Annotated in this window: 102 protein-coding genes (2 of these 102 only partly in view); 51 read left to right on the forward strand and 51 right to left on the reverse strand. The window is 69.9% G+C overall.

Annotated elements, in window-relative coordinates; all coding sequences use genetic code 11:
* The 4 genes from Q7X29_RS15575 to Q7X29_RS15590 all read left to right on the forward strand — a co-directional run.
* Window positions 1-942 carry the 3' portion of a helix-turn-helix domain-containing protein gene (locus tag Q7X29_RS15575; protein WP_218719119.1) on the forward strand. The gene continues 33 nt to the left of window position 1, outside the view, so 942 of the gene's 975 nt are visible here — the last part of the coding sequence; the start codon falls outside the window, past its left edge; the stop codon is at window positions 940-942.
* 194 nt (window positions 943-1,136) lie between these two features.
* Entirely contained in the window at window positions 1,137-1,349 is a 213-nt protein-coding gene (locus tag Q7X29_RS15580; protein ID WP_218719120.1) for a helix-turn-helix domain-containing protein, read from the forward strand.
* Window positions 1,350-1,607: 258 nt separating this feature from the next.
* Complete coding sequence (locus tag Q7X29_RS15585) at window positions 1,608-3,200, forward strand: FAD-dependent oxidoreductase (protein ID WP_316574511.1); 1,593 nt, start codon at window positions 1,608-1,610, stop codon at window positions 3,198-3,200.
* On the forward strand, window positions 3,193-5,298 hold the full coding sequence (locus Q7X29_RS15590) for an ATP-binding protein (protein WP_316574512.1): 2,106 nt from the start codon (window positions 3,193-3,195) through the stop codon (window positions 5,296-5,298). The genes Q7X29_RS15585 and Q7X29_RS15590 overlap by 8 nt, the downstream gene beginning before the upstream one ends.
* Window positions 5,299-5,304: 6 nt before the next feature.
* Here Q7X29_RS15590 and Q7X29_RS15595 read toward each other — a convergent pair whose 3' ends face one another.
* Window positions 5,305-5,868 carry a hemerythrin domain-containing protein gene (locus Q7X29_RS15595; protein WP_374104877.1) on the reverse strand — a complete coding sequence of 188 codons (564 nt, stop codon included), beginning with the start codon at window positions 5,866-5,868 and terminating at the stop codon, window positions 5,305-5,307.
* Window positions 5,869-6,085: 217 nt separating this feature from the next.
* On the opposite strand from Q7X29_RS15595, the gene Q7X29_RS15600 reads away from it, so the two are divergent.
* Genes Q7X29_RS15600 through Q7X29_RS15615 form a run of 4 tightly spaced genes read left to right on the forward strand, consistent with a single transcriptional unit; the run spans window position 6,086 to window position 9,175 of the window.
* A complete protein-coding gene (locus Q7X29_RS15600) occupies window positions 6,086-6,784 on the forward strand; it encodes a glycosyltransferase (protein WP_218719125.1) in 699 nt (232 codons plus the stop codon).
* Window positions 6,781-7,821, forward strand: a complete 1,041-nt coding sequence (locus Q7X29_RS15605) for an acyl-CoA dehydrogenase family protein (protein ID WP_255587954.1) — start codon at window positions 6,781-6,783, stop codon at window positions 7,819-7,821. Before Q7X29_RS15600 ends, Q7X29_RS15605 begins: the two co-directional genes overlap by 4 nt.
* The gene (locus tag Q7X29_RS15610; protein ID WP_316574513.1) at window positions 7,803-8,555 is read left to right on the forward strand and encodes a PIG-L deacetylase family protein; all 753 of its coding nucleotides are present in this window, start codon (window positions 7,803-7,805) and stop codon (window positions 8,553-8,555) included. The genes Q7X29_RS15605 and Q7X29_RS15610 overlap by 19 nt, the downstream gene beginning before the upstream one ends.
* The gene (locus Q7X29_RS15615) at window positions 8,552-9,175 is read left to right on the forward strand and encodes an SAM-dependent methyltransferase (RefSeq protein WP_316574514.1); all 624 of its coding nucleotides are present in this window, start codon (window positions 8,552-8,554) and stop codon (window positions 9,173-9,175) included. Before Q7X29_RS15610 ends, Q7X29_RS15615 begins: the two co-directional genes overlap by 4 nt.
* Window positions 9,176-9,217: 42 nt before the next feature.
* Here the strand turns inward: Q7X29_RS15615 and Q7X29_RS15620 are convergent, their stop codons facing one another.
* From Q7X29_RS15620 to Q7X29_RS15680, 13 genes are all read right to left on the reverse strand, one after another.
* Window positions 9,218-9,382, reverse strand: a complete 165-nt coding sequence (locus Q7X29_RS15620; RefSeq protein WP_316574515.1) for a hypothetical protein — start codon at window positions 9,380-9,382, stop codon at window positions 9,218-9,220.
* Window positions 9,383-9,422: 40 nt separating this feature from the next.
* Window positions 9,423-9,755: a hypothetical protein gene (locus Q7X29_RS15625; RefSeq protein ID WP_316574516.1), complete on the reverse strand. Its 333-nt coding sequence runs from the start codon at window positions 9,753-9,755 to the stop codon at window positions 9,423-9,425.
* A gap of 141 nt (window positions 9,756-9,896) precedes the next feature.
* Window positions 9,897-12,122: a catalase/peroxidase HPI gene (gene katG, locus Q7X29_RS15630; RefSeq protein ID WP_316574517.1), complete on the reverse strand. Its 2,226-nt coding sequence runs from the start codon at window positions 12,120-12,122 to the stop codon at window positions 9,897-9,899.
* On the reverse strand, window positions 12,119-12,598 hold the full coding sequence (locus Q7X29_RS15635) for a Fur family transcriptional regulator (protein WP_218719129.1): 480 nt from the start codon (window positions 12,596-12,598) through the stop codon (window positions 12,119-12,121). The genes katG and Q7X29_RS15635 overlap by 4 nt, the downstream gene beginning before the upstream one ends.
* A 56-nt stretch (window positions 12,599-12,654) precedes the next feature.
* Window positions 12,655-12,891, reverse strand: a complete 237-nt coding sequence (locus tag Q7X29_RS15640) for a hypothetical protein (RefSeq protein ID WP_316574518.1) — start codon at window positions 12,889-12,891, stop codon at window positions 12,655-12,657.
* Window positions 12,892-12,899: 8 nt separating this feature from the next.
* Window positions 12,900-13,166 (reverse strand): GlsB/YeaQ/YmgE family stress response membrane protein, encoded by a 267-nt coding sequence (locus Q7X29_RS15645; RefSeq protein WP_316574519.1) that lies wholly within the window; start codon window positions 13,164-13,166, stop codon window positions 12,900-12,902.
* A 52-nt stretch (window positions 13,167-13,218) separates the two neighbouring features.
* Window positions 13,219-13,425: a cold-shock protein gene (locus Q7X29_RS15650; RefSeq protein ID WP_218719131.1), complete on the reverse strand. Its 207-nt coding sequence runs from the start codon at window positions 13,423-13,425 to the stop codon at window positions 13,219-13,221.
* 162 nt (window positions 13,426-13,587) lie between these two features.
* Window positions 13,588-13,938 carry an HNH endonuclease gene (locus tag Q7X29_RS15655; protein ID WP_316574520.1) on the reverse strand — a complete coding sequence of 117 codons (351 nt, stop codon included), beginning with the start codon at window positions 13,936-13,938 and terminating at the stop codon, window positions 13,588-13,590.
* 91 nt (window positions 13,939-14,029) lie between these two features.
* Window positions 14,030-15,403 carry a cutinase family protein gene (locus tag Q7X29_RS15660; protein WP_316574521.1) on the reverse strand — a complete coding sequence of 458 codons (1,374 nt, stop codon included), beginning with the start codon at window positions 15,401-15,403 and terminating at the stop codon, window positions 14,030-14,032.
* 359 nt (window positions 15,404-15,762) lie between these two features.
* A complete protein-coding gene (locus Q7X29_RS15665; RefSeq protein ID WP_316574522.1) occupies window positions 15,763-17,121 on the reverse strand; it encodes a PucR family transcriptional regulator in 1,359 nt (452 codons plus the stop codon).
* On the reverse strand, window positions 17,118-18,749 hold the full coding sequence (locus Q7X29_RS15670; RefSeq protein ID WP_316574523.1) for an MFS transporter: 1,632 nt from the start codon (window positions 18,747-18,749) through the stop codon (window positions 17,118-17,120). The genes Q7X29_RS15665 and Q7X29_RS15670 overlap by 4 nt, the downstream gene beginning before the upstream one ends.
* A gap of 42 nt (window positions 18,750-18,791) precedes the next feature.
* Complete coding sequence (locus Q7X29_RS15675) at window positions 18,792-21,176, reverse strand: glycoside hydrolase family 3 protein (RefSeq protein WP_316574524.1); 2,385 nt, start codon at window positions 21,174-21,176, stop codon at window positions 18,792-18,794.
* A 22-nt stretch (window positions 21,177-21,198) separates the two neighbouring features.
* Window positions 21,199-22,212, reverse strand: a complete 1,014-nt coding sequence (locus Q7X29_RS15680; RefSeq protein ID WP_316574525.1) for a poly(ethylene terephthalate) hydrolase family protein — start codon at window positions 22,210-22,212, stop codon at window positions 21,199-21,201.
* 147 nt (window positions 22,213-22,359) lie between these two features.
* Between Q7X29_RS15680 and Q7X29_RS15685 the strand changes: the two genes are divergently transcribed.
* Complete coding sequence (locus Q7X29_RS15685) at window positions 22,360-23,607, forward strand: helix-turn-helix domain-containing protein (RefSeq protein WP_316574526.1); 1,248 nt, start codon at window positions 22,360-22,362, stop codon at window positions 23,605-23,607.
* Between the two features lie 2 nt (window positions 23,608-23,609).
* Here the strand turns inward: Q7X29_RS15685 and Q7X29_RS15690 are convergent, their stop codons facing one another.
* The 3 genes from Q7X29_RS15690 to Q7X29_RS15700 are packed head-to-tail and all read right to left on the reverse strand — an operon-like array spanning window position 23,610 to window position 26,379.
* Window positions 23,610-24,227, reverse strand: a complete 618-nt coding sequence (locus Q7X29_RS15690) for a DUF305 domain-containing protein (protein ID WP_218719137.1) — start codon at window positions 24,225-24,227, stop codon at window positions 23,610-23,612.
* Window positions 24,224-25,774 carry an LVIVD repeat-containing protein gene (locus Q7X29_RS15695; protein WP_316574527.1) on the reverse strand — a complete coding sequence of 517 codons (1,551 nt, stop codon included), beginning with the start codon at window positions 25,772-25,774 and terminating at the stop codon, window positions 24,224-24,226. The genes Q7X29_RS15690 and Q7X29_RS15695 overlap by 4 nt, the downstream gene beginning before the upstream one ends.
* Window positions 25,771-26,379: a TetR/AcrR family transcriptional regulator gene (locus Q7X29_RS15700; RefSeq protein WP_218719139.1), complete on the reverse strand. Its 609-nt coding sequence runs from the start codon at window positions 26,377-26,379 to the stop codon at window positions 25,771-25,773. Before Q7X29_RS15700 ends, Q7X29_RS15695 begins: the two co-directional genes overlap by 4 nt.
* Window positions 26,380-26,506: 127 nt before the next feature.
* On the opposite strand from Q7X29_RS15700, the gene Q7X29_RS15705 reads away from it, so the two are divergent.
* The 7 genes from Q7X29_RS15705 to Q7X29_RS15735 all read left to right on the forward strand — a co-directional run bounded on the left by Q7X29_RS15705 (window position 26,507) and on the right by Q7X29_RS15735 (window position 34,460).
* Window positions 26,507-27,622 (forward strand): hypothetical protein, encoded by a 1,116-nt coding sequence (locus Q7X29_RS15705; protein ID WP_316574528.1) that lies wholly within the window; start codon window positions 26,507-26,509, stop codon window positions 27,620-27,622.
* A complete protein-coding gene (locus Q7X29_RS15710) occupies window positions 27,622-28,650 on the forward strand; it encodes a phosphotransferase family protein (RefSeq protein ID WP_255587956.1) in 1,029 nt (342 codons plus the stop codon). The genes Q7X29_RS15705 and Q7X29_RS15710 overlap by 1 nt, the downstream gene beginning before the upstream one ends.
* A 60-nt stretch (window positions 28,651-28,710) precedes the next feature.
* Complete coding sequence (locus tag Q7X29_RS15715; protein ID WP_316574529.1) at window positions 28,711-29,295, forward strand: TetR/AcrR family transcriptional regulator; 585 nt, start codon at window positions 28,711-28,713, stop codon at window positions 29,293-29,295.
* A gap of 100 nt (window positions 29,296-29,395) precedes the next feature.
* Window positions 29,396-30,409 carry a TIGR03617 family F420-dependent LLM class oxidoreductase gene (locus Q7X29_RS15720; RefSeq protein WP_316574530.1) on the forward strand — a complete coding sequence of 338 codons (1,014 nt, stop codon included), beginning with the start codon at window positions 29,396-29,398 and terminating at the stop codon, window positions 30,407-30,409.
* Window positions 30,406-31,218: an enoyl-CoA hydratase/isomerase family protein gene (locus tag Q7X29_RS15725; RefSeq protein ID WP_316574531.1), complete on the forward strand. Its 813-nt coding sequence runs from the start codon at window positions 30,406-30,408 to the stop codon at window positions 31,216-31,218. Before Q7X29_RS15720 ends, Q7X29_RS15725 begins: the two co-directional genes overlap by 4 nt.
* A 147-nt stretch (window positions 31,219-31,365) precedes the next feature.
* The gene (locus Q7X29_RS15730; RefSeq protein ID WP_316574532.1) at window positions 31,366-33,627 is read left to right on the forward strand and encodes an acyl-CoA dehydrogenase; all 2,262 of its coding nucleotides are present in this window, start codon (window positions 31,366-31,368) and stop codon (window positions 33,625-33,627) included.
* Window positions 33,624-34,460, forward strand: coding sequence for an SMP-30/gluconolactonase/LRE family protein (locus Q7X29_RS15735; protein WP_218719144.1), 837 nt, complete (start codon window positions 33,624-33,626; stop codon window positions 34,458-34,460). Before Q7X29_RS15730 ends, Q7X29_RS15735 begins: the two co-directional genes overlap by 4 nt.
* 104 nt (window positions 34,461-34,564) lie before the next feature.
* On the opposite strand, the gene Q7X29_RS15740 is transcribed toward Q7X29_RS15735, so the two are convergent.
* Window positions 34,565-35,167 (reverse strand): TetR/AcrR family transcriptional regulator, encoded by a 603-nt coding sequence (locus Q7X29_RS15740; RefSeq protein WP_218719145.1) that lies wholly within the window; start codon window positions 35,165-35,167, stop codon window positions 34,565-34,567.
* Between the two features lie 135 nt (window positions 35,168-35,302).
* On the opposite strand from Q7X29_RS15740, the gene Q7X29_RS15745 reads away from it, so the two are divergent.
* Complete coding sequence (locus Q7X29_RS15745; protein WP_316574533.1) at window positions 35,303-36,154, forward strand: alpha/beta fold hydrolase; 852 nt, start codon at window positions 35,303-35,305, stop codon at window positions 36,152-36,154.
* Window positions 36,151-38,532 (forward strand): beta-glucosidase family protein, encoded by a 2,382-nt coding sequence (locus Q7X29_RS15750; RefSeq protein WP_316574534.1) that lies wholly within the window; start codon window positions 36,151-36,153, stop codon window positions 38,530-38,532. The genes Q7X29_RS15745 and Q7X29_RS15750 overlap by 4 nt, the downstream gene beginning before the upstream one ends.
* A 253-nt stretch (window positions 38,533-38,785) precedes the next feature.
* Here the strand turns inward: Q7X29_RS15750 and Q7X29_RS15755 are convergent, their stop codons facing one another.
* On the reverse strand, window positions 38,786-39,799 hold the full coding sequence (locus Q7X29_RS15755; RefSeq protein WP_218719148.1) for a MerR family transcriptional regulator: 1,014 nt from the start codon (window positions 39,797-39,799) through the stop codon (window positions 38,786-38,788).
* On the reverse strand, window positions 39,793-40,455 hold the full coding sequence (locus Q7X29_RS15760; protein ID WP_316574535.1) for a HEAT repeat domain-containing protein: 663 nt from the start codon (window positions 40,453-40,455) through the stop codon (window positions 39,793-39,795). Before Q7X29_RS15760 ends, Q7X29_RS15755 begins: the two co-directional genes overlap by 7 nt.
* A gap of 250 nt (window positions 40,456-40,705) precedes the next feature.
* Between Q7X29_RS15760 and Q7X29_RS15765 the strand changes: the two genes are divergently transcribed.
* Window positions 40,706-41,656: an ABC transporter substrate-binding protein gene (locus Q7X29_RS15765; protein ID WP_316574536.1), complete on the forward strand. Its 951-nt coding sequence runs from the start codon at window positions 40,706-40,708 to the stop codon at window positions 41,654-41,656.
* A 6-nt stretch (window positions 41,657-41,662) separates the two neighbouring features.
* On the opposite strand, the gene ilvD is transcribed toward Q7X29_RS15765, so the two are convergent.
* Entirely contained in the window at window positions 41,663-43,354 is a 1,692-nt protein-coding gene (gene ilvD, locus Q7X29_RS15770) for a dihydroxy-acid dehydratase (protein WP_316574537.1), read from the reverse strand.
* Window positions 43,355-43,586: 232 nt separating this feature from the next.
* Between ilvD and Q7X29_RS15775 the strand changes: the two genes are divergently transcribed.
* Both Q7X29_RS15775 and Q7X29_RS15780 read left to right on the forward strand, forming a co-directional pair.
* A complete protein-coding gene (locus Q7X29_RS15775) occupies window positions 43,587-43,988 on the forward strand; it encodes a hypothetical protein (protein WP_316574538.1) in 402 nt (133 codons plus the stop codon).
* Between the two features lie 316 nt (window positions 43,989-44,304).
* Complete coding sequence (locus Q7X29_RS15780) at window positions 44,305-44,646, forward strand: LGFP repeat-containing protein (protein ID WP_218719153.1); 342 nt, start codon at window positions 44,305-44,307, stop codon at window positions 44,644-44,646.
* Window positions 44,647-44,715: 69 nt separating this feature from the next.
* Here the strand turns inward: Q7X29_RS15780 and Q7X29_RS15785 are convergent, their stop codons facing one another.
* Both Q7X29_RS15785 and Q7X29_RS15790 read right to left on the reverse strand, forming a co-directional pair.
* Window positions 44,716-46,224 (reverse strand): aldehyde dehydrogenase family protein, encoded by a 1,509-nt coding sequence (locus tag Q7X29_RS15785; RefSeq protein ID WP_218719154.1) that lies wholly within the window; start codon window positions 46,222-46,224, stop codon window positions 44,716-44,718.
* A gap of 16 nt (window positions 46,225-46,240) precedes the next feature.
* Window positions 46,241-47,356 carry an NDMA-dependent alcohol dehydrogenase gene (locus tag Q7X29_RS15790; RefSeq protein ID WP_316574539.1) on the reverse strand — a complete coding sequence of 372 codons (1,116 nt, stop codon included), beginning with the start codon at window positions 47,354-47,356 and terminating at the stop codon, window positions 46,241-46,243.
* 132 nt (window positions 47,357-47,488) lie between these two features.
* On the opposite strand from Q7X29_RS15790, the gene Q7X29_RS15795 reads away from it, so the two are divergent.
* The gene (locus tag Q7X29_RS15795) at window positions 47,489-49,105 is read left to right on the forward strand and encodes a sigma-54-dependent Fis family transcriptional regulator (RefSeq protein WP_255587959.1); all 1,617 of its coding nucleotides are present in this window, start codon (window positions 47,489-47,491) and stop codon (window positions 49,103-49,105) included.
* A 106-nt stretch (window positions 49,106-49,211) separates the two neighbouring features.
* Complete coding sequence (locus Q7X29_RS15800) at window positions 49,212-49,748, forward strand: DUF732 domain-containing protein (RefSeq protein ID WP_316574540.1); 537 nt, start codon at window positions 49,212-49,214, stop codon at window positions 49,746-49,748.
* Between the two features lie 51 nt (window positions 49,749-49,799).
* Here the strand turns inward: Q7X29_RS15800 and Q7X29_RS15805 are convergent, their stop codons facing one another.
* Window positions 49,800-50,423, reverse strand: coding sequence for a carbonic anhydrase (locus tag Q7X29_RS15805; protein ID WP_218719157.1), 624 nt, complete (start codon window positions 50,421-50,423; stop codon window positions 49,800-49,802).
* Between the two features lie 185 nt (window positions 50,424-50,608).
* On the opposite strand from Q7X29_RS15805, the gene Q7X29_RS15810 reads away from it, so the two are divergent.
* The 5 genes from Q7X29_RS15810 to Q7X29_RS15830 all read left to right on the forward strand — a co-directional run bounded on the left by Q7X29_RS15810 (window position 50,609) and on the right by Q7X29_RS15830 (window position 55,099).
* Complete coding sequence (locus Q7X29_RS15810) at window positions 50,609-51,265, forward strand: fasciclin domain-containing protein (protein WP_316574541.1); 657 nt, start codon at window positions 50,609-50,611, stop codon at window positions 51,263-51,265.
* Between the two features lie 122 nt (window positions 51,266-51,387).
* Complete coding sequence (gene sigK, locus Q7X29_RS15815; RefSeq protein ID WP_218719159.1) at window positions 51,388-52,035, forward strand: ECF RNA polymerase sigma factor SigK; 648 nt, start codon at window positions 51,388-51,390, stop codon at window positions 52,033-52,035.
* Window positions 52,032-52,766 carry an anti-sigma factor gene (locus Q7X29_RS15820; RefSeq protein WP_316574542.1) on the forward strand — a complete coding sequence of 245 codons (735 nt, stop codon included), beginning with the start codon at window positions 52,032-52,034 and terminating at the stop codon, window positions 52,764-52,766. The genes sigK and Q7X29_RS15820 overlap by 4 nt, the downstream gene beginning before the upstream one ends.
* 49 nt (window positions 52,767-52,815) lie before the next feature.
* On the forward strand, window positions 52,816-54,357 hold the full coding sequence (locus Q7X29_RS15825) for a molybdopterin-dependent oxidoreductase (RefSeq protein ID WP_218719161.1): 1,542 nt from the start codon (window positions 52,816-52,818) through the stop codon (window positions 54,355-54,357).
* Between the two features lie 115 nt (window positions 54,358-54,472).
* Complete coding sequence (locus Q7X29_RS15830) at window positions 54,473-55,099, forward strand: hypothetical protein (RefSeq protein WP_218719162.1); 627 nt, start codon at window positions 54,473-54,475, stop codon at window positions 55,097-55,099.
* An 84-nt stretch (window positions 55,100-55,183) separates the two neighbouring features.
* Here the strand turns inward: Q7X29_RS15830 and Q7X29_RS15835 are convergent, their stop codons facing one another.
* Entirely contained in the window at window positions 55,184-56,371 is a 1,188-nt protein-coding gene (locus tag Q7X29_RS15835) for a fatty acid desaturase family protein (RefSeq protein ID WP_218719163.1), read from the reverse strand.
* A gap of 137 nt (window positions 56,372-56,508) precedes the next feature.
* Between Q7X29_RS15835 and Q7X29_RS15840 the strand changes: the two genes are divergently transcribed.
* A complete protein-coding gene (locus tag Q7X29_RS15840; protein ID WP_316574543.1) occupies window positions 56,509-56,889 on the forward strand; it encodes a DUF5994 family protein in 381 nt (126 codons plus the stop codon).
* On the opposite strand, the gene Q7X29_RS15845 is transcribed toward Q7X29_RS15840, so the two are convergent.
* Window positions 56,858-57,550: a TetR/AcrR family transcriptional regulator C-terminal domain-containing protein gene (locus Q7X29_RS15845; RefSeq protein WP_316574544.1), complete on the reverse strand. Its 693-nt coding sequence runs from the start codon at window positions 57,548-57,550 to the stop codon at window positions 56,858-56,860. The two genes, Q7X29_RS15840 and Q7X29_RS15845, sit on opposite strands and share 32 nt — an antisense overlap.
* Window positions 57,551-57,695: 145 nt before the next feature.
* On the opposite strand from Q7X29_RS15845, the gene Q7X29_RS15850 reads away from it, so the two are divergent.
* Together Q7X29_RS15850 and Q7X29_RS15855 are read left to right on the forward strand one after the other, a co-directional pair.
* On the forward strand, window positions 57,696-58,589 hold the full coding sequence (locus Q7X29_RS15850; RefSeq protein ID WP_316574545.1) for a DUF5994 family protein: 894 nt from the start codon (window positions 57,696-57,698) through the stop codon (window positions 58,587-58,589).
* A 48-nt stretch (window positions 58,590-58,637) separates the two neighbouring features.
* Complete coding sequence (locus tag Q7X29_RS15855) at window positions 58,638-58,790, forward strand: hypothetical protein (RefSeq protein WP_218719167.1); 153 nt, start codon at window positions 58,638-58,640, stop codon at window positions 58,788-58,790.
* 32 nt (window positions 58,791-58,822) lie between these two features.
* On the opposite strand, the gene Q7X29_RS15860 is transcribed toward Q7X29_RS15855, so the two are convergent.
* Together Q7X29_RS15860 and Q7X29_RS15865 are read right to left on the reverse strand one after the other, a co-directional pair.
* Window positions 58,823-59,221, reverse strand: a complete 399-nt coding sequence (locus tag Q7X29_RS15860) for a VOC family protein (protein ID WP_218719168.1) — start codon at window positions 59,219-59,221, stop codon at window positions 58,823-58,825.
* On the reverse strand, window positions 59,218-59,979 hold the full coding sequence (locus Q7X29_RS15865) for an arsenate reductase/protein-tyrosine-phosphatase family protein (protein ID WP_218719169.1): 762 nt from the start codon (window positions 59,977-59,979) through the stop codon (window positions 59,218-59,220). Before Q7X29_RS15865 ends, Q7X29_RS15860 begins: the two co-directional genes overlap by 4 nt.
* A gap of 70 nt (window positions 59,980-60,049) precedes the next feature.
* On the opposite strand from Q7X29_RS15865, the gene Q7X29_RS15870 reads away from it, so the two are divergent.
* Entirely contained in the window at window positions 60,050-61,312 is a 1,263-nt protein-coding gene (locus Q7X29_RS15870; RefSeq protein WP_316574546.1) for an APC family permease, read from the forward strand.
* Here Q7X29_RS15870 and Q7X29_RS15875 read toward each other — a convergent pair.
* Entirely contained in the window at window positions 61,294-62,607 is a 1,314-nt protein-coding gene (locus tag Q7X29_RS15875) for a DUF1254 domain-containing protein (RefSeq protein ID WP_316574547.1), read from the reverse strand. The two genes, Q7X29_RS15870 and Q7X29_RS15875, sit on opposite strands and share 19 nt — an antisense overlap.
* Window positions 62,608-62,745: 138 nt before the next feature.
* Complete coding sequence (locus Q7X29_RS15880) at window positions 62,746-63,483, reverse strand: VOC family protein (protein ID WP_316574548.1); 738 nt, start codon at window positions 63,481-63,483, stop codon at window positions 62,746-62,748.
* A gap of 148 nt (window positions 63,484-63,631) precedes the next feature.
* Here Q7X29_RS15880 and Q7X29_RS15885 point away from each other — a divergent pair, with 148 nt between their 5' ends.
* Window positions 63,632-64,078 carry an STAS domain-containing protein gene (locus Q7X29_RS15885; protein WP_316574549.1) on the forward strand — a complete coding sequence of 149 codons (447 nt, stop codon included), beginning with the start codon at window positions 63,632-63,634 and terminating at the stop codon, window positions 64,076-64,078.
* Between the two features lie 7 nt (window positions 64,079-64,085).
* Here the strand turns inward: Q7X29_RS15885 and Q7X29_RS15890 are convergent, their stop codons facing one another.
* The gene (locus Q7X29_RS15890; RefSeq protein WP_316575366.1) at window positions 64,086-64,403 is read right to left on the reverse strand and encodes a MerR family transcriptional regulator; all 318 of its coding nucleotides are present in this window, start codon (window positions 64,401-64,403) and stop codon (window positions 64,086-64,088) included.
* Window positions 64,404-64,558: 155 nt separating this feature from the next.
* Between Q7X29_RS15890 and Q7X29_RS15895 the strand changes: the two genes are divergently transcribed.
* The 4 genes from Q7X29_RS15895 to Q7X29_RS33085 all read left to right on the forward strand — a co-directional run bounded on the left by Q7X29_RS15895 (window position 64,559) and on the right by Q7X29_RS33085 (window position 66,646).
* Window positions 64,559-64,978, forward strand: coding sequence for an Hsp20/alpha crystallin family protein (locus Q7X29_RS15895; RefSeq protein WP_316574550.1), 420 nt, complete (start codon window positions 64,559-64,561; stop codon window positions 64,976-64,978).
* Between the two features lie 199 nt (window positions 64,979-65,177).
* Window positions 65,178-65,381: a hypothetical protein gene (locus Q7X29_RS15900; protein ID WP_218716083.1), complete on the forward strand. Its 204-nt coding sequence runs from the start codon at window positions 65,178-65,180 to the stop codon at window positions 65,379-65,381.
* 537 nt (window positions 65,382-65,918) lie between these two features.
* Window positions 65,919-66,287: a MerR family transcriptional regulator gene (locus tag Q7X29_RS15905; RefSeq protein ID WP_308248328.1), complete on the forward strand. Its 369-nt coding sequence runs from the start codon at window positions 65,919-65,921 to the stop codon at window positions 66,285-66,287.
* Between the two features lie 86 nt (window positions 66,288-66,373).
* On the forward strand, window positions 66,374-66,646 hold the full coding sequence (locus Q7X29_RS33085; protein WP_394358688.1) for a CsbD family protein: 273 nt from the start codon (window positions 66,374-66,376) through the stop codon (window positions 66,644-66,646).
* A gap of 89 nt (window positions 66,647-66,735) precedes the next feature.
* On the opposite strand, the gene Q7X29_RS15915 is transcribed toward Q7X29_RS33085, so the two are convergent.
* From Q7X29_RS15915 to Q7X29_RS15925, 3 genes are all read right to left on the reverse strand, one after another.
* Window positions 66,736-67,539, reverse strand: coding sequence for a HEAT repeat domain-containing protein (locus Q7X29_RS15915; RefSeq protein ID WP_218716084.1), 804 nt, complete (start codon window positions 67,537-67,539; stop codon window positions 66,736-66,738).
* A gap of 278 nt (window positions 67,540-67,817) precedes the next feature.
* Window positions 67,818-69,101 (reverse strand): cyclopropane-fatty-acyl-phospholipid synthase family protein, encoded by a 1,284-nt coding sequence (locus Q7X29_RS15920; RefSeq protein WP_316574551.1) that lies wholly within the window; start codon window positions 69,099-69,101, stop codon window positions 67,818-67,820.
* A 96-nt stretch (window positions 69,102-69,197) separates the two neighbouring features.
* Window positions 69,198-69,806 carry a hypothetical protein gene (locus Q7X29_RS15925; protein ID WP_218716086.1) on the reverse strand — a complete coding sequence of 203 codons (609 nt, stop codon included), beginning with the start codon at window positions 69,804-69,806 and terminating at the stop codon, window positions 69,198-69,200.
* Between the two features lie 268 nt (window positions 69,807-70,074).
* Here Q7X29_RS15925 and lppU point away from each other — a divergent pair, with 268 nt between their 5' ends.
* The 3 genes from lppU to Q7X29_RS15940 all read left to right on the forward strand — a co-directional run bounded on the left by lppU (window position 70,075) and on the right by Q7X29_RS15940 (window position 72,487).
* Complete coding sequence (lppU, locus tag Q7X29_RS15930) at window positions 70,075-70,713, forward strand: LppU family putative lipoprotein (RefSeq protein ID WP_218716087.1); 639 nt, start codon at window positions 70,075-70,077, stop codon at window positions 70,711-70,713.
* A 533-nt stretch (window positions 70,714-71,246) separates the two neighbouring features.
* The gene (locus tag Q7X29_RS15935) at window positions 71,247-71,816 is read left to right on the forward strand and encodes a DUF2637 domain-containing protein (protein WP_316574552.1); all 570 of its coding nucleotides are present in this window, start codon (window positions 71,247-71,249) and stop codon (window positions 71,814-71,816) included.
* Window positions 71,817-71,989: 173 nt separating this feature from the next.
* A complete protein-coding gene (locus Q7X29_RS15940) occupies window positions 71,990-72,487 on the forward strand; it encodes a hypothetical protein (RefSeq protein ID WP_316574553.1) in 498 nt (165 codons plus the stop codon).
* 32 nt (window positions 72,488-72,519) lie between these two features.
* On the opposite strand, the gene Q7X29_RS15945 is transcribed toward Q7X29_RS15940, so the two are convergent.
* Together Q7X29_RS15945 and Q7X29_RS15950 are read right to left on the reverse strand one after the other, a co-directional pair.
* A complete protein-coding gene (locus Q7X29_RS15945) occupies window positions 72,520-73,182 on the reverse strand; it encodes a hypothetical protein (RefSeq protein ID WP_316574554.1) in 663 nt (220 codons plus the stop codon).
* A gap of 185 nt (window positions 73,183-73,367) precedes the next feature.
* Window positions 73,368-74,528, reverse strand: a complete 1,161-nt coding sequence (locus Q7X29_RS15950) for a zinc-binding dehydrogenase (protein ID WP_218716091.1) — start codon at window positions 74,526-74,528, stop codon at window positions 73,368-73,370.
* A 230-nt stretch (window positions 74,529-74,758) separates the two neighbouring features.
* On the opposite strand from Q7X29_RS15950, the gene Q7X29_RS15955 reads away from it, so the two are divergent.
* Window positions 74,759-75,145 (forward strand): beta-sandwich lipoprotein, encoded by a 387-nt coding sequence (locus Q7X29_RS15955; protein WP_218716092.1) that lies wholly within the window; start codon window positions 74,759-74,761, stop codon window positions 75,143-75,145.
* 2 nt (window positions 75,146-75,147) lie between these two features.
* Here the strand turns inward: Q7X29_RS15955 and Q7X29_RS15960 are convergent, their stop codons facing one another.
* On the reverse strand, window positions 75,148-75,861 hold the full coding sequence (locus tag Q7X29_RS15960) for a cutinase family protein (RefSeq protein WP_316574555.1): 714 nt from the start codon (window positions 75,859-75,861) through the stop codon (window positions 75,148-75,150).
* 298 nt (window positions 75,862-76,159) lie between these two features.
* Between Q7X29_RS15960 and Q7X29_RS15965 the strand changes: the two genes are divergently transcribed.
* A complete protein-coding gene (locus tag Q7X29_RS15965) occupies window positions 76,160-77,548 on the forward strand; it encodes a WS/DGAT/MGAT family O-acyltransferase (protein WP_316574556.1) in 1,389 nt (462 codons plus the stop codon).
* A gap of 55 nt (window positions 77,549-77,603) precedes the next feature.
* Here Q7X29_RS15965 and Q7X29_RS15970 read toward each other — a convergent pair whose 3' ends face one another.
* Both Q7X29_RS15970 and Q7X29_RS15975 read right to left on the reverse strand, forming a co-directional pair.
* Entirely contained in the window at window positions 77,604-78,488 is an 885-nt protein-coding gene (locus Q7X29_RS15970; RefSeq protein WP_316574557.1) for an alpha/beta fold hydrolase, read from the reverse strand.
* A gap of 80 nt (window positions 78,489-78,568) precedes the next feature.
* Complete coding sequence (locus Q7X29_RS15975) at window positions 78,569-79,015, reverse strand: hypothetical protein (RefSeq protein WP_316574558.1); 447 nt, start codon at window positions 79,013-79,015, stop codon at window positions 78,569-78,571.
* Window positions 79,016-79,184: 169 nt separating this feature from the next.
* Between Q7X29_RS15975 and Q7X29_RS15980 the strand changes: the two genes are divergently transcribed.
* Window positions 79,185-80,585 carry a sensor histidine kinase gene (locus tag Q7X29_RS15980; protein WP_316574559.1) on the forward strand — a complete coding sequence of 467 codons (1,401 nt, stop codon included), beginning with the start codon at window positions 79,185-79,187 and terminating at the stop codon, window positions 80,583-80,585.
* 14 nt (window positions 80,586-80,599) lie between these two features.
* Complete coding sequence (locus Q7X29_RS15985) at window positions 80,600-81,241, forward strand: LuxR C-terminal-related transcriptional regulator (RefSeq protein WP_218716102.1); 642 nt, start codon at window positions 80,600-80,602, stop codon at window positions 81,239-81,241.
* A 7-nt stretch (window positions 81,242-81,248) separates the two neighbouring features.
* Here Q7X29_RS15985 and Q7X29_RS15990 read toward each other — a convergent pair whose 3' ends face one another.
* The 5 genes from Q7X29_RS15990 to Q7X29_RS16010 form a co-directional block, all read right to left on the reverse strand.
* Window positions 81,249-83,045 (reverse strand): acyl-CoA dehydrogenase, encoded by a 1,797-nt coding sequence (locus Q7X29_RS15990; RefSeq protein ID WP_316575368.1) that lies wholly within the window; start codon window positions 83,043-83,045, stop codon window positions 81,249-81,251.
* Window positions 83,046-83,194: 149 nt separating this feature from the next.
* On the reverse strand, window positions 83,195-85,024 hold the full coding sequence (locus Q7X29_RS15995; RefSeq protein WP_316574560.1) for an acyl-CoA dehydrogenase: 1,830 nt from the start codon (window positions 85,022-85,024) through the stop codon (window positions 83,195-83,197).
* Window positions 85,025-85,243: 219 nt separating this feature from the next.
* A complete protein-coding gene (locus Q7X29_RS16000) occupies window positions 85,244-86,461 on the reverse strand; it encodes a TetR/AcrR family transcriptional regulator (protein ID WP_218717802.1) in 1,218 nt (405 codons plus the stop codon).
* A 31-nt stretch (window positions 86,462-86,492) separates the two neighbouring features.
* Window positions 86,493-87,410 (reverse strand): alpha/beta hydrolase, encoded by a 918-nt coding sequence (locus Q7X29_RS16005; RefSeq protein WP_316574561.1) that lies wholly within the window; start codon window positions 87,408-87,410, stop codon window positions 86,493-86,495.
* Window positions 87,407-88,801, reverse strand: a complete 1,395-nt coding sequence (locus tag Q7X29_RS16010) for a flavin-containing monooxygenase (RefSeq protein ID WP_218717804.1) — start codon at window positions 88,799-88,801, stop codon at window positions 87,407-87,409. Before Q7X29_RS16010 ends, Q7X29_RS16005 begins: the two co-directional genes overlap by 4 nt.
* A gap of 98 nt (window positions 88,802-88,899) precedes the next feature.
* Between Q7X29_RS16010 and Q7X29_RS16015 the strand changes: the two genes are divergently transcribed.
* A complete protein-coding gene (locus Q7X29_RS16015) occupies window positions 88,900-89,550 on the forward strand; it encodes a TetR/AcrR family transcriptional regulator (RefSeq protein ID WP_218717805.1) in 651 nt (216 codons plus the stop codon).
* A gap of 186 nt (window positions 89,551-89,736) precedes the next feature.
* Here the strand turns inward: Q7X29_RS16015 and Q7X29_RS16020 are convergent, their stop codons facing one another.
* The 5 genes from Q7X29_RS16020 to Q7X29_RS16040 all read right to left on the reverse strand — a co-directional run bounded on the left by Q7X29_RS16020 (window position 89,737) and on the right by Q7X29_RS16040 (window position 93,430).
* Window positions 89,737-90,138 (reverse strand): hypothetical protein, encoded by a 402-nt coding sequence (locus tag Q7X29_RS16020; protein ID WP_218717806.1) that lies wholly within the window; start codon window positions 90,136-90,138, stop codon window positions 89,737-89,739.
* Window positions 90,139-90,335: 197 nt separating this feature from the next.
* Entirely contained in the window at window positions 90,336-90,623 is a 288-nt protein-coding gene (locus Q7X29_RS16025; RefSeq protein ID WP_316574562.1) for a hypothetical protein, read from the reverse strand.
* On the reverse strand, window positions 90,614-91,687 hold the full coding sequence (locus Q7X29_RS16030; protein WP_218717808.1) for a magnesium and cobalt transport protein CorA: 1,074 nt from the start codon (window positions 91,685-91,687) through the stop codon (window positions 90,614-90,616). The genes Q7X29_RS16025 and Q7X29_RS16030 overlap by 10 nt, the downstream gene beginning before the upstream one ends.
* A 50-nt stretch (window positions 91,688-91,737) precedes the next feature.
* Window positions 91,738-92,016: a hypothetical protein gene (locus Q7X29_RS16035; RefSeq protein ID WP_218717809.1), complete on the reverse strand. Its 279-nt coding sequence runs from the start codon at window positions 92,014-92,016 to the stop codon at window positions 91,738-91,740.
* Between the two features lie 85 nt (window positions 92,017-92,101).
* Entirely contained in the window at window positions 92,102-93,430 is a 1,329-nt protein-coding gene (locus tag Q7X29_RS16040; RefSeq protein ID WP_316574563.1) for a cytochrome P450, read from the reverse strand.
* 172 nt (window positions 93,431-93,602) lie between these two features.
* Between Q7X29_RS16040 and Q7X29_RS16045 the strand changes: the two genes are divergently transcribed.
* The 3 genes from Q7X29_RS16045 to Q7X29_RS16055 are packed head-to-tail and all read left to right on the forward strand — an operon-like array spanning window position 93,603 to window position 107,262.
* Window positions 93,603-103,679: an HAD-IIIC family phosphatase gene (locus Q7X29_RS16045; protein WP_316574564.1), complete on the forward strand. Its 10,077-nt coding sequence runs from the start codon at window positions 93,603-93,605 to the stop codon at window positions 103,677-103,679.
* A complete protein-coding gene (locus tag Q7X29_RS16050; RefSeq protein ID WP_316574565.1) occupies window positions 103,676-106,201 on the forward strand; it encodes a thioester reductase domain-containing protein in 2,526 nt (841 codons plus the stop codon). The genes Q7X29_RS16045 and Q7X29_RS16050 overlap by 4 nt, the downstream gene beginning before the upstream one ends.
* Window positions 106,198-107,262, forward strand: coding sequence for an alpha/beta hydrolase (locus Q7X29_RS16055; RefSeq protein ID WP_316574566.1), 1,065 nt, complete (start codon window positions 106,198-106,200; stop codon window positions 107,260-107,262). Before Q7X29_RS16050 ends, Q7X29_RS16055 begins: the two co-directional genes overlap by 4 nt.
* Here Q7X29_RS16055 and Q7X29_RS16060 read toward each other — a convergent pair.
* Complete coding sequence (locus Q7X29_RS16060; RefSeq protein ID WP_218717813.1) at window positions 107,245-108,249, reverse strand: Gfo/Idh/MocA family protein; 1,005 nt, start codon at window positions 108,247-108,249, stop codon at window positions 107,245-107,247. The genes Q7X29_RS16055 and Q7X29_RS16060 overlap by 18 nt on opposite strands.
* A 41-nt stretch (window positions 108,250-108,290) precedes the next feature.
* Between Q7X29_RS16060 and Q7X29_RS16065 the strand changes: the two genes are divergently transcribed.
* Both Q7X29_RS16065 and Q7X29_RS16070 read left to right on the forward strand, forming a co-directional pair.
* Entirely contained in the window at window positions 108,291-109,580 is a 1,290-nt protein-coding gene (locus Q7X29_RS16065; RefSeq protein ID WP_316574567.1) for a glycosyltransferase, read from the forward strand.
* A 13-nt stretch (window positions 109,581-109,593) separates the two neighbouring features.
* Window positions 109,594-110,796: a glycosyltransferase gene (locus Q7X29_RS16070; RefSeq protein ID WP_316574568.1), complete on the forward strand. Its 1,203-nt coding sequence runs from the start codon at window positions 109,594-109,596 to the stop codon at window positions 110,794-110,796.
* A 6-nt stretch (window positions 110,797-110,802) separates the two neighbouring features.
* On the opposite strand, the gene Q7X29_RS16075 is transcribed toward Q7X29_RS16070, so the two are convergent.
* Window positions 110,803-113,268, reverse strand: a complete 2,466-nt coding sequence (locus tag Q7X29_RS16075; protein ID WP_316574569.1) for an FAD-dependent monooxygenase — start codon at window positions 113,266-113,268, stop codon at window positions 110,803-110,805.
* A gap of 123 nt (window positions 113,269-113,391) precedes the next feature.
* On the opposite strand from Q7X29_RS16075, the gene Q7X29_RS16080 reads away from it, so the two are divergent.
* Window positions 113,392-113,678: the 5' portion of a TetR/AcrR family transcriptional regulator gene (locus Q7X29_RS16080; protein ID WP_316574570.1), read on the forward strand. The gene runs 283 nt beyond the window's last position; only the first 287 of its 570 coding nucleotides appear in the window; its start codon is at window positions 113,392-113,394; its stop codon lies beyond the right edge, outside the window.

A 113,678-nucleotide genomic window follows, 5' to 3' on the forward strand; every position in this document is an offset into this window, starting at 1 on the left:
CCGGCGGACCGCCGCGAGGCGGTCACCGCCATCCTGCAGGAAGCCGATATCGGGGCGAACCTGCAGATGTGGGATTCACCGGCGGAAGTGGTCAGCCGGCACCAGGCCTGGATGCTGGGTCCGATCGCGCTCACCCGCTCGGAGGTCTCCGGCCACCAGGTCTGCCGCACCAGGCGGCACGAGCGGATCACGCCCAGCGACACCCTGACGGTGACCGTTCAGAACGGGCAGGTCCGCAGGCACGAACAGTTCGGTGCGCAAACGCTGATCGAGCCCGGCGCCTGCGAGGTGATCGACCTGGCCACCACGTTCGCCTCCGGCTGGCACGGTCTCGGCGGAACGCTGTGTCTGCAGCTGTCCAGGGAGCGCCTCGGGATCTCCGCGGAAACGGTCGTCGCGGCGCACGGGCGGCTGGCGGCATCGCCGCTCTACCCGATGGTCACGGCGCAGATCCAGCATCTCGTCGCGATCGCCGACCAGCTCGAAGCCGACCCGGCCGCCGCCTCGGTGGGCGAGTCGTGCCTGGAAATGGTTCGGGCGCTGCTGATCTCGGCGGCCGGCCGCGGTCCGGGTGACGGTGGCGCCATCCCGGAGCAACTGCTGATCGAACAGATCCTCGAGTACGTGCGGACACACCTGGCCGATTCGACCCTGAAGATTCCCGGCATCGCCGCCGCCAACAACATCTCCGTCCGGCACCTGTACAAGGTCTGCGCGCAGTCGGGTATCAGCCTCGAGCAGTGGATCATCGAACAACGCCTGGTCCGGGCCCGCGACATGCTGATCGACCGGGGTTACGCGCACCGTTCCGTCGCCGCCGTGGCCGGTGCCGTGGGCTTCCGCGATGCCGCCCACTTCACCCGGCGATTCCGGGAGGCGTTCGGCATGACGCCCCGGGACTGGCGCCGCAGCGCCTCCGACGCGGACACCCCGCCGACGTAGCGACGGAGTTCCCACGGCGCGGAAGTTTGTGCGTGCACAGTCAGTGGCCGTGCAGTCACAGCCTGCTTCGGCGGCGAATTCGCCCTTATCGTTCGAATGTGGCTGCGCGAGACCGCTTCAGGAGTGTGAGTGTTCGCCGATGGACACCCGCTCCGATGCGGTCCGCGCCGAGGCATCGAGAGAGAGGGGAGACCATGTCCACGATCGGCAAAGCCATCCGGGCGGCGAGGACGGCCTCCGGTTTCACGCAGGCGGAGTTGGCCGACTGGATCGGCATCAGGGACGGAAACCAGATCAGTCGTTGGGAACGGGATGTGGTGACACCCAGTGCCGACAGTGTCGGCGAGTTGAAGAGGGTCCTGGGGGTGCGTCTCGACAACACGTCGGGAGGTGCGATGTCGTGCTGACCTGAACGCCTTTCCCACCGGAGGCTGCGGTCGAGCCCACGGGCTGCGAGAGCTACGAAACGACCTGGGAGGTCGGGTAGTTCGGGGGGAGGGACGATCGTCGGTACGACCGCGCAGCATTCGAGCCGTGGCCCTTGCTCAGGGCCATGGCTCGAATGCTGTCGACGACTCGACACCAGGCTGATGTTTCCGTCGGAACACCGACGCATGCGCGGTGGCTGACCCGTCAGGCGCCGTCATGGTGGAGCGCATTGCTCCGTGCGCGACGATTCCGGCGACGGTGTCGATGTCGTCGGTGCCCAGGGGCAGCCCCCGCAGGACCGAGCGAGCGCGCCCTCGCGAGTTGTAGCCACGCTGTGCTCAGCGGTAGGTGAGCAAAGACATGGACTGGTAACCGAGCAGTCCGGTGTCGCAAGCTCGCGCCATCGCCGAAACTTCAGGAGGTGCGCGATGGTTCGCAGAGGTGAACATGCGGTGGTGCTCGGTGCGAGCATGGCGGGGTTGCTCGCGGCGCGAGTGCTGGCTGATTTCTATGACCGGGTCACGGTGGTGGAACGAGATCGGCTCACCGCCGCTGACGGCCCGCGCAGGGGAGTGCCGCAGGGCAAGCATGTGCACGCCTTGCTGCCGAGTGGATCCGAGGCGTTGGAGGTGCTGTTCCCTGGGGTGCTCGCCGATCTCGTCGCCGGCGGTACGAAGGTTGTCGAGGACTACACGGAGTTCTACTTCTCGGTGGGCGGCAACCGTCTCTCGCGCGACGTGCAGCCGGGTGTCCTGACCTACCTGCCGACCAGGCCGCGCCTGGAAGGGTGTGTGCGGGAACGGGTTCGGGCGCTGCCGGCGGTGCGGATCGTCGACGGCAGCGACGCGGTAGGTCTGGTCGCGGACGGGACACGCAGTCGGGTGACCGGCGTCCGGGTGATGGCCCGGGCGGCGGGTAGCGCGGAGGAAGTGTTGCGCGCCGATCTCGTCGTGGACGCGATGGGCCGCGGCACGCGAACCCCGACGTGGCTGCGCGGACTCGGCTACGACCTGCCCGCCGAAGAATCGGTATCGGTCCAGATGGGCTACTCCAGTCTGTCCGTGCGGCTGCGACCCGGCACCGAGCCGGAGAAGCTCGTGCTGATCGGGCCTGCGCCGGACCGGCCGATCGGAATGGCGTTGTTCGCCACCGAGGACGACGACACCTGGCTGTTCACCGCGACGGGATACCGAGGCCATCACCCCGCGACGAGCCTGGCCGAGATGGTCGACGGTATCGCGACATTCGCCCCGTCGCACGTGGTCGGCGCGCTGCGCCACGCGGAGCCGCTGTCGGAGGTGGCGACCTACCGCTACGACGCCAATCGTCGGCGCCGATACGACCGGTTGAGCCGATTTCCACGGGGGCTGATCGTGTTCGGGGACGCGATGTGTGGCTTCAACCCCATCTACGCCCAGGGCATGTCGGTGGCGGCGTTGCAGGCCATCGCGTTGCGCGACTGTCTGCGGGGGAGCGGTGACGATGTGGAACGCCGCTTCTTCCGTGCCGCTGCCGCGCCGGTTGGCGTCGCGTGGCGATTGGCTGTCGGTGCGGATCTGACCCAGCCGCTGGTCGACGGTGTGCGGCCGCCGCAGATCCGGCTGGTCAATCGGTACGTCCGGCACCTGCTCGACGTGGGCAGACACGATCCGGTGGTTGCTTCGCAGTTCCTGCTGGTCTCGGCGTTGGTCGATCCGCCGTCGCGGCTGCTGCGCCCCGGGATCATCGCGCGAGTTCTGCGCGGGGTGGTGCGATCGAGGCGTGTCGAGAATGCTCCGGCAAACGCGGACACAGCGGACCCGAAACTGATACACATGGCCGGTGAATAGCGCCTCGGAGCAGCGCCGGACGGTCGCCGACCGGCTCCGGCTGGCCCGTCGGCGGCGGTTCGTGGGTCGCGCGGGGGAAGTCGAGCTGTTCCTGTCGGCGCTCGATGCCGAGGAGCCGCCCTTCTCGGTGATGTTCGTCTACGGGCCGGGCGGTGTCGGGAAGACGGCGCTGCTCGCCGAATTGTCGGCGGTGGCCCAGCACGCCGGACACGGCACGGTGCGAGTCGACGGACGCACCATCGAGCCGTCGCCCTCGGCCTTCCACGCGGCGGTGTCCGAGCCCGAGGGCCCGGCGGACCGGACGTCGGCGGTGTTGATCATCGACACCTTCGAACGCCTTGCGCCGCTGGAGGATTGGCTGCGGGAAACCTTTCTTCCCGGCTTGGCGACCGACGTCCTGGTCGTGATCGCCGGTCGACATCCACCCGCCCGCGAGTGGTTGAACGACCCCGGCTGGCGGGAACTGCTGCGCGTGGTCTCGCTGCGGAATCTGGCACCTGATGACGTCCGTACCTTCCTCCGGGGCGCGCGGGTCCCCGACGACAAGCACGAACGGATGCTGGCGCTCACCCATGGCCATCCGCTGGCCCTGGCGCTCCTGGTCGACCTGCTCGCGCAGACCGGGGGCGAGGTGCCTGCCACGTTGGTCGACGCGCCGGACGCGGTGCGGGCGCTGCTCACGCGGTTCGTCGACTCCGTGCCGAGCAGACGCCATCGGGCGGCGCTCGAGGTGTGCGCGCACGTGCGGTTCACGACCGAGGCGCTGCTGCGGGCCGCGCTCGGCGAGTCCGACTGCTCGGAGGTATTCGGATGGTTGTGCGAGCTCGCGATCATCGAACGCGGACCGCTCGGGCTCGCTCCGCACGAGATCGCTCGCGACGTCCTGGACGCGGATCTGCGCTGGCGCGATCCGGAGTCCTATCTCGCGGTGCACGGCCGAGTGCGCGGGCACCTCATCGAATTGCTCGACACCGCGGCCGAACACGGTCGCTGGCCGGTCGCGGACCTGGTGTTCCTGCATCGGCACAACCCGACGATCTCCGCGTATTGGGACTGGTCGAGCTTCGGCCGAGCCTTTCCCGACCGATACCGCCCGACGCATCGAGAATCGATCCTGGCGATGACCGAACGCCACCAGGGGCCCGAACAAGCCGAGCTGGTCGAATTCTGGCTCGCCCGCCAGCCCGACCGATTCGTCGTGGTCCAGGGGCCTGCCACCGAGGCGATCGGCTACTTCTGCCGGCTGGCGTTGCACGAGGCGACCGAAGCCGACCTGGCCGCCGACCCCGGCACGCGCGCGATGTGGGAGTACGCGACCAGATACGGCAGGCCCCGGCCGGGTGAGCCGGTGCACGCTGGCCGGTTCCTCGTCGATGCGGAACTGAACCAGCGCCCGTCGCCGACGATCAATGTGGTCACGGCCCGCTCGACCCAATACTGGCTGTCGCAACCAGATCTGACCTGGGAGTTCATTGGCGCGTTCGCGGACTCCGACGCCTGGGAACCGTTCATGCACCACATCGACTTCCATCGCGCGCACGACGCGGGATACGAAGTCGGCGGACAACGCTATGCGGTATACGCCCACGACTGGCGACGGGTGGGGATCGCCGCATGGCTCGACCTGACCAATGATCGCGTCGTCGGTGGGGCTGCCGCGCGACCGGCGCCACCGGTACCCGAACTCGTCTTGTCCCGGCCCGAATTCGCCGACGCGGTGCGCTCGGCACTGCGTGAGGTCGGCCGAGGGGGCCGACTCGAACGAAACCCGTTGCTGCGCTCGAAGGTCGTGCACGGTCGGCCGGGTCCGGCCACCGGCGCCACGCTGCGGGAGCTGCTCACCACGATGAGCGAATCCCTGCGCGACGAAACCCGCGGCGAGAAGCTGCACCGGGCACTCGACCGCACCTACCTGCGACCCGCGCCCACCCAGGAACGCGCCGCCGAACTACTCGGACTGCCCTTTTCCACCTACCGCCGACATCTCACCCGTGCGGTCGAGCGGGTCATCGACAAGATGTGGGAGATCGAGCTGTACGGCGCCGAGTTCTCGACCGATATGGCCGCCGAGGACCGGGCCGGGAACGGTGATTCGTAGCGACGATCAGCGGAGACTGCCGACACCGAGCGATCCGTTCGGCGGCGGCTCCTGATTCTCGGCGGCGCGGACGTAGGCGACGGGGTCCTTGTCGACCGGCCGCACGCCGGCGTAGTGGCGGGCCTCGTAGGCGGCGAAGGTGACTGCCAACGCGTGGCGCTGCGGCACGCCGGCCAGGCGGCGGAAATCGGTGAGGCCCTCGCGTTCTTCCTCCGCCATGTGGTCGCTGTTGGCGAGATTGGCTGCCGCGACGGCCGCGAACCAGTCGTCGGTGCCGACCTGATGATCCGCGACCGCGGCCACCGCGTCCCTGATGTCGTTGTGGTCGTGGATGGCGTCGAGCGTTTCGCTCTCGACCGCGCCTGTGCGCCTGGCCGCGATTCCGGCGTGCAACAAGGCCGGGTAGAAGATCTCCTCCTCGGCCAGCGCGTGCAGTTCCAGGAAGGCGGCGAGCCGGTCCCAGATCGCGGACAGCGCCTCGGTGTCGGTGCGGTTGATCTGTTCCAGGATCGCGAACAGACGCCGCTGTTCGTGGTGGTCGTCAAGGATCAGCTGGGTGATATCCACGATTCCTCCCTGAGACTGCTCGTCACAGCATGCAACGCCGGGGGCACCGGGCGTCGTCGTCGACATGCCGACGATAGCGCACCGTCTTCGACGACCGCGGGCCACGGGCCGGCCGCGCCGCGGCGAGCGACCCGGCTGACCTGGGCCTTCTGTTTGCCCTGCCGAAGGACGGGTAGCCGCCCTCTATGAGTCAGTCTTCGGCGGCTGTGAGAACACGCCCATGATCGGCGACGACATCGACGGGATCGTGGTGGTGGTCCCCGTCCGCAATGAAGAGCGACTGCTGCCTCGGTGTCTCGCGGCGCTGGAACGTGCCGTCCGCCGGGTCGACGTCCCGGTCCGCGTGCAGCTCGTGCTCGACGCCTGCACCGACGGTTCGGCGCGGGTCGCGGCGTCGGCCGAGGTGCTGACGGTGTGGGAGCGCAATGTGGGGGCAGCGCGGCGGCTGGGCTTCGAACACGCGGGCTCGGGGTGTGCGTCCGAGACCTGGTTCGCGACCACCGATGCCGATTCCGAGGTCGAGCCATCGTGGTTGTCGGCCCAGCTCGACTACGCGCGAGCGGGTTTCGAGGTGGTGGCGGGTGTCGTCGCGGTGCGGCAGTGGGACGCGCACTCGGCGCGGACCCGGCGGATCTACGAGCGGCAGTATCTCGAGCACGGGCCGGAGGGTCATGGTCATGTGCACGGCGCCGCGCTGGGCTTCCGCGCCGACGCCTACTGGGGAATCGGTGGGTTTCGGGCCTTGCCGACCGGCGAGGACGTGGATCTGGTCGCGCGGTTGCGCGCGTCCGGAGCCGCCATCGCCTGGGCCGGGGACGTCGCTGTCACCACCTCCGCGCGGCGGCACGGGCGCGCACCGCACGGGTTCGCCGAGCACCTGCGCCGTATCGGGCGGGACGCATCGCGGGAGGTGTCATGACCGGCGTCGACAGTCGGGTTTCCGGCCTGTGCGCCGCGGCATCGGAACCGGTGATCGCCGCGGAACTGCGGTCGCTGGCGAGATCCGGACGGCTGGATCTGCCGTTACCGGGCTCGGGGCAGACCCTCGAGCGATGGCGCGCGCTGGCCGAGATCGCCTATGCGGATACGGTTGTCGGGCGTCTGGCCGAAGCCCACACCGATGCTACGGCGATCCTGGCCGAGATCGATCACGGCGCCACCGGGCGGCCGTCGACCGAACTCGCGGTGGCGCCGGAGCAACTCTGGGGCGTGTGGGCCGCGGAGCCGCCTGCTCCGGTGCTGCGGGCGCGCGAGGTGTCCGAGGGCTGGGTGCTGGAGGGGCGCAAACTGTGGTGCTCGGGTGCGAGCATGTGCACACACGCACTGGTCACGGCCGAGATCGACGGTCAGCGCGCGTTGTTCGCGGTGGCGCTCGACCGGTCCGTCGTCCGGCCGGTGCCGCACACCTGGCCTGCGGTCGGTATGCGGGGGTCCGATTCCGGCGCCGTCGATTTCGACAGTGCGCCGGCGCGGATGATCGGCGACCCCGGCGCGTACCTGAGCCGTCCCGGTTTCTGGCACGGCGCCATCGGGGTGGCCGCCTGCTGGTACGGCAGCGCGTGCGCGGTCGCCGCGACACTGCACCGCAGCGCCGCCGCGGGCCGCGCCGACGACCACGCGCTCGCCCATCTGGGCGCGGTCACCGCGAGTCTGTCGGCCGCCCGTGACAGCCTGTCCGTCGCCGCGCAGGCGATCGATGCCGACCCCGCCGACCTCACCGGAGCGGGTCGACTCCGGGCCAGGACCGTGCGCGCGATCGTCGAGAACGCGGCGACCGACACCCTCGACCGTGTCGGGCGCGCCCTGGGCGCCGGCCCGCTGTGCGGCGACGAAGCCCATGCGCGCAGAGTCGCCGACCTGACGGTGTACCTGCGTCAGAGCCATGCCGAACGCGATCTCGCCGCCCTCGGACGAGACCAGGCGGACAAGGAGTTCTCATGGTGGCCATGCCCCTGATCGACCCGACCGATCCCGGCACCGCGGAAGGCGCGTGGACGCCGTGGCGCGAGAGCAGACCCGAACTGCGCGTGGAGCATTGGCGGCATCTGATCGTCGTCGCCCCGCACCCCGACGACGAGGTACTCGGCGTCGGCGGGCTGATCGCGCACCTGCGATCGGCCGATCTGCCGGTCACCCTGATCTCGGTCACCGACGGTGAAGCCTCGCACCCCGGCTCGCCCACCCACACCCCGGCCGAGCTGGCCGGCCTGCGGATCGAGGAATCGGCCAACGCGGCCCACGAACTCGCCATCGGGGCGCCGATGCGGCTGGGCATGCCCGACGGCCGGGTCGCCGAGCAGCAGGCCGAACTCACCGACCTGCTCACCGAGGTGCTCGCGGTCCTGGGCGGGCCGGGGGTTCGATGCGCCGCCACGTGGCGACACGACGGCCATCCCGACCACGAAGCCGTCGGCCGCGCGACTGCCGAGGCGTGCGCGAACACAGCGACCGAGTTGCTCGAGTATCCCGTCTGGATGTGGCACTGGGGCAGCCCCGACCATCCGCGAGTCGCCGCGGCCAATGCCTTCGGCCTGGCGTTGCCGTCGTCGGCGGTCGCGGCCAAGGCACGGGCACTGGCACAGCACCGCAGTCAGATCCGTCCGCTGTCGGACCATCCGGCTGACCGTCCCGTCCTGCCTCCCCATGTCCTGCATCGGTTCACCACACGCGACGAGGTCTTCTTCCAGTGACCGAGTCCGCCCTGCCGCCAGGCTATTTCGACCGGATGTACGCCACCGACGACGACCCGTGGCAGTTTACGCTCCGCTGGTACGAGCGGCGCAAACGCGCGCTGACGATGGCTATGCTGCCCAGGGCGCGCTACCGCGCCGGGTTCGAGCCCGGCTGTTCCATCGGCGTGCTCACCGAGGAACTCGCCGGGCGCTGCGATCGCCTCGTGAGCACCGATGTCGCCGAGCGGGCCCTGGATTCGGCGCGCGCACGGCTGTCGCGTTCTGGCCACGCGTCGGTGGAGTTGCGCGGGTGGGGACTGGGACAGCGCTGGGCGGCGGAGGAATTCGATCTGATCGTGTTGAGCGAGGTCTGCTACTACCTCGATGCCGAGACGCTGCGCCAGGCCTTCGACCAAGCGGTCGCGCACCTCGAGCCCGGCGGCACGCTGCTGTGCGCGCACTGGCGCCACGTCGTGGCCGACTATCCGCTGACCGGCGACGAGGTGCACGCGATCGCGCACCGCACCGCCGGACTGGCGGCCGCGGGCCACTACGGCGACGAGGATGTGCTGATCGACGTGTTCGCGGCCTCGCCGCCGAACCCGCCGTCGGTGGCCCGCCTCGAGGGTCTCGTCTGAGGCCAGGGAACCGCGGGCCGGGCGCCACGGCCCGGCCGCGACTCAGGACCGCCGCCGTCGCCGGGCGATCAGCCAGACCACGAACCCGGCGAGCACCGCGACTGCCACCGGCAACGCGGGCGTGCGGGCGACATCGGCGGCCTGCCCGGTCGCGTCCAGCGCCAGGTCACGGTCGAGCTGGGGGACCGGGTCGTCGGTCTCGCTCATCGCGGGTTCCTTCCTCGCTGGTCTCGCATCGCGGTGGCCGTCAGTGCCCGCGCTGATCGGTGAGCTTCAGGCCCTCCTTGGCCTTGATGCGCCGGTGCTCGAGCAGCAGCCAGACGACACCCGCGCCGGCGAGCAGGACCGCCGCGACGCCGGCGACGGTCGCCCAGCCGGTGAACCCGTAGCCGGTCGCGGTCAGGCACAGGCCCAGCGCGATGACGCCCAACGCGCACAGGATGATCCCGGGGAAGTTGTAACCGTCTTCGAGGCCCTCGCCGGCGTGGCTGCGGGTCGTGCGGGCATGGTCGGGGAATTCGTCGTCGTGTCGGTCGGCGTGCTGCGGCGCGGAATCGTGGTGCGGATTCGGGTAGGTCATGGATGGTTCCCTCCAGGTTGACCGGTATGAGCGGGCCATACCCGCTGGGCCGCTGGTCAATCACCGGGCGGCGGACCGGAGGGCGAACTCGACGCGAAAAGAGCCCGGGCCGAGGGTCGGCCCGGGCTCTTCGACATCCGATCAGCGCAGGTCGAACCGATCGTTGTCGACCACCTTGACCCAGGCGGCGACGAAGTCGTCGACGAACCGCGCGCCCGCGTCCTGCTGCGCGTAGACCTCGGCCACCGCGCGCAACACCGAGTGCGCGCCGAAGACGAGGTCGTTGGCGGTGGCCGTCCAGCGGGCCTGACCCGTCTTGCGGTCGACACCGTCGAAGACGTTCTCGGTCGACTCCGAGGGCTTCCACTCGGTGCCCTGATCGAGGAGATTGACGAAGAAGTCGGTCGAGAGCACGCCGGGACGCTCGGTGAGGACGCCGTGGCTACTGCCCGCGTAGTTCGCGCCGAGCACACGCAGCCCGCCGATGAGCGCGGTCAGCTGCGGCGCGGTCACGTCGAGCATGTACGCGCGGTCGAGCAACAGGCGTTCCAGCGGTGCCTTCTCCCCGTCGCGCACGTAGTTGCGGAAGCCGTCGGCCCGAGGCTCGAGCACGGCGAAGGACTCGACATCGGTGGCGTCCTGGGTGGCGTCGGTGCGGCCCGGATGGAACGGCACGGTGACCGGGTGACCGGCGTCGGCGGCCGCCTTCTCGACGGCGGCCGAGCCGGCCAGGACGATCAGGTCGGCCAGCGACACGCGCTTGCCGCCCGCGGCCGAACTGTTGAAGTCCTGCTGGATGCGCTCGAGCACGGGCAGCACCTGCGCCAGCTCGCTCGGCTCGTTGACCTGCCAGCTGCGCTGCGGTTCCAGGCGCAGGCGGGCACCGTTGGCGCCGCCGCGCTTGTCGGTGCTGCGGAAGCTCGCCGCCGCCGCCCACGCGGTCTTGACCAGCTGCGCGATCGAGAGTCCCGAGGCCAAGACGGTGCTCTTGAGCGTCGCGATGTCCTGCTCGTCGATCAGTTCGTGATCGACCGCGGGTACCGGGTCCTGCCACAGCTGCGGCTCGGGGACCCAGGGGCCCAGGTAGCGGCTGAGCGGTCCCATGTCGCGGTGGAGCAGCTTGTACCACGCCTTCGCGAACGCTTCGGCCAGCTCTTCGGGGTGATCGAGCCAGCGGCGGGTGATCTCCCGGTAGATCGGATCCTCACGCAGCGCCAGGTCGGTGGTCAGCATCGTCGGTGTGCGCGCGGGGCCGTCGAACGGGTCGGGGATGGCGCCTTCGCCCGCACCGTCCTTCGGCTTCCACTGCCAGGCGCCGGCCGGGCTCTTGGTCAGTTCCCACTCGAAGCCGTACAGATTCTGCAGGAAGCCGTTGCTCCACCGGGTCGGGGTCGCGGTCCAGACGACCTCCAGGCCGCTGGTGATGGCGTCCCTGCCCTTGCCGGTGCCGTAGGAGCTCTGCCAGCCCAGCCCCTGCTGCTGGATCGGGGCGGCCTCGGGTTCGGGCCCGACCAGGCTCGCATCACCTGCCCCGTGGGTCTTGCCGAAACTGTGGCCGCCCACGATCAGCGCGGCGGTCTCCTCGTCGTTCATCGCCATCCGGCCGAACGTCTCGCGAATATCGCGGGCGGCGGCCACCGGATCGGGGGTGCCGTTGGGGCCTTCGGGGTTCACATAGATCAGGCCCATCTGCACGGCGCCGAGCGGGCCGGACAGTTCCCGGTCACCGGCGTAGCGCTCGTCGCCGAGCCAGGTGTCCTCCGGACCCCAGAAGACCTCCTCGGGCTCCCAGATGTCGGGCCGGCCGAAGCCGAAACCGAAGGTCTGGAAACCCATCGACTCCAGCGCGACGTTGCCCGCGAACACCAGCAGGTCGGCCCAGGAGATCTTGGTGCCGTACTTCTGCTTGACCGGCCACAGCAGTCGTCGCGCCTTGTCGAGATTGGCGTTGTCGGGCCAGCTGTTGAGCGGGGCGAAGCGCTGCGCGCCCTGGCCGCCGCCGCCACGCCCGTCGGCGATGCGATAGGTCCCGGCCGCGTGCCAGCTCATCCGGATGAACAGGCCGCCGTAATTGCCGTAGTCGGCGGGCCACCAGTCCTGGGAATCGGTCAGGACCGCGGCGATGTCGGCCTTGAGCGCTTCGACGTCGAGGGTGGCGAATTCCGCTGCGTAGTCGAAATCCTCGCCGAGCGGGTTGGCCTTGGACGAGTGCGCGTGCAGCACCGAGACATCGATCTGCTCCGGCCACCAGTCCTTGTTGGCGTTCGGCCTGCGGTCGGTCTGCGGGGTGGGGGCGGGGATCGCCGGGTTTTCGCTCTCGCTGGTGGAGTCGCTGTCCCCGGTGGGAGGGCGGTTATCGGTGGTCACGATATTCCTTCCTGAAACGAGTCGTGCGGGCTGCGAGCGGAGTCGTCGGCGGAGGGGACGGTGGCGCAGTCGGGGCACCGTCCCCAGTAGATGATCTCGGCCTCGTCGATCGTGAAGCCCTGGGCGTCGGCGGCCGTCAGGCACGGTGCCTCGCCGATGCGGCAGTCGACGTCGGCGATCTTCGCGCACGTGCGGCAGATCAGATGGTGATGGTTGTCGCCGACGCGCGATTCATACCGTGCCACCGACCCCCGGGGTTGGATGGACCGGAGCAGGCCTGCGGCGGTGAGCGCACGCAGCGAGTCGTAGACGGTCTGGTGCGAGACCGCGGACAGCCTGGAGCGCACGGCGCGGATGATCGAGTCCGTATCGGCGTGCGGATGGTCGTGGACCGCCCGCAGGACCGCCACCCGCGGGGCGGTGACGCGGAGGGACGCTCCCTGCAGCAACTGCTGGAATTCCGTGTCCGTCGGCACGTCCGAAAGTGTTCTCCGTTGTCTGGAATCGGTCAAGCATATGACCGGCCTCGTGTTCAGGGCCGGGAATCCGCGGTACCGCCACCAGCAGAACGGTCACCCCCGACACCGCGGGCGGCGGCCTGCTGCTCATCACGCGTGCGGATCTGCTCGACCGCGCCGGCGATCCGATCGACGAACGCCGCCTCGCCGAGCAAGTGGCGCTGCTCGACACCGATATCCGCCTGCTCGGGGCCTGAGCGGAATCGTCGCCGGACACCGCTGTGGCGGACGCGGACGCCCGGGTCCGCCACAGCATCGACTATCGGGTGCGGCCGGTGACCAGTCCGACCAGTGCCAGCAGCAGCACCGCACCACCGAAGCAGGTCAGGAAGCTGAACAGCAGACCACCACCGGCGACATCGACGCCCAGCACCTTCAGCAGGAACCCGCCGAGCAGACCGCCGACGACGCCGACGACGATATTGAGCACGATGCCCTGCTGGGCATCGGTCTTCATGACTTTGCTGGCGATCCAGCCGGCGATGCCGCCGATGATGATCCAGCCGAGAATTCCCAGTCCGAGCATTGCTGCCTCCGATCGTTTCCGGCCCTGGCGGGCCGTGATTGTGCGTGGATTCTCAGTCCAGGGCGCGGACGTCGGTCGCCTGCGGGCCCCGGTCGCTGTGGTCCATCTCGAACTCGACCTTCTGGTTGTCCTCGAGGGTGCGGAATCCGTCGCCGCGGATCTCGGAGAAGTGAACGAAGATGTCGGCACTGCCCTCGTCGGGCTCGATGAACCCGAACCCCTTCTCCGCGTCGAACCACTTCACAGTGCCTTGAGCCATTGCTTCCCACTCCGTTCGATCGGTACCTCTCGATCGGAGGATGTCCCGGACCGGAATCGGTAAACGGGTCACCACCCACCGATCTTCGGCGACGATGGGCCCACGGTCTGCTCCGTGGTGGCCCGGCGCCGCCGACCGCGAACCGTCACCTCGGGCTCCGCTCTAGGCGAAGCGGGTGGTGAGCTCGGCCGCGATCTCGTAGTGGCGCAGGAGGAAGGAGCGTTCGTCGAGCTTCTTGCGCCGCAGCCAGCCGGTGACCTCGGCGTTGCACTTGCTGGAGTTGCACGATCCGCAGGCGGGGACGACGTTGCCGAGGGTGTAGCGGCCGCCACGCGAGATGGCTTGCACGCAGTCCTTCTGCAGCGAGGTGGCGGGGGAGCCGCAGTAGGCGCACCCACCCCAGGACGTCTTGAGCGCGTCCCACTGCGCGTCGGTGAGGTCATGGGTGACGCGCGCCATCCGCTTCTTGCGCTTGCGCGCGGCGCGCACCTGTCTGCTACCGCCGGTCGGCACCAGGTGAGAATACGTGCCGCGACGGTCGGCGGGTCGCAGGCGGGCACACCGTGTCCGACCCGGCCGCGACGCCGCAGACGGGTGCGGTGGGCTACGAAACGACCTGGGAGCTCAGGTAGTTCAGCAGGAGGGGAACGTCCTCGCCGTAGTCGATGTGGGCTTCGGAGGCGTAGAAGTTGGCCATGTCCACGCCTTGGCGACCCAGTTGGACGAGCTCGTCGACGGTGGCGGGATCGGTGACGCTGAGCAGGGTTCGGGTGGTCGCGTTGAGGTCGGAGCGGATGCCCGCAGCGACGGGGCCGAGCACCGAGCCGGTGAGGTCGGCGCCGGTGGCGGCCAAGGCCGCCAGGTCGGCGGCGGCGGCGAGAGGGTCGTTGCGGTCGAGGGATTCGACCGCACGCCAGAGGATTTCCTGGAGGTGGCCGACGCGCTCGGCGATACCGAGGAGATCGAGGTGGGTCAGGGCGTCGGCGATGACGCTGACGCCCGCGGTCCGGCCGGACGGGTCGACCGCGGCGGCCGCGCGGATGACCTGGGCGACCAGGACCCGGTCTACCCCCGCGGCGGCCTCCACGAAGGGGGCCAAGGCGGCGTTGACGGCCCGTGCGGTCTGATGGGCGCCGCGGATGTCGCCCGCCGCGAGGGACTCCGGCAGACGGGTGAGGTCGTCGACGATGGTCGGCAGGTTCGCCGCGGTGGCGGTCCAGCCGGCGCCCATGGTGACGGCTTGGGCGATCAGACTGCTGGGATCGGCGGTGGCGGGGAGCAAGTTCGCGATCGGGGTGGGATCGCCGCTCAGGACCCGGCCCAGCACGGCCAGGAACGGGGAGGTGGCGGCGTCGAGGGAGCAGTACAGGTCGCCGTCGGCGCACAGCGTGCGAACCCGCTCCGACAGCGCGCCGAAATCACGGCTCCGGGTGCCGGCGATGCCGCGGCCGGGCTGCGGATTGCCCAGGGAGAGTGTGGTGTTCGGATCGCGATGCGGGTCGGCCAGTAGCCCGACCCCGACCACCCGATCGGCGTCGATGGGGCCGTCGCCGTTGCCGATCTCGGTGGCCAGATCGCCGATGCCGTCCGCGCCCTGGCTGTAACCGGCGAGCACGACCCGCGTCGAGCCGCACAGGCCACGCAGCATCTGGCGCAGACGGGATTCCAGGGTGCTCAGGGACTCGGCGTAGCTCAGGCCCTGATCGAAAGCGCTGGCGGCATAGGGGGCGTAGAGCACGGTGATGTCGCGGCCGAACTGCCGTCGCAGGCCGTCGCCGACAGGCCGGAGCATGCCGACGGGCACCTCGGGATCGGCGTCGAGTGTGGTCTCCCAGGTTCCCGGCCCGAGTATCGCGGTGTACGGGGTGCAGGGCTGCGGGCCGGATGTTTCCGCCCGCGCGTCGCCGACCGCCGCGGTCCCGGCCGCGACGACGGCGGCGACCAGCGTCGCGGCGGCGGATCTCGACAACCTGTTCATCGTCCAATTCCTCTGTTGCCGAAGGTGATTCGCGACGGTGCGACAGGTGTTGCAGCGCGCCGGACCGTCGTGGCCAATTCTGGCCGCTCGCCGCGGGTTTCGCCCACACTTTCAGATACAGTTTCATTTCAGATTCGATCCGGGCTGCGCGGTCCGTCGTCGGACCCGTCGACCGACGCCGTCCCCGGCCGGCCGCGCGCCGAGCCGGGGACGGGTCTTCACGGTGGCGCCAGTTCCACCGAGTCTGTGCCGGATCCGGGCGAACCGTCCCACGCTCACCGGCACAGAACGGTAGGCGAGGTACGGGCCGCGGCACTCGTCGCCGGACGACAGACTTGTCGGTGCGGGTTGTGCGCGCGTCACGAATCCGGGCCGGGCGCGACGGATTCGCCCAGGGTCGGCAGGATCGCGAGGGCGACCTGGAGTTCGAGGGTTCCGATATCGGCACTGCGGCCCAGGATCGCCTCCGCCTGCTGCACCCGGTAGCTGACCGTGTTGGGATGCACCAGCAGCCGATCGGCGGCGCGGCGGCGACTGCCGTTCTCCCCGAGGAAGACCGACAGCGTCGTTGCGAGCCGATAGGTGGTCTCGTCGGGTGCGGCCAGGCGGCCGAGCACCCTGGTGACGAACGCGCGTGCGTGCCCTGGGTCGGCCGTGCACAGCGCCGCGACCGCGATCTCGCCGTAGCGAGTCACCGGATCGGCGCGGTGGGCGGCCATGGTGGCGACGCGGCGGGCATGCTCGGCTTCGAGATGACTGCGCCGGAAGCCGTCCAGTCCGTGCGCGGGGCCACCGATCGCCGCTCGCACACCGGGCGGCAGCGCCTGCTGGAGTTCGGTGAAAGCCCTGGGCGAGAAGGATGCACGCGACCCGGACCAGCCTGCGAGAATCAGCGCGCCGAGCGGATGGGTGAGGGTGTTCTCGGCCCCGAGGTGCCGCGCGAGCTCGGCGAAGGCCGCGCCGAGGGTGGTCTGGGCGTCGCAATGCTCCGGGGCGCGGTCGAGCCAGACCACGGCCGCGAGGTGGTACCAGTTCACCTCGTAGCGCAGGCGAGTCGAGGCGCGTGCCGGATCGTGCTCCCGATCGGCGACGATGTCGGCGATCGCCGCCGCCTGTGCGGCCGCGGCGCTGCGCATCCAGCCCTTACGTTCGACTTCGTAGGCGTGTTCGGCCCGGATCATCGCGCCGTCGAGATAGGCGAACAGCCATCCCGTCGCCATCCGCAGCGCGGTCGGCAGTTGGACCGACCCGGGCGCGGTGGCGGTGATGCGGGTGAACATCCACTGCCACATGCCCTCCTGCGCCAGGCGATACAGCCGCATGACCTCGGTGAGCGGAACACCGCGCCACACCCTGGCCCGGATCAGCGCCAGCCCCGGCTCCGGCAGGTCGAAGCGCCGGGGATCGCCGCCGTGCTCGAGTGTGTCGGCCAGCTGGAGCATGTGCGCACTGATGCCGGTCCGGCTAGCCTCGGCCACCTGGTCGTCGGGGAACAGTTCGGGGATCTCGACCCGCATCCGCGCCACCGACGCCGCGGTGAGGTCGGGGGCGCAGCGGCGGATCTCCCGCGCGAGTGGGCGAAGGATGTCTTCCCAAACCTGTCCGGCCGCCTCGTCGTCGGGCGGCAGCCAGCCGCCCGACGACAGTGCCCTCCCGGCCACGCTCATGCGCCCGGCTCCGGGCGCGCAGGCGCTGGTGTGGGTGTCGCCCGTGGTCACACCGCCATCTCTCCTTGTCGATGAGCGGCGCCGCCGGTGGCCGGAGTGCGGCCGTGCTTCATCACCAGTGCGAGCGAAAGGGCCGCCACCGACGCGACCGCGCAGACCCAGAAGCCCAGCCGGTAGCCGTGATCGCCGAACAGGTCGGGCAGCGGGGTCGCCGGTTGGGCTTGCCCGCCGACCGAGACCAGTGCGCTCATGCCGTTGTCGTGCAGCAACGCGGTGACGACGGCCAGGCCGATCGCCACGCCCATGGACTGCATGACGCCGAGCATGCCGAGGCTGATGCCCTGCTGCTCCTGCGGCACCGCCTCGACCAGCAGGATCGGCATGCTGGCGTAGTACATCCCGAAGCCGATGCTGAAGATCGAGTTCACGATCAGGAAGGTGGTGGTGGTCAGCGGCAGCAGCGCGAACGCGATGCCGGCACCGGCGTAGACGACCAGGGCGACGACCAGCGGCAGCCGGGCACCGATCCGCTTGGCCAGCAGGCCCGCCACCGCGCCGAAGACCATCGTGATCATCGAACCGATCAGGGCGATCCGGATGGCGAACTCGAACAGGGAGTATCCGCTGCCGTAGCTGTATCCCGGATCGAGGGCCACTTGCACCGCCTCGGGCGGCAGCGCCTGACCGGTCAGGCCCTGGATCTCGGCCAGCGCCGCCTGCCGCACACCGGCGACGACCGTCGACTCCGGCGGGGTCTGCGCCATATAGGCGATGGCATAGGAGACGATGCCGATCTGCAGCGATGCCAGGAGCGCCCCGCCCAGGACCAGTGCGACACGCGGATGGAAGAGCAGCCGCATGTCCATGATCGGTGTCGTCACGCGCTTTTCGACGACAACGAACAGCACCAGCAGCGCGATGCCGGCGATCAACCAGGACACCGTGGTCGGCTTCGCCCATCCCCAGTCGTGGCCCTTGTCGACGTAGATCAGGGTGAGTGCGGCACCGCCGGAGAGCAACGCCGCGCCGACGACGTCGATCCGCTCGGCGACCCGCAGCTTGGACTCGGGCACGAGGAACCACACCAGTGGCATCATCGCCAGGGTGAACGCGGCCAGTACCCAGAAGATGGCGCGCCAGCTGTGGTTGTCGACCAGGTAGCCGCCCAGGATCGGGCCCGCGATGGAGGCGACACCGAAGCCCGTCGCGGTGAGTCCGAGCGCGAGCGGAACCATGGCGCGCGGCATCAGGTCCCGGATGAGGCCGTAGGCGATCACCGCGGTGGCGATGGCGGTGGCCTGCAGGCAGCGGCCGAGAAGGAAGACGGCCCAGTTCGAGGTGGTCGCGTCGAGCACACAGCCGATGACGAACAGGGCACCGCAGATGAGGAACATCCGCTTCTTGCCCCACACGTCACTCATCTTGCCGATCAACGGAGACGCGGCCGCTCCGATCAACCCGAAAACGATGATGGCCCAGTTGATGTCGGCCCCGACACCGGGGAAGCTCGGCGCGATCTTCTGCAGTGCCGCCGCGACGATCGTGTACTGCATCGGGGCGATCTCGGAGAACAGGACGATCACGGCGAGCACCGTGAGAATCCTTGTGCGCGAGGCGCTGTCGAGTCGTCCGGTGTCGTTGTCGTCGTCTTTGTCGAGTTGCGAGGTACTGGTGGACATGGCCAGGCTCCGTTGTTCGGTCGAATGGTCGAGCAAGTCGGGTCAGTAGATGTGGGCGGTGTGCGGGAGATCGGCAACCGAGGTGCCTACCTGCACGACGAACTCGCCGGGCTCGCTCTCCCAGCCGGTGGGTCCCCAATGCTGGAAGGCGCGATCGGGCAGGGGGATCGCAACGGTCCGGGAATCGCCGGGAGCCAGGGTGACTGCGGTGAAACCGGCAAGCCAGCGGACCGGTCGGTCCACGGCGCTGTCCGGGCGCGAGAGATAGACCTGAACGACCTGTTTGCCGTCGCGATCTCCGGTGTTGGTCACCGTGATCGACACGGTGCGCCCTGCCACGACGAGGTCGTCGGTCGACCACGTCGTATAGCCGAGGCCGTGGCCGAAGGGGTAGGCGGGTTCGGTGCCCGCCCGCAGCCACGCGCGATAGCCGATGTGGATGCCCTCGGTGTAGTCGAGGACGCCGTTGACCGGCGTGGTGTTCAGGACCGGGACGTCGGCCATGGTCTTGGGCCAGGTGGTCGGCAGCCGGCCGCCGGGTTCGGCGGTGCCGGTGAGCACATCGGCCAGTGCCGCGCCGAACTCCTGGCCGGGGAACCAGGACAGCAGCACGGCGGCGACGTCGTCGCGCCACGGCATCTCCACCGGTGCGCCGGAATTCACCACGACGACGGTGCGCGGGTTCACCGCGGCGACGGCGGCGACGAGCTCGTCCTGCCGGCCGGGCAGCCGCAGCGAGGTGCGGTCGACACCTTCGCTCTCGATCTGCTCGGTGGTGCCGACCACGACCACGGCCACCCCGGCCGCGCGCGCCAGTTCGACAGCGGCCGCGAACTCCTCCTCGTCGTCGCGCTGGGGACGCCGGACGCCGAGGGTGGCGCCGAGGATGATCCCGAGGCCGGGCATGGCCTCTTCGATGCTCGTCACGAGCCGCACCTCGACCTCGTCGCCGACGGCGAGGGTTCGGGTCACGTGACGCTGGGGCGGGTCGAGCAGCGCCGCGGCCGGATCGCCGGAATCCAGCGGCACGTTCTCGTCCAGCACGGTCTCGCCGTCGAGGTCGAGCCGGATGTGGCCGACGCCGCCGAAACCGATCTGCCAGTCACCTGCCCTGTCGGCGCGCAGGCGGGTGCGCATCTCGACCGTGTTCGACTGCGCCGCCAGCGGTTCACCGAGCAGCACGAGGCGGCTGGTGGTGCGGTGCTGGGTGCCGAGCACGGTGTCGTCTTTCAGGAACCGCGCGGACAGGCCCGGTTCGCCGGTCTCGGGATCGGTCATGATCGCCACCGGGGCCGGAATCAGATCCTCGGACAGGTGAACGCCCGCGGTGTGGGTCAGTGGCAGGCGGCCGGTCAGGCCTTCCACCGGGGTGGTGGTGTGGCCTGGGATCACGGTCGCGCTGCCGCCGCCGAGGAAGCGGGGTTCGCCCGCCGACGGACCGAGCAGCGCGATGTTCGTCTCCGGCCCCAGTGGCAGGACACCGTCGTTGCGCACCAAGACCATGGCCTGCGCGGCGACCCGGCGGACCAGATCCTGTGCTTGCGCGTCGGTGAAAACCGTTGTGGGTTGCGGTGTTCCGTCCAGAGCGCCGACGCGCTCGGCGAAGCGGAGGATGCGGCGCACCTTGTCGTCGATGGCCGACTCGGCGATCTCGCCCGCGCGCACGGCGGCGGCCAGCGGCTCACCCCACAGGTACGGCGGGCCGGGCATACACAGGTCGGTGCCCTGCGCCGCGCTCTCGGTGGTGCGCACGGCAGTCCAGTCCGAGACCACCACGCCGTCGAATCCCCAAGTGCCCTTGAGTGGTTCGTCGAGCAGCGGATTCTCGGTCATGGTGGTGCCGTTGACGGCGTTGTAGGCGTCCATGATCATCCACGCGCCCGCCTCGACGGTGCGTTCGAACGGGTAGAGGTAGAGCTCACGCAGTGCCCGATCGTCGACGCGGACGTCGACGGTGAAGCGCTCGGTCTCGGAATCGTTGGCCACGTAGTGTTTCGGGCACGCGCTGACGCCGTGCGCCTGCACCGCCCGCACGTAGGCGTCGGCCATCTCGGCGGTGAGGAGCGGGTCTTCGGAGAAACACTCGAAATGTCTGCCGCCCAGCGGGGAACGATGCAGGTTCATCGTCGGGCCGAGGACTGCGTAGACGTCCTTGCGGCGTGCCTCGGCGGCGATCAAGGCGCCGATCTCGCTGAGCACCGCCGGGTCCCAGGTCGCGGCGACCGCGGTGCCGGAGGGCAGGCTCACCGACGGGTCGCGTTCGTCCCAGTTCTCGCCGCGCACACCGGAGGGGCCGTCGGAGACCGGCATCTCGGCGAGTCCGAGCGCGGGGTCACCGGCCATCCGGAACAGGCTCGCACCGGAGATCAGGCGGAGCTTGCCGTCCAGATCCAGTTCGGTGAGTAGTTCCTCGAGGTGGTCTTGCATGAAAGACGCAGCCTTTCCTAGGTCAGCGGGTGATGGTGCTGGCTTGATCGGACCAGTGGGGGTTGTGCAGTATTTCGCCGGTCTCGGTGAGGAACGCGGCGCGAGCGGCGGAATCGCCGCGCAGCCGGTCCATGAACCAGGCGGTGACGTAGCCGAGGTAGCGGTAGACGCCCTCGGTGCAGCTGTAATTCGTGCAGTGCGGCTGGCCCTGGACGTCGTTGTGCTGGGCGCCGACCACCGCGGCGCGGGCTTTGGGCAGTCCGGCGGGCAGCGCGTCGTAGTACGCCTGCATCGACTGCATCCCGATCAGCTGCGGCGGGAGTTGCTGCGTCGAGGGCGAGGCGCCGTCGGCCGTGCCGTTGACCAGCAGCACCGAGCCCGAGGTCACCGCGGTGGGGTCGACGCAGGGGCTCTGGCCGTCGACGGTCGGCAGTGACCCGCAGGCCGCCGACCACGGCATCTCGAGCGTCAGCGCGGTATCGACGGCGCCGCCGCCGCGGGCGAGCGCGTTGATCGCGCCGAGGCCGCCCTGCGAATGCCCCGCCGCGCCCACAGCGGTGATGTCGATCTTGCCGTGGAAGATGCCGGCCTGGTCGCTGTTCTGCTGAGCCAGGTACCGCACCGCGTCGAGCAGTTGCACGCCGGTGCCGGTGTCGGTGCGGTCGGCGGCGATCACCACGAATCCCCAGGACGCCAGGTGCGCGAGCAGATACGCGTATTCGCGCGGGTGAGCCAGGGTGCCGTTGCCCCAGGTGATGACCGGGTGCACGACGCCGCCGGCGCCGAGGTCGGCCGGGTACCAGATGTCGTAGCTGTCGCCGGTCGATGTGCAGCAGTCGATACCGGTCCGCTCGGTCACGGCCCACGGGCCCGGCGCGTAGTAGGTGGCTTCGACGGGGGCGGTGGGTCGGTAGGGCGGCGCCGCCCCCGCCGGGGTCACCCCGGTCGCGGCGGCGACCAGTAGCGCGAGGGAGATCAGCGCGACCCGCGCGCCAGTGCGCGGGCGCCGACCGGACAAGACAGTTCTATTGCTCACGATCTCGGACGATAGGGAGATCCACGGGCCGGACCACGTGGTCAGCGCCGTCTTGCAGACTGTTTGCAGACACCCCGCGCGGGGGAACACCGGCGACGTATTCTCGACACCGATGAACGAGTCGGCCCGCAGTGTCGCGGACCTCGCATGAGCGAGGTCGGCTCCGCGTTGCGTGCGGCGCGCACCGCCGCGGGGATCAGCCTGCAGGGGATGGCCGCGCGCACGAACTATTCCAAGCCGTACCTCGGTCAGCTCGAGACCGGGGCCCGGGTGGTGCGTGCCGAACACGTGGCCGCCTACGAGTCTGCACTGGACACCTCGCTGACTGCTCTGCACGACCGGCTGACCGTCGAGTCGGTCAGCGAACTGGACGATCTGCCCACGCAGCTGTCGTCGCTGCTGCTACCGCCACACGGCGCGCACGGCCGTGGCCAGCACCCCGCCTTCGCCGCGACCGAGCTGGCGGCTGCCGAACAGCTCGTGACGTGGGCGCGAGGCAGGCAATGGAGCGACGGGCAGGCGCCGCGCCACGCGGTCACGGCCTGGCTGGCCGCGAATCTGCCACGGTTGCAGCAACTCTCGGCTGCACAGCGGCACGGTCGCGCCCTGCGGATCGGTGCGGAACTGGCCGATATCGCCGCCGCCATGAGCTGGGACGTGGAGGACATCGTCGCGGCCCGCCGCTACTCGGTGGCCGCCGCTCGGCTGGCCCACGCCGCGGGCGACACGGTGCTGACGGCCGCGATCCTCACCGAGTCGACGTGGCAGTTGCTCGACAGCGGCAGCCCGGCGGAGGCACTGGAGATCGCCCAGCTCGCCCAGTATCTGGCGCGCCGCACGGCGACGCCGCTGCTGCGCGTGGCGCTGGCCGAGCTGGAGGCCTACGCGCACGGCATTCTCGGTGAACAGGCGGCGTTTCAGCGCGCGATCGTCGTCGCCGCGGAATGCCGTGGCGAAGCCGCGGCGACCGCGTCCGCCGATCACCCCGCCGACCGCAGCCTGATCGCGGCCACCATCGGCATGCTCCTCGGCCCGCGTCGGGACTGGCCGGGGCCGGGCCAGCAGTCGCGGCTACTCGGAAACAGCTACCGGCAGCTCATCGCGACCCGGCCGGATCTGGCCCGGATCGCCTTCGGCGACGTCCACCCACCGGTGCCGCGGGAATTCCTGACACCGGCGATGACCGCGATTTCCTCGGCTCGTCTGCAGTTGATGCTCGGCGATCCAGAACAGGCGGTCGAGCAGGTCGAACTGGCGTTGTCGTTCGAGGGCAACCCGACCGGCCGCACTGCGGCCCGGCTGTCCGACTTCTGGCACGAGTCGGTGGAGTTCGCCGCGGTTCCGGCGGTGAGCGACGTCCGCGGCGCGATCCACGACATGGTCGGGCTCGGCTGAGCTCAGCCGGTGGCTGCCGTGCCGCGCCTGCCGAGCAGCAGACCGATGAGCCCGGACTCCTGGCTCTGCGTGCTGATCATGTCGCGCGCCGCCTGTTCGACCGGGCCGCCGGTGGACAATTCGTCGAAGGTCTGGGCCATGGCCACCCCGCCCTGGTGGTGCCGATACATCAGACGCAGGAACTTCGTTTCCGCCTCCGCGCCGTGGGCCTGGGCGAGAGCGTCGAGGTCGGCCTGGGTGGCCATGCCGGGCATCGTGGCCGACACGGCGTGGTGATGGCCGGTCGGCATCCACGACATCGGGTGCGGGTTGGTCGGGGTCACCGCGGCCAACCGGAGCCAGCCGAGCATCATGCCGATCTCCAGACGCTGGGCGGCGGCGATCTGATCGGCCAGCTGCCGCACCGTGGGATCGACGTCGGCGGCGAGACGGTCGACCATCATCAGCGCCTGCTGATGGTGTCCGGTCATGTCCTGCACGAAGCCGATCTCGGTCGGGGTCAACACCGGTGTGGCCGTGACGTTCTCGGAGACCACCAGCGGTCGCAGAGCTGCCCCGAGCACCAGCAGGAGCAGGATCGAGGCGGCCACTGCGGCGCCGAGGGTCACCCGTCGACTCATGCGCCGACCGTCGTGTGCTGGTCGGCGGGCGGGAGGTACACCTCGGGCGACAACTCCAGGGTGAGCAGGCCGTTGTCGGCACAGGCCGCCCACAGCTGATTGCCACGCCATTCGGGGGCCGAGAAGCACCAGTCGGTGGACAGATCGCCGAAGGCCACCTCGCCGGTACGCGAGCCGATCGCCTGCTCCGGATCGAAGGCGCCCGACTCGACGGCCTGCAGGACCGAGGGCGCGCTGAGCAGCGGGACGCCGATGATCGAAGCGAGGGCATGCGGGGAGTTCCACAGCTCACTGTTCTGGCCGGTACGCGCGGGTGGGTTGTAGTACGCGATCTCGCGCACCCGGAGCGGGTCGCGCACATCGAACACCCGGATGCCCGAGGAGATCCAGCCACACGCGAGCGCGGTGGGGTTCACCGGCCGGTCGGCGGAGCAGTAGTGGGCGTCGTAGGCGAACAGCGAGCCGCCCATGCTGGAGGCCATCGCGCTGTCGCGGTGCTGGGACAGATTGATCTCCAGCTTGATCGTGTTCACCACGCGCGGGTGGGTGTCGTCGGAGATGTCGATGAGTTTGACACCGCCGGAGCCCGCCTCGTCCGCGGTGAACAGAAACGGCACGCCGTTGTAGGTGACGGGCACGTTCTGCTGGGTCGCCCAGCCGTCGGTCCAGGTCAGCTGGGAGATGATCGGCACCTGCGGGTCGGGGTCGCGTCGCTGGACCGCGGAGGTGTCCAGGATGGTCAGCCCGCCCATGTTGTTCGCCAGATACAGGCGGTTGCCGTCGGCACGCAGGCCCATGCCGTGCATGGACTGACCCGGCATGCCCTGCCAGATCACGCGGGGGTCGGCCGGATCGGTCAGGTCGACGGCGCTGACGATGCCGGGGATGACGCCCGAGGCCCAGTAGGTGCGGCCGTCCGGGGAGAAGCCGCCTTCGTGCGCCGTGATCTGCACCGGCAGACGCAGGTCGGTGCCGGGGCCCGGGTTGAGCAGGCGCGGGTGCGCGCAGTCGGAGATGTCGTAGACCGAGATCAGCCCGGCGCCGGTGAAAGCGGGAACGCCGGTGCCGACCAGCAGCTTTCGCGCCGCGTTGACCTTGAGGCTCTCCCAGGTCCCGGCCAGCATGGCCGGCTCGGTGAGCGTTGCGGTGAGCACCGGGTTCGCCGGATCGGCGACGTCGATCACCTGCACGCCCTGGGCGGGCCCGAGTACATTGCCGGGGAAGAAGCTGCCCAGGTAGACGCAGTGGTCGAACTGCGTCGAGGTGATTCCGGCGCCGCGCCCCGCGTAGCCGCCGATGCGGCTGATATTGCATCGGTAGCCCTGGGTGCTGCGGCCGCTGTCGCGGTCGGCGGCGGGCACGTCGCCCTGCAGGCCGGGTTCCGGGAGCGCATCGCCCGCGCAGCTCGCCCGGGCGACGGCGGTATCGGCGATCGTGCGGGTCTCCAGGACGACCCCGGTGGTGTCGGGCTGTGCGAGGCCGGTGGTGGTGGGAATCAGCAGTACGGCCGCCACGGCGATGAGCAGGCGGCGATAGGGAGTTCTCATGTCGTACTTTCGTGGTGGATGGCCAGGGTGACCAGGGCGTCGGCGGTCTGGCGGCAGAATCGCTCGCCGTCCTCGTCGCCGCGGGTGAGAGCGCGCAGCAGCGTTGCGCCGCGCAGGAATTCGAAGAGCAGATCGGGATCGCAGGTGGGGGAGACCTGGCCGGACTCGATCGCCGCGTCGATGGTGGCGCGTAGCGCGACCCGCGCCAAACCTTCGCCGCGCTCACGCAGCCGCTGGTAACTCTGCTCGTCGTCGTGATAGGCCGAGAGCAAGCCGGGAATGCCCGAGCGTGCCGCGGGGTGGGTGGCGGCGGCGAAGAACAACCGGGTCCAGGCCAGTAGATCGGCGCCGATGTCACCGGTGGGCTGTGGGACGACGCCGGTCTCGAGCGCGAAGATCGCGTCCTCGACAAGGTGGATCTTGTTGGGCCAGCGGCGGTAGATCGAGGTGGCGACGACCCCGGCCCGGCGCGCGACGCCCTGGATGGTGGTGGCCTGAAAGCCTTGCTCCACCAGCAATTCCTGGGTGGCTCGCAGCACTTGGGCATCCAGCTGCGGGTCGCGGGGGCGGCCCGGCCCCGATCGAGCCTCGCGGCGTTCACTCACCGTTGTTCACTCCTCCGTCGGCTGGGCAGAGCGTAGCCGAGATCGGATCTTTTTAAAAACGCGTCATGGTGTATTCAAATTAGCTAACTTGAAACCTGTTCCACCCCACATTCGCGAAGGAAAGCCCATGCTGACTCCCCAGGACGAGCTGCTCTGCCATCAGTTGCCGACCACGTTCGACCACGTCGTCCAGAGCGATTTGCGCTGGACCGAGCGCATCGTGCTCTACGGCTTCGACACCACCGGCCGGGTCAGCGTCATGACCGGCATGGCCCGCTACCCCAACCGCAACGTCATGGACGCCTACGCGATGGTCACCATCGACGGCACAGCGCACGTGGCGCGCCTGTCGCGCGAGATCGGCGGCAGGTACGACGACCTGGGCGCCTGGCAGGTCGGCCCCTACCGCTACGAGATCACCGAGCCGCTGCGCGGGGTGCGCGCCAGCCTCGGCGACAACGACCACGGGGTGCGCCTCGAGCTGAACTTCGCCGGACAGTTCCCCGCCTACGAGCAGGAGCCCGCCTTCTTCCGCAGCCGCGGGCGGGTCCGCGAGGACGCGCGACGCTACTACCAGAACGGTGCGGTCACCGGCTGGCTCGAGGTCGACGGCGAACGCATCGAGATCGATCCGAGGACCTGGTGGTTCGGTCGCGACCATTCGTGGGGCACCCGGCACGGTGGTGGCGGCGGCAGTCTGGGCGAGGGGAGCGGCTTGCAGCCGTCCGAAATCCCCGACGGTGTCCTGTATTTCATGGGCATCTTCCAGTTCGACGACGAGTTGGTGCACTTCGCCCAGCGTGAGACCGCCGACGGGCAGCGCTGGCACTTCGAAGGCTCCATCCAGCAGCCCATCGAAGCGCGGGCACCGGTCGTGCCGATCGTCGGTGTCACCCACGACCTGAAGTTCCGCGACGACTTCCGGATCGTCACCGAGGGAACGTTCACGACGAATGCCGCCGACGGCAGCGTCCGTACCTTCTCCGTGACCGCGCTGCATGATTTCTGGCCCGGTCTGGCCGGCTACGACATGTACCGCGGCTACGCCTCGGGCATCTGGAAGGGCGAGTCCTACAGTGACGGCTTCACCGTCGACCTGGACGACACCGACGAACTGCGTCAGGTCAGCATGCTCACCGAGACCTTCTGCAAGGTCGAGAGCAGCGACGGAAAGGTCGGTTACGGCCTGGTCGAGATGGTGTTCATGGGGCGCAACGCCCGGTACGGATACGAGGGCTACTGATGACCGCGCGACCCGCGGCAGAAGATCTGCCGACCGCAGTCGGTCCCGTGGTGTGCGCCGGAATTCCCGGTGCGAACGCCGCCGAGGTGACGAACTGGTCGGCCAGCCCGCGCGGGTTGGCGACCGAGACCTTCCTGTTCGATCTGGAACGCGACGACGCCGAGCCCGTGTCGCTGGTGCTGCGCCGCCCGCCCGAGGTGGCGTTGTTTCCCGACTACGACCTGCTGCGACAGGTATTGGTCATGCGTAGACTCGCCGGCACCGCGATCCCGGTGCCCATCGTCCGCTGGCTGGATCGGGGCACCGAGGCCCTCGGCAGTCCGTACTTCGTGATGGACCGGATCGAGGGCAGCGCGCCCGGTGACCTGCCGTCCTATCATTCGGCCGGGCTCTACTTCGAGGCCGAGCCCGCCGACCGGGCCACGATGTGGTGGGGCTGCGTCGACACCATCGCCGAGATCCACCAGCTCGACTGGCGCACCTTGAGTCTGGACTTCCTGGCGTTTCCGGAATTCGGGACGGCGCCGCTCGAGCAGATGATCGGCTATGTCGATGCCGCGCTCGGCTGGGCCTCGACCACTCAGCCGCCCGCGCTGCGCCGGGCCGTGGACTGGCTGCGCGCCCATCTGTACGAACCCGAGCACGTCACGCTGTGCTGGGGTGACGCCCGCATGTCGAACATCCTCTACGACAACGAATTCCGGGTCACCGGCGTGCTCGACTGGGAAATCGCCTACCTCGGCGACCATGAGGCCGACCTCGCCTGGATGCTGTTCCTGGACTGGGCGTGTTCGGAATTCCAGAACACCGAACGACTTCCGGGTACGCCGACCCGGGAGGAGACCATCGCGCGCTACGAGGAGCGCAGTGGGATGAAGGTGCGCAACCTGCGCTACAACGAGGTATTGGCGGCGGTCCTGCTCAGTATTCCGCTGCTGCGGATGGCGCACCGGCTCCAGCTGCCGCCGGAGGTCGACGTCACCGCGTTCTGCGCTCAGCGGATCGAGCAGTTGCTGGCCGAGGGCTAGGGTCAGGTGTGGGCACGGGTCGCGGCGGCTCCGAATAACATTACAGTCTAGTATGTAATAGTGACTTCGGAGACCTCGCCGCGCCCCGGCCGTCCGCGCGACGCCGACAAGGACCTCGCCGTGCTCATCGCGGCCAGGCAGCTGCTGGCCGAGGTGGGTTATCCGCAGACCACGGTCGTGGCGATCGCCAAGCGTGCCGGGGTGAATTCGCCGGCCATCTACCGGCGCTGGCCGACTCGGCAGGCCCTGCTGGAGGAGGCCATTCACGGTCCGGGCGCGTACGCGCCGCCCGAGCCGACCGGCGACCTGCGCGCCGACCTGGCGACCTGGGTGCGCATCTTCCTCGCGCGCGCGGACAGTCCCGCCGCGCGCGCGGGGGTGCCCGGCCTGCTGGCGGATTCGCAGACCGAGGAGGCGCGGCGGCGGCTGCTGGCGATCGGGGCCCCGGTGCGCAAGGCGTTCGCCGAGTTGCTCGCGGGCGCGGTCGACGACGGCCGGATCCCGCCCGGCGCCGAGGCCGAACTCGTCTTCGAGATACTCGCGGGGACAACGACATTCCACGCACTGTCGCGGGGCGGCGAACAGGCCGACCTGTTCGTGTCGCGGATGGCCGACGCGCTGTACGCGCTGGTGTCCGCGGGCTGACCGGCGGCGGGGGAATGTGTGACTCACTGCACCCGTCTAATAACGTTACATGCTATTATGTAATTATGATCGCAGTGCTTCCGCAGTTCGCGGCGGATCGATGAAGGTCGATCTCCAGTTGAACGGTCGTCCCGACGAAGCCGTCTCGCGGGCAGCCGAATTGATCGCGTGCGGCGCCGATGGTCTGTTCACCTTCGAGGGGCCCCACGACGTGTTCCTGCCGCTGACCCTGGCGGCAACCGGTGCCGAACCGGTCGACCTGATGACCAACGTCGCCATCGCCCTGCCGCGCAGCCCGATGCACCTGGCGCACACGGCCTACGACCTGCACCTGCTCAGCCGGGGCCGGTTCCGGCTGGGCCTGGGCTCGCAGACTCGCGCGCACATCGACAAGCGGTACGGCGGCCAGTGGTCCCGGCCCGCGGCGCGGATGCGCGAGGTCGTCCTGGCGGTCAAGGCCATCCTCGGTTCCTGGCAGGACGGCACCCCCTTGCGCTTCGAGGGTGAATTCACCCGGCACACCCTGATGCCGCCCACCTTCGTTCCCGGTCCCAATCCCTATGGCGTGCCCGAGATCTGCCTGGGTGCGCTCGGCCCGATCATGACCAGAACCGCGGCCGAGGTGGCTGACGGACTGCTGGTCATGCCGTTCAACAGCGCCCGCCATTTCGCCGAGCGCACCGTGCCCGCTATTCGGGAAGGACTCGCCCGCGCCGGTCGCGACGCTGCCGACCTGGCGATCTATCCCCAGGTGATCGTCGCGATGGGCCGGACCGCCGGCGAACTCGAGGCCGCCGCCGTCGGCGTTCGCCGGCTGCTCGCCTTCTACGGGTCGACGCCCGCCTACCGGCCGGTCCTCGAGGTGGAGGGCTGGGGTGAGCTCCAACCCGCGCTGAACGCGCTGTCCAAGCGCGGGGAGGTCACGGCCATGACCGAACTGATCGATCACCGGATGCTGCGGACGCTCGCCGTCTACGGCACCCCCGAGGAGTGCGCCGCCGAGATCGTGGCGCGCTTCGGTGCGGTCGCCGAGCGGATCTGCTGCTATTTCCCGGGATATCCCGTCGCCGACGCACACATCCGGGACCTGGTCACCGCATTGCAGGTCGCATGAACGAGGTCGAGATCGATATCGCCGACGGTGTCGCGGTGGTGACCTTGAACCGGCCGCAACGCCGCAATGCTTTCACCGCCACGATGGGTCGCGCGCTGGGCCGGGCCTACCGCGAGCTGGACGCCGACGACACGGTCCGGGTCATCCTCCTGACCGGTACCGCCCCCGCCTTCTGCGCCGGAGCGGATCTGGGTGGCGGAGCGGCGACCTTCGACCGGCCCGACCGTGCCGCCTTTTCCGCCTCCCCGGTCGACCCGCCTGCCTTCGCCCTGCGGAAACCGGTGATCGCCGCGGTGAACGGGCACGCCATCGGCATCGGGCTGACCTTGGCGATGCAAGCCGATATCCGCCTGGTCGCTGCCGACGCCCGCTACGCCATTCCGCAGGTGCGCCTCGGTGTCGTGCCCGACGCGGTGGCGCATTGGACCGTGGCCAAGGTGGCGGGTCTGTCGGTCGCGGCCGACATCCTGTTGTCGGGGCGGACGATCGACGGCGCCGAGGCGGTGCGGCTCGGCCTCGCCACCCGCAGCCTGCCCACCGCCGATGTCCTGCCCGCCGCCCGCGCGATGGCCACCGACATGGCCACCAACGTCGCGCCGATGTCGGCGGCATTGAGCAAAAGGCTGCTGTGGGACACCGCGATCCACGGCTACGACCCCACCCGCGTCGCCGACCTCGAAACCGAACTGCACCTGCGGGTGATGGGTAGTCCCGACGCCACGGAGGGGATGCGCGCCCGGCTCGATCACCGCACGCCGGTGTGGTCTGCCCGGCTGTCGACCGACTGGCAGGACTTGCCGCGGTCGTGACCTTCCGGTCGCACTCGACAGGGCGAGCGGAGCTGCACCGGCCTGTGCTCGTCCGGTCGTAGACCCTCTTGTCCGTTCCTCTCGACACCACGCGGTGCCGTCGAAATCCACACAGGTACTCGCTGTTTCAGCCCCCAGGAGTTTCCGATGTCCCTCGCCGTAGACGCAGACCAGCAGGCACTGGCGGAATCGGTCGCCGCGTTCGCGCGCAAGATCGCCCCGCTGGCGCAGACGCGCGAGCACCTGTCCGACTATACGGCCGGGACCATGCCTGCCGAGGCATGGACGGCATTGTGCGAGCAGGGCTTACACGCGCTGCACCTGCCCGCGACCTACGGCGGCGACGACTGTGGACTGGCCACACTCACGGTCGCCGTCGAGCAACTGAGCACAACGCTGTTTCCCGGGCCCTACCTGCCGACCGTGACCGCTAGCGCGCTCGCCATGGCCGCGGCTGACGCCCAGGCCCTGCTGGCCGACTTCGGCGCGGGGATGACCGGAGCGGTCGCCACCGGCCCCGACCTGCGTGCCACTCGCGACGGCGACGGCTGGGTGGTATCGGGAACCTCCGATCCGGCCATCGGTCTGCCCGGCGCCGAACGCGTGGTGGTGCGCGCCGCCATCGACGGCGATCCGGAAGCGAGCGTGTGGTTCTGGCTCGACTCCGTTGACGTGGTCGCCTCCGGCACTACCGACCCCGTTGAGGTCCCCGCGGTTCAGCTGACTACCGCCGAAGCCGTCGACCTCACCCGATCGCTCGGGCGCGCTGCGTTCGAGGCCTACCGCGTGGATCCGGCACGGGTCCTCGGTGGCATCGACCCTGCCGTCGCGCAGCTGTGGACGACCACACTGGCCGCCGCGGAAGCGACCGGAATCTGCCGGTGGTGTCTGGACACCACCGTCGACTACGTCCGTGTCCGACACCAGTTCGGTCGTCCGATCGGCAGTTTCCAAGCGGTGCAGCACAAGACGGCGTTCATGTTGGTCCGGGCCGAGGTGACGAGCGCGGTGACCTGGGACGCGGCCCGCGCCGAGAGTCAACCGGCCGAGCAGCGACTCCTCGCCGCGGCGAGCGCCGCGCTGACCGCGCTGCCCGCCGCCATCGACCAGGCGGTCGATTGCGTGAGTCTGCTCGGCGGCATCGGATTCACCTGGGAACACGACGCCCACCTGTACTGGCGGCGCGCGATCGCCCTGGCCGCCACGGTCGGCGGTGAAGACGCGGCGGCTCGCGAGCTGGGGGAGCGGTGCCTGCGCGCCGAGCGTGACTTCGCCTTCGTCACCGCCGAGACATTGCCGGCCCTGCGCGCCACGGTCGGCGCCGTCCTCGACGAAGTCCGCACGCTACCCGACGACGAAATCGCCACGGCGGGTTGGGCTCCCGCGCGAGGAGCGGCCCGCCGGGCCCGGTTGGCCGCCGCCGGCTTGGTCGCCCCGCACTACCCGCCGCCGTACGGGCTCGGCGCAGGCCCGGCCGATCAGGCCGTGATCGCCGAGGAATTCGCGCGCCGCGACCTGACCCAGCCCGAACTCGGCATCGGCGGCTGGGTGCTCCCCACGCTGATCGAACACGGTGACGACGAGCAGCGCGCGCGGTTCGTCACCGATACCCTGCTCGGCAAGATCATCTGGTGTCAGCTGTTCTCCGAGCCGGGCGCGGGATCGGACCTGGCCGGGCTGTCCACCGGCGCACGCAAGGTGGATGGCGGATGGATGATCACCGGGCAGAAGGTGTGGAATTCCCAAGCGGTGGAGGCGGACTGGGCCGTGTGCCTGGCCCGCACCGACGCCACCGTGCCCAAGCACGCGGGCCTGACGTACTTCCTGATCCCGATGGACGCCGACGGCGTCGACGTTCGTCCGCTCCGGCAGGCCACCGGGATCTGGGAATTCAACGAGGTCTTCCTCGACGAGGTCTTCGTGCCCGACACTCAGGTGGTCGCGAACCCCGGTGATGGGTGGCGGATCGCGGTCACCACCCTGTCCAACGAACGACTCGCCATGGGCTCGGCCACCTTCGGCCACGGCTCGAGCACCCTGGTGCGCCGCCTGCTGGAATCCGGCGATCACGCAGGCACCCGCGACGACGCCGTGTGCGTGCTCGGCCGCAACACCGCGCTCGAGCTCTCGGTCGCCGCGCTGAACCTGCGCAACGCCGTGATCAGGATGAACGGCAGCGCTGTCGGCGCAGGCGCGGGCGACAGCGTCCGCAAGGTCTGGCATGCCATCGCCCAGCGCGACGCCTCCCGCGCGCTGGTCTCGGTCCTGGGCCCCCGCGCCGCCGTCGGCGCCCCCGAACAGCCCTACACCTTCGACTTCCTCGGCCTGCCTGCCATCCTCTTCGGTGGCGGCACCATCGAGATCCAGCTGGATATCATCGCCCGCCGCGTGCTGAGTCTGCCCCGATGACAGGGCGTTTCGGCGACGGACCGCTACGCGTGGAGGTCGTGGCCGACGGGCTCGGCTTCGTCGAAGGCCCGGCCGTCCTCCCGGACGGCCGGATCGCGCTGGTCTCGATGAGCCGGGGCAGCGTCTTGATCCTGGACCCTGATGGCACCGTCGCTGCCGAGCATCACACCGGCGGCGGCCCCAACGGCCTCGCCGTCGGCGCCGACGGCGCACTGTACGTCGCGCAGAACGGCGGTCGCTTCGCGGCGCGCAGCACCGCCGCACCGGGCATCCAGGTCATCCGCGACGGCCGCGTCGACTACGCATTCCGTGGCCTGGAATCACCGAACGACCTGGTCTTCGGACCCGACGGCCGACTGTGGGTCACCGACTCCCGCGCCGACGCCGACTTCCGGCGCCCGGAATCCATATCCCCGGGCCAGGTCTGGGCCATCGACCTCGACACCGGGCGACCCGAGCTGATGGCGCAAGGCCCGATCTTCGTCAACGGTATCGGCATCAGCCCCGACCATCACACCCTCTACGTCACCGAAACAGTGCACGCCCACATCACCGCGTACCCCCTCGTCGCAGGCGCCCTCGAACACGCCCGCATCCTCGCCACCCTCCCGGCCGCGCATCCCGACGGACTCGCCGTAGACCCCACTGGTCGCCTCTGGATCGCCACCACCACCGCAGACCGCATCGACGTCCTCACCCCCGAAGGCCTCCCCCTGACCCAGCACCCCCTCCCACCACGCAGCATGCCGACCAATGCCTGCCTAGGCCCCGGCCCGGCACTGTTCGTCACCGCCGCCGGCACCGGCAGCCTGCTCCGACTCACCCCCGAGTGACGCCGGGGCGGGCGTTCATCTGATCGATCAGCGAGTCCGATCATCCCCGCCGCGCGCCCGGGAGCGCGCGCTTTAGTGGTGGATTGTCCTGTGGGGCGACAGGATCAGCTCGAGAGCTGGGTGGTCAGGTCGTCGATGTAGGTGCGGAACAGGGATGCCATGTCGACGCGTTCGGGGTCGAGGAGCCATTGCAGTTGCAGGCCGTCCATCATGGCCGAGATCTGGCGGGCTACGGCGGGGGCGTCGATGTCGGGGCGGAAGGTTCCGTCGGTGACGCCGCCTGCGAGGGCCTCGGCCAGGTAGGTTTCCAGGATTCGGTAGCGCTCGACGACCCAGGCACGGGCGGGGTGGTCGCTGGTGACCGCCTCGCTGGTGACGACGGTGAAGAGCTGGACCAGGCCGGGGACGTGCATGTTGTGCTCGACCAGGCGGACCAGCTGTTGCAGGGCGTCCGTGCCGCGCAGTTGCCGGTTCATGCCCAGGCGGTCGTAGTCGAGGCGATCGCGGTAGTCCAGGACCGCGGCGAGGAGCGCCGCCTTGGTCGGGAAGTAGTGCAGCAGGCCGGTTTGGGACAGTCCGCAGCGCGTGGCGATCTCGGCGAGCGAGGAGTGGTGATAGCCGTTCGCGGCGAAGCTGTGCAGCGCCTGGTCGATGATCTGCTCGCGGCGGTCCTCGCCCCGTCTCCGGCGTTGGGGATGCGGCGTCATGAGCAGCGACAGTAGTCCGAACGGCGGGACCTGCAAACCGGAAGATAACGAACAAGTCACAGTACCGAGTGACCACTCGGGAACCTGGCACACTCGTGGCTGCCGGACTGGAATTCTGCGAGGGAAGGACCGCCGATGACTCGGAGCACCGAGGCAGTGATCGAATCGATCATGCTGCGGGGTGGCGCGGGTGCGCTCGCCGGATGGGAGATCACCCCGCCCTCCGGAACACCGGAACTCGGCACCGTGGTGCTGGTGCCGGGCTTCACCGGCTCCAAGGAAGACTTCGAAGCGATGCTCCCGCTGCTCGCGGCGGCCGGATATCGCGCGGTCGCCTACGACCAGCGCGGCCAATGGCAGTCGGAGGGACCCGACGACATCGCCGGCTACGCCATGGCCGATTTCTGCGGTGACCTGCACGGTGTCGTCGATCAGGTGTCGCCGCGGGCGCCCGTGCATCTGGTCGGGCACTCCTTCGGCGGCTTTGTCTCCCGCGTCGCGGTGGTCGAGACACCCGCGCGGTTCCGTAGCCTCACCCTGCTGGCGTCGGGGCCGTCCTCCGTCGAGGACATCAAGTTCCCGCCTCCGCAGATGGTGACGCAGGTGGTGGAGACGGCAGGCCAGGAGTTCCTGTGGCAGCAGATGAGCGATGCCATGGCCGCCGCCGGTCGGACGCCCTCACCCGAGCGCGCCGAGTTCCTGCGCAACCGGCTCGTGCGGACCGAGAAGGCGAACATCCTCGGCATTCTGAAATGCATGCAGACCCCGCCGTCGGTCGATCCCGCCGCGCTGCGCGATGCCGGAGTGCCGCTGCTGGTCGCCTACGGCGACACCAACGACCTGTGGGACCCCGAGGTCCATGAGAACTTCGCTCGGCAGCTGCGGGCCAGGACCGCGGTGTACCCGGGCATCGGCCACGTGCCGAACGAAGACGTCCCCGCACAGGTCACAGCCGACCTGGTGAACTTCTGGAGGGAACTGGCATGACCGACGACATCGACGACCTGCTGGACAAACTGGATCTGGCGGCCAAGATCCGGCTCATCTCCGGATCCGGTGTCTTCCGCTTCGCGGGCGAGGAGAGCATCGGCCTGGCCGAGATGCCCGTGTCCGACGGTCCCTCCGGGGTGCGCGGCGAGACCTGGGACGAGCGCGACCCCTCGATCAGCCTGCCGTCCGGCTCGGCACTGGCCGCCACCTGGGATCGTGAGTTGCTGGCCGAGATCGGCGGGCTCGTCGCCGCCGAAGCGCGGCGCAAGAATGTGTACGCGGTGCTCGGCCCGACCGTCAACCTGCACCGGAGTCCGCTCGGCGGACGGCATTTCGAGTGCTTCTCCGAGGACCCGGTGCTCACCGGTGAGATGGCCGTGGCCTACGTGTCCGGCGTGCAGGCGCACGGCGTCAGCGCCTGCCCGAAGCACTACGTGGCCAACGACTCCGAGACCGAGCGCTTCACCGCCGACGCGATCGTCGACGATCGCACCCTGCGGGAGCTGTATCTGTACCCGTTCGAGCGGGCGGTGGCGGCGGGCGCGTGGATGATCATGAACGCCTACAACTCGGTCAACGGCGTCACCATGACCGAGAATCCGCTGCTGGACGAGCCGTTGAAGGGCGAATGGGGTTTCGACGGCGTGGTGGTCTCGGACTGGACCGCCGTGCGCTCCACCGCGGGCGCGGCCAAGGGCACCGACGTCGCCATGCCCGGACCGTGGGAACTCTGGGGGGCGCCGCTGGTCGAGGCCGTCCGCGCGGGTGCGGTATCCGAGGCGGCGATCGACGAGAAGGTCCGCCGCATACTGCGATTCGCGCAGCGTGTGGGCGCGCTGAACGGAACGCCGCAGCAGCCACCGGTTTTCACCGAGGCGGCCGCGCGCCGGTTGGTACGTGATGCCGCCGCCAAGGCGATGGTGCTGGCCGCCAACGACGGGGTGCTGCCGCTGGGCGAGCCCGCCCAGGTCGCCCTGCTGGGCGCGGCGGCCGCCCAGCCGCGCCTCGGCGGCGGCGGTAGCTCGACAGTTGTTCCGTCGCACACCAGGTCGCCGTTGCAGGGCCTGCGCGAGGTGCTGCCAGTGGTGCACACACCGGGCGTCCACCTCGACGAGAACATGATCGCGGTGCCGCTGGACATCGTCACCGATCCCGAGACCGGCACCGCGGGCCTGCACCTGCGCTTCCTCGACGGCGAGACCGTCCTGCACTCCGAGCACCGCACCGCGGGCAATCTCATGCTCTTCGGTACGCCGTTCGCCCTGCAGGCCACCTCCGTCGAGGTCCGTGGTCGCCTACGCGCCGATGCGGCGGGGGAGTGGCGAATCGGCTACGCGGGCGTGGGCACACTGCGCCTCGAGCTCGACGGTGAGACGGTGCTCAGCGAGACCGTCTTCCCCGAAGGCGGCGATCCGGTCGAGATGTTGCTGAATCCGCCGCAGCGCTGGGTCACTAGGACGCTCGCCGAGGGCGACGAGGTCGATGTGCGGATCGAGCTGGTTCCCGCTCTCGACAAGGGCCTGCCCGCGATGGGCCTCACCTTCGGCATCGGCCGCCCGCGCCGCTCCGCCGACGAAGAGTTCGCCGCTGCGGTGGAATTGGCGCGGACCTCCGAGGTCGCCGTGGTCGTGGTCGGTACCACCGAGGCGATCGAATCCGAGGGCTACGACCGCACGGACCTGTCGCTGCCGGGCCGCCAGAACGACCTGGTGGCGGCGGTGGCCGCGGTGAACCCGCGAACGATCGTGGTGGTGAACGCCGGCGCGCCGGTCGAAATGCCGTGGCGCGACGACGTGGCGGCCGTGATCCTGGCCTGGTTCCCGGGCCAGGAATTCGGCGATGCGCTCGCCGATGTGCTCACCGGCGTGACCGAACCCGGTGGCCGGCTGCCCACCACCTGGCCCAAGGCGATGGCCGACGTGCCGGTTTTGGATACCACGCCGGCCGCCGACAACACCCTGCCCTACCCCGAGGGCATCCACATCGGCTACCGCGCCTGGCTGAAATCCGGTGTGGCTCCGGCCTACCCGTTCGGTCACGGTCTCGGCTACACCAACTGGGAGCTCGTCGACCTGACCGTGCAGGGGCACACCGCCACCGTCACCGTCCGCAATATCGGTGCGCGTTCGGGCCGCCAGGTGGTGCAGGCCTACCTGTCCCGCGAGGACAGCGCCGTCGACCGCCCGGTGCGCTGGCTCGCGGGCTTCGTCGCGGTGGAGGCCGAGGCGGGCGAAACCGTCACCGCCACCATCGAATTGCCGCAGCGCTCCTTCGAGCACTGGACCGACCAGGGGTGGACCGTCGAACCGGGCGCGTTCACCCTGCATGTCGGCACCTCGGTCGCCGCTGTCCCGCTCACCGCGGAAATCAGCTGATCCGGCGCTCGTCCCCGAGCCGGAAGCAGGCGACCGAGGTGTAGTTCGTCGTCGACGTGGAGCCACTCGATACCGAGGTCGCGTGGGTCACCGATGGGAGTGACGACCAGGCTGGTTCCGATGCGCCGCGCCGTTCGAGCCGCTCCGTCCACGGGTCAGCACGTGACCACCGCCGAATGCGTCGGTGTGGAATCGCGAGAGCACCTCATCGCGAGAGGGAACCGGATGCGGCGATCCGCGACGACTGCCGACCTCAGCTCGTGGTCCGGGCGGCGACCAGTGCGGTGCAGGCGGTGGCGACGAGGGCGACGGAGTGATCGGCGTCCTCGCTGAGCGATCGCAGGGTCGCCAGTGCGTGGGTCCCGGGCAACTCGACCAAGGCCTGGACGAGCCGGATCCGGATGGCGGCATCGTCGGCGTGCGCGGTCAGCGCGTGGGTCAGCGCACCCAGCACGCGATCGGCGGATCCCGGATCCTGGGCGAGCGCGCCGAGGACCTCACCCGCCTCGACATCATTGGCGCCCGCGATCACCATGGCCACCAGGATCGGTTCGGCCGCGCTCACCCCGCGGCTGCCGGCGGCCAGGGCGGCGGGGCCGCGGACGGCGGGGTCCGGGTCGTCGAGCGCGGAAGTGAGCAGCTCGGTCGCGGCCTCGCCGGGAATCTCGGCCACCGCCAGTACGGCCCGCCGCCGGACCTCGACGTCGACGGCGGCCAGCCCCGGTGCGAGTGCGGCCAGGCCGTCGGCGCCGGCCCGCGACAGCGCCCAGCGCAGCGCGCCGGCCATATTGGGCTCGGCCTCGCCGAGCACCGCCGTGGCCAGCAGCTCGGTCGGTACCGGCTCGTTCTCGGCGGGGTTCAGCACCGCCTGCAGGCGGCGCGGCGCGTCCGCCGAACCGAGCGTGCGCACCAGCTCGACGATGCGCAGCACATCGCGCCAGTCGCCGGGTTCGGCGTCCTCGACGGCGCGCAACCGCGCCAGCAGCTCGCGCTCGCGCACGAGCCGTTCCTCGGTGCGTTGGATGAGACCGGCGACCAGGGCCTGCGGGGTGAACGACCGATCGGCCAGCACCCGGGCGATCTCGCGCAAGGAGAGTCCCAGCGACCGCAGGCTCTCGACATGAAAGATGCGCCGGATATCGGCATCGGAGTACTCGCGATAGCCGCCGACGGTGCGCCCGGTGGGGGACACCAGCCCCAGCGAGTCGTAGTGGCGCAGCATCCGGGTGCTGACACCCGAACGCCGCGCCACCTCACCGATCAGCACGGGGCACCGTCGAGCGCCGCGACCCGCTTCGCCGCGTCGACATCGAGATCGAAGGCGGCGTCCGGATCGTGCAGCAGCTGCTCGGTGGCCGCGGCGTGCGCCCGCACCCGGGGGTCGGCACTGCGCGACGCCCGGTCGAGCACCGGGACGATCACCTCGCCCAGCGTCGTCAGCGCCCGGCTGAGGCTGCGCCGAACCTCCCGATCACCGCGCCCGAACTGGGTGGCGAGTGCGACGGCCAATGCCTCGTGTTCGGCCTGCGGCGCGAGTACCACCGCGGCCCGCCAGGCACTGCGCGCCACCTCGTCGTCGGGATCGCGCAGCAGCGCCGGGGTGATCGCCGGCCAGGCGGCCGGATCCCCGATCTTGGACAGCGTGTGCAGCGCCTGGCTGCGAGCCTGAGCGTGGTCGGAGTCCAGCTCGGCACGCAGCCGGGGCACGGTCAGCTCCGCGGGGTGCCGCGTCAGCGCCCAGGTCAGCATGTCGCGCACGAAGAAGTCCGGCTCCACGGCGCAACGGTCGATCAGCACGCCGAGCAGCGCCGGGCCGGGGTGGGTGCCCGCGGCCAGCGCCGCCTGTAGTCGGGTCGACGCGGTCGGCGCGTTCAGTGCGGCGAGCAGCCGCGGGTCCACGGAATGTTCTGGTGTCCAGGTCATGGGAACCACCTCCTGCGTCCAGTGAAGACGTTGTCACTGTGTCAGGGTCAAGCGCTCGCGACCTCGTCGCCGCTCCGTCACTGTGTGCTCCGCTCTGCCGGTGGCGACTCTGGATAAGGTTTGCCTTGCCTTATTTTGTGTGGTCTAGTGGTGGCGAACCAGGAGCCACGTGTGGAGGAGGATCGTCATCGCGAACGAGAATCGGCACGACCGCGTGCTGAGTCGCCGACGGTTGTTCGCGGTGGCGGGGATGGCGGGAGTGAGTGCGGGCCTGGTGGCGTGCGGCGGGGGACCGGACGACGCGCCCGACAGTGCGGGGGACTGGGAGTTTCCCGATGGCCGCGGCGGCACCGTTCGCTCGGGTGCGACGCCGAGCCGGGTGGTCGCGTTCACCGGCTCCGCCGGCGCCCTGGTCGATTACGGGGTGCGCGGGCGCATCGTGGGTGTCTTCGGTGAGGCACACGCGCCGCACCTGCGCGGCGACCTCGACCCCGCCTCGGTGGCTGTCGTCGGGGACGCGTGGGGCGAGTTCGACATCGAGAAGTACGCGACCCTCGAGCCCGACCTGCTCGTCACCGATTCCTATGTGCCGGGCCGGCTCTGGTACGTCCCGGACGAGAACCTGACCAAGATCGAGTCCGCGAACCAGACTGTCGTCGCCATGGAGGTCTCCGGCCGGAGCCTGCCCGAGATCATCGCGCAGTACCGGGCGCTGGCCGAGGCGCTCGGCGCCGATACCGCCGCTCCCGCGGTGACCGCCGCGCAGCAGCGCTTCCTGGCCGCGTCGCAGGCGGTGCGGGACGCGTCGGCAGCGCGCCCCGGGGTGCGGGTACTCGCCGCCTCGGCGTCTCCGGAGCTGTTCTACGTCTCCGATCCGCGCGCCTCGGCGGATCTGCGGTACTTCACCGAGCTCGGCGTGGAATTCGTTGTGCCCGAACGGGTGGACGCGGGCGGCTACTTCCAGTCGCTGAGCTGGGAGACGGCCGACCGGTACGCGGCGGATGTGATCCTGCTCGACGACCGGTCAACGGGCCTGCGGCCGAACGCGCTCGCCGACCGGCCGGTGTGGCGGAGCCTGCCCGCGGTGGCGGCCGGACAGGTCGCGTCGTGGTCGCCGATCTTCCGGTTCTCCCCCGCGGCCACCGCGCCGCTGCTGGAACGGCTGGCGGCCACGATCCGGGATGCGCGGACGGTGCGCTGAGCCGGGTCAGCCCGTGACGGCGCCGTGGGCGGCGGAGCTGACGAGTTTGCGGTATTTGGCCAGGACGCCGGAGGTGTACTTGGGGGGCAGTGGCTCCCAGCCGATCTTGCGCGCGGCCAGTTCGTCGTCGTCGATCTCGACGTCGAGGATGTGGTTGGCGACATCGAGGACGATCGGGTCGCCGTCGCGGACGAAGGCGATCGGGCCGCCGTCGACGGCTTCGGGCGCGACGTGGCCCACGCACAATCCGGTGGTGCCGCCGGAGAAGCGGCCGTCGGTGAGCAGCAGGACGTCCTTGCCCAGGCCCGCGCCCTTGATGGCGCCGGTGATGGCGAGCATTTCGCGCATGCCCGGTCCGCCCTTGGGACCCTCGTAGCGGATGACGACCACGTCACCGGCGACGATCGTGCCGTTCTCGAGCGCGTCCATGGCGGCGCGTTCCCCGTCGAAGACGCGCGCCGTGCCACGGAAGACGTCGGAGTCGAAGCCCGCGCTCTTGACGACGGCGCCCTCGGGGGCGAGGGAACCGTGCAGGATGGTGAGTCCGCCGGTCCGATGGATCGGCCGATCCAGGCGCCGGATGACGTCACCGTCGAGGCCGAGCTCGATCGAGGCCAGGTTCTCGGCCATCGTCTTGCCGGTGACGGTCATGACGTCGCCGTGCAGCAGGCCCGCGTCCAGCAGCGCTTTCAGCACCACCGGGATGCCGCCGACCTTGTCGACATCGTTCATGACGTAGCGGCCGAACGGCTTGAGATCGCCCAGGTGCGGCACCTTCTCGCCGACGCGGTTGAAGTCGGCGAGGGTGAGGCCGACGCCGGCCTCGCGGGCGATGGCCAGCAGATGCAGTACGGCGTTGGTGGACCCGCCGAGCGCCATGACGATGGTGATCGCGTTCTCGAACGCCTCCATCGTCATGATGTCGCGGGCGGTGATTCCCCGGCGTAGCAGCTCGACGACGGCCTCGCCGGATTTGCGGGCGTACTCGTCACGGCGACGATCGGGGGCGGGCGGCGCGGCCGAGCCGGGCAGGCTCATCCCGAGCGCCTCGGCCACCGAGGCCATGGTGTTGGCCGTATACATGCCGCCGCAGGCACCTTCACCGGGGCAGATCGCCCGCTCGATGCGATCGACCTCCTCGCGGGTGATCAGGCCCTTGATGCACGCGCCGACGGCCTCGAACGCATCGATGATCGTGACGTCGCGGCCGTCGACATTGCCCGGCAGGGTCGATCCGGCGTAGAGGAACACGCTCGCCAGGTCCAGCCGGGCGGCCGCCATCAGCATGCCCGGCAGGCTCTTGTCGCACCCGGCGAGCAGCACCGAGCCGTCGAGGCGTTCGGCCATCATCACGGTCTCGACCGAGTCGGCGATGATCTCACGGCTGACCAGCGAGAAATGCATGCCCTCGTGGCCCATGGAGATGCCGTCGGACACCGAGATCGTGCCGAACTCGAGCGGGTAGCCGCCGCCGGCGTGGACGCCCTCCTTGACCGCTTTCGCGAGCCGGTCGAGCGACAGATTGCAGGGGGTGATCTCGTTCCAGCTCGAAGCCACCCCGATCTGCGGTTTGGCCCAGTCCTCGTCACCCATCCCGACGGCGCGCAGCATGCCGCGCGCTGCAGTCTTCTCGAGTCCGTCGGTGACATCGCGTGAACGGGGCTTGATGTCGATCGACCGGTCGGTGTCGTCTGCCATGACCCGAGTGTAGGACCCGCGCGGTCCGAAGCTGATCAGCCTGCGGCCAACACTTGGGCGCTCGTCGTGCCGGCCCCGGACGCACGAGGCAGTCGGTCGTCGCTGTGCCGCAACGACAACGCAAGTGCCGCACTGTGATTCAATGTTCGGTTCGCCCGGGCAGTGCCTCGTGCGGACTGTCGCCGACGGGAGCGTTCCGTCGGCGCATCGTTTCGCGAAAGGACAGCTTGACATGACACGGTCTGCCCTCCGGCACACCATCGCGATGATCGGAGCGGGCGGCGCCCTCGCCGGCGCCGTCGTCGCGGGCAGTGGGGTGGCGAACGCCGCCGAAGTCCCTGCCTACGGCAACGTCCGCTACGTCTTCTGTACGGACGCGCAGACAGGCAACGAGATCACCTACTACGACTCGCTCGGCAAGCGCGACGAGGTCGTGACACTGACCGACCCGATGGAGGGTGACCGGTGGTGTCGCACCGTCGACGTGCGGTTCCCCAAGGAATCCTTCACCTGGGCGGCGATCTCGCACTCCGAGGCGCACTACGCGTACGCCGCGATCTACGTCGACGGCAAGCTGGTTGCCCGCGACGAGGACCGCTCGAGCTTCGGGTACGTGGCCGCCCAGGCCATGTGACCCGTCGACTGTTCGTCCGAACGGATTGAGGACATCTTCACATCGGGTGCGTTCGCGGCGTGTCGAGGTGTGGAGTCGCGGCGACTGGGTATGGATTACGGCGGGAAAGCGCTGGCTCGGAGACCGATCGACCCTATCGATGCTGGTCGGTAGCTGATGGCCCTTCAAACATCCGATCTCGAACGTGGTCTGTCGCTGAGAATTGCGTGTGTACAGCTGATCTGGCGCAATACGAGTCTCTGTACGGTGCGGTCGCTATGCGATAGCGTCGCCGCTGGCAATCGCCAGTTGGTATCCGTACGAAAGGGTTTGTGGGATGGCATTCGAAGTCAAGGGCACGATCGGCGACCACTACAACGAAGCGGGCGGCGCGTCGAGCCCGCTGGGCGAACCGATCTCGGAGGAACTCGACGCCGCGAACGGTGGCAAGTACCAGGAGTTCACCGGCGGTGTCATCTACTTCAACCTGGCGACGGGAACCAAGACCGTCTACGGCGCGATCCGGCAGGCGTGGGAGGCCGAGGGCGGCGCAGGGGGCCGCCTCGGCTACCCGACCTCCGACGAGCAGGACATCGAGGGCGGCAAGATCAGCTACTTCGAGAACGGGTCGATCAGCTACTCGATCGCCGACGACGCGGTGACCGTCAACGCGAACTGACGCGAGCGCGGTAGCCACGGTGGGCGCCGATCTGCGAGGCGGTGCCCACCGTGGCCGGGTCGGGGACGGTCAGCCGAGGAAGGTGTTGACCGACTTCTGCTCGGTATAGGCCTCGATCGCCGCGGTACCCAGTTCACGGCCCCAGCCGGACTGCTTGTAGCCGCCGAACGGCAGTGCGGCGTCGAAAGCATTGTGCGCGTTGATCCATACCGTGCCCGCCTTGATCTGGCGAGCGGTGCGATGGGCCTTGGACACGTCCTGGGTCCAGACCGAGGCGGCCAACCCGTAGGGCGTGTCGTTGGCCGCTGCGGCCACGCCCTGCTCGGCGTTGAACGGGGTCGCCACCACGACCGGGCCGAAGATCTCCTCGCGGTACACGCTGAACGAGGACTCGACGTCGACGAACACCGTCGGTTCGACGAAGTAGCCGCTCTCGCCGTGGCGGCGCCCGCCCGTCAGTGCTCGCGCACCCGCCCGCAATCCGGCATCGACATAGCCCAGGACCCGGTCGAGCTGGGTCTGCGAGACCAGGGGGCCGACCTCGGTGGCCGGGTCGAGCCCCGAGCCGATCTTGCTGGCCGCGGCGACCTCGGCGACGCCCCGGGTGAACTCGTCGAAGATCTTGTCCTCCACCAGCAATCGGGTGCCGCTGGTGCAGGTCTGGCCCTGGTTGAACAGGAATCCCGACGCCGTACCGGGGATCGCCAGGTCCAGATCGGCGTCGGCGAAGACGACCTGGGGACTCTTGCCGCCGAGCTCGAGGCTGACCTTCTTCAGATTGCCCTTGGCGGCGTCGACGATGAGCTTGCCCACCTCGGTGGAACCGGTGAAAGCGATCTTGTCGACATCGTCGTGGGCGGCCAGCGCGGCCCCGGCGTCGCCGTAGCCGGTGACGACATTGAGCACGCCGTCGGGCAGACCGACCTCGGCCAGGATCTCGGCCAGCCGCAGGGCGGTGAGCGGGGTGTCCTCGGCGGGCTTGAGCACGACGGTGTTGCCGGTCGCCAGCGCGACGGGAATCTTGAACGCGGCCATCAGCAGCGGGAAGTTCCACGGGACGATGGCTCCGCACACGCCGATCGGTTCGCGCAGGGTGTAGGCGTGCCACTGGGTGCCGGGTGCCCACGGCACCGACACCGGAATGGTGCGGCCTTCGATCTTGGTGGCCCAGCCGGCGTAGTACTGGAAGAGCTCGGCGACCCAGGTGATGTCGACGGCCTGGGCGACGCCGGCGGACTTGCCGTTGTCGAGCGATTCCAGCTGCGCCAATTCCTCGGCATGGGCGTAGATCGCCTCGCCCGCGCGGAACAGCAGACGCTGGCGCTGGGCCGGGGTCCACAGCGACCACTCGCCTTCGAAGGCGACGCGTGCCGCGCGCACCGCGCGGTCGACATCGACGGCCTCGGCGTGGGCGACCTCGGTCAGCACCTGGCCGGTGGCCGGGTCGCGGGTCTGGAAGGTCCGGCCCGAGGCCGCGTCGACCCACCGGCCGCCGATGAACAGTTGCTTGGGCGTGGACAGCCAGGCGCGGACCTGCGGCAGCACCGCGGTGGTGGTGGGTTCGAGTACTTCGGTCATCGTCGTGCCTTTCGGATCAGGAGTGGTCGTGCACGAGCACGCCGCGGATGTTCTGGCCGTTGAGCAGGTCGTCGTAGCCCTGATTGACCTGATTGAGGGTGTAGGTGCGGGTGATGAGCTCGTCGAGCTTCAGATCGCCGCTCTGGTAGAGACCGAGGATCTTGGGGATGTCGACGGTCGGGTTGCAGTCGCCGAAGAGGCTGCCGCGCAGTTCCTTCCGGAACAGCGTCATGATCGAACCGGGGAGCTGGATGTTGATTTCGTCGAGCTTGTTGAGCCCGGTCAGCACGACCTTGCCGCCCTTGCCGACAGCGTCGAAGCCGGCGCTGACGATCTCGGCGGTCATCAGGTCCGGGATGAGGATCGCGGCGTCGGCGCCTTGGCCGCGGGTCAGGTCGTTGATCGTGGCCAGGGCGTCACCGGCGTCGGCGAACGCGTGCGTGGCACCGAGTTCGAGGGCGCGTTCGCGTTTGTTGTGCAGCGGGTCGACCGCGACGACATAGCGCGCGCCGGCGAAGCGCGCGCCCTGCACCGCGTTGATGCCGAGCCCGCCGATGCCGAAGACGACCACCACGTCACCGGGTTTCACCTCGGCGGTGTTGACCGCCGAACCCCACCCGCTGGGGACACCGCAACCCACCAGCACCGCCTTGTCCAGCGGCAGGTCGTCGTCGACCTTGACGCAGGAGTTCTGGTGGATCACCCCGTACTGGCTGAACGTGCCGAGCATGCACATCGCGCCGTAGTCACCGGCCGGTCCCCGCAGCGGGAAACGACCACCGGGCAGATAGCCCTCGAGGATCGTGGCGCCCATGTCGCAGATGGACTGCTGACCGTTGGAGCAGTAGCGACAGGTGCCGCAGTTCGGGATGAACGAGCACACCACGTGATCGCCGGGCGCCACCCGGGTGACGCCGGGCCCGACCTCCTCGATGATGCCCGCGCCCTCGTGGCCGAGCACCATCGGCAGCCGCGCCTCCAGGTCACCGTGGGCGATGTGGACATCGGAATGGCACAGCCCGCCGTAGAGGTACCGGATGAGTACCTCTCCCTCGCGCGGCTTGTCGAGTTCGAGCTCTTCGATCTCGATCGGTTTGCCTGGCTGGTAGACGACCGCGGCCTTGGTCTTCATGGCGGGTTCTCCTGATCCTCGTCGATGCGTCCCGTCCGGAGCGACGCCGAACCACAGTCGCAACGGTGGGCTGACGCGACTGTTCAGAAACTGGACAATCGTGACCCCGGTCACCATTGCTACGGTGAGTGCATGGAACCCGAGGTGAACGGCATGGTGGCCAAGCGGGAACCGATCGCCGCGTCCTGGCATCGGGCGACGATGGCCGGACTGGAGCCGGGCTCGGCGCTGGACACGATCAGCTATGTCGACATCGACGAGACCAGTCCGCTGATGGCCGCGGCCGCGGTGGTCCTCGACGACCTCAACCATCGACTCGAGGGCACCGACTTCACCACGATCGTCATCGACCGGGAAGGCCGCGTCGCGCATCAATGGTGCGGAAATCGCAGTGCCCGCAAGGTCTTCGACGACCTCGGCGTCGACATCGGTGCCTCCCTGCTCGAAGAGGCGGTCGGCACCACCGCGCCGGGGGTGGCGCTGGAGACCCGCACCAGCATCGCCGTCAACGGCGACGAGCACTTCGCTGTCCCACTGCGGCGCATGAGCTGCTACGGACATCCCATCTTCCACCCCACCACCCGCCGGATCGAGGGTGTGCTGGATCTGTCGACGGTGGCCCGGGAAGCCAGCCCGCTGTTGCCGCCGCTGGTCGCCCGCGCGGTCGCCGACATCGAGCAGCGACTGCTCGACGGCTCCCGCGTGTCGGACAAGGAACTGCTCGCCGCGTTCCAGGCCGCGGGCACCCGCCGCCGCGCGGTGCTGGCCATCGGGCGCGACCTGCTCATGTCCAACCAGGCCGCCGCGGACCTGCTCGGCGCCACCGACGTCGCGTTGCTGCGCATGATGGCACCGGATGTGCGGCGCAGCTCGGTCTTCGATCTGACGCTGGAGTCCGGGCTGGCGGTGCGGGTCGAAGCGACCCGGGTCGGCGGTCCGGCCGGGGGAACCCTGCTCAACGTCGAACCCCGCGAACGGGCGAGCATCGCCTACTCCCGCCGGGCGCTCGAGCCCGGCGACCCGCTCCTGGTCGCGGGACCACCGGGTTCCGGGCGCTCGCGCACCGCGCGCGAACACGCCACCGAACAGCCGGTCACCGTCCTGACCGCCGCCAACGCCCTGCTCGACGGCAGCGACGTCTTCGCCCGTGACTTCGCCGCGCTGGTCCGCGCCCGGCAGGGCACCGTGTGCGTCGACGGCCTCGACCTGTTGCCCGACGATCTGATCGATCTCGTCGCCACCCATGTCGCCGACCGGCAGGTGCCGCGCGTCGTGCTGGTCACCGGAGCGGTGGACACCCTCACCGGCCGGGCCGCCGCGCTGGCCGCCGAATGCACCGACCGCGTCGAACTCGGGCCGCTGAGCAACCGCCGCGGCGAGATCCCGGCGCTGGTCGCGGCGATGCTACGCGAGGCGGGCGCGGACAGCTCGCTGTATTTCACCCCGGGCGCGCTCTCGGCGCTGTCCGCGCATCATTGGCCCGGCAATCTGCGCGAATTGCGCGCGGTCGTCACCGATGTCATCCGGCACCGGCGAAGCGGCGCGGTCGTCGTGAACGACCTCCCCGAGGCCTACCGCACGCAGCAGCCGATCCGGCAACTCATGCCGATCGACCGCGCCGAACGCGACGTCATCGTCGAGGCGCTGCGCCGATTCGAGGGCAACAAGGTCAAAACCGCGCAGGCCCTGGGGATCTCGCGCACCACGCTCTACGCGAAGATGCGTGCGCTGCGCATCACCGTCTACTGACGCGCACGCGCGGCGGCACCGGGAATCGGGCGCGCGGGTCGTTGATAACGCGGGTGCGATGAATGGCGATCTTGCACCGCTGTTCGTCTCGCACCGAAGGAGATTCGTGACTCAGCCGCCGATTCCACCGCAGTATCCGTCCGCGCCCTACCCGGCCTATCCACCGCAGCCGCCGCGCCGCGACAACACGACCCTGTGGGTGTTGCTCGCGGTTGTCGGTGTTCTGCTGCTGGTCTGTGGCGGGTGCGCCACCTCGGTGCTGCTCGCCGCCGGAGACACCCAGGACACCGGCCGGACCGCGGTGAGCACGCCACCGCCGGGTGGACCCGCCGAGCCGCCACCGGGTTCGGGCGCACCCCGCACCAGCGCTCCACGTACCGCGCCCTCGACACCGAGCGCGTCGAGCAACAGCCAGAACACGACCAACCAGGACGCGTTCATCGCGACGCTCGACCGCGAGGGGATCTACTACTCCTCACGCCAGGCGGCGCTCGACATGGGCGTGGCGATCTGCGAGGAACGCGCCGCCGGGGCGACCGATGTCGAGATGGCGACCGCGCTCACCGAGAAGGGGTATTCGAGCCGCGACGCCGCCTACCTCGTCGTCGCTGCCCAGATGCAGTTCTGTCCCGAATACGCCTGACGAGGTGGTGCTGGTCGGCCGGTCCCGGAGAGGCGGAACCGGCCGACCCGCTCAGGCGACTTCGCCGATGTCGCCGATGACGCTGCGCAGCTGGGCGCGCCCGTCGGCGAGGTTGTAGGTCACGCAGGCGATGGCCAGCTGGCCCGCCTCGACGCGGTCGGAGATGGTCGACGAACGCTGCATGAGCAGGCGCGCGGTTTCCTCCACATGACGGGCTTCCAGGTCGTCGACGTTGGTCAGACCTTCCCGGCGGCCGAGCAGGATCGACGGGGTGACGCGTTCGACCACGCTACGGATGAAACCGCCCGGCACCGTCCCGTTGTCGAGGGCATCGATGGTGGCGGCCACCGCGCCGCACGAGTCGTGGCCGAGGACCACGATCAGCGGCACCTGCAGTACCGCGACGCCGTACTCGATCGAGCCGAGCACCGAACTGTCCACCACATGACCGGCGGTGCGCACGACGAACATGTCGCCGAGCCCCCGGTCGAAGATGATCTCGGCGGCGACCCGGGAGTCACCACACCCGAACAGGATCGCCGAGGGCTGCTGGCCACCCGCCAGCTTGGCGCGATCCGCGGCACCCTGGCTGGGGTGCTGCAGGGTATCGGTGACGAAACGGTCGTTTCCATCACGCAGGGACTTCCACGCGGCAACAGGATTCGAATGGGGCATAACCCCCATAGTGCCTGAATTGCGACGCGTGGCGACACCGACCCCCTGACGGCTTCGTCACCCGCCGGGTGTCCGGTGAACCGGGTCTCGATCCCGAGCCATCCGGCCGGGCGGGCTGGCCGAACTCCGTTGCGTCCACATCAGCGCGGCACTCTCGCCGCCCTTTCGGAAGCGACGGAACGACCATGCGAACCCTGCGCAGCACCCTCGTGGCGGCAGCCCTTCTCGGCTCGGTACTCGGCGCCTCGGCCTGTTCCGACGACGATTCGACCACCTCGTCCGCGACCACCTCGGCGACGACCTCCTCCGCGTCGATGACCGCGTCCGCGGCGAACGGCTCCGGCGCGTCGGGTCTCGTCGGGCCCGGGTGCGCCGAATACGCCGCCCAGGTTCCCAGCGGCCCCGGCTCGGTGAGCGGGATGGCTCAGGACCCGGTCGCGGTCGCCGCGTCCAACAACCCCATGCTCACCACGCTGGTGGCGGCGGTGTCGGGCAAACTCAATCCCCAGGTCAACCTGGTCGACACCCTCAACGGCGGCCAGTTCACCGTCTTCGCGCCCGTCGACTCCGCGTTCGCGAAGATCGACCCGGCCACCATCGAGTCGCTGAAGACCGATTCGGCCACCCTCACCAAGATCCTGACCTACCACGTGGTGCCCGGTCAGCTCGCGCCCCAGGATGTCGCGGGCACGCACAAGACCGTCGAGGGCGCGGCCGTCACGGTGACCGGCTCCGGGGACAGCCTGAAGGTCGGTGACGCGGCCGTGGTCTGCGGTGGCGTGCGCACGGCGAACGCGACGGTCTACATGATCGACAGCGTGCTCGTGCCGCCCGCGGCGTGAGGTCGACGATGGTCACGCCGCCGGGAACCGTAGAGTTGCGGAAGAAAGTTTTCGGCGGCGCCCATCCGTACCGCGGGGCTGGCCGAAATCCCTCTCATGCTGATGCACGCAGGGACCACACGATGACGAACCGCCCGGGCTCCTCGCCGATCCGGTTGCGCGTGGTGACCGATCCGGCGCCCGCATGCCCGGCGCCCGCCAAGCCCGACCACGCCGTGCAAGCGCGGCTGGTGACGCTGCTCGGCGCGATCGCGTCCGGGGACCGGACGGCGTTCGCCGAGTTCTATCGGGCGACCAGTCCGCGGGTGTTCGGACTCGCGCTGCGGGTGGTGCGCAACCACGGCGCGGCCGAGGACATCGCGCAGGAGGTGTTCCTGCAGGCCTGGTCGCTGGCGGGGGAGTACGACGTGGGTAAGGCCAGCCCGATCGGCTGGCTGATGATGCTGACCCACCGCCGCGCGGTCGACCGGGTGCGTGCCGAACAGTCGGCGACCAGCCGTGACCTGGTGTTCGGGCACACCCATCTGGGCCGTGACCACGACACCGTGGCCGAGGAGGTCACCCAGCGGCTCGACGAGCAGTCGGTCCAGGACTGTCTCGCGACGATGACCGAGCTGCAGCGTGAGGCGGTGGCGCTGGCCTATTACAGCGGGCGCACCTACGCCGAGGTCTCCGAGACCCTGGACGTGCCGTTGCCGACGGTGAAGAGCCGGATCAGGGACGGCTTGAAGCGACTCGAAAACTGTTTGACCGGAGGGAATTCCCGATGAGCGAGACAGATCGGCGGACCCCTCGGCCGTTGCTCGACGACGCCTACCCCTACGCCCTCGACGCGCTCGATCCCCAGCAGCGGCGCGCTATCGACGACGAGCTCGCGGCCGCGGATCCCGAACGCGCGCGGGAGTTCCTCGCCGCCGTGTCGCGCATTCGCGAGACCATGGCCGCGTTGACGGTGTCCGACTCGGTGCCCCCACCCGCCCGGCTCGAAGCCGCGCTGATGCGGGCGCTGGACCGGCTCGATCCGCAGGTGCGCCCGCTGACTCGGCGGGACACGCAGGGCAAAGGGTGGCGACTGCGCTGGTTGACCGCCGCCGCGGCCGCGGTCGTCGCGGTCGGCATCGGCACCGGGGTCGCGGTCGTGATCGACCGCACGAACGACGGCACCGGCGCGATCACCGCGCAACAGGTGCTCGACCAGCCCGACAGCCGGGAGTCGTCGGTCGCGATCACCGGCGGCGGCGCGATGACGGTGCACCAGTCCACGGCACTGGGCGCCGCGGCGGTGTCATTCCAGGACATGCCCGCGCTGCCCGCCGACCGCGCGTACCAGTTGTGGCGCATTCCCACGGGCGGTGCCCCCCGCTCGGTTGCGGTGATGGACGGTCCGGCCTCGGTGGTCACCGCCGTCGACGCCGCCGACACCCTCGCGGTGACCGTCGAACCCGCCGGTGGTTCGGCCGGCCCCACCACACCGGTGATCGTCAGCATGACAGTCGGCTGACCCGCCCGCGGCGGGCCGCGCCGACACTCGATACCTCAGGAGTGACAGCATGGTCCGCCGCAACGCGTACACCCCACGGCCGCTGGGCCGCGCCACCGCAGCGCTCGCCGCGACGGCCGCCGCCGCGACGGTGCTCGGCATCGGACACCTGGTCGCGGCGGTTCTCGATCCGGCCGCCTCCCCGTTCTTCGTGCTGGGCGCCACCGTCGTCGACCACACGCCGAAGTGGTTGAAGGACAGTGCCATCCGCTGGTTCGGTACCAACGACAAACTGGCGCTGGCGATCACGATGGCCGTAGTCATGGTGGCGGCCGCCGCGCTGATCGGATTGCTCGCGCGTCGCAGCCCGGCTCGGGGCGCCGTCGTCCTGGCCGGGTTCGGGACCACAGTCGCTGTTCTCGCGGTGCTGCGGCCGACCGCGGGACCGGACTTCGCGATACCCGCGGTGGCGGGAACGGCCGCGGGAATCGCCACCCTCTGTCTGCTTTTCGTCGTCCCGGCCGCTCGGCGACCCGGAGATGGTCTCACCCGGCGTGGCTTCCTGCTGGCGGTCGCGGGAGTGACCGCCGGTGCGGTGGCCGCGGGCGCCGCGGGGCGCGTCATCGGTAGCCGACTGCGCGATATCGGCGCGGACCGAGCGGCTTTCGTGCCGCCGCGCGTGGCCGACCCGGCACCGCCGGTCCTGCCCGAGATGGATCTCCCGGTGCCCGGCCTGACCCGGTTCGTCACCCCGGCCGCGGAGTTCTACCGCATCGACACGGCGTTGCAGCTGCCGGCGCTGACCCGCGCGCAGTGGCGGCTGCGCATCCACGGGATGGTGGCGCGGGAGATCGTGCTGGACTTCGACGCGTTGAGCGCGCGCCGCGCCGTCGAATCACTGATCACGCTGACCTGTGTGTCGAACGAGGTCGGCGGCACGCTCGCCGGAACGGCCACCTGGACCGGCTATCGCCTCACCGACCTGCTCAGGGAAGCGGGTCCGGCGCCCGGCGCCGATATGATCCTGTCGCGCAGTGTGGACGGCTTCACCGCCGGGACCCCGCTGGACGCGGTCCTGGGCAACCCGGACGCCTTGCTCGCGGTGGCCATGAACGGCGCGGCGCTGCCCGTCGCCCACGGCTATCCGGTGCGGATGATCGTGCCCGGACTCTACGGCTACGTCTCGGCCACCAAATGGGTCGTCGACCTCGAACTCACCCGCTTCGACCAGGCCCGCGCGTACTGGACCGAGCGCGGCTGGTCGGAGCGGGCACCGATCAAGACCGCGTCGCGGATCGATGTCCCCGCCGCGTTCGCGAACCTCGCCGCCGGACCGGTGACCGTGGCCGGCGTCGCCTGGGCACAGGGCCGCGGGATCACCGCCGTCGAGGTGCAGGTGGACGACGGACCGTGGCGGCAGGCCACGCTGGCCACGGCCTATTCCCTCGATACCTGGCGGCAGTGGACCTGGACGTGGGATGCCATGCCGGGTACGCACACCCTGCGCGTCCGTGCCGTGGACGGCACCGGTGTCGTCCAGACCGAGACCCGCGCCGCGCCGTTCCCCGACGGCGCCACCGGCCGGCATTCCCGGGTGGTCACCGTCCGCTGACGGCCGAGCATCGCGATCGCACCCATCTGCGCCCGGGCGCGGCGCGAACTCCCTGCGCACTACGGGCACATCTGGCCCGACGGCGCGACTTTTCGCTGGACCCCTAGGAGGAACTGTGAACAGTGAGCTGGGCGAAGTAGTCGTGGCGAGCACCGTCCGCGACGGCGACCGCGAGTTCGGGGTGGAGATCGCCGATCCCCGGCAGGACGCCATGACACAGGACTGGCACTGCACCTATCGCGTCGCGGGTACGCGCACCCATCGAGTCCGCGGCCCGGACCGGCTGTCGGCGGTCTACGCGGCCCTGATCGACATCCACAGTGCGACAGCCCGATTCGGCTCCCCGGACAACGCGGACGACCCCCATCGGCCTCGTGAACCCGTGGCCGCCCGCCCCCGCATCGGCGGCGCCCCCGCCGCGCACGCCCGCGAGTTCGGCCCGCCTCTGGGCGCACGAGCCGTCGACACCGCCGCCGGCCCCGTGGTCATCGTGCTCGGTCGCCCCCGCCGCGACCCGTACAGCCCCCACACCTGCCTGTGCCCCTTCCGCATCGACGACCGCACCGAAGCCTTCGGACAGGGATTCGACGACCTGCACGCGGTGCTGTCGGCGATCCGCGGCGTGAGCGCCATCTTGGGCATCCCGCAGGACTGGCCGGCGCCGGGCGGGCGAGGCTCGGGTCTTTCCGCGCCGGTGCGCAAGGGAGAGGCGCGGAGCCCCAGGCACGCCGCGCATCAGTGACAGGAATCCCGGGAGGTCGGTACCGCCGCGATGGGGCAGACAGCATCGGTCCTCATCGAAGGTTGGTGCACCGAGACCGGGTACCTACCGCGAGCGCAAGGCGGTGCGCAGGCCGCGCCGGATCGCGCCGGGCTCGGCGGGTGTCACGGTGGTGAACTTGCGCTCGGACGCGGTTTCGGGCGCGTCGTCGCTGGTCGCCAGCAGGAACGAGTCGGGGAGGGCGAGCTTGTTGATCGTGCGCAGGGTGAGCAGGTACTGCTTGGGCAGGGGGCCCGTGGTGTAGGGCAGGTCGTACTTGTCGCAGAGCGCGCGCACCCGCACCGCGATCTCGGCATAGCGGTTGCTGGGCAGGTCGGGGAAGAGGTGATGCTCGATCTGATGCGACAGATGGCCGCTGAGGAAGCCCAGGATCGGGCCCGCGTCGAAGTTGGCGGTGCCGAGCATCTGACGCAGGTACCACTCACCGTGGGTTTCGTGCTCGATCGCTTCCGGTGTGAACTTCTCTGCGCCATCGGGGAAGTGGCCGCAGAAGATCACGACATAGGCCCACATGTTGCGCAGCGCGTTGGCGGCGATGTCGGCGGTCAGGGTGCGACGCCAGCGCCGTCTACTGAGGATCGGGAAGAACAGGTAGTCCTTGGCGGCCTGCCTGCCGATCTTGCGGACCAAAGCCTTGGTGTGCGCGGTCTTCTCGGCGTCGGTCGCGGCGCGGTCGCGTTCGGAGTACAGGCCGTGCAGGGCGATGCCCCACTCGAAAGTGGCTGCCAGGAGCAGGTTCTGCAGCGGTTGCAGCAACAGGCGAGGGCGCCATTGCTGGTCCCTGGTCACCCGGATGACGCCGAAGCCGACGTCGTCGTCCATGCCGACCACGTTGGTGAACATGTGATGGCGGTAGTTGTGCGAGTAGCGCCATTGCGACGACACCCCGGCCATGTCCCATTCCCAGGTGCGGGAATGGATCTCGGGATCGTTCATCCAATCCCATTGGCCGTGCGACACATTGTGGCCGATCTCCATGTTCTCGATGCTCTTGGCCGCGGCCAGCGCCGAGGTGCCGACGAGCCAGCCCAGTCGTGAGCCGCTGCTCGCCAGGAGCAACCGCGCACTCGCGTCGAGGATGCGCTGGAAGGCGATCGTGCGCCGGATGTAGTCGGCGTCGGGGGTGCCGCGCCGATCCTCGATATCGCGACGGATCGCGTCGAGTTCCTCGCCGAGCGCCTCGACATCGGCTTTGCTCAGGTGCGCGTAAACCGCGACTTCGGTAATGGCCATGGGGGTCCTCGCCTGGTCGTAATAGTGATTCTACGTACTCCTACAACTGACGTCTACAGCGTAGACTAACGACATAGACCTCCGCGGTGACTGCCGTGCGACGGAGTCGGCGCGAGCCGGGACAGGAGCGCCGGATCATGACGCGGATATCGGCCGGACCACACGCGGACGCCTCGACGACCTGGTGGCCGCACGGCGCAGACCTGGTCGCCGAGCTGCCCGACCTGCTGGCGCGGCTCGAGACCCGGCGCGGACCGATTCATCGGCTGAGCTACAACATCGGCGAGTGGTCGGCCACCGCACGTACTTTCGACAATCGGGGTCATCGGGTGCGCTTGGACGGCTATCACTACATGCGCCCGCACACCGTCGATGTGCTCGGCGTCGACGGCTACCGGCTCCACCTGCGAGTGGTCCCGGCCGACCTCGACGGCGAGTCCGCCGAGCAGCGGTGGGAGTCCGAGGGCGGGGCCGAGCCGGAGGGTGTCAGCCCGCGGGGTAGGTCAGGGTCGCGGTGAGACCGGTGAGCAGGATGTCCAGGCCGCGCTCGAGTTCGGCCGCGCCATCGTAGGCGGCCAGCACCGGGGCGAGTTCGCGCACCAGCGGGAATTCGGTGATCGGCAAACGGTGCAGGCCGAGGCGCAGGACCTCGTCGGACTCCTCCGGCCGCTCGATCACCTCCTGGAGCTCGTTGAGCACGTGGCCGTAGAGGAATCCGAACAGCGCGCGGTAGATGTGCAGGGCGTCGGCGCCGGCGAAGCCGGCGTTGGTGAGCAGCCGCAGGATGTTCTCGAGTGGCCGGACCACCGCGATCGGGCGCATGCCGAGCGGGGTCGACAACGGCCGGGTCACCAGCAGCGGGACCACATTCGGGTGGGCGAGCGCCAGGGCGCGGAACGAGCGTGCGACCGCACGCAGCTGTGCGGCCCAGTCCGGATCGTCGGCGTCGACCATCAACTGCTCGAACACCAACTCGGCTACGCCGTCGAGCACCGCGGCCTTGTTGGGCAGGTGGCGGTAGATCACCATCGGGTCCCGGCCGACCGCCTCGGCCAGCCGCCGCATCGACAGCGCGTCGACGCCGTCGCGATCGACGATCATCAGCGCCGCGATGAGCACGGAATCCCTGGTCACCGTGCTGGGGGGACGGCGGGCGCCATCGGTCGAAGCCTCGGTCATGAGGGCACCTCCGTCTGCTTCGGTTGTCGTTGCCAGTGTAGACCTACAACGTTGACAAGCGCGGGATTCGCGCGTCTACTGGAGGTGTACAGGTCCCCGGAGCTGATACCGATTCCTCGGATCCCGGCCGAAAGGACCGATCGACATGCGCGTTCGCGAAACTCATCATCCCGCCGCGGCACCCGCCCGCCACCAGGTTCCCCCGCTCTACACGCCGCGGCTGCGGATGCGGTCACGCTCCGCGGGAGACCGCTACATCGACGGTGCCTGGTGGCCGCGTTCGACCGACCTGGCCGCCGAACTTCCCGACTTGCTCGCGGTGCTGGGCGTGCGGCTCGGCCCGGTCTGGCGGGTCGTGTACGACCCGTCGTGCTGGGCCTCGGCGCCCGCGCGGATCACCGTCGCGGGAGAGACCGTCCGGCTGGATTCCTATCACTTCGAGCTGTGGAACACGATGTATGTGTTCGGGCGCGACGCGAGCATGCTGGTGCTACAGGTGATTCCGTCCGACACCGACGAACGGGTCGCCCACCAGTCCTTGATGGCCGCGGCCGAAGCAGACCCCGCCGAGTCCGAGCCCGAGCCCGCGGACAGTCCGCGGCCCATCACCGATCACCAGGCGATGGGCGGCGACCGGCAGCCCTTCCCGGTGCCGACCCGCACCCCGCGACTGCTGTTGCGCGGCAGCGAAAGTCACACCGAGCTGTTCGACGGCGCCTGGTGGCCCCGGACGGTGAACCTCACCGCCGAACTCCACGATCTGATCAGCGCCCTCACGCCCCGCCTCGGCCAGACGGCGCGAATCAGCTTCGACTGGAACGTGACCAGCCGCAACCAGCGCCGCATCGACCACGACGACGGCATCGATCTGCGGGTCCCCGACATCGGCCAGTTGCCCGACACCATGCACCTCGTCGGCGTGAACGGCGTCCACCTGACCCTGCTGGTGATCGCGGCCGACACCCCGGACGACGTGGCGAACGCCCAGATCCTGCACGCGGTCGGCCGCGTCGGCCACCATTTGCCCGATATCGGCTGACCGCGTGTGCGCCCTCGGCCGCCGCGGCATTATCGAGAGACCTCCGTCATGACCGATGAACTCGACGCGGACCCCACGCGCCCCGAACCCGCCCCCGAGACACCGTTCGTGGACTGGCCCGATCCGAGCCCCCTGCAATCCTGGTGGCTCGACATCATGGACGGCGGCTCCCCGGCTACGCGCTCCGCCGGTCACGACTAGGCGGAGCGACCGCGCGGGCACCATGGCCTCGGTCAGTGGCGGCCCGGCGGGTGGTCGGCCGGCTGGAACAATTCGATCAGGTTGCCCGCGGGGTCGGCGAGCAGGATCTGACTGCCGCCCGGCCCGGAAACGATGTCGGTGCGGAAGACGACGCCGTTGTCGCGCAGGCGGGTGACCTCGGCAGCAAGGTCGTCGACGATCAGATGGATACGGTTGGCGCCGGGCGTCGCGATGTCGGCGGGGGTGGCCCGCGCACCGGAGCTGGCCGGTCCGGACAGCAGCAGCCGCAGCGATCCCCGCACGACGTCGGCGAATGCGGGTGCGGCATTGATGTGCACGGTGAAACCGAGTGTGCCGGTATAGAACTCGATGGCGGCCGCGACGTCGTCGACGAGATAGCGGACGCCGACATATTCGGTGGAGGACGTCATGACGCACTTCCTTTCGTGCGGACGGTGAGGGTGGGCAGCAGGTAGCGAACGCGGGTGTCGATCTCGCTCGCGGTGGCGCGGAAGAGCGGGTAGTTCTCGCCCGCTGCCGCCGGATCGGGGATACTCCAATGCAGGTGGCGGGGATTCTCGCCGAAGTCGGGGCAGACCTCGCGGGCCTTGTCGCACAGGGTGATCACCGCGTCGAATCGGGTGTCGTCGACCTCGGTCAGCGCGCGGGGAGATCGTCCGCTGATGTCGATGCCGAACTCCTCGCGCAATACCCGGATCGTGGCGGGGTGCATCGCCGGTTTCGGGCGCGTGCCCGCGCTGACGGCGTCGACCCGGTGGTCACCTCGGTGGCGCAGCAGCGCTTCGGCGATCACCGAGCGGGCGCTGTTGCCGGTGCAGACGAACAGCACCGCCGGTGTCGACGGCGGATCGAAGGCAGGCGCGTTCGGGTGCAGGCGCAACGCGGGGTGGAGTGCGGGGCCCGCGGCGGTGAGCAGGGCGGCGCACCGGTCCAGATCCAGGTGGTTGTAGCTGTCGCGGCCGTCGTGGCTGCTGCGCGTCGTGGTGACCAGCCCGCCTTCCCGCAGGAGACGCAGATGGTAGGAGATGAGGTTCTGCGGCTGGTCGAGGCGGGTCGCGAGGTCGCGGACGCGACAGTCACTGCCCGAGAGTTCTCTGAGCAACTGCCATCGCACCGGATGGGCGGCCAGATGAACAAACGGTGGAACAGCTTGACGAGTCGACGTCACCGATCCAGGATAACACCGAACCCATCAAATGAATTTGATGGATATCGCGATCACCCGAGACGGGAGCAAGGTGTCCGACACAACGCCGACCGGCCTGCGCCGCAGCCTGGGGGTCACCGACGCGGTCATGATCGGGCTGGGCGCCATGATCGGCGCCGGGATCTTCGCGGCCCTGGCACCGGCGGCACGCTCGGCCGGATCGTGGTTGCTGGTGGGGCTCGCGGTGGCGGCCGTGGTCGCGTACTGCAACGCGACCTCCTCGGCGCGATTGGCCGCTCGGTACCCGGCCTCCGGTGGCACGTATGTGTACGGGCGCGAACGGCTCGGCGAATTCTGGGGCTACCTGGCCGGCTGGTGTTTCGTCGTCGGCAAGACCGCCTCGTGCGCGGCGATGGCGTTGACCGTGGGCACCTACGCGTGGCCGGCGCACGCGCATGCGGTGGCCGTCGGCGCGGTCGTGGCGGTGACGGCGGTGAACTACCGCGGTGTCCAGAAATCGGCGCTGCTGAACCGGGTGATCGTAGCGATCGTGCTGGCGGTGCTGGCCGCGGTCGTGGTCGCGGCGTGCACGTCCGAGTCCGCCGAGTTCGCGCGGCTGGAACTCGGCTCCGAGGTCACCGTATTCGGGGTGCTGCAGGCGGCGGGCCTGCTGTTCTTCGCGTTCGCCGGGTACGCGCGGATCGCCACGCTGGGTGAGGAGGTCCGCGATCCGGCGCGCACGATTCCGCGCGCGATTCCGCTGGCGCTGGCCATCACGCTGGTGGTGTACGCGTTCGTCGTGGTCGCGGCCGTGGTCGTGCTGGGGCCGCAGGGGTTGGCGCGGGCGAGCGCACCGCTGACCGAGGTCGTCCGGGTCGCCGGCGCCGGGTGGCTCGAGCCGGTGGTTCGGGTCGGTGCCGTGGTGGCCGCACTCGGATCGCTCCTGGCCTTGATTCTCGGTGTGTCGCGCACGACGCTGGCGATGGCCCGGGATCGCCACCTGCCCCACGGACTGGCGGCGGTGCATCCGCGCTTCGCGGTGCCGCACCGGGCCGAGGTAACGGTCGGGGTGATCGTCGCCGTCGCCGCGGCCACGGCCGACATCCGGGCCGCGATCGGATTCTCCTCCTTCGGCGTGCTGCTCTACTACGCCGTGGCGAACGCGGCCGCGTGGACGCTGACCTCGTCGGAGGGTCGCCCGCCGCGGTGGGTGCCGGTCATCGGGTTGCTCGGGTGTGCGGTCCTGGCCTGCACGCTGCCCGCCATCTCCGTGCTGGCCGGGGCGGGCGTCGTCGTGCTCGGCATCGTGATCTATGCCGTGCGCCGCGGCGGTGCTCAGTTCTTGCGCCGCTGAACCGGTGGCGGCGCCCAGGTGCCGTCGAGTGCTTCGGAGCGCGGCGCGTAGAGGCGCATGGTGATGCCCATCGGGCCGCTCGCCGCCGGCAACCAGTTCGATTCGAGGTCGGGGCCCGGGTTCTTGCGGGAGACGGAGATGTCGAGTGAACCGTCCGCGTCGTACCGCAAGGGATCTCGGTCGCCGATGGCGAAGCGATCGAGTTCGTTGGGGATCTGGAAGCCCTCGGCGTCGTACATGGTGATCGACCAGAACGCCGTGGCCGGTGGCAGTTTCCCCGCGTCGAAGTGGATCACGTAGTCGTTGTCGCCGACGAGCGGTTCGCCGTCGGCGTCGGCGGTCAGCAGCGGATAGATCGCGTCCTCGGGCGGGTTGGCGCCCAGCCCGACCAGCGTGACGGCAGATCGTTTGAGGTAGTCGTTGCCATAGACGCCGATGTTGCCGTGCACGCTCACCCACCCGTTGACCGGCGGAGCCAGGTGAGGCGTTGCCGCGGCCACCGCCGCGCGCGCCGCGGCGACACCCGCCTCGATCGCTTCCAGCTCCTCGGGGGAGAAGCGGGTCGCGTCGAAGTCCTGCCCGGGCACGATGCCCAGCAGCGCGATCCGTGCCAGCTGGGAGAAATCGGTGCTGTGCGGCGGGTCGGCTTTCAGTGCGGCGGCGGCGCGATCGAAGAACTCGGTCGCCGACATCGTATTGACCTGCCGCAATGGTTCGGTTTCGGTGACCAGGGCGGGATCCGGCTCGAACGGGGGCGGGTCGGCCAGTTCGGTGATCCGCAGTCCGTCCTGGAACTTGTTCACCGCCGCGTAGTCGGCGGGCCCGTTGGTCTGGGTACGGCCGATCATCCAGGCATGAGGCGTGGGGGAGCGGATCACCGTGACGTCGGCGGGCAGCTCGTCGCGGTAGCCGGGGCCGGCGATGACGAAGTCCTGTTCGGCGGTGCCGGTGGTCCGCTTGCCCGGGGTAGCGAACACATCGGTCCAGGCGTCCAGGATCGGGAGCATGTAGTAGCGGTCGTCGCTGTCGGGAACGTGGACGAGGACGGGGCCGCGGGTCAGATCCAGCCAGGCCGACGAGTACAGCGTGTCGAAGTTCGGCCGCACGACCGCGCGGAACTCGACATCCGGGAACTGGCGCATGTGGTGGAACTGGTTCGGAGGTCCGAAACCGGGGGTGGAACCGGCGGGTGAGTTCGTCTGCTGCTGACGGGTCACCTCCATCGTCACCAGCGAGTAGAGATAGACGTACGATTCGTAGCTGAGAGTTTGCAAGTCGTCGGACAAAACGCTCATGACGCCTCCATTGTGGATCGCAATCCGCCCGGTATCAGCCTCTTTTCGAACGTATCAGGGGCGGATAACGGCGCAATCACACGATGTTCAGTCGATTGCTGGAGGCCGGGAGCTGTTTCGACGAGTGGTGTGTTGCCGTCAGGCCGGGGTGAGCACGCAGAATTCGTGGCCCTCGGGGTCGGCCAGGACGGTCCACGGCACTTCGCCCTGGCCGATGTCGAGATCGGTCGCGCCCAGGGTCCGCAGCCGCTCCACCTCCGCCGCGTGGTCGTCGCCCGGATAGGGCCGCAGGTCGAGGTGGATGCGGTTGCGCACGGTCTTCGGCTCCGGCGTGCGGAGGAACTCCAGATAGGGGCCGACGCCGACGGCGGAGCGCAGTGTCGCGTGATCGTCGGACACCTCGTGCACGGTCCAGTCCATCGCCTCGCCCCAGAACCCCGCCATGGCCCGGGGATCGACGCAGTCGACGACCACCGCGGCGATCGGCCCGGTGCCCCGGTAGACCGCCCGAGGCTCCAGCACGCAGAACTCGTTGCCCTCGGGGTCGGCGAGCACCGTCCACGGCACCTCGCCCTGGCCCACGTCCGCGGGCGTCGCACCGAGCGCCCGCAGTCGCGCGACCAGCTCCGTCTGCTCGGTCGCCGAAATGGTCGCGAGGTCGATGTGCACGCGGTTCTTCACCGTCTTGGGCGCGGGATCGGCCACCACGTCGATACAGACCGCGCTCGGATCGGGATAGGCGAAGTCCTCGGGCTCGAGATTGGTCACCCCCGGCGCCTCGCTGCCCGTCTCCCAACCGAGCGCCGCCGCCCAGAACCGTCCGAGTGCACCGTCATCGCGAGCTTTGATATGGATCTGCACCAGCCGCGTAGCCACGGGGCCGATCCTATGCGGCAACAGTGCTGTCACAGTCGCTGACACCGAGGGCTGACAGTGGTGGAATCGAGGCGGCGACCGTCCTTGATGAAACAGGGCCGATCGTGCATTCGGGGCCTGCACCGGTGCCCCGAGAATTCGAGGACTCGTGAGCGTCCACTCCCGTCACGGCGGAAACCACTTTCCGCCCCTTCCCGGCGAGCCCGCCGAGGTGTGCGCGCGGCTGCAGGGCGAACTGGTCGCCCGGCCCAACGCGGTGATCCTGTACGTCTGCGGTGAGGTCGACGCCTACACGCTCCCGCGGTGGCGACGCATGCTCGATGCCGCCTTCCTCGCCGCCGCCGAGACCGGCCACCTCGTCGTCGACATCGGCGACGCGGGATTTCTCGGCTGCCGCGCCGTTCTGGACCTGGCGGCCGGTGCGCAACAGGCCATGGCCGAGGGAGTCGGGGTCAGTCTGGTGAATCCGGTGCCTTCGGTCGTGGACCGCGTCATCGCCATCGCCGGTCTGTCCGCCTGGCTACCGGTGCACACCTACCTCGTCGACGCCCTGGTCGCGCACAAGCGGGGGCCGGAGCACGCTGCCGCCGGCTAGCACGCGATCACGCGCGGGGCGGCTTGCGTTCGGAGCGCAGTCGATCGCGTTCGGCGCGCAGTGCGGCGACGGTGTCTTCGAGTTCGAGGATGCGGGCCACCGCGGCCAGGTTGATGCCCTCGCCGGTGAGGGTGGTGATGCGATGTAGGCGGGTGAGGTCGTCGCCGCTGTAGCGGCGGGTGCCGCCGGCGCTGCGAGCGGGGGTGAGCAGGCCGTGTTGTTCGTACAGGCGCAGGGTCTGTACCCCGATGCCCGCCAGTTCCGCGGCTACGGAGATCGCGTACACCGCCTGTGCTGCCGGTATCGGGTCGTGCGGGGAGATCATCGGTGCCTTCACCTCGATTCTGTGGTCTGTATCAGATTACTTGGTTCTGCTGCTTGCACTCATCTGGGTCGAGTGCTAAATAATATCTATGTCGGATGACAGAGGTTATCTGGCGATGATCCTATCGAGAATGGAGTGAGTTGGAGGTGGCGGCCATGTTGATGCGCACCGATCCTTTTCGTGATCTGGACCGGTGGACCCAGCAGGTGTTCGGCACGGCGGCGCGGCCGGCGGCGATGCCGATGGATGCCTGGCGTGAGGGGGACGAGTTCGTGGTCGAGTTCGACCTGCCGGGGATCGATCCGGACTCTTTGGATCTGGATGTCGAGCGCAATGTGGTGACGGTGCGTGCGTCGCGGCCGGGTCTGGATGCGGATCGGTCGATGATCGCCGCGGAGCGTCCGCGTGGGGTGTTCAGTCGTCAGTTGTTCTTGGGGGAGAGTCTGGATACCGATCGGATCCGTGCCGACTATCGCAATGGGGTTCTGCGTGTGTCGGTTCCGGTGGCGGAGAAGGCCAAGCCTCGCAAGATCGAGATCTCCCGCGACAGCGAACTCCAGGCCATCGACGCCTGAGCCGGGGGCTGGAGGTCGACGATGTCGGCCTCGCTCCCGCCACCCGACCTCGCCCGGTGTGACGAGGGGAAGCGAAAGAGAGGTGATGTGTATCGACAACGTCGCGAACGACTCTTCCGATGACCCGAAGTCGACTTCCCGGTGGCCGGTCCGCCCGGCCACCGCAAGACCCATCCGTCCGATCGCTGAGGAGGATCCGATGACCGTCTTACCGACAGCCACCCAGGCCGATCGCGCCGATCAGGAGACCTTCGTCTGCACCGCCGACCGTGACCTGGGCCTCGATGTCACCGCAGTGCGCGTCGGCGAGCATGCGGTCGACACCGCTGATCTGTCCGACCGTATCGACCAAGCCTGGAGTGTTCCCTGTGTCGACGACGACTTCTCCTGCTTCGCCTACTGACCGGCACACCGACCCCGTCGCGAGGGTCGAGCCGAGCGCGATCTGGCCCAACCCCAGCCCGCTGGACACCTGGTGGACCGAGATCATGGACGGCGTGCCGCCGCCCCCGCGGCGCTGATCGGATAGCGCTGCTGCGGGTCGAAGAAATCTGTAGCGGCGGGTGTAGACATTATCGATGACTGGGTATACAGTCGGTGTCGTTGCAAGATGAAGTCAGGTGGCCGGGCAGGCGAACTGCCCGGGATGACAGTTCGACCGTCCCCTCCGGCGGAGAAGCGAATCCGGTGCACTCGGCCGGACCGCCGGAGGGGACGAAGACCGCAAGACCCCCCGCACGACCGCAGTAGAACCGACGAATTGGAGGTGGTGGCCACTGAGTAGTCATTTACCAGTCCCGCATCCCGGGAGTTGTCGGATGCGGTGTCTCAGACCGGCCTCGGTGGCCGGTGTACGCAAGTGAAATCAATCCCTCAGTCGTAATCACGGCCCCGGCGCTCAGTGCGCCGGGGCCTTCCGGCGTTGAATCCGAGAGGTCTCGTGCAGCACCCGAACATCAATCCCGCCGACGGCACCAGCCCGGCGGACAAACTCGACGACGATGACTACCCCGCCTACAGCATGGGCCGCGCCGCGGAGATCCTCGGCGTGACCCAGGCGTTCCTGCGCGGCCTCGACGCCGCGCGGCTGCTCACCCCACAACGTTCGGCGGGCGGGCACCGGCGCTACTCGCGCTACCAGCTGCGCATCGCCGCCCGCGTCCGCGAACTCGTCGATGCGGGCAACGCGCTGGAGGCGTCGTGCCGGATCGTGATTCTCGAGGACCAACTCGCCGAGGCGCAGCGCATCAATTCGAACCTGCAGCGCGAACTCGACGAACGCGGTACCGCCGACCATCCGCCGACCTGACCGGCGGCGCGGGCGCGCCTGTGCCGACGCCGCGCTCGACCGGTCGGTGCAGGACAGACGCCGTTGACTCCGGTGGATGGGGCGCGTTGACTGGTAACGACACGATGGTCGCCGACGCCTGTCACGACCATGAATTCGGAGGCGTTGCCGGCTCGTCGGCGCTGCAGGCCCGAGGAAGAAGTGCCATGAGTATCAGCAAGAAGATCGCCTATTCCGCCGAGGCGACCAAGGGCAAGATCAAGAAGGTGTTCGGTCGGGCCACCGGTAACCGAACCCTCGAGGCGGAAGGCCGGGCCGATCAAATCAGAGGAAACCTGAAACTGTCCGGCGCCAAGATCAAAGACGCCTTCAAGCGCTAGGTCTCGGTGTGCCCGGTTCCATTCCACGATGTGGCGGCGGCCGACGATTCCGGCAGGCTCGCCGCGGGTCGTGCCCGGCTGGATCGGAGTCAGGATTCGCGCGCGGCGATCGCGGCCTGGATCCGCCGCAGGGTGCGCAGGCCCTTCTTCGCGGCGACGCTCACCATGCCGTCGAAGACGGTCGAACCACGGTCGTTGGCCATCAGCCGTTCCAGGGTCGGCACGGCACGGTCGTCGCCGGTCGAGCCGAGTGCGACTGCCGCCCAATACCTTTGGTCCGGGTCGTCGCTGCCTGCCGCGTCGCACAGCCGTGGGATCACCTCCGGGGTGAAGGTGGACAGCGCGCTGGCGATATAGCCGATGCGGTAGTACCGGCGATTCTCGAATTCGTCCCAGAGCGCGGCCAGGGCGGCATCGCCGCCGATCCGGCCGAGGGCCTCGGCGGCCCGCTCGCGCATCCCCGCGATGGAGTCGCCCAGCACGGGAGTGAGCGCCGGGACGGCCAACTCGTCGCCTAGTACGCCCAGCGCGATCACCGCTTGCTCTCGCGCCAGCTGTTGGGAATGATCCAGCATCGCGATCAGGCCGGGCACCGCCTCCCGGAATCCGAGCGCCGCGCAGCCCATCGCCGCCCACGCCTGGCAGTTGTACCGGGTGTCGGCCAGTGCCGCCAGCAGTGGCTCCCGGAGAGTGTCGTCGCCGAAGACCGCGGCCCGGTTGAGGGCTCGGCTGTACAGCGCGCGGTGATAGTCGGGATAGTCGCGGACCAACGTGCGCAATGCCTGCGCGGCCGAGGCGTCGCCGTCGGCCGCCCGCGCGAGCAGCAGTCGCAGATTCTCCTCGCGGGTCTCGAGATCGCCGTCTTGGAGGATGCGCGCGTCAGCTGGGTTCACCGGCCAACGGTACCTGGCGATGTCCGCGCCACCACCGACCGCGCTCGGGTGGGCTGAACTCGCACGACACGCTCCGGTCAACGGTGGAGGTGGCCCGGCCGGAGTGTGCCGCGCCGTGTGGGGAGTCGGGCCCGGATCTGGTCGGGGGTTTCGACGAACATCAAGAACCCGGGGGAGGACGATCTGTTCCGGATTCACCTACCGCAGATCGTGGCCGATATTCGGGACGATCTCGGCCACCCCGGCGGGGTATCGCCCGCGGTGGGCTGTCCCGCGATCTATCCCCAGGCGCGCCGGGTCGTGGGTATGTCGGCCTCTCCTGTCGGTTCCGGGACGACGCCGAGTACCTGGTGGATTCCGAGTCCGCCGTCCTCGAAGCCCAGCGCCGAGGCGGCCATATAGAGTCGCCAGATTCGGGCGCGGCCGTCGCCGACGAGGGAAACCGCCTGTTCCCAACCGTTTTCCAGATTCGCGACCCACTGGCGAAGGGTGCGCGCGTAGTGCTCGCGCAAGGCCTCGACATCACGGACTTCGAAGCCGGCACGCTGCATCGCCAGGACGACCTCGCCCACATCGACGAGTTCACCATCCGGGAACACGTAGCGTCCGATGAAGGATCGTTTCTGCATGACCGAGCCGCCCGGTGCGGAGATCGCGTGGTTGAGCAGTCGTCCATGGGGGTGCAGCAGGGCGCGCAGGGTGTCGAAGTACTCGGCGGCGCGCTGGGAGCCGACGTGTTCGAACATGCCGATCGAGGAGATGGCGTCGAACGTCTCGCCGCGCAGGTCCCGATAGTCGGCGAGTCTGATCTCGACCCGGTCCGACAATCCCGCCTCGGCGACTCGCCGCCGCGCCAGCTCGACCTGAGCACTGCTGATCGTGACACCGACGACCTGTGCCCCGTAGGTCGAGGCCGCGTGCATGGCCATGGATCCCCAGCCGCAGCCCACGTCGAGCAGGCGCATGCCCGACCGCTCGGGCAAACCCAGCTTGCGGCAGACCAGGTCGTGTTTGGCGCGCTGGGCGTGTTCGAGGGAGCCGTCGTCCTCCGGCACGAACCGCGCGCACGAGTAGGTCATGCTCGGACCGAGGACCAGCCGGTAGAAGTCGTTGCCGACGTCGTAGTGATGGCTGATCGCCGCCGCATCGCGGCGCTTGGTGTGCAGCGGTCCGCGCCGCGGCCGTGCCTCCTCCGCGGGAGGCTGCGGGCGGCGCCCGAGTGCGCCGAGTCGGCGTGCCGCGCCGATGGCCTGCCAGGCCGCGCCGAGACCGAGGCGGGCGTCGTTCGGCGCGGTGGACTGAAGCGCCCGCAGCATCCGGAAGATGTCGCCGTCCAGATCCACGGTGCCGGAGACGAAGGCGCGCGCCAGCCCGAGCTCACCGGGCGACCAGATCAGGTGACGCAGCGCCTCCGCGGATCGCACGCGCATGGTGCCGGGGCTCGCACCCTCGGGCAGGATCGCGCTGCCGTCCCAGAATTCGAACCCGATCGCGGGGCGCGGTCCCAAGCTGGCTCGCAGCAGAGGTTCGAACGCGGCAGCGACCGTGGTCTGGTTAGCCATACGACCACTATGGCCCGCGTCGCGCCGGCGCGATGGCAGCGACGCGGGCGCGGCGCGTTGCGCGGTGGCGGTGTCGATCGTCGGCGAGGAGGCGGATCAGGGCCGGCCGCTGACGACGGCGGTGACGGCGTCGAGGAAGGGCTGGCCGCCCAGGGCGTAGCCGCCGGCGATCGCGCCGAGGACCAGGCCGACGGGGCCGGTGATGATGCTGAGGAAACCGAAGCCGAGCACCGTGCCGATGAGGCCGCCCAGGAGGCCGCCGACGACCACGCCGACCACGTTGCGGTTGATCTCGTTCGTCAGCTGGGACATGGGGCTGATGGTCTGCATCTCGCCGATCTCGGTGGCGTTCGCCTGCGGGGCGAGCACGAGGTGGCGACCGCCGTCGGAGATCGTCTGCGCGACTCGCATTGTCGCACCGGAGATCTGGTAGGTGAGCGGAATGCGGGCGACGACCTCGCCCGCGTCGGAGGTGAGGGTGACCGCGGTGTTGTCGTCGGTGGTGGTGAAGGTGCCGCCGGAGACGGTGGTGGTCAGCACCCGGGAGAACTCGGTGAGGGTCGCTTCGTAGCGCACGGACTGCTCGACCCCGGACGCGGTGGCCTGGGGCGCCGGTGCCGTCGGTTGCGCGGCGACGGCTCCGGAGGAGATCCAGACGGCGGCGCCGACCAGGAGCGCGGTAGCGGGGAAGTGACCGAGTTTCATCAGGGATTTCCTTTACGCATGACGAAGACTGCGCGGCCGACCGGCGTGCGCGAGGGCACGAACCGTGGTGTCCGCCAGTGAGATCGGGCAGACCCTAGCACTCTTTTCCGGCGGAGAGTTATCCGTCCCGAATTGGGCGCTGGACCAGCTTTCTGCTGTAAAACTGCGCAGATTCACAATTCGACACGTTCGTGTCCGGCCGTGTAAGAACTGTCAGGCGAGTGGGGTGTCGGTCGGGGCGCCCAGCGGATGAGTAGGAACAACACAGATGGCGCGTCGAAAGAGCATTGCCGTGGCCGGTGTGTCGGTAGTGGCGGTGTTCGCCCTGGCTGGGGCCTTCTACGGCGCGCTTTCCGTCATCGCGGGGTTCGGTGCGCGGCTGTCCGGACCGCCCGAGAATGATTCTCCCGCAACTGCTTCGCTGTCCGAGGTTTCGGCAACTCAGCCGCTGGGTACTATTCTCGAGCTATCCGGCGGTGTGGCGTCCACATTGAGTAAATCCGCGTCCCGGATTCCCCGGGTGGATCTGAGTGTCGGCGATTGCGTGGATGTGGGCGCATCCGATATTCAGCAGGCCGCGTGCGGAAGCGCGAATTCTCACTACAAAGTGACGCAATTGGCGTCGGCGGGCGGTCACTGCCCGGGCGACGTCGACCGCTCCCAGTCGCGCACGCTCCCCGGTGGCGTCCAGGAGACTCTGTGCCTGGACATCGACTGGACGGTCGGCGGCTGCCTGGACCTGTCCGGCGACGCGGTCCGGCACGTGGAATGCGCTGCCGCCGTTCCCGGCCGGGTCCGCGTCCTCGAGATCCGCCACGACACCACGGACGTGAACGTCTGCACGGCGGGCGACCGCGGCGTCGTCTACGACGAGCGCCGCTACGTCGTCTGCGTCAGCTCACGCTGAGCGCCACGTACCCGGGTCCCCAACCGCGGGCTCGCTCAGGATCTTCGCGTAGGCCCTGTTGAAGTCGGGTCTGCCCGGCACAGAGGGCGGGATCGGGTCGTATCCGGCGGACGGGTCGAGCTGGGTGGCTGCTCGGTTGTAGGAGCCTGTTTCCAGCAGGATCCGTCGGATGCCCTGGGTGTCGGCAAGGGATTCGAGGTGTGCGAGCACGCGCCGAAGCCCACTATCGCGCGTCGCTCGACGGCGTAGGCGCGGAGCGGGTGAGCGGAGTCCGGATGATCGAAAGCTCGCGGGGTCGGCGTGGCGTCGGGCGTGAGGTCGTGCGGCATGCCCCAGCATGCTCCCTTGTCCGTACCGGGGGACCGGTCTTCGGGTCACCGGCGGGTCCCGGCCGCCTCGGGCTCGTGACCGTACGGCGTCTAGTGCGTGTGTGGCCGTACTCTGTTGAGGGCCTGCATGTTTGGTGGCCGTAGCCCGTAGGATGGAGCCTGATGGACCACACGGACCCTTTCCCTCGACCTGTTCCGTTCACCGTGCCGAAGCTGCTTGTGGGCCTAGGGCTAGTACTTGTCGTCGCCGCGGCGATCGCGTCGTTCACCTTCACCTCCACGCTCGCCCAGGTGGCGGGCATACCCGAAGACCTCACCTGGCTGTGGCCGGTGGTCGCCGGTCTCACCGTCGCGCTGGTCGCCTGCACCTTCATCACGCTCGTGGGGATTCGCGACGAGAAGGCCACGGGTCTGGTCCGGGTCTATGAGCTGCTGCTCGTCGCCGCCGTGCTGGCGAGCATCTGCGGAAACGTCGTGGCCATCTCCCGTGGGCCGATCGAGCTGGGGACCTTCGGGATCGCGACGGTGGTCGCCATTCCGCCGGTCTGCCTGATGATCTGTGTGGGCAACTACCTGCTGCTCACCGCCGTCGTCCCCGTGCGCATCGTGGCCGCCATCCGGGAGGACGACTGGCGGTTGCGGGCCCTCGGCATCCCCAGCCCGTCGTCGCCGTCGAAGGACCCGAACGCCGCGCCGAGCGAGAGCGCCTCGTGGTGGGACCAGTACCGCAGCGAGGCCAGGACGCCGCCGACGACACCGAAGACCCGGACCTAGCCGACCGGCGGCCGACCGTTTCCGCGTGATCCGAGCCCCGGTGCGGACGGGTCGAAGACGAGTCATGGGCGCGTTGATGCAGAATGTGAAGGTGAAGGATAGACCTGAGAGGAAGTTCGGAGTGGCCGCTGTGGGATCGATGGGTGTCGCGACGCCTGTTCGCGGTTAGTTCGATGTCGGACCAGGAAGCCGGGTCGGGGCCTGGTGGAAGCCGTTTCGACGCGGTGGAGCAGCTGCGTCGGAAGTGGGAAGAGACGAAGGCCGCCGACGGTGGCTCGAGCGCCGCCGAGGGCGGGGCGTCGAACGTCGTCCGGCTGCCCAGGCGGCCGCGGCGAGGTCGCGAGGATAGCGGCGACTCCCGGCGTCGCACCTGGTATCCGGAGACCGTGTACGACCCGGCGCCCACCCGCCCGGTGACTCGCGCGGAATTGCAGGGCGAGACCGGGGCCTGGCCGGTCGACGCCGCGGGTCGGCCCGCGGCACCGGCGGGTGGCACCGCCGAGCACGAACGCAACGTCATCGACCTCGGCGCCTCGCGTCGGAAACGCACCGGCACGGATGCCTCTGCCGGCGGCCCTCGGCCGGCGATGCGCCCGCGCAGAATCGGCGCGGGCGAGACGAAGCCGGGCGGTGACGGCGATGCGTCACCGTCGGGCGATCCTGGTCGGTAGCCCGTCGGCCGCCCGGCTGCGCGGACCGCGGGTCAGCTGACGGTGGCGGTGATCTTGATCGCCGGGGTGAGCTTGTACTCGGTGGCGAAGGTGATCGTCTCCCCCTGGGTGAACAGTCCCTGGCAGAGCGTGGCGCCGCCGTCGTCGGTGGCCAGCTTGACGACGGCGGTGGTGGCTTTCAGGGTGGACGTGGCGTTGGTGTAGGTCATCGCGGTGTGATGGGTCCAGAATGCGCACGAGTAGCCGACGGCGGTCCGGAAGACCAGGTTGATCGAGTTGAACTGGTCGCCATTGGTGATCGAGGTGGTGCCGGTGGCCGCGGAGTAGGAGGTGGCCGTCAAGTTGGACGGCCCCGCGGCCGCGGTGAACATGCCCTGCCACGACGTCCCGTCCGGACTTGTGCAGGTGACCGGATTCGTGCTCTTGATGGCGCCCAGCCCGGAGGTGGTCCGGGTGCCGGCGGGCAGCGAGCCGGTCGAGGACAGGCTCGGACAGGTGAAGACCGTCGCGCCGCTCTTGTTCTTCACGGTCAGCTGACCCGATACCGCCGAGAACGCGCCGTTGCCGTTGGGGTTGACGACTGTCCAGGTGGTGGTGCTCGCGTGGGCGGGCGCGGTGGCGGTGAGCGCGGCGGCCATCGGCGCGGCCAGGACGATCGCGGCGAGCGCGCGGCGCGGGCGCAGGGTGGAGGACATGGCGGTCTCGATTCATCAAGCGGGAGAACGCATCTCACGATCGTCCGCCTGGACGGTTCGCGAGCTGCACCGGACATGTCGGCCCGGTCGCGCGACGGTATCAACGAAACCCGTTGCTTAGCAGAACTTTTGAACTATTTGCGTTTCAGTCGTCGTGGCGCACGAGAGACACCCTTGCCCCGGCCTCAGGGCGCAATTTTGTCGCTGCGCGGATCGATCAGGATCTTGGCGTGGTGCTCGGGGGAGCCCAGTGCCGCGAAGGCCGCGTCGATGCCGTCGAGCCCGACCGTGCCGGTGATCAGCGGGCGGGGGTCGACGGTGCCGTCGGCGATCATGTGCAGGGTGTCGCGGAATTCGCCGGGGTCGTAGCCCAGGACGAAGCGCAGCTCGATCTCCTTGTTGATGGCGTTGGCGGGATGGAAGGTGTCCTGCTGCATGCACACTCCCACGACCACGACGCGGGTCGACGGCGGCGCGGCGGTCAGGATCTGGTCGATGATGCCGGGCACCCCGACGCATTCGAAGACCACGGGACCGGCCGGGCCGCGATCGAGGGTGTGTGCCGCACGGAACAGGTACCACCACGGGACCTTCGGGACGCGGCGCACGCGTTCCATGACGTCGAAGGCCAGGTTCAGCATGTCCGCGGCACCGGCGATGCGCGGCGGCTTCGGCGCGGCCTCCCAGGCGGATTCGGTGGCCGGGTCGACCACGACGTCGGCGCCGCAGGCGCGGGCCAGATCCCGGCGGCGCGGCGAGAAGTCGCTCGCGACCACGGTGCGCACGCCCGCGGCCTTCAGCATGGTGACGACGGCCAGTCCGATCGGCCCGCACCCGATGACGAACGCGGTCTGGCCCTGGGTGATCCGGCTCTTGCGGACGGCATGCCAGCCCACCGCCATCGGCTCGGTGAGTGCGGCGAGGTCGGGGGAGAGCCCGTTGGGGACCTCGAAGGTCACCGATTCCTGCGTGAGCACCTGTTCGGCGTACCCGCCGGGCGCGTGGGCGGACAGTCCGGTGAGTTCCGGCTCGCGGTCTCTGCGCAGAATCGGCATCGCGACGACGGGTGTGCCCGGTTTCCAGCGACGGTGCGTGCGCGGCCCGTAGTCGGCGATCTCGCCGGTGAACTCGTGCCCGAGCACGATCCGCTGGTCCGACCGCATGAAGTTGCCGTAGCCGGTGGCGGCGGCCAGGTCGGCGAGCTCGTCGCAGTGCACCCGGGCGTGCAGGTCCGAGCCGCAGATGCCGCAGCGAGTCACCGAGACGAGTATCTGGCCCGGTCCGGGTTCCGGCGTCGGCAGCTCCTCGACGCGAAACTCACCTTTGCTGACCACCGTCGCACGCATGAGCGCCTCCTAGAAGAGTGCTGGGCCATCCCTCGGGTCGCCGACCCCGGTCGTCATCGTAGCTGTCCGGGTAGGCCGGGCCGATCACCTCGGCGCATCCGCTTCCCTGTCCGCGATCAGCTGAATCGATCGACTGCGGAGCGGGGCCGAAAAGTGTTGCGGTCGTCTATCTTCGAGAACAAGGAGCGTGGGATCGTCGTCCGGGCTTCTCGGGATACAGGGGGTAGGAAATGCAGCCGAAACTCATCACCGCTGTGCTGGCGCTCACGGTGGGTGCGGTCGTCGCGACCGGGTGTTCGAGCGACGCCGATGTGGTGTCGAAGAACCTGTCCAAGGAATCGGACCAGTTCAAGATCGACCGCCGGGTGGTGTTCTTCAACGGGATCACCGACAAGTACCTGCTGTCGATCGAGGGCAAGTGCTCGATCAAGGACGAGAACAACCAGCTCGAGGTCACCTGCAAGACCGGTGACGACGAGTACAAGAAGCACTTCCTCGGGCTCTCGGACAACGTGAGCTACTTCGTCGAACAGCTCGAGTCCGCGGAGGTCAGCCGGTATCGCTACAAGGTGATCTTCAAGCCCGAGACCATTCTGGCCGACGTCGATCGCCCCTGAGGCTACGCGCCGAGCCGGTCGTGCACGAAGGCCGCGGCCTGGTCGCGGTTGTCGTTGACGAAGTACGCGAAATGCCCATAGCTCAGGGCGTTTCCGAAGCCGGCGGCCGGGTTGCCGCCCTGGCAGACCCGGTCGCCCGCGTTGCAATAGTCGCGCAGCCGGTCGGCGAATTCGGCGAGTGCACCCGAGGGAAGGGGGCCGGTGCCGGACAGGGCGGGGTCGAAGCTGCCGCGATTGTAGGGCTCGCCGCCGTTGAACAGTGGGTTGCCGAACAGGGCGATGGCGTCGATGCGCGCGGCCGCCTGGTCGGTCACCGCGGTGCGCGCGTTGAGAGTGTTGCCGACGACCCGGGCGCCCTGGGAGTAGCCGAGCAGTACGAGTTGCTGGTCCGGGCAGGCAGCGGCGGTCGCGTTGAGCAGCGCGGTCAGGTTCTCGACGCCGCGCACGGCGCTGTCGGGAGCCATCGAGGCCGGGTATTCGAGTTCGGTCACCGTGGTGCTGCGGCCGGCCTCCAGGGCGATCCGGCTGCCCAGCGGTGTGAGGAGCAGGCTGCCGATCTGCGGTTCGAGGGTGCCCCGAACGGTGACGACCCGGACCTGCGCGCAGACGGTCGGGCCTGCGGACGGCTCGGCGGCCGCGGCAGGGACAGCGGTCGACGCCAGTGCCGCCGCGACTGTCGCCGCCGACCGCAGCAGGATTCGGGATCGTCCACGCATGCGCTCACTGTATTGCGCCGGCGCGGTCGGCGGGAGGCAGACCGGGTTTCCGCACGTTCTCACTGGTCGACGGGGGCGACAGACGGCAAAGTTTGGGTATTTCACATTTGCGGAATGCGACTGATGTCGGCAAGCGCACTGGCAGGAGGTAGTCATGAATCACGTACTCGCCAATCGCTTGCCACCGGCGCCCCGTCGACTACCCGGCTGGCGTCTCGTGGCCGCCTGGGCTGTGAGCGTCGTCTATTTCGGCCTCGAGCGGCGGCAAAAGTAGAACGTGTTCTAGTAGGCTTCGGCTATGGAAAGACTCACTGGATTGGATGCCAGTTTCCTCTATCTGGAGACCGATACCCAGCATCTACACGTTTGCGCCCTGCTGATTCTCGACCCGGCCGACGGGCCGTACTCGTTCGACCACCTCCGCGACGAACTCCGCAGGCGATTGCCGCTCATCCCGCACATGCGCCGCCGAGTCCACCCGGTGCCGTTCAACCTCGACCACCCGCTGTGGGTCGACGACGCCGACTTCGACATCGACAACCACATCCGGCGCGTCGACCTGCCGGAGCCGGGTGGGCGCGCCGGTCTGGCCGCGCTGATCGGGGAGATCGCGAGCCGGCCGATGGATCAGAACCGGCCGCTGTGGGAGATGTCGGTGGTCGAGGGGCTCGACGACGGCAAGGTGGCGGTCGTGTGCAAGTACCATCATTCGGCCGTCGACGGCATCACCGGCACGAACATGATGATGCACCTGTGCGATCTGGAGCCGGGACTGAGCCGCCCGGAACCCGAACCGTGGCGACCGGAACCGGTGCCCGGCGACCTCGAACTCATCGCGCGTGCCGCGGTCCGGTTTCCCGCCAGGGCCGGGATGCTCGGCATGGTTCCCAAGACCCTCGGCATGGTCGCGGGCTTCGCGCAGCGGCGGCGGAACAACGAAGCGGGGATGGCGCTGCCGTTCTCCGCGCCGCGCACGCCGTTCAACCAGGCCGTCACCGGGACGCGAGCGGTCTCGTTCACCAAGACCGACCTGGGCGCGATCAAGGAGATCAAGGCCGCGTTCGGGGTGAAGGTGAACGATGTCGTGCTCACCGTGGTCGGTGGCGTGCTGCGCCGCTACCTGGCCGAGCACGGCGAGCTGCCCGATCGCTCCCTGGTCGCCTCGGTGCCGGTGTCGGTGCACGAGTCCACCCGGCACACCGAGGGCATCAACAAGGTCTCGACCCTGTTCTGCCGTCTGGGCACCGATATCGCCGATCCGGTCGAGCGACTGGAATCGCTGGCCGTGGCCAACCGCGACGCCAAGGCCGAGCACGACCTGATCGGCGCCGACTTCCTCCAGGACTGGTCGAAGTACACCCCGCCCAACACCTTCCGCCTGGCCTCGCGCGTCTACTCGTCGCTGAAGCTGGCCGAGCGGCACCCGGTGGTGCACAACCTGGTGGTCTCGAACGTGCCCGGTCCGCCGATGCCGCTGTACTTCCTCGGTGTGCGGGTCGACGGCATGTACCCGTTCGGCCCGGTCTTCCACGGCGCCGGGCTCACTGTCACGGTGCTGTCGAACTGCGGGGATCTCGATTTCGGCTTCATCGCCTGCCGTGACCTGGTTCCCGATGTCGACGCGCTCGCCGAAGCGGTGCCCGCCGTGATCGACGAACTGCTGGCCGCGGCCCGCGCGCGGGGCTGATCGCCCCCTCCGAATGTCCGCCCTGTTCGCCACCGGCGTCGAACAGGGTTGTCGACTACCGCCGCGCGGTGACCGCCCGGCACGCGTCGGCCAGCGCCGGCACGAACCGGTCCGGCGCGACAGCGCACGCCGCATGACCCGCCGCGACCGGATGCACACTCGATCCGGGAATCGCGGCCGCGAGTTCGATCTGCCGGTACACCGGGATCGCCCGGTCCTTGGTGGTGATGACCACCGCGGTCGGCACCCGCAGCTCCGACAGCCACGCGGTGGCGTCGAACGTCCCGATCTCGGCCAAGACCGGCGCCAGGGCCCATCCGCTCGTACTGCGGAATTCGCCCACCGCCCACTGCCGCAGATGCCCCGGCACCAGGGCGGGCGGCAGTTCCGGCAGGGCGCGCGTCAGCCGCCGAGCCCGCCGGTACGGATAGTCGCCCAGCGATTCGGCGACGGTGGCGAAACCGCGATGGAACGCCCGCTCGCGCCACTTCTCCTGGAAGCGATACGGCGTCGCGCAGGGCACCAGCCCCGCGACCCGGTCCGGATGCCGGTGGGCGGTGAGCAGCGAGACGATGCCGCCGAGCGAATAGCCCACGCAGACAAAACGATCCAGGCCCAGCGCGTCGGCGACCGCGACCACGTCGTCGGCGCAGTCGTCGAGGCGGAACCGTGCCGCTTGGATCCCGCGTCCGTGCCAGCGTTGATCGAACAGCACCACGCGATATCGCGCGCTCAGTGTCTCCAGCGCCGGAAACCAGTTCAGGACGGCTGTGCAGGCGGTGCCGTGCAGCAGGATCAGGACCGGTGCGCCGGCCGGTCCCGGGATGTCCACGACGTAGGTCCGGCCACGCCCAGGGAGGTCGAGCATCCGTCCACCGGGAATCTCGTCGACGGCGGGCACGACGAACGGTCCCGTCCGTACTGATCGCGCGGATCCCACGAAGACCTCCTCGACATTTCTAGAACGCGTTCTAGTTCATGATGCCATATCGGGGTGCGGGCCCGGGGGCGGCGCGGGAGCTATCGCCCGGTGACCTGCTCGATCGCGTGGAGCCAGGCGGCGTTGTCCGCGACGAAGAAGCCGACTTCGCCCGCCCTGGTGTCGACAACCAGGTGGGTGCGGCCGCCGGTCACCGCTCCCCGGAAGACCTTCGCTTCGCGCGCGGACACGATCTCGGCCACCGGCACGGCGAACGACGACCCGAGGTACGGCCGGAAATGCAGCTCGGTGGCGGTGAGCGCGACGACGCCGTTGCCTTTCGCCGCCGGGAACCCCGGCGCGGACGCGCCCCGATAGAGGGCCTGCTCCGGTCCGCGCACGAGCACGTCGTGGCGCAGGTCGCGGGTCAGCGCCTCGGTGACGCGCGCGCCGCGCCGCCGCAACCAGACGATGATCGGGATCGAGACGATCGCGAGTACCGCGAGAATCCCGGCGACCAGAACGACGACGAACCACAGGGTGCTCATGCGGTGATCATCGTTCGTGCGGGCCGACTCGTGAACAGGCGCGCCGCCGACACTTCCGCGGGTGGTTCGTGGCGGCCGGCCCAAGGTAGAAAGGGTGTGGCTGGCTACACCGGCAAACCGGTGGGCAGCTCCATCGAGATCCCGGTCCGCCACGACAACCATGGGAGTCATGACCCACACTCCAGCCGAGCCGACCCTGATCATCCCTGGTCCCGGTGCGCAGACCGAGGTGATCGATCCCGGACCACCCGCGGACCCGGCCCGCCGTCGCGGCGTCCTCGCCACCGTGGCACGGGCACCCTTCCAGCCGCGGACCTGGAAGGAACTCGGCTACCTCGTCTTGTCGTTCGTGCTCGGCTGCGTGGTCGTGTGCTATCTGTTCTTCGGGTTCGGTGGCGGGCTGTACGCGTCGATCCTGCTCGTCGGCATCCCGCTGTTGGCACTGATCCTGCTCGGTGGCCGGGTGTGGGGGCGGATCTACCGCTCGCTCGGGCGAGGACTGCTCGGCGTCCGGGTCGAGGCGCCCCCGGATTTCGTCCGCGCACCGGGCCTGCTCGGATTCCTCAGGAGCGCGTTCACCGATCGGGTGAGCTGGCGCGCGACGCTGTTCCTGCTCGCCCAGGCGGTGCTGGGCGTCGTGGTCGGCTACGTCGTGCTCGTCGTGACCGCGATGGTCGTCTTCACGGCGATCTCGCCGATTCCCTGGGTCCTGTTCGACCCGGTCCAGGTGGACGAGAGCGGCGTGGAGCGACACAGTCTCGCGCAGTTCGGTTCGTTCTATATCGACACCTGGCCCCGGTCACTGGCCATGGCCGGTATCGGCGTCGCCCTGTGTTTCACGCTGCCGTGGCTGATCCGCGGCGTCTGCTGGGTGCACGGGATGCTGATCACCCACCTGCTGGCGGCGACACCGCGGGACCGGCAGCTGGCCGAGCTGCGCGCCAGCCGACGGGCCGCGGTCGACGATGCCGCCGCGACACTGCGCCGGGTCGAGCGCGACCTGCACGACGGCACCCAGGCGCGGCTGGTCACCATCGCGATGGCGCTCGGCCGGGCCGAGGAACGCCTGGCCACCGGCGGCGATCCCGGCGACCTCATCGCCGAGGCGCGTGCCGGCGCCAAGGAAGCGCTGACCGAGCTGCGGGAACTGGTGCGTGGCATCCACCCGCCCGCGCTCGAACTCGGCCTCGGCCCCGCCCTCGAGACACTCACGGCCCGATGCGCGGTGCCGGTGGAACTGCGCGTGCAGCTGCCGCGCCGACCGAGCCCCGCGATCGAGGCGATCGCCTACTTCTCGGTCGCCGAACTGCTCACCAATGTCGTCAAACACGCGCGGGCGACGGCGGCCACCGTCACGGTGTTGCCCGACAGTCTGCGCGCCTTGGCGATCACCGTGCGTGACAACGGAATCGGCGGCGCGCTCGCGTCCGGTGTCGACGCTGCGGGCGGCAGCGGGCTGGCCGGTCTCGCCGCCCGCGCCCGTGCTGTCGACGGCACACTGAGCGTCGACAGTCCGGCCGGTGGGCCTACGGTGGTCACCATGGTGTTGCCGATGGCGGGTCCCCGGTGAGCGCGCCCGGACCCCTGCGGGTGGTGATCGCCGAGGACAGCGCCATCCTGCGCGACGGCCTGGCCGGGCTGCTGACCGAGCGCGGCCACGACGTGGTCGCGATGGTCGGCGACGCCACCTCCCTGAGTGAGGTGGTCGGCGCCCAGCGGCCCGACGTCGCGGTGGTGGACGTGCGGATGCCACCCACGTTCACCGACGAGGGCCTGCTGGCCGCGATCGAGCTGCGCCGGGCGTACCCGGGCACCGGTGTACTGGTCTTCTCGCAGTGGATCGAAACCCGCTACGCCACCGAACTTCTCGCCGCGGGTGCGGGCGGTGTCGGCTACCTGCTCAAGGACCGGGTCGCCGATGTCGCCGATTTCGTCGACGCGTTGCATCGGGTCGCGACCGGCGGCACCGCCCTCGACCCGGAGGTGGTCAAGCAGCTGATGGGCGCGTCCCGGCAGCAGGACGCCCTGACCCGCCTCACGCCGCGTGAGCGCGAGGTCCTGGAACTGATGGCCCAGGGCCTGACCAACAACGCGATCGCCGCCGCCCTCACCGTCACCGAACGCGCGGTCGAGAAGCACATCGGCAACATCTTCACCAAACTCGACCTGCCGCCCTCCGACACCCACCACCGCCGGGTCCTCGCGGTCCTGCGCCTGCGCGGATGACCTGCGGTCAGAACCAGGCGTCGTCGGTCTCCAGGGTGGTGCGGTCCAACGCGGCGAGCAGATCCAATTGCGGTGCGGTCTTGGGCAGTTCGTAGCGGAAGTAGTAGCGGGCCGCCGCGCGCTTGCCGTCGTAGAAGTCGCCGTCCTTGCCGACGGTCGCCAGCTCTTGCTCGAGCCAGATCCAGGCGACCACGAGGTGGCCGAACGCCTCCAGATAGACGGCGGCGTTGGCCATGGCCGCCGCCGGGTCGCCCGCGGCGAACATGGCCGCGGTGACGGCGAGCAGTCGCTGCCACGCGGCGTCGAGTCGTTCGGCGTGCTCGGCGGGCTGTCCGCCCGCTTCGCGGGCCGCGGTCACGGTCGCCGCGATGTGTTCGCTGAGCAGCAGCAGGGCGGCGCCGTCGTGCTGGATCACCTTGCGGCCGAGCAGGTCCAGGCCCTGGATGCCGTGGGTACCCTCGTGGATGGGGTTGAGCCGGTTGTCGCGGTAGTGCTGTTCGACGTCGTACTCGCGGGTGTAGCCGTAGCCGCCGTGGACCTGGATCGCCAGATTGTTGGCTTCCAGGCACCACTGCGAGGGCCAGCTCTTGGCCACCCCGGTGAGGATTTCCAGCAGCCGGGTGTGTGCGCGGGCGGCATCGGGGTCGGTGGTGGTGCGCTCCAGGTCGACGAGCCGGTTGCAGTACAGCAGCAGCGCCAGCGCGCCCTCGCTGTAGGCCTTCTGCGCCAACAGCATTCGCTTCACGTCGGGGTGTTCGATGATCGGGATCTGCGTGCTGGCCGGGTCCCTGCTGGTGAGGGCGCGACCCTGGTGGCGGCTGCGCGCGTACTCGACGGACTTGAGGTAGCCGGTGTAGCCGAGCGCGGTGGCGCCCAGACCGACGCCGAGGCGGGCCTCGTTCATCATCGTGAACATGTAGGACAGGCCGCGGTGCGGTTCGCCGACGAGGTAGCCGACGGCGCCGGGCGCTCCGCCGGGGGTGTGGCGGCCTTCGCCGAAGTTGAGCGCGGTGTTGGTGGTGCCCCGGTAGCCCATCTTGTGGTTGAGCCCGGCCAGCACGACGTCGTTGCGCTCGCCGCGCGAGCCGTCCTCGTCGACGAGGAACTTCGGCACGATGAACAGCGAGATGCCCTTGGTGCCCGCGGGCCCGCCGGGGATCTTCGCCAGCACCAGGTGCACGATGTTCTCGGTCAGTTCGTGATCGCCGCCGGAGATCCACATCTTCGACCCGAACAGTCGGTAGGTGCCGTCGTCCCGCGGTTCGGCGCGGGTGACGATGTCGGCCAGCGAACTGCCCGCCTGCGGCTCGGACAGGCACATGGTGCCGGTGGCCGTTCCCTCGATCATCGGGCGGACGAACCGGTCGATCTGCTCGGCGCTGCCGTGCGCCGCGATCAGATTCGCGTTGCCGATGGTCAGGAACACGTAGGCGGTGGTGCCGACATTGGCGGCCTGGAACCAGCTCATGCCCGCGGCCTGCACGGTCGCGGGCAGTTGCAGCCCGCCCAGGGCCTCGTCCATGCTCGCGCCGATGAGATCGGCCTTGGTGAACGCCTCGACCGCGACGCCCACCTCGGGGATCATGGTGACGGTCGTGCCGTCGAAGGTGGGTTCGTGGCTGTCGTTGCGCTTGTTGTGCGGGGCGAAGTAGCGCGTCGCGATGTCCTCGCACAGCTCCAGGAAACCGTCGAAGGTCTGCTTGGAATGTTCGGCGAACCGCGCTGCCCTGGTCAGGTCCTCCACGCGCAGCCATTCGTAGAGCAGGAAGTCCAGATCCCGGCGGGAGATCAAGGTCGAGCGCACGGTCGTCCTCTCCGGGGCGCCCGCCTCGGCCGGTAGCCCCTGTGCTGTCGGCACCAAGCTACCGACGATCGGTCGGCGGTTCCGGAGAATCCCGCCGCGGGGTCGGCGCCGCGGCGAGACGCGAGGTCTCGCCGCGGCGCCGACTCGGGTCAGAACGCGGCTTCGGCGACGGCCATGGCGTCGTCGGTCAGCCCCGCGATGACCGCGCGATCGGCGGTCAGCCGGGGCAGGACCTCGCGCGCGAAGAACGCGGCCACGGCCACCTTGCCGTCGTAGAAGTCCCGCTCCCCGGTCCCGCCGTCGAGGGCCGCCAGGGCGACCTCGGCGTTGACCAGCAGGCGCCAGCCGATGAACAGGTCGCCGACGGCCATCAGGAAGCGGACCGAACCCAGGCCGACCTTGTACAGCTCGGTCGGCTGCTCCTGGGCGCCCATCAGGTGGCCGGTCAGGGTGGCGGCCATGGTCTGGACATCCTCGAGCGCGGTGGCCAGCAGCTTGCGCTCGCCCTTGATGCGCTCGTTGGCGGAGTCGGCGTCGATGAACTTCTGGATCTGGCCCGCCACGTGGGCCAGGGCCACACCGCGGTCACGTGCGATCTTGCGGAAGAAGAAGTCCTGCGCCTGGATGGCGGTGGTGCCCTCGTAGAGCGAGTCGATCTTGGCGTCGCGGATGTACTGCTCGATCGGGTAGTCCTGCAGGAAGCCGGAGCCACCGAAGGTCTGCAGCGAGTCGGTCAGGTACTGGTATGCGCGCTCGGAGCCGACACCCTTGACGATCGGCAGCAGCAGGTCGTTCACCCGCGCGGCCAGTTCGGCGTCGGCGCCCGAAACGTGCTGGGCGACTTCGGGATCCTGATGCGCGGCGGTGAACAGGTACACCGAACGCAGGCCCTCGGCGTAGGCCTTCTGCATGAGCAGCGAACGGCGCACGTCGGGGTGGTGCAGGATCGTGACGCGGGGCGCGGTCTTGTCGGCCATCCGGGTCAGGTCGGCGCCCTGGACGCGGGTCTTGGCGTACTCGAGGGCGTTGAGGTACCCCGTCGACAGGGTCGCGATGGCCTTGGTGCCGACCATCATGCGAGCGTTCTCGATGACCTCGAACATCTGCGCGATGCCGTTGTGCGCGTCACCGACGAGCCAGCCCTTGGCGGGCACGCCGTGGCCGCCGAAGGTGAGCTCACAGGTGGCCGAGGCCTTCAGACCCATCTTGTGCTCGACGTTGGTGACGAACACGCCGTTGCGGTCGCCGAGTTCGCCGGTGGCGGAGTCGAAATGGAACTTCGGCACGAAGAACAGCGACAGGCCCTTGGTGCCGGGGCCGGCGCCTTCCGGACGGGCGAGCACCAGGTGCACGATATTGCCGAACAGATCGTCGGAGTCGGCGGAGGTGATGAACCGCTTCACACCGTCGATGTGCCAGGAGCCGTCCTCCTGCGCGATCGCCTTGGTGCGGCCCGCGCCGACGTCGGAGCCTGCGTCGGGTTCGGTCAGCACCATGGTGGCGCCCCAGCCGCGCTCGACGATGATGCGGGCCCATTCGCGTTGCAGGTCGTTGCCGACGCGGTCGAGGATGTCGGCCATCACCGGACCCATGCTGTACATGTGCGCGGCAGGCTGGGCGCCGAGGACGAACTCGGTGACCGCCCATTCCAGGATGGCCGGGGCGGCGACACCGCCGAGCGACTCGGCCTTACCCAGCCGCCACCACTCCGCGTCGTACCAGGCGCGGACGGCGCGCTTGAACGATTCCGGCAGCGAGACCGTGTGTGTGGCCGGGTCGAACGTGGGCGGGTTGCGGTCGGCGTCGGCGTACGGTGCCGCGACCGGGCCCTCGGCGAGCCGGGCCGCCTCGCTGAGCACCGAGCGCGCGGTGTCGGCATCCATATCACCGAAAGTGCCTGCGGCGAGGATGGTGTCGAGTCCGTACACCTCGAACAGGTTGAACTCGAGGTCTCGCACGTTGCTCTTGTAATGACTCACGAACGTTGCCTTCTCGGTGGGCCGGGGACGCGCCGCGTCCGGGGGAACAGGGGAGCGGCGGTGCGGCTCCCGCGGCACACTGTGCGGCACGGCTCGGCGGTCGGCAACGATAAGTGAACGGAGCCTAAAACGAGGTCGGGCGAGGTGGCCGGGTCCAGCGGCTGGTGATCGGCCGTCGATGGCCGGGAGGACAGGGCCCGGGAGTGGCGTGAATCACTATCAGGGCCGGGTGAGGTCGAGCGGGACGGCCTGGATCCGTTCGGCCACCGTGACCAGGACGTCGACCAGATCCGGGCGCGCGGCCAGCCGTGGGTTGCGGACCGCTTCGATGACCACCGTGGTCGCCGCGCGGATGAGCATGCGCGCCACCGGTGGTGCCACTTCCGGACGCTGGGTCCGCAGCATCCGGGCCCAGCGGCCGATCCCGTCCTGACGCACCTGCCGGTACCGGCGTTCGGCCGCCGTCGGCAGATACCGGGTCTGGCTGACCGTGATGGCGAGCAGGTCGGGTTCGTCGACGCCGAACCGGGCGAAGTTGCGGGTCAGGGTCCGCAGCGCTTCACCGGGATCGCGGCCGTGCGACAGCGCGCGCGAGACCATCAGGTGCACCCACTCGTCGTGTCGGCGCACGATCTCGTCGAGCAGCTGAGCCTTGCTGTCGAAGTAGTGATAGACGGCGGGGCCGGTGATGCCGACGGCCGCACCGATGTCGTCGATGCTCACCCCGGGGTAGCCGCGGGCGGTGAACAGGTGCGCGGCCGCGGCGAGCAGGCGTTCGCGACGCACCGTACGGTCGAGTCCGGGACGGTCGCTGGCCGCCCAGTGCGCGCGAACGTGCGCCGCGCCTGCCCCGGACGCGGGGAGCTCCACGGCCAGAACCGCCCGCACGGTCGCGACGAGAATTCGCGCCGCGACCGGCGGGGGCAGCTCGAGCCGGTGATAGGCCGGGCTCGCCGCGACCGAGAAGGCCGCCCAGCTCAGCAGTTCCACGTCGGCGGGCCGCAGATCCGGTCGTTGCGCCCGCAGGGTCCGGCGCAGGAACTCCGTGATCCGGGCGGCCCGCAGGAGCACCGCGATCCGGTCGGTCGGGTGCAGATGGCGGAACTCGAGCTGCCACAGCCGGGGCAGGCCACGCCGGTCCAGCGCCACCTGGACCAGTTCGACGACCACCGTGTCACCGGCGGGGCACCGCCGGTAGGCACCCTCGAGCCGGGCCAGCGCGTCGTCCAATCCGGCGAGCAGACACTGTCCGAGCAGATGCTGCTTGCTGTCGAAGTGCCGGTAGAGCGCGCCGGGAGAAATGCCCACCCGCGCGGCGACCATCGCCATCGACGTGTCGTGATACCCGTCGTGCGCGAACGCGTCGAACGCGGCGGCGAGGATGATCGTGCGACGATTGCGCGGTCGCGTGCGGCGGGTGGTCACCTCGGATCTCATCCCCCTCAGTGTGCCCGCACGATGGGTCCGGCTAGGGAAGGGATACTCCTTCGCCGCGCGGGGCCGTCGGCACATGCCGCCGCAGGAAGTCGAGCTGATCGGCGACGACGCGATCGAAGGCCGCACCGCGGTAGATGTCGAAGTGTCCGTCCCGATAGGTGCGGATTTCGCCTCGAGGCGCGCGGGCGGCGTAGCGCAGAGTGGGCCCGGCCGGGGCGACCGAGTCGGTCTCGCACACCGAGAACAGGATCGGGACCTGGACATCGGGGGTGAGACGACCGGGCCGGTCGGTGAGGATATCGAGCACCACGCGCGCGGCGACCTCGTTACGGAAGTCCATGCCGGGCGGGACCAGGCCCAGATAGCCGGGTTCGGCGTCGGGAGCGCTCATCAGCGCCGTGCTGTGGACGGGTCCGGCGGTGGCGATCATGTGTGGCGCGCGTCCGAGTCGGGTGCCGACGACATCGCGCAGCCAGGCGACGGTCGCCTTCACCGAGCTGATCGCAGGGACCGCCAGGGTGGAGGCCACGCCGTCGGTGAACGGGCACTGCGCGATCGCGGCCACGAGACCGGGGGGACGTTGCGCGGCGGTGTAGATGACATGCCCGCCGCCGAAGGAGGTGCCCCAGGCGATGATTCGCTCACCGTCCACCTGAGGCAGCTGCCGTGCGAAGGTGAGTGCGGCGGCCCAGTCGGCGCGTTGTTCGGTGGTCGAGAGCAGGTGCCGGGGTGTGCCGTCGCTGTCGCCGAAATACCGGTAGTCGAACACCAGACACGCGTAGCCCGCGGCCGTGAACCGTTCGGCATAGGCGGCCAGACCCATTGCCCGGACCGCGCCGAGGCCGTGCGCCATCACGATCACGGGCGGCCGCTCGCCCTCGGGCAGGTACAGCGTCGCGGCGCAGCGTTCGCCGGCCACGGAGGGAAATCGCAGGATTTCGCTGCTCATCGCGGCGTCACCTCGAGCTCGCGTTCGCGGCGCGCCGACACGGACGCGGTCGGGTAATCGGCACTCGACATCCCGGCGGGGCGGGCGGCGCCGCGGCGGCGCTCCAGGCGCAGATCGCGCATGTAATCGTCGAAATCGACCTGGATGGTGTGCCGCTTGGACGCCACATAGCGACGTTCCAGTCCCCGACGATGCGCGGTGATCTCCCGCTCCATCGCCCGGCGGTCGGGCAGGTGGTAGACGCCGTGCAGGTGATCGGCCACGAGATGGGCCTGGCGTTCGGCGATCGGCATGATGGCGCCCAACGGCTGGATCAGGCCGAGGAAGTACAGACCGGGGACGTCCGGATGGAAGAGCCTGCGGTACAGGCCGATCCGGTTGTCGCCGGAGGGGTCGAGGAAACCGGGGTCGAAGAACGGGAAGCTGATCTTGTAGCCGGTGCAGAACACCACCAGATCCGCGGCGACGCGGCGGCCGTCGGCGAAGACGACTTCGTCGCCGTCGAACCGGTCGATGGTGGGTACCGGTGTGATCGCGCCGTGCGCCAGCCGATCCAGGATGCGGCTCGACATCGTCGGATGTGCCTGGGCGAATTTGTGATCCGGTGCGGGCAGGCCGTATCGGGTCATCGGTCCGGTGGCGGCGGCCATCAGTCGCCGGGCCAAGGGCCAGCGCAGGAAGGAGGGGATCCATTCCGCTCCGCCGATCTGGTCATAGGGTCGCCCCCAGACGTATTTCGGGATGACGTGGACGCCGCTGCGGGCCGAGAGATAGGTCTGTGCCGCGTGATACGAGGCGTCGACGGCGATATCCATCGCCGAGTTACCCATGCCGAGTACGACGACGCGCTTGCCTGCCAGCTGCGCTTCGTCGGTATATGCGTGGGAGTGCATGATCTGTCCGCGGAATTCACTCGCGCCGGGAAACATCGGCTCGGGCAGGCGAGGATCCCAGTGGTGGCCGTTGGCGACGAGAACCGCGTCGTAGCAGACGATCTCGCCGGTCGACAGGGTGACGTCGAAGGTGCCGTCGGTTTGTGGGGCGACATGGGTGACGCCGGTGCGGAACCGGATCCGCTCGCCGAATCCGAAATGCGTGACGTAGTCGGCGAAGTACTGCGCGATCTGGTCGTGGCGGGCGAAGTCGGGCAGGTGAGCGGGCATCGGGAAGTCGCTGAACTCCATCCGTTGCCGCGAGGTGTTGATGTGCAGTGACTTGTACGCCGCCGAGACGCCGTTGCTGTTGCCCCACACCCAGTTGCCGCCGACCCGGTCGGACAGCTCGTAACAGTCCACGTCCAGGCCGCGTTCGGCCAGCACCTTCACCGCGGCGATGCCGGCCGAGCCCGCGCCGATCACGCACACCCGGGCGCCCTTGGAGGGGTCGAACATGTTGCACACTCCTTTGTGACCAGTGGTCATATGACCACTGGTCACTGTACGATCGAGTGGTCGCACCGTCAAGAGCCCGCGGGCAGAGGAGAGCAGTGATGCCGACAGGGACATGGGACCGGCTCGCGCCCGCCCGCCGCGCCGCGGTGGTGGCGGCCGCCGAGGCCGAGTTCGCCGCGCGGGGGTTCAGCGGCGGCAGTCTCAACACGATCTGCCGGGAGGCGGGCGTCGCCAAGGGCAGCCTGTTCCAGTACTTCACCGACAAGGCGGACATGTATGTCTACCTGGCCGAACAGTCCAGTGAACGGATCCGCTCGACCATCGAGGCGGCCGCGGCCGAACTGCCGTGGGACACCGATTTCGTCGGCTCGTTCGAGAAACTGGTGGAGACCTGGGTGCGGTATTTCTACGGGCATCCGCTCGAGCGAGCCATGACCGCCGCCACCAACCTCGAACCCGACCCGGTCGCCCGCACGGCGGTCCGCGAGGCCGTCAACCGGCATTACCTGGCGGTCCTGCGTCCCCTCATCGAACGCGCGGTGGACACCGGGGTGATCCGCCGCGATGCCGACATCGATGCCCTGCTGGCGCTGCTGCTGCTGATGCTTCCGCATCTGGCCCTGGCCCCGCACGTCCAGGGGCTGGATCCGCTACTCGGCCTGGCCGATGGGGGCGCCGATCATGCGGTGAGCGTCGCGTTGACGCTGGTCACGACGGTTCTCGAGCCATTTCGGATCAACCCGACGTGAGTCTCTCGCGGGTGGGGCCGAGGGGCGGTGGATCGGGGCGAGCCGGGACACCGCCGCAGTCTCCTCAGCCGGTTCGATGTCGCGGGACGTCACCACCTGACCGCCCGACGGCAATGGGCGAAGCGCCCGCAGGCAATCTGCCAGGTGGGCGCTTCGCCGGGCAGGGCCGATCTGGCCTCGGCGGGGTCAGGCCGCGTCGAGGGCGGCGGTGATCTTGTGGAGCATCGCGGTCACGGCAGGGCTGGGCCGGCCGTTGGTGAACTGGGTGGCGGATTCGGTCGCGGTCAGCACGGTGTCGCGGAAGTTCTCGGCTTCGGCCGGGTGGTGCGCGCCGAGCAGGCGCATGGCCGCCGTGAGGCTCGGCAGCACCTGGTCGGCGAGTTCGGCGACGGACTTGCCGTGCAGGTGAATGTCTGCTGACTTGGCCGCGAGCACATGCCCGACCAGTCCGGTCGCCGAGGTGAGTGCGATCGTGCCGTGCGAGATCGCCTTGTGCGGCGCGCCCGCGGCCGCCAGCAGCGACACGGCGCCGTAGGCCGCGGTGCGCAGGGTGCTGTTGTCCTGGTCGGTCAGCGTGATGATGGACATGTCGGGTGCTCCTCGAAGTCGGTGGTGGCGCCGATCGAAACGGTGCCGGTCGGTGTGTTCGATGTGCACAACTGTCGCCGGACCGCCTGATACCGAGCTGACGTCGGCCTGACACCGCCGCTGACACCGCGAGGAGGCGATCGGCCCGGCCGAGGCTCAGGTGTCGACGTTCGCCGTCGTACCCGTGCGCGAACTCGTCACCTGTCGGAGCGCGACTCGATGGCGAGATCGACGCGCGCGGCCAGGGCGTCCAGCACCGCGACCTGAGCGGCGGGAACCTCGATCCGCATGATCGCGTCGCCGTCGAAGGTGAACACGAAGAACGAGCAGCAGCTCGATTCCCGCGCGGCGAGCTCACGCGCCGTGGTTTCGGCCCCGGCCGACAGCGACAGCTCGAGCCGCGTCGGCGCCGGACGCCGCCCGCTCCCGACGTGCTCGGCGAAGAATCGGTCGAACTCGGCGACTCGTAGTCCCGTCAGAGCCACCTGATCCGGCGGAACACCACTACCAGTGCCGAGCACACGATCGCCATGGTCGCCAAGACCACGGGATAGCCCCAGCCCTGTTTCAGCTCCGGCATGTAGTCGAAGTTCATTCCGTAGATGCCGGCGATCATCGTGGGCACCGCCAGGATCGCCACGAACGCCGAGATCCGGCGCATGTCGGCGTTCTGCTGGACGGCGATCTTGGCCACCGCCGCGTTCACCAACGCGGTCAGCGACTCGTCGAGGTCGTTGATCCGCTCGGTGACACCGGTGTGGTGATCGGCCACGTCGCGCAGGTAGCGGCGAATCTCCTTCGGCAACGGCGCCTCGGGGCGGGTCAGCAGCTGCAACGGTTGCCCCAAGGGGCTCACCGCCCGCCGCAATTCCACGATCTCGCGCTTGAGCTGATAAATCGATTCGATCGGCAACCGGCTGCGCGGGGTGAACAACTCCTCCTCGATCTGGTCGACGTCGTATTCCACCGACTGGGCGACGGCGATGTAGGAGTCGACCACGTGATCGGTGATCGCGTGCAGCACCGCACCCGACCCCCGCGCGAGACGCTGCGGGTCCGCTTCCAGCCGCTGCCGGACATCGGCGAGCCCGGAATGTTCACCGCGCCGGACCGCGACCACGAAATCGGGTGCGGTGAACACCATGATCTCCCCGGTCTGCACGATCTCGCTCACCGTCGCCATGTCGTGCTCGACATAGGCGACCGTGCGCATCACCGTGACCAACGTGTCGTCGTAGCGCTCCAGCTTCGGCCGCTGGTTGCCCCTCACCGCGTCCTCGACCGCCAGCGAGTGCAGCCCGAACGTCCCCGCGATCTCACTCATCTGCCGGGCATCGGGTTCGAACAACCCCACCCAGACGAACCCCTCGCCTCGACGCCGTACCTCCGCCAGCGCCGCGGCCGGGGTGCACCGGCCGGGCAGGCGCCGCCCGTCCACATAGACACCGCAATCGACGATCGCCCGCGCCGTCGGGACGGCCGGTTTCGGCACGATCCGCGCCGGAGCGCGTCGGGAACGTCGAAAACGGAACTGCGGAGCTGATGACACCGCACCGATCCTACGGAGTCGCCAGGGCTGTCCGGCGGGCGACGAATCGGCTATCCGTGCGGCTGACCCGGGTCGTAGCCGGGGCAGCCGGGGTACGGGCGGGGCAGGTCGGGCTTGGCGCCGAAGCACACGCTGTTCGGGTCGGTCGGATCGTAGGAATCGCCCTCTCGGCGGTTGCCGGTCGGCAGCGGGACGGTGCTGGTGGAGCCGGTGGGGGTGGTGGTGGGTGGGGTCGTCGTGCTGGTCGGCACCGGGTCGGACGCGCGCGAGCAACCGGCCCCGAGGAGCGCGAAGGCGAGCACGGAAGTGACGAGCAGGGTGCGGTTCACAACAGTCCCTTCCTCGGAGATCGCCGCCGCCGATGAACGGCCAGCACACTTCCGGCAACACTACTGTGGCCGGCCGTCGCTCTCGTCAGCGGGGCAGCAGGGTGATGCGCGCGTTGTCGGCCGGACTCAAACCGGTGTGATAGCGCCGCGGCGGCTCGATGGGGCCCTCGATCGGGGCGATGCGGCGATGTTCGAGCACTGTGCGGAACAGGATGCGCGCCTCGGCCAGGGCGAACTGCGCGCCGAGGCAGCGGTGCGCGCCCGCGCCGAAGGTGAGCCAGGTGCTGGTGCTCGGCCGCTGGTCGAGGAAGCGCTCGGGGCGGAAGGTCATCGGGTCCGGGTAGTGGTGCTCGGATTCGTGGATCAGCAGGATCGGCACGATGACGATCGCGCCCTGCGGGATGGTGATGCCGTTGATCTCGGTGTCGCGCAACGCCCGTCGGCCGGTGAACGGCGAGACGGGACGCAGGCGCATGACTTCGGCGACCACCGCGTCGAGGTAGGCGTCCAGGCGCGCGCCGTCACCGGTGTCGACAGCGGTGTCGACCTCGGCCATGGCGCCGGGATGGGCGGCCAGCATGGCGGCGATCCAGCCGAGGGTGATGGCGGTGGTCTCGTAGGCGCCCAGCAGGATTCCGCGCATATTGCGGGCCAGCGCGGGATCGTCGTGCTGGTCGAGATCGGTGCCGATGTAGCGCGAGAGCACGTCGCGGCGCTCGGTCGCGCGCTCGGGGGCGGCCCGGCGGGCGGTGATCTCCTCGACGATGACGGCGTCGACCTCGCGCTGGGCACGGCGCAGCGGCGGATAGGGGATGGTCAGGCCGCCGAGGAACGGGGTGATCAGGGTGACGGCGAGGAATCCGCGGCTCTCGATCTCGCCGAACCACGCGCCGACCGCGTTCTTCAGCCGGTCCCGGCGCTCGGGCGCGACCTCGCCGAAGACGACACCGAGCAGCACGCCGATGGCGAGGTCGTAGCCGGCGGTCAGGAATTCGAAGGACTCACCCACCGGCCACTTCGGCAGTTCTCGTTCGACCACCTCGACCATCAGGTCCTCGTAGGAACGCAGTGCGGCGGTTTGGAACGGCGGCGCGAAATGCTTGCGCTCGCGACGGTGCTCGTCACCGTCGAGGAAGATCATCGTCTGCTTGCCGAACATCACGTCGTGACTCGAGAAGCGGCTCAGCACCTGACCGATGGAGAAGTCGTCGTGATTGGCGAACAGCGCGCGCACATCGCCGGGTTCGTGGGTGACCAGCATCGTGGGAAATCCCGGCGGATCGACGACGAACCGCTCGCCGAATTCCCGCAGCGGGGAACTCTGGGTGCCCGGGCGCAGCAGTGTGCCCAGCTCGCCGAGCCGGCGCAGGGGTAGTCGGGGCAGGTCGCGCAGCGAGATCGGGGTCTGTGACACTCCGCCATCCTCACCGCGAAATTGCCGTTGTGCCATGCGGTGTCGGAAGTTCGATGCCCCCAATTATCGGGGCTCACCATGCCGTGGTCGATGTTCACGACTCCCGCTGCATGCTCGCGCGGCCGCTATTGTGGGCGCAGTCAGTGGGTTCCACGGTCAGAGGAAGTAGTTCGTGCTCAACACTTTCGTCGACACATTGTTCGCCCAGGTCGAGAATCGACCGGCCGAGGTGGTGTATCGGTTCTTGGACAATGGTGACGTCGATGGTGTCGTGCGCGAATTGTCCTATGCCGAACTGGGGCGGCGAGCACGCGCCATCGGAGCGGTCCTGCAGGATCGCGCGCCGCGGCGCGCGCTGCTGCTCTACCCGGCCGGGCCCGAGTTCGCCGAGGCGTTCTTCGGTTGTCTGGCCGCCGGTGTGGTGGCGGTGCCCGCGCCGCTGCCGGAGTGGGAGAACCGGTCGCTGCGGCGCTTGCGGCGGATGGTGGCCCACGCCGAGGTCGACATCGTTCTGGCGCCGCGCCGGATCCTCGCGGACGCGGCGGCGCTGGGCGTGGAGATCCCGGAATTGGCCGGGGTGCCGTGGCTGTCGACCGACGACCTGCCCAGCGCGGCCGCCCTGCGCTGGCGCGAACCCGAGCTGCGACCCGACTCGGTGGCGTTCCTGCAATACACCTCCGGCTCGACCAGCGCGCCACGTGGCGTGGTGCTCACCCACGCCAACCTGCTGCACAACCAGGCGGCGCTGACCGCCGGACTCGGGCACGACCGGATCGCCGACCACGACGGCGCGCTGTTCGCCAGCTGGCTGCCGATGTACCACGACATGGGACTCATCGCGCCGCTACTGCACACGGTGTATCGCGGGGCGCATTCGGTGCTGATGTCGCCGCTGCACTTCTTGCAGCGGCCGCAACGGTGGCTGCGCGCGATCTCCACCTATCGCGCGCACACCAGCGGCGGACCGAATTTCGCCTACGAGCTGTGCCTGCGCCGGATCGCGCCCGAGCAGCTCGACGACCTGGACCTGAGCTCGTGGCGGGTCGCGTTCAACGGCTCCGAACCCGTGCGGGCGGGCACTGTACGCCGCTTCGCCGACACTTTCGCGCGCGCCGGATTCCGCGCGACGGCCCAGCAGCCGGTCTACGGCCTGGCCGAGGCCACCCTGATCGTCACCGCGCCGGCCACCACCACCGCCGCGCCGACGATCGTGCCCATCACCGGAAGTCCTACGCGCGGTGGCGAACTCGTCGGCGTCGGGAGCGCGGTGCCGGGAATCTCGGTGGCCGTCGTCGATCCGGAGCGCGGAACCGAGCGCGGCGAGGGGGAGGAAGGCGAGATCTGGGTGGCGGGCGGCAGCGTCTCGGCGGGCTACTTCCGGGACGCGGCGGCCACCGCCGAGGTCTTCGGGGCCGCGCTACCCGGACGCGACGAGAAGTTCTTGCGTACCGGCGATCTGGGATTTCTCTCCGCCGGTGAGCTTTTCGTCACGGGCAGGCGCAAGGATCTGGTGATCGTGGATGGGCGCAACCACTATCCGCAGGACATCGAGGCCACCGTCGAGGCGGCGCACCGCGGGGTGCGCGCGGGGTGCGTGGCGGCCTTCGCTGTCGATCTCGACGGCGAGCAGCCGGTGGTCGTGGCGGAGGTGCGCGAGACCGATCCCGCCGAACTGTCCGCGATCGAAGGCGCCGTGCGGGCCGCGGTGGCGACCGAGCACGGGCTCACGTTGGCCGCGGTGCTGTTGATCCGTTCGGGCACGATCTTCAAGACCAGCAGCGGGAAGATCCAGCGCTCGGCGTGCCGGTCGGCCTATCTGTCCGGCGAATTGCTCACGCTGCTGGCGGGACCTGGGCGCTCACCGGAAGGGGAGTGTGCCGACGGCGAGCCGGTCGACGCGCCCGTGGCCGCCGAACCCGCGTCGGCACTGTCGGCGGAAGCGGTGCGGGACTGGCTCGTGACCGCGATCGCCCGGCAGGCGCTGCTGGACCCCGAGCGGATCGACGTGCACCGCCCGCTCGTCGAATTCGGTTTGGGCTCGGCCGATCTGGTGGAACTGGTGGTGGACCTGTCGGACTTCGCCGGCCGCTTCATCGACACCAATCTGTTCTTCGACCATCCCACGATCGACGGTGTCGCCACCGTGCTGACGGCACCGACGCAGGACGCGCCCGCGCCGTCCCCGGTAGTCGACGCGGCGGCGAGCGAGGACAGCGACGACGACGGGATCGCGATCATCGCCATGTCCTGCCGGTTCCCGGGCGCCGCCGATTCCCCCGAGGCGCTGTGGCGGCTGCTCGACAGCGAGGCCGACGGGCTGGGCGAGGTGCCGCCGGGCCGCTGGGACATCGACGGCCTGTACAACCCGGACACCTCCGCGACCGGCACGGCGTATACGTTCCGTGGTGGGTACGTCGACGGGATCGACCGCTTCGACGCCGCGTTCTTCGGCATCGGCCCGCGCGAAGCGGCGGTCATGGACCCGCAGCAGCGGATGATGCTGCAGCTGGCCTGGGAGGCCATCGAGCGGTCGGGGCGTGATCCCCGGACCCTGCACGGCAGCGCCACCGGCGTGTACCTGGGTGTGTACAGCACCGGGTATCTGGCCGATCCCGCGCCCGAACAGCTGAACGGTCAAGTGGGGACGGGGCTTTCGCCCAGCGTCGCCTCGGGGCGGATCTCCTACACGCTGGGGTTGCACGGTCCGGCCGTCACCCTGGACACGGCGTGCTCGTCCTCGATCGTGGCGATGCACCTGGCGATGCAGGCGCTGCGATCGGGGGAGTGCGATCTCGCCCTGGCGGGCGGCGCCACCCTGCTCATGTCACCGGTCGCCCATATCGAGCTGTGCCGGTTGGGTGTGCTGTCGCCGACCGGCCGGTGCGCGCCGTTCTCGGCCGACGCCGACGGAACCGTGTGGGCCGAAGGCGCGGGCATGGTCCTGCTGAAGCGGCTGAGCGACGCGCACCGCGACGGTGATCGGGTGCTGGCGGTCGTGCGGGGGTCCGCGGTCAACCAGGACGGCCGCAGTCAGGGGCTGAGCGCACCCAATGGCGCTGCGCAGGAACAGGTCCTGCGCGCGGCGTTGCGCGCGTCGGGGCTGGCGCCGCACGACATCGACTATGTGGAGGCGCACGGTACGGGGACCGCGCTGGGCGATCCGATCGAGGCTCGGGCCCTGGCACGGGTGTACGGACCCGGGCGTGATCCGGGGCGGCCGCTGGGGGTCGGGTCGCTGAAGTCGAACCTCGGTCACACCCAGGCCGCGGCGGGCGTGGCCGGTGTCATCAAGTTGGTGCTCGCGCTCGAACACCAGCGCATTCCGGCCACCGTGAACGTGGATGTGCCCTCGCCCCATGTCGATTGGGAGCGCAGCGGGGTCGCCGTCCACGGACAGACGGCGCCGTGGCGACGCGGCGACCGGCCGCGCCGGGCCGGAGTGAGCGCCTTCGGGTTGAGCGGCACGAACGCGCACCTGATTCTCGAGGAACCCGCGCCGGTCCCCGCACCCGCGGAATCCGGCCCGGCGACGTCGGTGGCGCTGCTGCCGATCTCGGCGCGCAGCGAACGATCACTGCACGGGCAGGCCGAGCGGCTGCTGGAGTTCGTGCTGGCCGATCCCGGTGCCGAACCGTGGGCCGTGTCGCGTGCGCTGACCACAGAACGCACGCAGTTCGAGCGCCGCGCCGTCCTGGTGGCCACTGATCGGGACGAGATGGTCGGCGCGCTGCGCGACCTGGTCGAGAGGCGGGCTTCGGCGAATGTGGTGGTGGGCGACGGGCCGGTGCTGACCACCGCCAAGACCGCCTTCGTCTTCCCCGGGCAGGGCATGCAGTGGGTCGGCATGGCCCTGGACATGCTGGCGGCCTCGGTGGCGTTCCGCACGGAATTCGACCTGTGCGACAAGGCGTTCGGTGCGCATCTCGGCTGGTCGCTGACCGACCGGCTGGCCACCTCGACCCCCGCCGACCTCGTCGATTTCCCTGTCGTCCAGCCACTGCTGTTCGCGACCATGGCCGCGCTGGCCGCCACCTGGCGGGCGGCGGGCGTCGTCCCGGATGCCGTGCTCGGGCACAGCCAGGGCGAGATCGCGGCCGCGTATTGCGCGGGCGTGCTGGCTCTCGACGATGCCGCGCGGATCGTCGTCACCCGCAGCCGCCTGATGCAGGCCATCGACGAGCCCGCGGCCATGGCGATGATCGGCCTGCCCGAGGCCGAGGTCGCCGCGCGGCTGCTCGCCTACGACGGCCGGGTGTCGATCGCGGCGGTCAATATCCGGCGCTCGACCATCGTCGCCGGTGAGCAGGCCGCCGTGGCCGAACTGCTCGCCGAACTCGACGGCGCGGGTATCTACACCCGGCTCGGCGCCTCGGGTCCCGGTCTCGCCGGGCACTGCCGGATCATCGAGGAGATCCGTTCGGACCTGACCACGCAGTTGGCCGAGACGACCGCGCACGTGCCCACCACCCCGTGGTATTCGACGGTGACCGGCGAACCGGTGACGACCGCGCCGACGGGACCGGACTACTGGTACCGCAACGCTCGCGAGACCGTGCGCTTCGCGGCCACCGTCGAGCGGATGGTCGGCGACGGCTTCCGCTACTTCGTGGAACTCGGCGCGCATCCGTCGTTGACGGCCGCCGTGCGCACGGTGTCGGAGGAGCTCGGGCGCGACGTGATCGCCGTCGGTTCGCTGGTACGGGATCAGGACGGGCCGAAAGCGCTGGCCCGATCGCAGGCGGTGCTGTACGCGGCCGGCCACGATCTGGACTGGACCAGGCTGGCCCCCGGCCCCGGCCGGATCGACCTGCCCACCTACGCGTTCGACGAGCGGCGATTCTGGACCGACAGCGGCCACCGCGCCACGGGCGCGAGCGGCCTCGACGACATCACGCATCCGCTGCTCGGCGCCGTGGTCGCGCACCCGGAGTCTGGTGGGGTCACCCTCACCGGACGACTGTCCCGGGCCCGGCATCCCTGGGTCGCCGATCACGCGGGACCCTCTGCCGTTCTGGTGCCCGGCGCGGCACTGGTCGAATGGGCGATCCGCGCCGGTGACGAGGTGGACTGCCCGGTCGTGCGGGAACTGGTGTTGCGGGCCCCGCTGCTGGTCCCCGAGCGCGCCGCCGTGCAGATCCAGGTGGTCGTCGGTGGCGCCGACGCCGAGCACCGGCGCACCGTGCGCGTCTACGCCCGCGACGAGCACGATCCGGACGCGCAGTGGACAGTGCACGCCGACGGGCTGCTCGCGGAGGAACCGGGAGTCGCACCGGCACAGCTGGATTCGTCGGTGTGGCCTCCGACCGGTGCGGAGTCCGTCGATGTCGGCGAACTCTACGATCGGCTGTTCGCCCGAGGTCATCGGTACGGGCCGGTGTTCCGGGCGATGCGTGCCGCCTGGCGAGGCGACGACGACCTGTTCGTCGACGTCGAACTGCCCGAGCAGGCACACGACGACGCGGCCGCCTTCGGCATCCACCCCGCCCTGCTCGACGCCGCCCTGCACGCCACCGCGCTGTTCGCGAGCGACGGCGAGCACGCGCTGCTGCCGTTCGTCTGGTCCGATGTCGTGCTGTCGGCGACCGGCGCGACCGCGCTGCGGGTGCGGCTCACCCGGTCCGGACCGGACGCGGTCACGCTGACGGCGACGGATCGGACCGGCCGTCCGGTCGTGTCGGTGGGGTCGCTGCTGTCGCGTCCGGTCGACATCACCCGGTGGCAGGGGGCGTCACCGGCGGCGGCACTGCGTCGGCTGTACCGCCTGACCTGGACGCCGGTGGTACTGCCGACCGCGGCGGGGTCGTCGGAGGTGGTCGAGTGGCCCGCCCCCGGCGCGACGGTCGTGCTCGGCGTGCCCGAAGGGCGATCACCCAGCGCGGTGCACGCCACTGCCCGGGAGGTGCTGGCTCAGCTCCAGACCTTCCTCGGCGACCACCGTTTCGAGCGATCCACCCTCGTGGTGCGCACGCGCGGCGCGGTGGCCGAGAATCCGCCGGAGCTCGCCCGGATCGATTCCTCGGCGCTGCCCGCGTCCTCGATCAGCCCGGACCCCGCCGGTGCGGTCGTGTGGGGCCTGGTGCGTTCGGCCCAGTCGGAGAACCCCGGCCGGATCGTCCTGGTCGACTCGACCGACCCCGGCCTCGACTACCCGGCGCTGCTGACCACCGGCGAGCAGCAGCTCCTCGTGCGAGACGGTCGCGCGTTCGTGCCGAGGCTGACCCGGCTGTCGGAGGTCGCCGAGACCACGCCGCCACGCCGGATCGCCCTGGACGACGGCGCGGTGCTGATCACCGGTGCGCCGGGCCGCCTCGGCTCGGCGCTCGCGCGCCACCTGGTCGACGCCTACGGTGCACGGAACCTGGTCCTGGTCAGCCGGCGCGGCCTCGACGGCCCCGGCGGGGTGCAGCTGCGGGCCGACCTCGAGCAGCGGGGTGCGCGGGTGCGGTTCGCCGCCGCTGACATCACCGACCGGTCCGCGCTGGCCGATCTGCTCGACGGGCTGCCACTGGCCGGTGTCGTGCACGCGGCATGTGTTCTCGACGACGCCACGATCGGCTCGCTCACCCCGGAGCGGCTGGCCGCGGTCCTACGCCCGAAAGTCGACGCGGCGCATCATCTGCACGAGCTCACCGCGGATCGTCCGCTGTCGATGTTCGTCCTGTTCTCCGCGGCGGGCGGCCTGTTCGGCACCCCGGGCCAGGCCAACTACGCGGCTGCCAACGCCTATCTCGACGCGCTCGCCGCGCATCGCCGGTCGCTCGGTCTTCCCGCGCAGGCCCTGGCCTGGGGCGCTTGGGAAGTCGACATGCACGACCACCTGGCTCGTGCCGATATCGCGCGCATCGCCCGCGCCGGTGTCCGCGCGTTCGCCGTCCCCGACGGGATGGCGTGTTTCGATGCCGCACTCGCACAGGGTGATTCGCTACTGGTACCGCTGCTGCTGGACACCGCCGTGCTTCGCGGGTCGGCGGCGGTTCCTCCGTTGCTGCACGGGCTGGTCCGGCGGGCGCCCCGCCGTGCCGTGGCCGAGCGCGCGACCGTCGACGCGGCGGTGAGCTCGCGTTTCGCCGACGAACTGCGCACCGCCCCCCGCGCCGAAGCGATCGCCACCGCCACGGCCGCGCTGGCCGGGTGGACGGGCGAAGTCCTCGGCCACAGCGGCACCGAGACGGTCGACGTCGCGACGTCGTTCCAGAGCCTCGGCCTGGATTCGCTGATGGCGGTGGAACTGCGGAACAAGGTGCGCGAGCACACCGGAATCGCGGTGCCCCTGGGCACGATCCTCGCCGAGCAGAGCCTGACCGATCTCGCGGGGTATCTCGTGGACGAAGTCGGCCGTCGCCACGGCGACAGCACCGATGCCGTGGCGGTCGAGGTCCCCGAGGTCGAGGTGCTGCCGGTGACCCGGGACATGATGCGGCTGCTGCGCACCGAACAGCTCGGCATTCCGAGCGCCGCGCAGACCGGTGGCGTCGCCGTCCGGGTGCCGGTACCGGTCACCCGGGCGCAGCTGGAGTCCGCTGTCGGCAGGCTCGCCCGGCGCCATGCCGCCTTGCGTACCACCATCCGGCCCAGCGAGGCCCACGGCCGCGAGCTGGCCATCCGTCGCGAGGCCGAGCTGTCGGTGGGGTGGCGCGTGCTGGAACGACTCGAGGACGCCGTCGTCGAACAACACTTCCGCGCCCTGATGGCGCTGCCGTTCGATCCGGCGACCGGCCCGCTGTGGCGTTTCGAACTGCTCGATGCCGGATCGGCCGGTCAGGTGCTGCTGTTCGGCGCGCACCACGGCATGAGCGATGTGCAGTCGATGCTGCTGGTCGCGGGCGAACTCGCGACCGAGCTGTCCGGTGTCCCGCTCGACGACACCGTCACCAACCGGGACCTGCACCAGCTGCTCACCGCACAGCCGAGCCGACGCGACGACACCGCCGTGGCCCGCTGGGGCGCCGCCTTCGCCGGGGCGCGGCGACTCGAGCTGACGCTCGCCCGGCCCCGACCGACCGAGCGCACCTACGGCGCCGGAGCTGTGGCCCTGGACCTGCCGGACGGACTGCACGACCGGGTAGCCGATCGGGCACGCGAGCTCGGGATCACCCCGGCCGCGCTGTTCCTCGGCGCGCTGACCGTCGCCCTGGCCCGGCGGCAACAGGTCGAGCGGTTCGCGCTCGCGGTGCCGGTCGACACTCGTATGCACGCGGACGCGACCGACGCGGTCGGATATTTCGGGGTGCCCGTGCCGTTCCCGGCGGAGGTGGCCGACGGCGATCGCGTCGCCGATGTCCTGCGCCGCACCGCCGACCGGCTCCGCACCCTCCTCGCGCCGGGCGCCGGCTTCGCCGAGGTGCTGGCCGCCCTGGCCGGGGAAGGGCTGTACCGGGACAACGCGCCGATGGTCGAGGTCTACTTCAACTATCTGCGCGCCAACTCCGCGGTGGCCACCGCGGAGATCGTCCCGGTGAGCACCGGCTTCTCGGATCTCGATCTGATGATCGCGGTGCTGCCGGATACCGATCAGGTGTGGTTCACGTACAACACCGACATCATCGACGCGCCGACCTGTGCCGAGTTCGGCAGGTACTACCTCGATGTCGTCGCTGCGGCGGTCGCCGATCCCGGCGCGCCCGCCGGGACGGAAAGTGCCGGGCCGCAGTCGGAGTCCGGTCCGCGGGTCGCGCTCGGCGCGACCTTCGCGCTGGGGCGGCTGCCCGAACTGCTCGCGGCCGCCGCGGACACGGCGCTCACCGTCGCCGAGGCGCCCTATCACCAGGTGCTGTCGTGTCTGCGTGACCCGTCGGGCGTGTTCGCGCAGCCGTCGACCGAGATCGGCATCGTGCTGGTCCGTGCCACGGACCTGGAACGTTTCGGCGATCTCGGCGACGATGTCCTGCACGAGTTGGCCACCGCGTTCCCGTCGGCGATCACCGATGTCGTCGCGCGGACGCGTCGGCCGATCATCGTCGGCATCCTGCCCTCGTCTCGGCCCGCTCCGCGGTTCTCGGGCTGGGAGCGTGATGTCACCGAACGGCTGCGGGAGGCGCCCGGCGTCGCACTGCTCGAGCCTTCGGACTGGAGTCGATTCCACGCGGTCGAGGCACCCTTCGACGAGCGCACCGAGATCCTCGCGCACCTGCCGTTCACGCCGGAGTTCCAGGCCGCGGTGGCGCTGACCCTGGCCGCGACCGTTACGGCAGTAGGCGAACCCGCGCCGAAGGTGATCGCCGTCGACGGCGACGACACGCTGTGGAGCGGAACGGCAGGCGAAAGCGGTGCCGCGGGAGTGCGTTTCGATGCGCCTCGGCTGGCCTTGGCCGCCAGGCTGCGGCACTGGCGCGACGCGGGCACCCTGCTGGTGCTGGTGACCAACAACGACGACGACATCGTCCGCGCGATCCTCGAGCGTCCGGACAGTCCGTTGCGCCCTGCGGATTTCGCCGTGGTCTCGACGGGATGGGACGCCAAGCCGGGGCGCTTGGCCGCCGTCGCCGACTCGCTGCGACTGGGGCTGGACACTTTCTGCTATCTCGACGACAACCCCGTGGAGATCGCGCGGATGCGCGCCGAACTCCCGGAAGTCCTCGCCGTGACCTGCCCGCCCGCCGACGAACTCCCGTCGTTGCTCACCCGCCTGTGGCCACTCGTTCCGCTCGCCACGACCGCCGAGGACCGGAGCCGGGCCGAGTTCTACCGTCAGGAGTCCGCCCGCGACATCGCGCGCGCGGGGGTCGAGTTCGAGCAGTTCCTCGACGAGCTCGACCTGGTGGTGAACATCGAGGCGCTCACCGACGACTCCGCCCCCCGGGCCCACCAGCTCGTGCGCCGGACCACCCAGTTCACCCTCGCCGCCGTCACCGTCGACGACCTGGATCGCTGGCGCACCGAGGGTGAGGTGTGGACCGCCACCGCGCGCGACCGGTTCGGTGACTACGGCTTGATCTCCGTGCTCGCGCTGCGCGTGGACGGTGACAGTCTGCGCGTCACCGGCTGGCAGCTCAGCTGCCGGGCCCTGGGTCGCGGTGTGGAGGAGCGGCTGCTGCATTGGGTCGCCGACCGGGCCGAGGCGCTGGGCTGTGCGACTGTCCGCATGACGGTCGACAACACCGCCCGCAACACCCCCGCCCGCCGCCTGGCCGCGCGCCTGCACGGGCACGACATCCACGACGACGCGCAGAAGGTGTCGACGACACCGGAACGGTTGCGCGCGTTCCGTTCCTGGCACACCCCGGTGCCCGCCGGAGAGGTGCCCGAATGACGAGTCAGGACGCAGTGACCGGTCCCCGCAATCCCGCCGTCGACCGCCGCGCCCGCGGCGAGTCGATCGACAGTGGCGCCGCGGGAATGGATGTCGCCGCACTGCTGGCTCGTGTCGGCGTCCGCAATGGTGCCGGGGTGGCGACCGGCCGCCCGCAGACCGCCGAGTCGGGCAGTGGTCCCGTGCCCGGTATCGCGGAGTCGGGCGGTAGTGGCGCGGCGGAGCAGGGCGTTGCGGAGTCCGGCGGTGGGCACGGGACCGAGCCTGGCGCTGCGAAGTCCAGCGGTAGCGGGGTGACCGAGCCCGGCATAGCGGGGTCCGGCAGTAGCGTCGGCGCGACGGGGTCCGGTGCCTCGGGGTCGACCGGCCGCGAGACACCGGAGGGGATCGCCTCGGGGCGCAGTGCCCTGGTGACCGGCACCGACGCCGACGAGTTGGCCCTCGCGATCGCCGCCCTGGCCGCCCGTTTCGCCGATTCGCCGGTCGGCGTCGATACCGACTTCTTCGACGCGGGCGGCACATCCATCGCGGCCGTCGAACTGGTCGCGGCCTTGGCGCGCGAGCTGGATGTCCAGCTCGACCTGGACACGGTGTTCTTCGATGCGCGACCGCGTCGGCTGGCCCAGCGGTGGCTGGCCGAAACAGCCGACCGGACCGCGACAGCCACCGAATCCGTCGCACCGTCGAAGGTGGCGCCGCCCACATCCCCGGATATCCCCGACACCGATGACCTGGCCCTGCTTTTCGCGGATCTGGCCGGGGCCGATCGCCTTCCGGTGGTCGCCGCGCCGGAGCGGGTGGTCCCGCGCCGGATCCTGCTGACCGGCGCGACCGGATTCCTCGGCAGTCACCTGCTACTGGACCTGTTGCGGCACAGCGACGCCCATGTCGTGTGCCTGGTCCGGGCCGACGACGATGCGGCCGCGACGCAGCGGCTCGAACACGCGCTGCGGCGCTACGCCCTGCCGTGGTCGCGGGAGATCCTGCGCCGGGTCACCCCACTGGCCGGGGACCTGCGCGCGTCCCGGCTCGGCCTGACCGACGCGCGCTGGGAATCGCTGGCCGCCGAGGTCGACGCGATCGTCAACGCGGGCGCCGCGGTCGACTTCCTGCGCGGCTATCCGTCGCTGCGCGGCACGAACGTCCACGGTCCGCTCACCCTGGCCGAGCTGGCCTGCACCACGCGGTCCAAACCGGTGCACCACATCTCGTCGCTGGCGGTGTTCAACGGCGCGACCGCCACGACGCTGGCCGAGGACGCGCCCACCGCGAATGTCGCCGCGCTGCCCATCGGCTACGACCGGTCGAAGTGGGCGGCCGAGGCGCTGCTGCGGCGGGCGGGCGAGCACGGGCTGACGGTGACCGTGCTGCGTCCGGGCGGAATCGGCGGTCATCCCGAGACCGGTGCCCACAATCCCCGCGACCTCAACACCGGAATCACCGCGGCCCTGCTGCGCTTGCGGACCGTGCCCGGCTTCCGGTACCTGAACGCGGCGCCGGTGGACTGGGTCAGCCGCGTCGCCGCGCAGATCGTGCTCACCCCGGACGCGTGGGGTCAGACCTACCATCTCACCGGTCCGCCCACCTCGCTCGACCAGATCATGGCCGAGACCACGCTGGGCGGCCTGGGTGTGCGCGTGCAGGACTGGGCGCAGTGGTGCGCGGATGTGGTGCGCGCGGTCGAGGACGAGGGTGTGGCGGAACTGGCGCCACTGGCCCAGGTGTTGGGCAGCCCCGTGGCCCGGCGACAGCTGGCGGCCATGGTGAACACCCCGCCCGCGACCGCGACCCGGACCGCGGCTTTCGTCGCCGCCCACGGATTGCCCGCACCCGCCGCCGCGGGCCCGGCGCGCGCCCGGATGCTCACCGCCATGGCGGCCATGGCCCCGGACAGCGAGCACCCCTACCTGCGCTTCTGCGAGACGCTCAGTGGAACCGTCACTCGCACAGGCGAATCGGCGCCGTTTTCGTGCGACCTGCGGCTGACACTGTCGGTGGCCGACAGCGCGCAGGTCTTCGCGGCGCGCACGCTCGACGTCACCGGCGAGCTCACCTGCCCCGCCCTGCACGCCGAACCGCTGCGCATCGAGGGCACCGCCACGGTCCGCCCGCACGATGGGATCCCGCTGGCCGACGACCTGCGGCACCCGATCATGCGGTACGACTTGACCCTGCGTGACGCGGCGGGCAGCACCTGGTGGTGGACCGGCTACAAGTTCGCCGCCGCCCGGCGCCGATTCGTCCGTCAGCTCGGCATCCAGGTCGTCGAGATAGGCCGCATCGGCGAACCCGGCGCCTACACCGGCGAGGTCGCCGTGCCGATGCACACCTACCTGCCCGACCAGATCGACGGCATCGAGATCGACCCGCGACTGCCCGAACGGCAACGGCGGCTGGCGAAGCTGCTGTGGCTGAGCTGGTTCGGCGGGCAGCTCGGCAAGAGCGTTATGGAGCCCATGCTGCGCGTCGGCATCGACCTGCTCGACCTGCGACGCGCCCTGCGGAAGGAGCGCCGCCGATGACCGAGTCCCCGGTGACCACCGAACCCGAGACGATCACGCTCCGCACCGCCGACGGCCTGGACCTGCGATTGCGCCGCGTCGGCCCCGACGGCGGGCCCGCGGTGCTGCTGGTGCACGGCCACGGGGTGTCCTCGGAGATGTTCGCGCTGACCGAGATCCGCAATCTCGTCGACGTTCTCGCCGACGCGGGCTACCAGTCGTGGCTGCTCGACTGGCGCGGCAGCAGCCGCCTGCCCTACAACGTCTCCGGCCCGCCGTACACCCTCGACGATGTCGCGCTCTACGACCTGCCCGCCGCGGTCGCCCGGATCCGGGATCACATCGGCGATCGACCGCTGTTCGCGGTGGCGCACTGCGTCGGCGCGCTGGCGCTGGCGCAGAGCCTGACCGCCGGCCTGCTGCCCGGATTGGCCGGTGTCGTCGCGCAGGGTGTCTTCCTCACCCCGAAGGTGAGCGCATCGACCCGGGTCCGGGTGCTGGTCGGCAGTGAACTGCTCGGCTCCCGCGTCGGCCACCTCGAATCCGACTTCCGCAAGGTCGGGCTGTGGTCGCGGCGCACCCTGCTCTACGCGGCCCTCTCACGCAAGGGGGACTGTCTCGATCCGACCTGCCGGATGGTCCACCACGGCTGGGGAATGGGCGCCGAGTTGTTCGCGCACGATCACCTCGACCCGCGTACCCACGACCGGCTGGCCGAGCTGTTCGGCGCGATTCCGCTGTGGGTGCTGCCGCACCTGCGGCAGATGGAACTGGCCCACGCGGTCGTGCGCTGGAACCTGTCCGACGACCGCTACCGGGCACTGCCCGAGAACGCGCTCGACCACGCCGACCGCATCGACTGCCCGGTACTGCTGCTGGCGGGCAGCCGCAACGCGGCCTGGCTCGATTCCAACCGGCTCTGTCACGAGGTACTGGCGGTGCGCAATCCCGGGCTCGATGTGCGCTACACCGAGATCCCGTCGTACGGGCACCTGGACACGTTCATCGGCCGTGGCGCGGCACTGGACGTGTTCGGGCACATCGTCGATTTCCTCGACGAGCGCTCAGCTGGGCAGGCGTAGTGGCAGCCCGGCGCAGCGGTAGATGGCATCGAGGACGGACATGGTGGTGATCGCGTCGTCCGCGGTGGTGGCCACCGGCGTCCCGCGCAAGACCGCGTCGGCGAAGGCGTCGAGTTGGTAGTCGTAGGACGGGCGGTGCGGGAAGCGGCGCACGCGCCTGCCCTGGTCGGAGCGGACCAGGAGCAGGTGTCCGTAGTGCGGCAGCACTGGGTTGAGCAGGCGCATCCGGCCGCGGTCGCCGACGACCGTCGCGCTGATGCGCAGCACGTCCGAGGACCACATCGAGCAGCTGATGCGCCCGGTGTGCCCGGCCGGGAACCGCAGTTCGGCCGTCATCGCCCGGTCGATCCGGGGGTCGTCGTGCAGCTTGGCCCGCGCGTCGACGACCTCGGGGTCCGGGCCACCGAGGACGCGGGCCATGTGCACGGCGTAGCAGCCCGCGTCCATCAGCGCGCCGCCGGCGAGGTCGTAGTCGTAGCGGATGTCGGAGAACTTCGGCAGCGGGAACGACAGCGCGGTCTCCACCCGTCGCAGCGTGCCGAGTTCGCCCGAGGCGACGATGTCCTCGGCGGCCCGGATCAGCGGGTGATAGCGATAGTGGAACGCCTCCATCACCACGCGACCGGAATCCCGTGCCAGCGCGGCGATCTCGCGGGCCTCGTCGGCGTTGGCGGTGAACGGCTTCTCACACAGCACGTGCTTGCCCGCCGCCACCGCGGCGCGGGTCCAGCGACCGTGCAGACCGTTCGGCAGCGGAATGTAGACGGCGTCGATCTCGGGAGCCTCCACCAGTTCCTGATAGTCGCCGTAGACGCGCGCGATCCGGTGCTTGCCGGCGAACCGCACCGCCCGGGCGCGATCGCGGGCGGCCACCGCCGTGACGGCGACCTCCGGATTGCGCTCGGCCGGACCCACGATCGCCGCGGGGGCGATGGCGGCGGCGCCGAGAATGCCGAGACGGAGCGCGGGGCGCGAAACTTCGGTCACGAGCAGACGGTAACAACAGATCACGAACGGAAGTCGAGAGTATGCGTATCGCCTTGCTGACAGCGGGAACCCGGGGCGATCATCAGCCCTATCTCGCCCTGGCCGACGAATTCGCCGCACGCGGCCACGCGGTGACGATCACCGCCACCGAGAACTACGCCGACGTGGTGCGGCGGTCGGGCTTCACCCCGCATGTCATCCCGTTCAACTCCGCCGAACTGCTGGAATCGCCCGCAGCCAAACGGGCCTTGTCCTCGGGCAAGACACTGCCGTTCGTGCGCATCATGCTCGACACGGTCGAGATCATGGCGGGCGAGCGCGGTGAGCGGATGCACCAGGTGCTCACCGAGGCGTGCGAGGGCGCCGAGGTGATCGTGTCGTGCGCCTCCACGCTGCCGTGGGCGATGGAGCGCGGCGAGAAGACCGGCCAGCGGGTGGTCGGCTGTCTGCCGTACCCGCTCGAGCGGACGCGCGAATTCCCGTCGTCGTTCATGGTCAAGAAGATGTTCGCGTCGCGGTGGTTACGGCTGGCCAGCTACGCGGGGTTCGAGTTCGCCTACGGGGTGGCCTATCGGCGGGTGGACCGGCGGGTCAGGGAACTGATGGAACTGCCGGGCGCGCCGCGCAATCCGTTCCGCCGCATGCGCGAGGACCGGATTCCCCTGGTGCACATGGTCAGTCCCGTGCTGCTGCCCAAGCCCGCCGACTGGCCCGAGCGTTCGACCGTCGTCGGCGCGCCGATCCTGCCGCCCCGGCTGCGCGGCGCCTGGGGGGAAGCCGACCTCGACCCGGTCCTGACCGCGTGGCTCGACGAGGGTGAGCCCCCGGTCTACTTCTGCCTGACCGGCATGCCGATCCTGGACCCCGTCGGCAGCTGTGATCTGATCGCCGAGGTGTGCCGTCGTCTCGGCGTCCGCGCCCTGGTGACGGTCAAGGGCGAGAGATACCCACGCGGAATCGGCTATGACCGGAACCTGTTCGTACTGGACTCCTTCGACTACGACCGGGTGCTACCGCGCTGCCGAGCGGTCGTCCACCACGGCGGCAGCGGCAACACCCATGATGTGCTGCGCGCCGGTCTACCCGCGGTGGTCATCGGGGTGCACAGCGACCAGTTCTTCTACGGCTGGCGGATCGCCGAGCTCGGCATCGGCGCGGACTTCCCGTATCCCGCGCTCACCGCGGACCGGCTCCACGACGCCCTGGTGCGCACGCTGACACCCGAAGCCCGCGACCGGGCAGCCGAACTCGGGCGCCTGGTCGCCGCCGAGAACGGTGTCGGGGCGGCCGCGGACGCGGTGGAACGGCTCGCCGTCGCGGCGACGGCCTGAGCCGGGCGAGCGCGTGCACGTCGCGATCTTCACCGACTTCCACCCGGACACCCTCGGCGGGGTGCAGACCGCCCAGCGCGCACTGTGCGACGGGCTGCGCGGTCTCGGTCACCGGGTGACCGTCTTCACCGCGCCCGCACCGGGTTCCGGGCACCCCGACGACGACACGGTGCTGCTGCGCACGGTGCCGCTGTCGATGAACAACGGTCTGCCCGTGGTCCTGCCGACCCCGGCCAACCGGCGTCTGCTCGACGCGGCGTTCGCCGCGCGCGGGCCGATCGACGTCGTCCACGCGCTGACCACCTACGGTGTCGGCATCGCCGGCGTGCGCGCCGCCCGCAGGCACGGTCTCCCGGTCGTGCAGAGCATGCAGAGCCGCGACGACGCGATGATCGAGAAGTACTCGCCGTCACCGTATCTCGCCGCACTGAGCATGCGACTGGTGCACGGCTGGTTCGTGCCTCTGCGCGGCACACCGCGCCACGACGGCGACAGCCGGACCACGCGCCTGGCCTGGCGTCCTCTGCTCGCCCAGGCGCAGGCGGCCGATCGGGTGGTGGTGCCGACCGACCACTTCGCCCGCAGGCTGGCCGCCCGTGGCGTCGACCGCCCGATCCAGGTGGTGTCCAACGGCATCGACGACGCGATGCTCGACCGCCTCCGCCGTGCCGATTCGCCGGCGGCCGACCCCGCGACGCCGCTGCGGGCCCTGTGGTGTGGACGGCTGTCGGCCGAGAAGCGCCCCCTCGCGGCGATCGCGGCGGTCGGTCTGGCCGAACACTGCACGCTCGATGTCTACGGTAGCGGCCCCCTCGCCGACCGGGTCGGTGCGGCGAGGGGGGCGGTGGGGGAGCGGGTGCGTCTGCACGGTGAGGTGGACCAGGCCGCCTGCCTGGCCGCCATGCGCACGCACGACGTCCTGCTGCTCACCTCCGATTGCGACACCCAGGGCATGGTGCTGCTGGAAGCCGTCGCGATGGGACTGCCGATCGTGTACTGCGATCCCGAACTGTCCGAGACCGTGCCCGCGGGCGGCGGCGTGCGCGCAGCCGATCCGACCGCGGCCGCGTTCGCCGAGGTGCTGACCGCCCTCGCCGGGGACCGCACGCGCCTGGAGGCGATGCGGCGGGTAGTGGCCGCGCACGGGGACGAGCCACGCCAATCCCGTCATCTCGACCGCCTCCTGTCGGTCTACCGTGCGGTGGCGCCGCGCTGATCGCCGTCAGCCGCCGAACCGGAGGGTGACCGCGTCGTCTTCGGCATGGGCCCGGCAGGCCAGCACCTTGCCCGCGGCGAGGTCGGCGGCGCTGATCGCCAGCAGGGGATCGTGATCCATCACGACCCTGCCCGAGCGCACCGAGGCCAGGCAGGTGCCGCAAGAGCCGCCGAGACAGGAATAGGGAAGGTCGTCGCGATACCGGACGGCGTCGCCGAGAATCGGGCGGCCCTGCGGCATGGTGAACACCAGATCGTCCCCGTGGCCGGTGAGCGTCACCTCGCAGGGCGGTGTAGGCGCCGGGGCCGCAGCGGGTTCCGGTGAGGATGTCGCGAACATCTCCACGTGCACCCGGTCGGCGGCGATCCCACGCTCGGACAGCGCCGACACGGTCGAGCGGGTGAGTTCGGCGGGCCCGCAGACGAACCAGTGATCGGCGTCGACGGCAGCGAGCGCCGCCGCGTCGATGCGACCGTGCCGATAGCGGACGTTCCCGGCACCGGTCGGCGGGTGTTGGCGGGACAGGTGGTGGACGATGCGCAACCGCTCCGGGAAACGGGTGCTCAACGCGGTCAACGCGTCGGCCAGCATGGTGCTGGTTCGGTCGCGGCTGCCGTAGTGCAGCGTGACCCGGCTCCCGGGCTCGTGGGCGAGCACCGACGCGATGATCGAGACGACGGGGGTGATGCCGCTGCCCGCCGCGACCGCCGCGTAGTGGTCGGCCCGATCGGGACACGGTGTGGCGGTGAATGTTCCGGTCGGCTCCGAGACGTGTAGCGGGGTGCCCACGGTGAGATGTTCGCGGGCGAAGTCCGAAAAGGCCCCGCCGTCCTGGTGTTTGACCGCGATACGTAACCGCCCGTCGCCGGGCGCATCGCACAGGGAATAGCTGCGGCGTACCGGTCGGCCGTGCTGGAGGCCACGGATCACGACGTGCTGCCCGGCGAGGTAGGAGTACCGGTTCGCCAGGTGATCGGGGACCGAGAATTCGATGAGGGTGCTGTCCGGCGTGTCCCGGCGCACCGAGGCGACCGGGAGCAGATGGAAGCCCTGCGCGGGCCCGGTCGGCAGCGGATCGAAGGCACTCGGCCGAGGCCGCGGTTCGGCGGTGGCTCGGGCGGATCGCAGCCAGTCGATCCCCAGTCCGACGGTGGCCCCGGCCGCGCCGAGCAGGACGCTCGGCGCGAACACGGCCGACGGGCGGTCCAGCAGACCCGCGATGCGTGAGATGCGTTGTCCCACTGTCGCATCGCGGGCGCCGATGGCGACGGCGACCTGCGCCAGCGAACCGATGGCGCGCAGTCGGGGTTCGCCCTGTGCGTCCACGTGCGGCATGGCCAGGTCGAACAGGCGGGTGATCATCCAGGCGTCGTCGACGGCGGCGGCCGCGGCGCGGAAGAAACGGGCGGCCAGCGCGTGGTCGCCCGCGGCGAGCACCCGGCGCAGTTCCAGCGCCTGCAGCGAGGACACCGTCATGCCCTGACCGAACGCGGGGCTGAAGCTGCACACCGCGTCGCCCAGCACGAGCAGGCCGTCCGGGAACCGGCGCAGATGCTCATAGCGGCGACGCAGATTGGCCAGGTAACGGTAGGTGCTGACCTCGCCGAGGGGTTGCGCGTCCACCAGCGCGCGACGCACGTCCGGCGGCGCGACCGAGGCGGCGAAACGCCAGAACCCGTCGGCGTCGGTGGGCGGATGGTCCCCGCCGTAGCCGATCAGCGTGAGGAGGTGCAGACCGTCCTCGATCGCGAACAAGGCGAGTCCGCGGGCGGGATCCCGGCCCGCGATCACGATTTCCTTGTCGCCGCCGATCGCCCCCGCGGGCAGCCGCAGATACCGGCTGGCATACATCATGTCGATCCGCAGGCCCTCCTCGGCGGGCCGCTGATAGCCCAGCTCGGCGAGCCAGTCGTCGATCGGGCCGTGGCGGCCGAGGCAGCTCACCACCAGGTCGGCGCCGAGCGCGCGGCGACCGCTGCCGTCCTCGGCGTCGACTCCGGTGACACGCGTGTTCGCCGCGTCGGCGATCAGCCCGTGAACGGTCGTGCGGTCCCGGATCTCGACGTTCGGCAGCGCGCGCACGCGGCGGCGCACCCGCCGTTCCAGGAACGGCCGACTGGCCTGGAGCAGCGAGTATCCGCTGTCGGACCGACGCAGGGTGTGCCCGGAGATGGTCATCCGCATCTCGCTCAGCGACCGGCACTCGACCGCGCCGTCGGCGAGCAGTTCCGCGGTGATGCCGGGAAACAGGCTTTCGATGTTCTGCTTGCCCCGGGCGAGCAGTGCGTGCACATGCCTGCCCTGCGGGACGCCTCGCCGATCGCCGGGTGCCGACAGATCGTCGCGTTCGAGCACGGTGACGCTGTCGAAGGCCTCGCTCAGGATCCGGGCGGTCAACAGCCCGGCCATGCTCGCTCCCAACACCACGGCATGGCCGCGTCGGCCCCGCCCGATGTCTGTCCTGGGGTTCATCTGTCCTCCGACTCCGTTGTCAGATCTCAGCGAACACCGGCGTCGTCGCCGTCACGAACTGAGACTCAAATGAAGATTAGTCTCAGTCGATGAGGCGTGGCAACCGTCGGTGTAGAAAGAGGCATGGCTTCCACGACCAGATCATCGGACGCGCTGCGCGTGGCGGCACTCGAGCTGATCGCCGAGAGCGGACTCGATTCGCTGACCCTGCTCGCGGTCGCCGAACGGGCCGGGGTCTCGCGTGCGACCGCCTATCGGGAGTTCGGTGACAAGGACGGGCTCGTGGCGGCGGTCGGGCGCAGCGAGGTCGCGACGATGGTCGCGGCCGCCTACGGCGCGATCGATCTGTTCGCGCCGCTACCCGACGTCGTACGCTCGGCCACCCTGTTCGCGTTGGGCTACCTGCGACA

Source organism: Nocardia canadensis (assembly GCF_032656385.1).
Classification (GTDB): Bacteria; Actinomycetota; Actinomycetes; order Mycobacteriales; family Mycobacteriaceae; genus Nocardia; species Nocardia canadensis.

What these genes read in the sequence shown, in the direction of transcription:
- Q7X29_RS15855 (WP_218719167.1), top strand. Translation starts at nt 58,638, where the DNA reads ATGACCGATGAACTCGACGCGGACCCCACGCGCCCCGAACCCGCCCCC.
- Q7X29_RS15950 (WP_218716091.1), bottom strand. Translation starts at nt 74,528, where the DNA reads ATGCGTGCGACGGTGGTCAGCAAAGGTGAGTTTCGCGTCGAGGAGCTG.
- Q7X29_RS15945 (WP_316574554.1), bottom strand. Translation starts at nt 73,182, where the DNA reads ATGTCCTCCACCCTGCGCCCGCGCCGCGCGCTCGCCGCGATCGTCCTG.
- Q7X29_RS16050 (WP_316574565.1), top strand. Translation starts at nt 103,676, where the DNA reads ATGACGAGTCAGGACGCAGTGACCGGTCCCCGCAATCCCGCCGTCGAC.
- Q7X29_RS15650 (WP_218719131.1), bottom strand. Translation starts at nt 13,425, where the DNA reads ATGGCTCAAGGCACTGTGAAGTGGTTCGACGCGGAGAAGGGGTTCGGG.
- Q7X29_RS15600 (WP_218719125.1), top strand. Translation starts at nt 6,086, where the DNA reads ATGATCGGCGACGACATCGACGGGATCGTGGTGGTGGTCCCCGTCCGC.
- Q7X29_RS15975 (WP_316574558.1), bottom strand. Translation starts at nt 79,015, where the DNA reads ATGAGCACCCTGTGGTTCGTCGTCGTTCTGGTCGCCGGGATTCTCGCG.
- Q7X29_RS15675 (WP_316574524.1), bottom strand. Translation starts at nt 21,176, where the DNA reads ATGCAAGACCACCTCGAGGAACTACTCACCGAACTGGATCTGGACGGC.
- Q7X29_RS15745 (WP_316574533.1), top strand. Translation starts at nt 35,303, where the DNA reads ATGACTCGGAGCACCGAGGCAGTGATCGAATCGATCATGCTGCGGGGT.
- Q7X29_RS15620 (WP_316574515.1), bottom strand. Translation starts at nt 9,382, where the DNA reads ATGAGCGAGACCGACGACCCGGTCCCCCAGCTCGACCGTGACCTGGCG.
- Q7X29_RS15895 (WP_316574550.1), top strand. Translation starts at nt 64,559, where the DNA reads ATGTTGATGCGCACCGATCCTTTTCGTGATCTGGACCGGTGGACCCAG.
- Q7X29_RS15925 (WP_218716086.1), bottom strand. Translation starts at nt 69,806, where the DNA reads ATGAAACTCGGTCACTTCCCCGCTACCGCGCTCCTGGTCGGCGCCGCC.
- Q7X29_RS15850 (WP_316574545.1), top strand. Translation starts at nt 57,696, where the DNA reads ATGCGCGTTCGCGAAACTCATCATCCCGCCGCGGCACCCGCCCGCCAC.
- Q7X29_RS16075 (WP_316574569.1), bottom strand. Translation starts at nt 113,268, where the DNA reads ATGAACCCCAGGACAGACATCGGGCGGGGCCGACGCGGCCATGCCGTG.
- Q7X29_RS15760 (WP_316574535.1), bottom strand. Translation starts at nt 40,455, where the DNA reads ATGACCTGGACACCAGAACATTCCGTGGACCCGCGGCTGCTCGCCGCA.
- Q7X29_RS15625 (WP_316574516.1), bottom strand. Translation starts at nt 9,755, where the DNA reads ATGACCTACCCGAATCCGCACCACGATTCCGCGCCGCAGCACGCCGAC.
- Q7X29_RS15685 (WP_316574526.1), top strand. Translation starts at nt 22,360, where the DNA reads ATGAGCGAGGTCGGCTCCGCGTTGCGTGCGGCGCGCACCGCCGCGGGG.
- Q7X29_RS16005 (WP_316574561.1), bottom strand. Translation starts at nt 87,410, where the DNA reads ATGAGCAGCGAAATCCTGCGATTTCCCTCCGTGGCCGGCGAACGCTGC.
- Q7X29_RS15740 (WP_218719145.1), bottom strand. Translation starts at nt 35,167, where the DNA reads ATGACGCCGCATCCCCAACGCCGGAGACGGGGCGAGGACCGCCGCGAG.
- Q7X29_RS15960 (WP_316574555.1), bottom strand. Translation starts at nt 75,861, where the DNA reads ATGCGTGGACGATCCCGAATCCTGCTGCGGTCGGCGGCGACAGTCGCG.
- Q7X29_RS15795 (WP_255587959.1), top strand. Translation starts at nt 47,489, where the DNA reads ATGGAACCCGAGGTGAACGGCATGGTGGCCAAGCGGGAACCGATCGCC.
- Q7X29_RS15840 (WP_316574543.1), top strand. Translation starts at nt 56,509, where the DNA reads ATGACGCGGATATCGGCCGGACCACACGCGGACGCCTCGACGACCTGG.
- Q7X29_RS15780 (WP_218719153.1), top strand. Translation starts at nt 44,305, where the DNA reads ATGGCATTCGAAGTCAAGGGCACGATCGGCGACCACTACAACGAAGCG.
- Q7X29_RS15695 (WP_316574527.1), bottom strand. Translation starts at nt 25,774, where the DNA reads ATGAGAACTCCCTATCGCCGCCTGCTCATCGCCGTGGCGGCCGTACTG.
- Q7X29_RS15750 (WP_316574534.1), top strand. Translation starts at nt 36,151, where the DNA reads ATGACCGACGACATCGACGACCTGCTGGACAAACTGGATCTGGCGGCC.
- Q7X29_RS15610 (WP_316574513.1), top strand. Translation starts at nt 7,803, where the DNA reads ATGGTGGCCATGCCCCTGATCGACCCGACCGATCCCGGCACCGCGGAA.
- sigK (WP_218719159.1), top strand. Translation starts at nt 51,388, where the DNA reads ATGACGAACCGCCCGGGCTCCTCGCCGATCCGGTTGCGCGTGGTGACC.
- Q7X29_RS15900 (WP_218716083.1), top strand. Translation starts at nt 65,178, where the DNA reads ATGACCGTCTTACCGACAGCCACCCAGGCCGATCGCGCCGATCAGGAG.
- Q7X29_RS15845 (WP_316574544.1), bottom strand. Translation starts at nt 57,550, where the DNA reads ATGACCGAGGCTTCGACCGATGGCGCCCGCCGTCCCCCCAGCACGGTG.
- Q7X29_RS15785 (WP_218719154.1), bottom strand. Translation starts at nt 46,224, where the DNA reads ATGACCGAAGTACTCGAACCCACCACCACCGCGGTGCTGCCGCAGGTC.
- ilvD (WP_316574537.1), bottom strand. Translation starts at nt 43,354, where the DNA reads ATGGCAGACGACACCGACCGGTCGATCGACATCAAGCCCCGTTCACGC.
- Q7X29_RS15670 (WP_316574523.1), bottom strand. Translation starts at nt 18,749, where the DNA reads ATGTCCACCAGTACCTCGCAACTCGACAAAGACGACGACAACGACACC.
- Q7X29_RS15605 (WP_255587954.1), top strand. Translation starts at nt 6,781, where the DNA reads ATGACCGGCGTCGACAGTCGGGTTTCCGGCCTGTGCGCCGCGGCATCG.
- Q7X29_RS16010 (WP_218717804.1), bottom strand. Translation starts at nt 88,801, where the DNA reads ATGTTCGACCCCTCCAAGGGCGCCCGGGTGTGCGTGATCGGCGCGGGC.
- Q7X29_RS15790 (WP_316574539.1), bottom strand. Translation starts at nt 47,356, where the DNA reads ATGAAGACCAAGGCCGCGGTCGTCTACCAGCCAGGCAAACCGATCGAG.
- Q7X29_RS15705 (WP_316574528.1), top strand. Translation starts at nt 26,507, where the DNA reads ATGCTGACTCCCCAGGACGAGCTGCTCTGCCATCAGTTGCCGACCACG.
- Q7X29_RS15825 (WP_218719161.1), top strand. Translation starts at nt 52,816, where the DNA reads ATGGTCCGCCGCAACGCGTACACCCCACGGCCGCTGGGCCGCGCCACC.
- Q7X29_RS15730 (WP_316574532.1), top strand. Translation starts at nt 31,366, where the DNA reads ATGTCCCTCGCCGTAGACGCAGACCAGCAGGCACTGGCGGAATCGGTC.
- Q7X29_RS15775 (WP_316574538.1), top strand. Translation starts at nt 43,587, where the DNA reads ATGACACGGTCTGCCCTCCGGCACACCATCGCGATGATCGGAGCGGGC.
- Q7X29_RS15580 (WP_218719120.1), top strand. Translation starts at nt 1,137, where the DNA reads ATGTCCACGATCGGCAAAGCCATCCGGGCGGCGAGGACGGCCTCCGGT.
- Q7X29_RS15725 (WP_316574531.1), top strand. Translation starts at nt 30,406, where the DNA reads ATGAACGAGGTCGAGATCGATATCGCCGACGGTGTCGCGGTGGTGACC.
- Q7X29_RS15980 (WP_316574559.1), top strand. Translation starts at nt 79,185, where the DNA reads ATGACCCACACTCCAGCCGAGCCGACCCTGATCATCCCTGGTCCCGGT.
- Q7X29_RS15710 (WP_255587956.1), top strand. Translation starts at nt 27,622, where the DNA reads ATGACCGCGCGACCCGCGGCAGAAGATCTGCCGACCGCAGTCGGTCCC.
- Q7X29_RS15720 (WP_316574530.1), top strand. Translation starts at nt 29,396, where the DNA reads ATGAAGGTCGATCTCCAGTTGAACGGTCGTCCCGACGAAGCCGTCTCG.
- Q7X29_RS15835 (WP_218719163.1), bottom strand. Translation starts at nt 56,371, where the DNA reads ATGGCCATTACCGAAGTCGCGGTTTACGCGCACCTGAGCAAAGCCGAT.
- Q7X29_RS15645 (WP_316574519.1), bottom strand. Translation starts at nt 13,166, where the DNA reads ATGCTCGGACTGGGAATTCTCGGCTGGATCATCATCGGCGGCATCGCC.
- Q7X29_RS16055 (WP_316574566.1), top strand. Translation starts at nt 106,198, where the DNA reads ATGACCGAGTCCCCGGTGACCACCGAACCCGAGACGATCACGCTCCGC.
- lppU (WP_218716087.1), top strand. Translation starts at nt 70,075, where the DNA reads ATGGCGCGTCGAAAGAGCATTGCCGTGGCCGGTGTGTCGGTAGTGGCG.
- Q7X29_RS15660 (WP_316574521.1), bottom strand. Translation starts at nt 15,403, where the DNA reads ATGAACAGGTTGTCGAGATCCGCCGCCGCGACGCTGGTCGCCGCCGTC.
- Q7X29_RS15690 (WP_218719137.1), bottom strand. Translation starts at nt 24,227, where the DNA reads ATGAGTCGACGGGTGACCCTCGGCGCCGCAGTGGCCGCCTCGATCCTG.
- Q7X29_RS15805 (WP_218719157.1), bottom strand. Translation starts at nt 50,423, where the DNA reads ATGCCCCATTCGAATCCTGTTGCCGCGTGGAAGTCCCTGCGTGATGGA.
- Q7X29_RS15810 (WP_316574541.1), top strand. Translation starts at nt 50,609, where the DNA reads ATGCGAACCCTGCGCAGCACCCTCGTGGCGGCAGCCCTTCTCGGCTCG.
- Q7X29_RS15940 (WP_316574553.1), top strand. Translation starts at nt 71,990, where the DNA reads ATGTCGGACCAGGAAGCCGGGTCGGGGCCTGGTGGAAGCCGTTTCGAC.
- Q7X29_RS15920 (WP_316574551.1), bottom strand. Translation starts at nt 69,101, where the DNA reads ATGGCTAACCAGACCACGGTCGCTGCCGCGTTCGAACCTCTGCTGCGA.
- Q7X29_RS15965 (WP_316574556.1), top strand. Translation starts at nt 76,160, where the DNA reads ATGGAAAGACTCACTGGATTGGATGCCAGTTTCCTCTATCTGGAGACC.
- Q7X29_RS15765 (WP_316574536.1), top strand. Translation starts at nt 40,706, where the DNA reads ATGGCGGGAGTGAGTGCGGGCCTGGTGGCGTGCGGCGGGGGACCGGAC.
- Q7X29_RS15735 (WP_218719144.1), top strand. Translation starts at nt 33,624, where the DNA reads ATGACAGGGCGTTTCGGCGACGGACCGCTACGCGTGGAGGTCGTGGCC.
- Q7X29_RS15860 (WP_218719168.1), bottom strand. Translation starts at nt 59,221, where the DNA reads ATGACGTCCTCCACCGAATATGTCGGCGTCCGCTATCTCGTCGACGAC.
- Q7X29_RS15955 (WP_218716092.1), top strand. Translation starts at nt 74,759, where the DNA reads ATGCAGCCGAAACTCATCACCGCTGTGCTGGCGCTCACGGTGGGTGCG.
- Q7X29_RS15890 (WP_316575366.1), bottom strand. Translation starts at nt 64,403, where the DNA reads ATGATCTCCCCGCACGACCCGATACCGGCAGCACAGGCGGTGTACGCG.
- Q7X29_RS15820 (WP_316574542.1), top strand. Translation starts at nt 52,032, where the DNA reads ATGAGCGAGACAGATCGGCGGACCCCTCGGCCGTTGCTCGACGACGCC.
- Q7X29_RS16015 (WP_218717805.1), top strand. Translation starts at nt 88,900, where the DNA reads ATGCCGACAGGGACATGGGACCGGCTCGCGCCCGCCCGCCGCGCCGCG.
- Q7X29_RS16000 (WP_218717802.1), bottom strand. Translation starts at nt 86,461, where the DNA reads ATGAGATCCGAGGTGACCACCCGCCGCACGCGACCGCGCAATCGTCGC.
- Q7X29_RS16065 (WP_316574567.1), top strand. Translation starts at nt 108,291, where the DNA reads ATGCGTATCGCCTTGCTGACAGCGGGAACCCGGGGCGATCATCAGCCC.
- Q7X29_RS15875 (WP_316574547.1), bottom strand. Translation starts at nt 62,607, where the DNA reads ATGAGCGTTTTGTCCGACGACTTGCAAACTCTCAGCTACGAATCGTAC.
- Q7X29_RS16020 (WP_218717806.1), bottom strand. Translation starts at nt 90,138, where the DNA reads ATGTCCATCATCACGCTGACCGACCAGGACAACAGCACCCTGCGCACC.